Raw genomic sequence first — 95,685 nt, 5'->3', positions numbered from 1 at the left:
ATGATAAGATCAAATCGGAATGAGACGAAATCTTGCAAATACCATATGTAGTATCTGCAAGATTTGCTGTCGGAATGCTGATTATGTGCGGAACGAGCGCCCGCAAAGTTGGAATGTCAGTGCCGGTGCGGCGAACCTTCCCCCGCCGCCGCCCGTCCGCTATCGTCGCGGACTTTCCCCTCCCCGCAATCGGAGACGGCACGACATGACCCGCAACATCGACCGGCTGCTCGACGTGATGGCGCGGCTGCGGAATCCCGACGGCGGGTGTCCGTGGGATCTGGAGCAGACCTATCGTTCCATCGCGCCGCACACGATCGAAGAGGCCTATGAGGTCGCCGACGCCATCGAGAAGGACGACAAGGTCGCCCTGCGCGAGGAGTTGGGCGATCTGCTGTTCCAGGTCGTCTATTACAGCCAGATGGCGCGCGAGGAAGGGCTGTTCGACTTCGACGAGGTGGCGGGCGTCATCACCGACAAGATGATCCGCCGTCATCCCCACGTCTTCGGACCGGAAGAGGTGAAGTCGTCCGACCAGCAGACCTCGCGCTGGGAGGACCACAAGGCGGCCGAACGCGCGGCGAAGGCGGCCGAGGAAGGCCGGGCACCGTCGGCGCTGGAGGGCGTGATCGCCGGGCTGCCGGCGCTGACCCGCGCGCTGAAGCTGCAGAACCGCGCGGCGCGCGTCGGGTTCGATTGGACCGACGCCCGCGACATCCTCGACAAGATCGAGGAGGAGGTGCGGGAGTTGCGGGCGGAGATGGACGCCAATTCGGCGCAGGAACGGGTGGCCGACGAGCTGGGCGACCTGCTGTTCGCGCTGGTCAACCTCGCCCGCCGGCTGAAGGTGGAGCCGGAAGCGGCGCTGCGCGGCACCAACGCCAAGTTCGAGCGCCGATTCCACCGTATCGAAGCGTTGCTGGCCGACGGCGGGCGCAAACCGCAGGACGCCACGCTGGACGAGATGGAAGGCCTGTGGCAGCAGGCCAAGCGCGAGGAACGCGGCGAGGCGTGACGGCTCAATAGCCCCAGCGGTCGAAGGCGAAGGCCCAGCGCCGGCGGACGGCGCTGCGGGCCGGGTCCTCCAGGTCGTGACGGGCCCGGCGGTAGTCGCGGATGTCGGCGAGGTAGCGCTCGACCCGCGGACGTACCGGCTCGAACGGGCCGAGAGCAAGCCCGTCATAGACCGCGGCCAGCGTCTCCAGCGGATGATCGGCGACGAAACGGTCGTAGCGGATTTCCACCAGCCGGCCGGGCGGCAGCAGCGCCCGGTCGCGATCGAACCGCGCCATCATCGCCGGGTAGAGGTCCAGCACCAGCCCGTCCACCGCCCGCGGATCGTAGAATTGCAGCGAGAACTCCCGCAGCAGGGTCAGCAGCATGCGGCGGGTGGAGCTAAAGACCTCGTACGGGTCGCGATGGATATGGACGAAGAGCGCGTCGGGGCGCAGAATCAGCAGTTCCGCCAGTTTCGGCGTGTGGGCCGGATTCTTGATCAGCAGGCGCCGGCCGCCGCAATAGATCTGCATCTTGGTCAGGTAGAGGGCCATCCGGCGACGCCACAACTCGATGACTTCCGGCCGGCAACCCTCGAACAGCACGCCCTGACGGAAGGCGCGGCGCAGATGCTTGGGGAAGAAGATGCCGTGGTAGTAGGACAGCGGCTGCATCAGGGCCAGGGCCAGCTCGTCCTCCTGCGGGGAGGTCGGGTCGACCGGCATGGCGTCGATGATACGATTGGGCGGCAGCCACTCCTCCAGCCGGGACCGCCAGAAGGAACTCAGGCCGAGGAAGCCCCAGGGCAGGCCGACGGCCAGCGGATCGGGGGCGGCGAACCGCGGATCCTGGGCCAGCAGGTTCAGCAAATGGGTGGTGCCGCTGCGCCAATGGCCGAGGATGAACAGCGGCGGCGGCCCGGCGGCCCGGCCCTGCCCCGCCAGCCTCTTCACCCGCCGCTGCTCCAGCAGGTCGAAGGGCGCGCGGATCGCGGCGGCGCCGGCGGCGGTCGCGACGCGGTGCAGGTGCAGCGGCCCCACTCCGCCACCGTCGCGCAGCACGGTCGCCAAAGTGACGGCGTCGGCTCCCGCCAGCGGGTGGAAGATGCGGTGGCCATTGCGGCGAAGCCAGGGGGTCATGGCACGTCCGGTCCCGGCCCGGCCGGATAGGCCCTGCCCCGCCATTCCGACGGCTTGCCATGGCGGGCGCGCAGCAGCGCCGACCATTGGATCGCCAGCATGATGAGGATTCCGACCGGGTGCAGCAGGGCGCCGACGACGCTCTGGCGGAAGCGGACGGCCAGCAGCAGACGGAAGATCACCCCGGCCGCTGCCGCCAACCCGGCCATGACGACCGCCGCCATGGGCAGCGGGTGCAGAGCCGCCCAGCCCAGCAAGACCCAGGGCAGCACATGGCCGCCGAACAGCAGCAGGGTCCAGACCGGCAGGGCGGCCGGGGTCGCCATCCCCTCCGTCGCGTTCTTGGAGAAGCCGGACCACAGCTCGCGCCACCCGCGATACATCCGGCAGCGGGCAAGGCCGGTGGCGTCGAACAGGTCGGTGCCCTGCCCGGCCCGGCGGAAGGCCCGCGGCAGCGTCACCCCGTCATGCAGCGAGGCGGCGATAGCGGCATGGCCGCCGGCCGCCAGATAGGCCTCCTTCCTCACCGCGATCAGCTGACCACAGGCGGCGCCGAAGCGCGGGTCGGTGGATCGGCGCATCCCCGCCATCGGCAGGTAGCCCAGCAGCAGAAAGTGGATCAGCGGGATCACCAGGGCCTCGGCCAGAGTCCCGGTCTCCTCGCGCGGGAAGCCGCTGACCAAGCCGTTTCCGCCCGACAGCAGGGCGCCGCTGGTCAGACGGGCGGCGGCGGGGGACAAACGCACGTCGGCATCCTGGAACAGCAGCACCGGATGGCGCGCCAGCCCGGCGAGCATCTGACAGGCATGCTGCTTGCCGGACCAGCCCGGCGGCAGCGGCGGTGCAGGCTCCAGCCGGACGCGCGGGTCGCGGGCAGCGATGGCGCGGACGATGTCCGCCGTGCGATCGGTGGAGTGGTCGTCGAGCACCACGACCTCCACCTCGACACCACGGCTGAGCAGCGCCGCTTCGACGGCGGCGGCGATGCCGGCCTCCTCGTTGCGGGCGGGGATCAGGATGCTGACGGCGGTACCCAGCGGCGGGGCGGCTGTCGGACGGCGATAGAGATAGAGGTTGAAGATCCCCTGCCCCAGCGGCAGCATAGCCAGAACCAGCGACAGTCCGGCGATCAGGTCGATGACGCTCATGGCCGTTTCACCTCCCGCTGCGGCATCGCCTCTGCCCATCGTTGTGTGCCGCGGAAAATGCCCGTCCGCCGGCCCAGGCCCGCGCCCGGCGCCACAGGTCGTAAACTCCGCCGATCCCCACCGTTCCCTCCATCAGCGTCAGGAAACGCGCCGGGTCGCGGCTTTGCGCGTCGAGCGCCAGTTGGTCCATCACCGCCTCCAGCCGCCTTTCCAGATCCACGGCGATCTCCGGCACCGGCAGATCGGCGAAGCAGGCGGCCTCCATTGGCTCGCCGAAACGGAGCAGGGCCTCCGGCGTGCGTTCGTCCCAGAACAGATATTCGACCGCCAAAGGCACCACCGAGGCCGACGGCATGCGGCGGACCAGATGGGCGATTCCAGGCCGCAGGGTCACCGGACGTCGGCGCGGATCGGTGAAGGCGCCCTCCGCGGTGATCCACAGCATGGCGCGCGGATCGGCCAGGATATGCTCGGCAGTGCGCAGGAAGGTGACGGCCCCTGCCCGGCCGGGTTCCAGCCCGAACAGGCCGATCCGGCGCATGAAGCGGTAGCGGCGCAGCATCTCCCCATCGATCGGCCCGAAACCCGGCCGGCCGCGGAAGCGGGTGGTTCCCATCACGATCAGCAGGGCGGGATCCCACCAGGACGGGTGGTTCAGATAGACAATGACCGGCCGGCCCGGCGGCAGCACCGGCCAGCCCGGCCGCGCCAGCCGCACCGCATGGAAGCCACGTTGCAAGCGCCGCGCCATGACGCCGCCGAAGAACCAGCAGAGAAACTGTGATCGTAACGCAACCGGATCGTCCGTCATGCCGTTCGTCAATCCCCTGGGCCGCCTTCCGTCAGGCCACGGCACGGGCGGAGCCGCGCATGTCCTGGTCCAGGCTGTCGGCGGCGATCCACCCCGACATCAGCACCATCGGCATGCCCGGCCCCGGATGGGCGGCCCCGCCGGCCAGATACAGCCCCTCCACATCGCGCGAGCGGTTGCCCGGCTTGAAGGCGCCCATGAAGCGGCCGTGGCTGGCCAAGCCGTAGATGGCGCCGTTCAGCACATTGTAGCGGTCGTGGATGTCCTGCGGCGTCAGCACATGTTCGACGCGGATGCGGTCCTCCAGATCGGCCATGCCGGCGGTGCGCTTCAACTTGTCGAACACCACACGGCGGTAGGCCGGCAGCATGCGGCTCCAGTCGTGGCGCGGGCGCAGATAGGGGGTGTGGACCAGCACATACAGCGCCTCCCCACCCTTTGGTGCGACGCCCGGTTCGGTGCGGGCGGGCGCGGCGATGTAGCAGGTCGGGTCGGGCGCCGGTTCACCCTGACGATAGATCCAGTCGAATTCCTCCTCCGGATCGCGGGAGAAGACGAAGTCGTGGTGCAGCAGGTGATCGTACGCACGGTCAAGCCCCAGATAGAACACCACGCCGGAACAGGCCGGCTCGTAGCTGCGGCGTTTGGAGAATCGCTTGGCCGGCTGCCCGCCCACCAGTTCCTGATAGGTCCGGACGGAATCCATGTTCGACACCGCGGCCGAAACCGGAATGCGCTCGCCTCCGTCGGTTTCGACCGCGACGACGCGCCCGCGCTCCACCTGCAGGCGGCTGACGCCGGTGTTGGTGCGGATGTCGACGCCCAGCCGCCGCGCCACCCGTTCCAGCGCCGCCGGCACGGCACGGGTGCCGCCCATCGGATACCAGACGCCGTCATTGGTCTGCATATGGGCGATGGCGCACAGCACGGCCGGCGAGCCGTAGGGGGAGGAGCCGACATACTGGGTGAAATGGTCCAGCATCTGCGCCGCCCGCGCGTCCGGCACATGGTTGCGGATGGTGCCGGCCACCGTGCTGCCCATGCGGAGCGCCAGCACGTCGGACAATGTGCTGGCGTTGAAGCTGTTGCGGAAGTTCAGCGTATCGCCCAGATCCTCCACCGACTTCCAGAAGAAGAAGCGTTCGGAGATGCCGTGCAGCCGTTCCGACATCGCCTGGAAGCGGCGATAGCCCTCCCCCGCCCCGCGGCCGGGCGCCAGCCGGTCAAGTTCGGCCGCCATGGTCCCGACATTCTCCGACAGGTCCAGCTCCGTGCCGTCGTCGAAGAAGCAGCGCCATTGCGGCTCCAGCCTGACCAGCTCCAACTCGCGGTCGAGGTCGCAGCCGGCTTCTTCCATGATGCGGCGCAGGACTCGCGGCACCGTCAGGATGGTCGGCCCCATGTCGAAGCGGAAGCCGGCGTCCTCCAGCACCGCCGCCTTGCCGCCGACCCAGCCATTCTTCTCCAGCAGGGTCACCGTGTGCCCGCGCGCCGCCAGCACCACCGCCGCCGCCAGCCCGCCAAGGCCGCCGCCGATCACCGCGATCCGATCCGTCATGCGATTCCCCCTGCAATGGCCTGCCGCAGCATGCCGGACACGCCGATGGTCTTTGTGCGCCAGGGCGTCGGCAGGCCCAGTTCCTGGGCCAGCAGCCGCGCCGTGATCCGTGCGCCTTCGAAGATGACCGGCAATCCGCTGCCGGGATGGGTGCCGCCGCCCACCAGATAGACGCCGTCGAGATCCTCGAACCGGTTGCGCGGGCGGCGGTGAAGCATCTGGTCAAGGCTGTGCGCCAGATTGAAGGTGGCGCCGCGATGCACCGCGAACCGGCTTTCCCAGTCGGCCGGCGTCACCACCCGCTCCACTCGGATGCGGCGCTCCAGATCGCTGAGCCCGAAGCCGGCCAGACGGTCGAGAATGAGCCGGCGGTAGTGCGGTGCCTCCGCCTGCCAGTCGATGTGGCCGCGCTGGTGGCCGACCGGAACCAGGATATAGAGCGTGCTGCCGCCCGGCGGCGCCATCTCCGGATCGGTGACGCAGGCGTTCTGCACATAAATCGACGGGCGGCGCGGCAGTTCCCGGCACTCCTCGATCTCCGCGAGGTTGCGGGCGTAATCCTCCGCAAGATAGACGGTGTGGTGGTCCAGCCCGTCCAACCTGCCCTCGATGCCCAGATACAGCATGAAAGTGGAGCAGGAGAATTTCTTGGTGGCGAGGCGGGCGTCGCTCCAGCGCCGGCGCAGATCGTCGGGCACCAGCGTCGTCATCGCCCGCGCGAAGTCGGCGTTGATGACCAGAGCATCGGCCGGATAGTCGCCGGCCTCCGTCCGCACGCCGACGGCGCGGCGGCCCTGGAACTTGATGTGGCGCACCGTCTCGTTCAGCCGCACGGTAACGCCCAGGCTTTCCGCCACCCGGCGCATCGCCTCCATCACCGCCTCCGCCCCGCCGCGGGGATGGAAGACGCCATGTTCATGCTCCAGAAAGGACAGGATGGTGAACAGGCTGGGGCAGCGGAAGGGCGACATGCCCAGGTACTTGCTCTGGAACGAGAAGGCGAGGCGGATGCGCGGGTCTTGGAAATAGCGGGACAGGTCGCGGTCCACCGACCGGTGCGGCGACAGCCGGCCCAACGCCTTCAGCATCGGCAGCGAGGCCAACGCCCAGGGGCTGGAGAAGTCGGACTCCAGAACCGGGCGGAAGCGCTCCATCTTCTCCCGATTGTCAGCCAGGAAGCGCGGCAGACCTTCGGCGTCGCGCGGGCTGAGCTTGGCGATCTCCGCCATCAGCGCCGTCATCTGGGCCTGGACGCGCAGTTCCCCGCCGCCTTCGAACACCAGCCGGTAGAGCGGGTCGAGGCGGATCAGGTCGACCTCGTCCGACAGGCGCCGCCCGCAGGCCTCGAAGATCTCCTCCAGGATACGGGGATAGAGGAAGAAGGTGGGGCCGCTGTCGAAGCGGTATCCGTCCATCGAGAAGCCGGCCGACCGGCCGCCTATGCGGTCCTGCCGCTCCAGCACCGTCACCTTCGCACCCGTAAGCGCCAGGAGCATCGCGGATGCCAATCCGCCCGGTCCCGCGCCGATGATCACGACTTGTCGTTCCATCCGCTTGCCAAACGCTCCTGCGCTGCCGAACTCTGTCTTCGTGGTTACGAAGCCGGGTCGAAAATGGATCGCAACAACAGCTCCTCTCCTGATGTCGTAACCCTTTCGATGGGCAATGAAAAATTTCGCTCGCCCGCCGAGTTTAAGGTCTGGTCAGCCCAGGACATCTCACTACGACTTTCGGTTATTCGCGGACTTCGCCACCGCATTGCGGACAATGCCGAGAGACTTGTGCGATCACTGGAAACTCGACCGGGCCGACATGCCGCGGAGAGCGTCAGTGCCGAAATCCTGCCGCTGGCGGAGGCCTGCCGATTCCTGGAACGCGAAGCGGCGGGCCTGCTGGCGCCGAGGCGGCTGGGCCGGCGCGGGCGCCCGGTCTGGCTGTTCGGGGTGGAGGCGGAGGTGCGGCGGGACCCGGTCGGCACGGTCCTGATCGTCGGGCCGTCCAACTACCCGCTGCTGCTGCCGGGCGTGCAGGCGGTGCAGGCGCTGGCGGCCGGCAACCGGGTGATGGTCAAGCCGGCCCCTGGATGCGGCGAGCCGATGGTCCTGCTGGGGGAATGGCTGGAGGAGGCCGGCCTGCCGCCGGGGCTGTTCCAGGTGCTGGACGAGTCCGCCGGGACGGTGGCCGAGGCCATCGCCGCCGGCATCGACAAGCTGGTGCTGACCGGCTCCGCCGACACCGGCCGGGCGGTGGCGGAACGTCTTGCCCGCCATCTGGTGCCCTCGACGATGGAGCTTTCGGGCAATGACGCCGTCTTTGTTCTGCCGGGGGCGGATGTGGATCAGGTCGCCCGTGCGCTGGCCTTCGGCCTGCGGCTCAACGGCTCCGCCACCTGCATCGCGCCGCGGCGGGTCTTTGTTCCGCACGGGATGGCCGCAGGTCTGGAGGCCGCTCTTGTCCGCCAAGTCGCCACGATCCCGCCGGTGCCGGCATCCCTGCCGGTGAGACGCCGGCTCACCGCCCTTGCGTGCGATGCGATGGCGGAGGGCGCGCGTGCTCTGGGGAATGTACCGGAGGAGGAAGACCCCGCCATGACGCCGCTGATCCTAGCCGACGCACGGCCCGGCATGGCGTTGCTGCGCGAGGAGATCTTTGCGCCCGTTCTGTCGCTGGTGCCGGTGCGGGACATGGACGAGGCGTTGGATGCGGCGACGCACAGCCCCTACGCACTGGGGGCGTCGGTCTTCGGGCCGGTGGCGCAGGCGCGGGAACTGGCCGGGCTGATCGATGCCGGGACGGTGACGATCAACGACCTGATCGTGCCGACCGCAGACCCGCGCCTGCCCTTCGGCGGACGGCATGCCAGCGGTTGGGGCGTCACCCGTGGCGCCGAAGGGCTTCTGGAGATGACGCAGGTGAAGACCGTCTCGGTGCGCAAGGGGCGGTTGCGCCCGCATTTCGACGCTCCGCGCGAGGGCGACGACGCGCTGATGTTGGCGGCGCTGCGTCTGTTTCATGGCGGCCCCGGCACCCGCGCTGGAGCGCTCCGGCAGATGGTGCGGGCGGTGCGTGGACGCTCCCGCAAGTGACGATGCCGAATTGATGATGCCGAATTGATGATGGATGACCGAATGTTTGCCCTGATCCTCGCCTTCCTGATCGGCTCCGTCTCCGGCTCGCGCACGCTGCTCGCCCCGGCAGCGGTCAGTTGGGCCGCCTATGGCGGCTGGCTCGATGTGTCGGGGAGCTGGCTGTTCTTCCTCGCACACCCGGTGTCGCCGTGGGTCTTCACCGCGATGGCCGTGGTGGAACTGATCGTCGACAAGCTGCCGACCACCCCCAGCCGCAAGCAGCCCTTCCCCTTCGCCAGCCGCATCGCCGGTGGAGCCATCGCCGGGGCTGCCATCGGGATGAACACCGGAGTCTGGGTCGGCGGTCTGGTCGCCGGCGGCATCGGCGCCGTCGCAGGCACGCTCGTCGGCTATGCGGCACGCATGCGGATGGCCGCCGCCTTCGGTCGCGACCGCCCCGCCGCCCTGTTGGAAGATGCGGTGGCGCTGATCGCGGCCGTTCTGATCGTGGCGGCGGCGTGACGGATCGCTACCCTTCGATGCCCTCCAGCCGATCGGACAGTCCCGCATCCAACCCGGCATAGCCGCTGCGGATGCGTGCCTCCAGCATGACGGTCTCCGGCAGCAGGCGGGTCATGAAGAAGCGGGCCAACCCGATGCGCGCATCGAGGAATGCCGGGTCATAGCCTGCCGGTCGCTGAACCGCGGCGGAGGCGGTCAGTCCCCACATCCAGCCATAGGCGACCAGCGCCGTCAGCCGCAGCAGGTCGGTCGCCCCGGCCGCCCCGTCGCGCGGGTCGCGCCCCTCCTGCCGCAGCCAGTCGGCGAAGCCGCGCAACCGGTCGGCAGCGCTCCGCAGGGGCTCCGCCAGTTCGGCCGTCACCGGATCGTCGGCCAGCGTCGCCGCGGCATCCTCCACCGCGTCCAGCATCCGCGTCAGCGGCCGGCCGCCATGCAGGCCCAGCTTGCGTTGCACGAGGTCGAGCGCCTGGACGCCGTTGGTGCCTTCATAGATCTGCGTCGCCCGCACGTCGCGGACCAACTGCTCGACGCCATTGTCGCGGATATAGCCGTGGCCGCCCATCACCTGCTGGGCCAGCACCGCCGCCTCGAAGCCGAAGTCGGTGCCGGCGGCCTTCACCACCGGGGTCAGCAGCGCCGCCCAATCCTCCGCCTCCTCCGCCAGCGACGGATCCTTGGCGGCCCGGTCGAGCCACAGCGCCACCCATCCGGCAAGCGCCCGTCCGGCGTCGGTCAGCACGCGGGCGGTCAACACCATCCGCCGCACGTCGGGATGATGCAGGATCGGGTCGCCCGCTCCGCCCGATCCACCGCCACCCGGCGCCCTGCCCTGCACGCGCTCTCGGGCATAGGCCAAGGCCGCCTGCGCCGCGCGCTCCCCAACGCCGATGCCCTGGATGCCGACGAACAGCCGTTCATGGTTCATCATCGTGAACATGGCGGCGAGGCCGTGGTGCGGCTCTCCCACCATCCAGGCGACGGCACCCTCATAGGACACCACGCAGGTGGGCGAGGCGTGTAGCCCCATCTTGCGTTCGACCGACAGCACCGACCAGCCGTTGCGGGCGCCATCGGGCAGGCGCTTGGGCACGACGAACAGGCTGATGCCGCGGGTGCCCGGCGGCGCGTCGGGCAGGCGGGCCAGCACCAGATGCACGAGGTTCCCGGTCAGGTCATGGTCGGCGGAGGAGATGAACATCTTCTGCCCGGCCAGCCGATAGGTGCCGTCGCCCACCGGCACGGCCTGTGTGCGCAGCAAGCCGAGGTCAGTGCCGGCCTGCGGTTCGGTCAGGGCCATGGCGCCGGTCCAGTCGCCGGCCAGCATCGGCGGCAGGCAATGCTCCTTCACCGCCGCGTCGCCATGGGCGGCGAGCGCCCGGATGGCGCCCTGGGTCAGGCCGGGGGTGATGCTGAAGGCGAGGTTCGCCGCACACACCATCTCCGTCACCAGCGTGTCGAGCAGCGCCGGCATCCCCTGCCCGCCATAAGTCGGGTCGCCGGCCAGCCCGTTCCAGCCGCCCTCGCGCCAATGGCGCCACGCCTCGTTGAAGCCGGCCGGCATGCGCACGCCGTCCCCCTCGACCCGCGCGCCCTCTTCGTCGCCGGAACGGTCGAGCGGCAGCAGCACGTCCACCGCCAGCCGTCCGGCCTGGGCCAGCACCGCGTCGAACAGATCGGGCGTCGCGTCCTCCCAACCCGCTGCGGCAAGCGCCTCTGGAGCCTCCAGCACCTCGTTGACGAGGAAGCGGACGGATTGCAGCGGCGGTTCATACGCGCTCATGCGCCCGTCTCGCTACCCAGAGACTCGCTATAGGCGCGGCGGAGTTCGCGCTTCAGCAGCTTGCCGGCGGTGTTGCGCGGCAGGCTGTCGACGAAATGCACCTGCTTGGGCAGTTTGAAGGGCGCCAGATGGCCGCGGCAATGGGCGATCAGCCCCTCGGCATCGACGCTCTGGCCGCTGCGCAGCACGACGAAGGCGGTCACCGCCTCGATCCATTTCGGGTCGGGCAGAGCCACCACCGCGACCTCGGCGACGGCGGGATGGGTGTAGATCGCCTCCTCCACCTCGCGGCTGGCGACCACCACGCCGCCGGTGTTGATGACGTCCTTGATGCGGTCGACGATGTAGAGATAGCCGGCCTCGTCCAGATAACCGACATCGCCCGAATGGAACCAGCCGCCCTGGAAAGCCTCCTCCGTCTCACGCTCCTTGTCCCAGTAGCCGACCATCAGCTGGGGGGAGCGGTGGACGATCTCGCCACGGGTGCCCGGCGGTACATCGTTCATTTCCAGATCGACCACCCGCGTCTCGACATTCAGCACCGGGCGGCCGGCGGAGGCGGGGCGTTCCTCATGCTCCTCCGGCGCGAGGACGGTGGCGAGCGGGCCGATCTCGCTCTGGCCATAGCAGTTGAAGGCGCGGGCGTTGGGCAGGCGCTGGCGAAGCTCCTGCAGCACCGGAACCGGCATGATCGAGGCGCCGTAATAGAGCTTTTCCAACGACCCCAGATCATGCGCGTCGAAATCGGGATGGCGCAGCAGCCCGACCCACACCGTGGGCGGCGCAAAGAAGGAGGTGATGCGGTGCGCCGCAATCAGCTCCAGGCATTGCTTCAGCGCCGGGGTCTGGATCAACAGGGTGGTGGCGCCGACCATCAGCTGCGGCATCAGGAAGACGTGCATCTGCGCCGAATGGTAGAGCGGCAGCGCCGCCAATGCGCGGTCGCTTTCGGCAAAGCGGCAATTATGGATGGCGCTTTCATATTCCGCCAGCAGGCTGCCATGGGTCATCATCGCGCCCTTCGGCGCGGCGGTGGTGCCGGAGGTGTAGAGAAGCTGAACCACCGTGTCGGCGTCGACCACCACCTCGATGTCCGCCGATGCGCCCGCATCCTGCGCGATGGACAGAACGTCCAGCTCACCGCTGCCGGCGGCCAGCGTCCCGGTCCATTCCAGCCGCGCGGCCTGACCGGCATCGGCCAGAGGACCAGCGAGATCGGCGTCGTGCAGCACCATCCGCGCGCCGGACTGGGTCAGGATGTAGGACAGCTCCTCCCCCGTCAGGGCGTAATTGACCGGCACATGGATGAAGCCGCCGACCGCGCAGCCGAGCCACGCCACGACATAGGCATCGGAATTGCGCCCGAACGCCGCCACCCGGTCTCCCCGCTTCAGGCCCATGTCCGTGAACCGCCTTGCCACCCGCTTCGCGGCAAGGTGCAGGTCGGTGAAGCTCCACTCCCGCCCCTCATGGCGGAGCGCGATACGGCCGCCATGCCGCCGCGCCGCCCGTGCCAGAGCGCCGCCGATGCTGATGCCGCGCGCCGCGGCGATCGCGTTGTTCGCAACGTCCATAGGCATGCGTGTCCTCCCGGTTTTCAGGTTTTCGCGACCGGCGCCGCTCACCGATGCACGGGCGCGGCCGGATTTCTTTTTTACTGACTGGAACCTAAGTTACTTGAAAGTAGGAAGGGAAACAAGTTTGCTGAACGAACGGATGAACGCTGCCCCTGGACATAGGCACCGGCAAGTGGGAAAGCGATGGGCAGGGACGCAGGACAATGATCGAAGGGAGCCAACGCCGCATGTCGGAGTCGCCATGGAAGACCGCCGCCGACCGCCGCAGCGAGCGCGAGGAAAAGCGGATCGCCGTGCTGCGAACCGCGGCGCAGGCGTTCAACGAACTTGGCTATCACGCCACCTCGCTGGACGATATCGCCCGACGGCTGAACGTCACCAAGCCGACGATCTATTACTATGTGAAGAACAAGGAGGAGATCCTGTTCGAGTGCGTGCGGATCGGGCTGGAACTGCTCGACAGCGCATCGAGCGAAGTGATCGGCCATGGCGGCAGTGCCTATGACGAGCTGGTGGCGGTGATGACCACCTATGTCGGCATCGTCACCATGGATTTCGGCATGTGCGTGATCCGTGTCGGCGAGGAGCCGCTGACCGAGGAGAGCCGCCGCACCCTGCGCGGCCTGAAGCGCCGCATCGACCTGAAATTCCGCAGCCTGATCGAGCGCGGCATCGCCGAGGGCAGCATCGCCCCCTGCGATCCGAAGATCGCCGCCTTCACCCTGTCGGGCGCGCTCAGCTGGGTCGCCCGCTGGTACCGTCCCGACGGTGACCTGGACCCGGCGGAGATTTCCCGCCAGTCCATCGCCCTTCTGCTGAACGGCCTGCGCCCGCGCCCCGCATGATAGGCCGAAGGTGCGCGAGCTCATGGGCGGTCGCCCGTCTATGATCGGCCGCTGCACTCTTTCTTAGACATATGGGGGTATGATGAAAATGAGGGCGTCAGACGCCCTCGGCGGGCGATCCAGAAGACGTTTCGTAACGTAGAACGATCCTTGAGAGGCACCTGAACCGAGGATCGTCCAAAATCATGACCGTCGAGCTGACAGATTCGCAGACGAAGCGACTTTCCACCTTCTCCATCACCAATGACGATCTGGCCCGGCTTCGGGGCAACCGCGAATTTGCGGAGCGGCGGCTTCCCACGCTTCTCGAGCAATGGCACCGGCATTTCGACGCCTGGCCGGAAATCCAGGCGGCGCTGAAGCGTCCCGACGTGCACGCCGCCCGGCTGGACCACTGGACGCGGGCCGCGTCCGGCCGGATCGATGCCGAGTTCGCAGACTCCGCGAAGCGGCTCGCGACCCTGTTCTATCGGAACGGCGTTCCCGCCTATGCGGTGTCGATCTGCCATTACGTCGTCAGTTCCAACATCGCCCGCGAGCTTGGCCTCACCGGTGGCGACGATGGTCTGGCCGCCAACCTGTTCGGCGCCGCCGCCCGCCGCACCCGCGCCGCCCAGTTGGAAACGCTGAACAAGATCGCGTGGTTCGATATCGAGCTGCTTCTGGAGACCTATCGCGAGGCGGAGGAGGAGAGCAAGCGCGCCACGCTCGACCGGCTCGCCGGCACGTTCGAGGACAGCGTGAAAGGCATCGTGGAGGGCACGGTCGCCGCCTCCAACCAGATGCAGGCCCATGCCCAGCGCATGTCGGAGATCGCCACCAGCACCAGCCGCCGTTCCTCCGACGTGGCGTCGGAAACCGAAGTCACCTCGTCCAGCATGCAGACGGTGGCCGCGGCGACCGAACAGCTCTCGATCTCCATCTCCGACATCAGCCGCCACGTCACCGAATCGTCCCGCATCTCCTCGTCCGCCGTCGATGAGGCGGAGCGGACGAAGAGCACCGTCAGCGGGTTGGTCGAGGAGGCCAAGCGCATCGGCGACGTGGTCAAGCTGATCAGCAACATCGCCAGCCAGACAAATCTCCTGGCCCTGAACGCCACCATCGAGGCGGCGCGGGCCGGCGAGGCGGGCAAGGGCTTCGCCGTCGTCGCCAACGAGGTGAAGCACCTCGCCAACCAGACCGCCAAGGCGACGGAGGACATCTCCAGCCAGATCGCCGGCATGCAGAGCGCCGCCGGCAATGCCGCCGAGGCCATTCACGCGGTCGGCCGCACCATCACCCACATCAACGAGATCGTCACCACCGTCGCCGCCACGGTGGAACAGCAGACCGCCGCGACCCAGGAAATCACCCGGAACGTGCAGGAGGTCGCGGTCGGCACCCGCCGGGTCACCGACTCCATCGGTCAGGTGACGCAATCCTCGTCGGAGACCGGCGGAATCGCGCAGGAGGTGCTGGCCGCCGCCGGTCTGCTGCACCGGCAGGCGGACGACCTGAACCGCGGCGTCGGCGATTTCCTGACCCGCATCCGCACCGCCCGCTGATCCGCCGCGCATGGCTGCCGCGCCCGTTCGCCTGCTGGACGGGGAAGGCCGGCGGCAGGCAGCATGCCGGTGAGGCAAATCATTCGCACAGGTAAGAGTTCGTGGTCGGGACAAGGGACGGGTCGGAAGGGGGCTGGCCGAAGCTCCGCGCGCGGACGGTGGCGCAATGGGCGGGCCTGCTCGCTCTGTCGGCGGCGGTGACGTTGGGATTGGAAGCGGTCGGGCTGCCGGCGGCCTGGCTGATCGGGCCGATGATCGGGGCCATCGCGCTCGGTGTCGGCGGAGCCTCCATCCGGGTGCCGCCTTCGGGCTTCACCATGGCGCAGGCGATCATCGGCTGCCTCGTTGCCCATGCCGTCACCTCGTCGATCCTGCTGTCCATCGCGCGGAACTGGCCGCTGATGCTGGGAACCGTCGGGCTGACGGTGCTGGTCAGCGGCATCGTCGGCTGGCTGTTCGTCCGCTACGGCAGCCTGCCCGGAACCACCGCGGCCTGGGGCGTGTCGCCGGGTGCAGCCGCCGCCATGGTCGCCATGGCCGGGGAATACGGGGCGGATGCGCGGCTGGTGGCGGTGATGCAGTATCTGCGCGTGGTGCTGGTGGTGCTCAGCGCCTCGCTGGTCACACACGCGCTGACCGCCGCCCCGGACGGCGGCGCCCTGCCGGTGGCGCCGGTGGAGGCGTTGGACCTGCGCGGGCTGGCGGCGACGCTGCTGGTCGCGGGTGTGGGCGGCTGGATCGGGCAGCGCTTCCGCATCCCCTCGGGCGCGCTTCTGGTGCCGATGGTGCTGGGCGCGCTGGTCCAGGCCGGCGCCGGTGTGACCCTGCAGCTGCCGCACCTGCTGCTGACCGTCACCTACACTGTCATCGGCTGGAGCATCGGCCTGCGCTTCACCCGCGAGGTGCTGCGCCACGCGATGCGCGCCGTGCCGCAGATGCTGCTGTCGACCGGGCTGATGATCGCGCTGTGCAGCCTGTCGGCCTGGGTGCTGGTCACGCTGCTGCCGACCGATCCGCTGACCGCCTTCCTCGCAACCAGCCCGGGCGGGCTCGATTCCGTGGTGGTGATCGCGCTGGGAACCGGGGTGGATTTGCCGCTGGTGCTGGCGCTGCAGACCTTGCGGCTGTTCGTGGTGGTGCTGTCCGGCCCGCCGCTGGCCCGGCTGATCGCGCGCTACGCCTGAATCCTGTAGGGTCCGCCGTCTTCGAGCGTGCCCAGCTCGGCTTCGATGGCGGCGGCCAGATCCTCGATGCGATAGGGCTTTGCCAGCACGCGGAAGCCGTCCATGCCGCCGACCCCCTCGGCATAGCCGGTGGTCAGCACGACCGGCAGGCCGGCGCGCAGCTTTTGCGCCTCCCGCGCCAGTTCAACGCCATTGACGTGACCCGGCATCACCACGTCGGTGCAAAGCAGATCCACGGCTTCCCCGTTGCGCAGGCGTTCCAGCGCCTCCCGCCCGGTCGCGGCATGGGCGACGGCATAGCCCATGTCGGTCAGCGCCGCACTGACCACCGACGCCACCACCAGATCGTCCTCCACCAGCAGGATGCGGACACCGTGTCCGGGTGAGGCCGTGCGCTCGGCAACGATGCTGGGTTCGATGGCGACCTGCTGTGCGCGCGGAAGCAGCAGGGTGACGACCGTCCCCTCTCCTGGTCGGCTTTCCACCGATGCCGTGCCGCCCGACTGGCGGGCGAAGCCATAGACCTGCGACAGGCCGAGCCCGGTTCCCTTGCCCACCTCCTTGGTGGTGAAGAAGGGCTCGAAGACCCGGGCGGCGATGTCGGGCGGCATGCCGGTCCCGGTGTCGGACACGCGGATGCGGACATAGTCGCCGGACAGCCCGTCCGGCGTGCGCTCTTTCAACGTCACGTTCGCCGCGGAAACGATCAGGCGGCCACCGCCCGGCATGGCGTCGCGCGCATTGACCGCGAGGTTGAGCACGGCGAGTTCGAACTGGACCGGATCGGCTTCGGCGCCCCACAGGCCGGGCGCCAGCTCCATCGACACATGGATATCGGCGCGCAAGGCGCGTTCCAGCAGTCCGTTCATGCCCAGCAGCCGGTTGCGTAGGTCGAACGGCTCGGGGCGCAGGCTCTGCTTGCGGGCGAAGGCCATCAACTGCTGGACCAGACGCGCGCCGCGGTCCACCGCCTGCCGCCCGGCGTCGAGCAACTGCGGAATGCCGGGCTGCCCGCCGGCGCGTCGGCCGATCATCTGCAGACAGCCGGACACCGCCTGCAACAGGTTGTTGAAATCATGGGCAATGCCGCCGGTCAGCTGGCCGATGGCCTCCATCTTCTGGCTCTGGCGCAGCAGGTCGCGGGCATGCTCCAACTCGGCATCGCGTTCCCGTTCCGCGGTGACGTCGCGCGCGACGCAGTAGAGATACCCCTCCACCGGGACCGCGGTCCAGGACAGCCAGCGATGGCCGCCGTCCTTGCAGCGGAAGCGGTTCTCGAACCGCAGCGTGGTCTCGCCCTGCGCCAGCCGCATCAATTCCGCCGCCGTGCGGTTCTGGTCGTCGGGATGCTCCATCCACTGGGTGCGGCGGCCGACGATCTCCTCCTCCTCCCAGCCGAGCGTGCGGGTCCAGGCCGGATTGACGCTGAGAATCGCGCCGGTCCGGTCGGCCACGCACAGCAGGTCCTGCGATACCGTCCAGATGCGGTCGCGCTCGCGGGTGCGCTGGGAAACCCGCTCTTCCAGATCGCCGTTCAGGCGGCGAAGCGCAATCTCGGCCCGCTTCAGGTCGGTGATGTCGTGCAGGGTTCCGACCAGTCGGGCCGGGCGGCCATTGGCATCGGATTCGAAGCTGGCCCGCCGGGCGATCCAGCGCTCCTCCCCGTTGTCGGCGCGGCGGATCCGGTATTCGGCGAACAGTTGTGGCGCCTCATCGACGCTGCGCAGAGTATCGGCCACCATCCAGCGGTCGTCCGCATGAACCAGATCGCGGAACTGCGAGGACGGCGCCGACCTCATGGGCGGCAGCCCCCACAGGGCGAAGAACATGTCCGATCCTTCGATCCGTTCCGTGGCGAGATCCAGTTCGAAGCCCCCGACCTGCCCGGCCTCCTGGGTGCGGCGAAGGCGGGCCTCGCTCCGTTCGGTCGCCTGCATTGCCTTCACGCGATCCGTCGTCTCGATGACGGTGCACAGCACGCCGGCCACCCGTCCGGATTCGTCCGGCACCGGGCTGTAGAACAGGTCGCACCACACCTCCTCCGCCGGGCCGTTGCGTTCCAGCATGAAGAGATGCCCGGTGTGGGTCTGCACCTCTCCGCGGAAACCCTTTTCCAGAATCCGGCGGTTCCAGTCCCAGATCTCCGGCCAAATGCCCGGCACGGTGCCGCCCAGCGCCTGCGGATGCTTGCCACCGGCGATCAGGGCGTATCCATCATTGTAGATCATCCGGTGTTCCGGCCCCCACATCAGCACCATCGGGATCGGAGAATGGACGATCAGATCGACGATCGTTCTCAGGCTGCCGGCCCAACTCTCGATAGGTCCGAGGCATGTGTTCGACCAATCGAAATCGGCAACGAGGGAGCCGACGACGCTGTCCCGCAACGACAAGTGTTGTCCGGTGCCGATGTCGCTGGGGGGCAAAGCTCTTCTCCGTCAGGGCGTCCCGATGCGACGTCTTCGTTTAGATACGTTTTTCGGCTATTCCGTTCAATTGGCCGCTTGGCTAGGCCGATAGCCTGCCGGCTATCTGCTGGGACGTTGCGCCCGTGTGACCGGTGGACGTATCCTTGACGCCCCCTTCACGCCCGATCTCGGAGTGCCGCGGCAATGACCGACCGTCCCCACCGTCCCGAAACCATCGCTGCCGGCGCCCTGGGCTTTGAGGACGCGGCGAGCGGCGCGGTCATTCCGCCGATCCACCCGTCCACCACCTATGTCCGCGATCCCGACAACGGCTATGGCCGCGGCCGGGTCTATGCCCGCGCCGACAACCCCACCTTCGACATTCCGGCGCGGACGATCACCGAACTGGAAAAGGGCGCGGACACGCTGCTGTTCGCCTCCGGCATGGCGGCGGCGACCGCCGTGTTCCAGGCGTTGGATCCGGGCGACCATGTGCTGGTGCCCGACGTGATGTACTGGGCCTTTCGCAATTGGGTGCATGGACCCGCCACCCGCTGGGGGCTGAAGGTCGAAGGGGTGGACACCAGCGACACCGATGCGGTGCGTGCCGCACTCCGTCCCGGCCAGACGCGGCTGGTCTGGGTCGAGACCCCGGCCAACCCGCTGTGGACCGTCACCGACATCGCCGCCGTCGCCGAACTGGCGCACGAGGCCGGGGCGTGGCTGGCGGTGGACAGCACGGTCGCCACGCCGGTGCTGACCCGGCCGATCGAGTTGGGCGCCGACATCGTCATGCATTCGGCGACCAAATACCTGAACGGCCATTCGGACATCGTCGCCGGCACCCTGACCGCCGCCCGCAAGGACGAGTTCTGGGCCCGCATCAAGGCGGTGCAGACCCAGCAGGGCGGCATCCTCGGCAGCTTCGAGGCATGGCTTCTGCAACGCGGCCTGCGCACCCTGTTCGCCCGCGTCCGCTGGCAGAGCGCTGCGGCGATGTCGCTGGCGGAGCGGCTGACGGCCCATCCGCGGGTGGCGGAGGTGCTCTATCCCGGCCTGCCCGGCTTCCACGGCCACGGCATCGCCTCCCGCCAGATGACCGGCGGCTATGGCGGCATGCTGTCCATCCGGGTGAAGGGCGGCACCCAGGCCGCCATCGACACCGCCGCCCACGTCGGCATCTGGCGTCGCGCCACCTCGCTCGGCGGGGTGGAGAGCCTGATCGAGCATCGCGCCAGCATTGAAGGCCCGACCTCCCCCGTGCCGGGCGACCTTCTGCGCCTGTCGGTCGGCCTGGAGTCGCCCGAAGACCTTTACGACGACCTGGATCAGGCGCTCGGCCAATCACTCGGCCAGGGCTGAGCGGCGGGGACAGATCGACGCGGCACCGGCGGCATGCGCTTTTACGAGTACCCCCAACGCGGATAGGGCTTGACAGTGAGAATGATTCGCGACGTTATTCGCTGAGAATAAGTCGCACTTGCTGTCAAACACCGACCCCGACGTTCGAGGAGACCTCCATGTCGAAGCGCGCTGCCGGCTTCGCCGCCGTAGCCGTCGTTGCCCTGCTGCCGTTTGCCGCCCAGGCGGCCGGACCGGCCTACAAGGACGTGGCGAAGAATTACGCCGACATCGCCCATGCCGCCTATCAGGACGCCACCAACGGCGCCAAGGCGCTGAAGAAGGCGGTGGACGCCCTGGTCGCCAACCCGACCGAGGACAATCTGGCGAAGGCCCGCACGGCCTGGAAGGCCGCCCGCGTTCCGTACATGCAGACGGAAGCCTTCCGCTTCGGCAACCCGGTCGTCGACGAGTGGGAGGGCAAGGTGAATGCCTGGCCGCTGGACGAGGGCCTGATCGACTATGTCGACGAGGGCTATGCCGGCGGCGAGAGCAACCCCTACGCCAAGGCGAACGTCATCGCCAACCCGAAGATCATGGCCGGCGGCAAGACCATCGACGCCACCAGGATCACCAAGGAGCTGCTGGCCGACAAGCTGCACGAGGCCGGCAAGGTCGAGGCGAACGTCGCCACCGGCTATCATGCCATCGAATTCCTGCTGTGGGGCCAGGATCTGCACGGCACCGGTCCGGGCGCGGGCGAGCGCAAGGCGACCGACTATGCCAAGGGCAAGGACTGCACCAACGGCCACTGTGACCGCCGTGCGCAGTATCTGAAGGTCGCCACCCAGATGCTGGTCGACGATCTGTCCGAGATGACGGCCGATTGGGCCGCCAAGGGCAAGGCCCGCGTCTCCATCGCCAAGGCGCCGGAGAGCGAGGGCGTCGCGCGCATGCTGACCGGCCTCGGCTCGCTGAGCTACGGCGAACTGGCCGGCGAGCGCATGAAGCTCGGCCTGATGCTGCACGATCCGGAGGAGGAGCATGACTGCTTCTCCGACAACACCCACAACTCGCACTATTACGACGAAGTCGGAATGGTGAACGTCTACAACGGCAGCTACAAGCGCACCGACGGCAAGACCGTGTCGGGCGCCTCGCTGTCGCAGCTGGTCGCCGCCAAGTCCGCCGACGCCGACGCCGCGGTGAAGACCGCCCTGGGCAACACCATGAAGGCGATGCAGGCGATCAAGGACACCGCCGACAGCGGCAAGATGGCCTACGACCAGATGATCGCCGCCGACAACGACGAAGGCAACAAGCTGGTGTCCGCCGGCATCGACGGCCTCGTCGCCCAGAAGAAGGCTCTGGAAGGCGCCGTCGCCGCGCTCGGCGTCTCGGTCGACGTCAAGGGGTCCGACAGCCTCGACGAACCGTCGAAGGTCGGCAAGTAAGCACGCCTACCCCGGCTCCGGTCCCGCGCCGTCCCGCGCATGACCGAACCACCCGCGCTTCCCTTCCGGGCCGATCCGGCGAGGGACGGAGGCGGGACCGGAGCCGGAACTTTTCCCGCCTGAAGTTTTTGGACCGCCGTCATGCAGCATCGTCCCGCCGTTCCGCTGTCCCGCCGCGCCCTCCTGCGTGCCGGAGGTGCCGCCGTCGCGGCGACGGCACTTGGCGGGACTGGATTGAAGGCTCCCGATGCCGGCGCGCTGAAGCCCGGCCTTGCCGGCCCGGCGCCCGTCACCTCGACCGGTGATCTGGTCGAAGTCGAACTGGTCGCCAAACAGCGGATGCAGCGCATCCTGCCCGAACCGGCGGAACCGTCGCCGCTTATCACCTATGCCGATCACTTCCCCGGCCCGATCGTCCGCATGCGCAAGGGCCAGCGGCTGCGTGCCACGTTGGTGAACGAGCTGGACGAGCACACCTCCATCCACTGGCACGGCATCCGCCTGCCGAACCTGGAAGACGGCGTGCCCTACCTGACCCAGCCGCCGACCAAGCCGGGCGAGCGCCATGTCTACGAGTTCACGCCGCCGGATGCCGGGTCCTTCTTCTTCCATCCCCATTGCAACACGGTGGAGCTGCTGGGCCGCGGCCTTGCCGGCGTCCTGATCGTCGAGGAGCCGGACGCGCCGAAATTCGACGCGGACCTCGTCTGTCTGGTCAAGGACTGGCAACTGGACAAGACCGGCAAGTTCGGCACCTTCATAACCGACCGCGGCGCCTCGCGCGCCGGCACCTTCGGCAGCGTGTCCACCGTCAATGGCGCCATCGATCCGGTGATCGAAGTGCCCGCCAACGGCGACATTCGTGCCCGCCTCTACAACATCGACAGCACGCGCGTGGTCGATCTGCGGGTGGAGGGGGCGGAGGCCTGGATCATCGCCGTCGACGGCAACCCGCTGCCGCCCCGCCCATTGGACGGCTGGCCGATGGGTCCGGCGATGCGTATCGATGTGCTGTTCCGCGCTCCGGCCAAGGCGGGCCAGACCCTGCGGCTGACCAACGTCTATTCGGCCGAGCCCCGGCCGCTCGCCACCTTCCGCGCCGTCGGTCCCGCCCGGCCGAACAAGCGCTTCAAGCCGCGCGCCCTACCCGCCTCCGCCATTCCCGAACCGGACCTCAAGGACGCGCCGATCATCCCGATGGCCTTCTCCGCCACCGCGGTGGCGCAGAGCTTCGACCCGGCGGTATTGCCCGGCCTGCCCTATGCCGACGCGCTGTGCCTGTCGGCGAAGACCTTCTGGGCGATCAACCAACAGAGCTGGCCGGAGGGCGGGCACGAACATCTGCCGCCGCCGCTGGTCACGCTGGAAAAGGGCCGCAGCTACATCTTCGAGCTGGCCAACCTGACGCCGCACCTGCACCCGATCCACATCCACGGCTACACCTTCAAGGTGCTGTCCTCCGACGGCCGCAAGGTGGTGCCCCACCATGCCGACACGGTGCTGCTGGAACCGAAGGAACGGCTGCGCGTGGCGATCAAGGCCGACAATCCCGGCGACTGGATGTTCCACTGCCACATCATCGAACACCAGGACACCGGCATGATGGGATACATCCGCGTTGTTTGAATCACGACTTACGCACTTGAAATCCCCTCTCCCCCCCGGGGAGAGGGTCAGGGTGAGGGGGCAGCATGGGCGCCAGCCCATGCCAGGGGATTGCCAAGGGGCAGAATGCCCCTTGGCGGCGCGCGACAGCGCGCCGGCCCCCTCACCCTCCCCACGCCTGCGGCGCGGGTCCCCCCCCTCTCCCCGGGGGGGAGAGGGTATGTCGCTCCGCGTCGCGGTTGCCGCCGCCCTGCTCCTCCTCCTCGCCCCCACCGCCCAGGCCGCCGACAGCCTCGACAACCGCATCGGCGAGGCGCTTTTCCGCCGCATGTGGGTGGCGGCGCCCACCGCGACCCAGGCGGCGGACGGTCTCGGGCCGCTCTACAACGCCCGCTCCTGCGCCACCTGCCACCCGCGCGCCGGCGGCGGCCGGCCGCCCGATCCGGCGGTGGAGGGCGACCAGGGCGTCGGCTATGCGATCAAGCTGAACGCCGACCCGGTCTATGGCCGGCAGATCCAGTCCAACGCCACTCTCGGACAGGTGATCGAAGGCCGCCCCCGCGTCAGTTATCGCGAGGAGGAGGTGCGCTTCCCCGACGGCGAGACCGTCCGCCTGCGCCACCCGACGCCGGTCATCGAGGATCTCGGCTATGGGCCGCTGGCCGAGGCGACGGCGATGTCCGCCCGCGTGCCGCCGCGCGTCCAGGGCATGGGCCTGCTCGACCGCATCCCAGCTGAAGCCATCGAGGTCGAGGCCGCGCGGCAGGCGGCGTCCGGCGGCCCCGTCGCCGGGCGGGTGAACCATGTGACGGTGGACGGCAAGCGTCAGGTCGGCCGCTTCGGCTGGAAGGCGATGCACCCCACGCTGGACCATCAGGATGCGGAGGCCTTCAGCCTCGACATCGGCATGTCGACGCCTGCCTATCGCGAGCCCTGGGGCGACTGCACCCCGGCGCAGACCGCCTGCCGCGAGGCCCTGCATGGCGATTCCAAACAGTTCGAAGGGCTGGAGATCCCCAGCACGATCATCGGCCTGATCGACGGCTACCTGCGCGACCTGCCGCCCGACGGCAGCCTGGAAGCGCCGAAGGACAAGGCGGGGACCACGCTGTTCGCCGACACCGGCTGTGCCGCCTGCCACCGTCCCTCTTGGCGTACTGTGGAGGACCCGGCTCACCCTGTCCTTTCCAACCGCAAGATCTTCCCGCACAGCGACATGCTTCTCCACGATCTCGGCCCCGCCTTGGGGGACGAGTTGCCGATGGGCGAGGCCAAGGGTTCGGACTGGCGCACCACGCCGCTGTGGGGCCTGAACCGGCTGGCGGCCAAGGACGGGCAACTGTCGCTCCTTCATGACGGGCGCGCCCGCAGCGTCACCGAAGCGATCCTGTGGCATGGAGGCGAGGCGGAAGGGGCGAAGGACCGCTTCATGGCCTTGCCGGTTGGGGAGCGGAAACGGCTGGTGCGATATGTGCTGGGTTTGTAAAGGAAGGGCGGGGGCTTCGATCCACGCCAACGGCAGAAGGGATTTGAACGTATGCGACGCCGCATAGTGCTTGGACTGATGTCCGCCGCCGCCGCCGTGGCGGCTCTGCTGCCGCGGACGCCGGCCTTCGCCGCCCGCCAGTCCGACAAGGACGCCGCCTTCCTGGGCGGCATGGTCCGCACCCATGCCCTGCCGCGCTTCGACGCGCTGGTCGCCGCCGCCAATACCTATGTCGACACGCTCGACCGCTTCGCCGCCGGCCCCACCGCCGCCGGACTGGAGGAGGCGCGCGCGGCCCACACCAAGGTCACCGATGCCTGGGCATCCGTGCAGCATCTGCGCCCGGGCCCCCTCACCATGAATCTGCGCGCCGACCGCATGTCCTTCTGGCCGGAGCGGCCGGGCGTGGTCCAGCGCCAGATCGGCCAGATCCTGCGCGACCATGATCCCAAGCTGCTGCAGCCGGGTGCGCTCGCCCGCCAGAGCGCGGCGGTGCAGGGGCTGACCGTGCTGGAACGGCTGCTGTTCGACGAGGGCGTCACCGCGGACAATTTCACCGGCAGCGACGCCAAGCTGTATCGCGGGCAGCTGGCCGTCGCCGCCGCCCGCAACATCGCCGCCATCGCAACCGAAGCGCGCGACGGCTGGAAGGAGCTGGAGGCGCCGCTCGCCGCCGGGCAGCCGACCGTCCTCGGCCCGACCGCTGCGGAAGCGGTCAACACGCTCTATTCCGCCGCCATCACCGCCATGCAGGTGGTGATCGACCAGAAGCTGATGGCCCCGCTCGGTGGCGGCATCGAGGACGCCAAGCCGATGGTGGTGGAGGCGTTGCGCAGCGGCCGGTCGCTCCGCAACATCGCGCTGAACCTGGAAGGGCTGCGCGCCCTGCTGATGGGCGAGCATGGCGGGCCGGGCTTCGTCTCGCTGCTGCCCGCCAACGACGACGGCGCCACCGCCAAGCAGGCCATCGACGAGAGCTTCGCCGCCGCGATCAGCGCGGTGGAGGCGATCCCCGGTCCGCTGGACAAGGCGGTGACCGACCCCACCTCCCGCAAGAAGACGGAGAGCGCGCTGCGGCTGGTCAAGGCGGCGCGGGTGGAGATGCTGGGCACGCTGGCCCCGCTGCTGGACATCACGCTGGGCTTCAACGAACTGGACGGAGACTGACCATGGCGATGGACCGCAGGAACATCCTGGGCGTGCTCGCCGGGCCAGTCTTCGGTGGACGCGCAATGGGTGGGCGCATCGTCGGCGGACTGCTGGCCGTGCTGACCGGCAAGGCCCATGCGGCGGACGCCGGCACGCTCTATCTCAACGCCTATGCCACCGCCGGGGCGGAGCCGAGCTTCGGCGTCGCGGCGCTGGATCGCGGCGGCAAGGTGCTGTTCACCACCACCACGCCGGGCCGCGCCCACGCCATCATGCCGCGTCCCGGCGTGGCCGAGGCGGTCGTCTTCGCCCGCCGGCCCGGCCGCTGGTTCCAGACCCTGTCGCTGGCCGACGGCACCCCCGGTCCGGTGGTGCGGGCGCCCGACGACCGCCGCTTCACCGGCCATGGCGATTATTCGGCCGACGGCCGCATCCTCTATGTCGCCGAGGACGACGTCCCGCGCGAGGAGGGCGCCATCGGCGTCTATGACGCCACCGACGGCTATCGCCGGATCGGCGTCATTCCGACCCATGGGCTGGGTCCGCACGAGCTGATCCTGATGCGCGACGGCTCGACCCTGGCCGTCGCCAACGGCGGCGTCATCACCCACCCCGACACCGGCCGGGCCAAGCTGAACCTCGACAGCATGGACAGCTCGCTGACCTATGTGGAGGCGGCGACCGGCAAGCTGCTCGACAAGGTCCGCCTGCCGGAGGAGCACGCCAATCTCGGCATCCGTCACATCGCCCTGCTGGACGACGGCGGGGTCGCCTTCGGTGTTCAGGACGAACGCCCCATCGGCATGCTGCAGCCCCTGACCGGCGCCCACCGTCCCGGCAGCGGCGCGGTCCGCCTGTTCGACGCACCGGAGGATGTGCTGTCACGCATGCAGGGCTACATCGGCAGCGTCGCGTCGGATGGCAAGACGGTGGCCGCCAGCTCGCCGTTGGGCGGGCTCATCGGGCTGTGGAACGCGGCGGACGGGGCGTGGCTCGGCTCCACCGCGCTGGCCGACGGCTGCGGTTTGGCTCCGAACGGCGAGGGCTATCTGGCGACCAGCGGGCTTGGCGTGATCGAGCCGGTGTCGGTCAGCGCCGAAGCGGGACTGGAGCGCAAGGCGCCGGCCTTCCGCTGGGACAACCACCTGACGCGGCGGGTGGCTTGAGGGGCTGAGTTAGACCCCCACCCCAACCCTCCCCCGCTGGGCGGGGGAGGGGGCAAGTGCTTGTTCGGAATAGCAGCGGCAGTCCCTCCCCCGCCCAGCGGGGGAGGATAGGTGGGGGTCTAACTCCACCCAATCAGCCCCTACCCCACCAGCGCCGCCCAATGATGGCGCAAGTGATCCTCGATGAACGTGCTGATGAAGAAATAGCTGTGGTCGTAGCCCGGCTGCATGCGCAGCGTCACCGGGTGTCCGACCTCCTGCGCCGCGGCGACCAGCGCCTCCGGCTTCAGTTGTACTTCCAGGAAGCTGTCGCGGTCGCCCTGGTCGATCAGGATCGGCAGCCGCTCCGTCGCGGTCCTGATCAGCGCGCAGGCGTCCCATTCCATCCAGCGGTCGCGGTCCGGCCCCAGATAGCGCTCAAAGGCCTTTTCGCCCCAGGGCACCGCCGCCGGGTTGACGATGGGGGCGAAGGCCGACACCGCCTTGTAGAAGCCGGGATGCTTCAGCGCGCAGACCAACGCGCCATGTCCGCCCATCGAATGGCCGGCGATGGACCGGCGGTCGGTGACCGGGAAATTTTCCTCGATCAGTGCCGGCAACTCCCGCGTCACGTAGTCGTGCATGCGGTAGTTGCGCGCCCAGGGTTCCTCGGTCGCATCGACATAGAATCCGGCGCCCTGGCCGAAGTCCCAGGCGCCGTCGGGATCGCCGGGCACCCCCTCCCCGCGCGGGCTGGTGTCGGGGGCGACGATGGCGAGGCCAAGCTCCGCCGCGACGCGGAAGGCGCCGGCCTTCTGGGTGAAGTTCTCGTCGGTGCAGGTCAGGCCCGACAGCCAGTAGAAGACCGGAACCGTCGCGCCGTCCTCCACCTGCGGCGGCAGGAAGATCGCGAAGGTCATCTCGCAATTCACCGCCGCGGACTGATGCCGCACCCGTTTCAGCCGGCCGCCGAAGACACGGGTTTCCGACAGGGTGGTCAGGGGGTCGGTCATGGAAACGCCTTTTGAAAATCGATGGCGGCAAGGCTCCCTCCCCCAATATGGAGAAGGGAGCCCTCGTCACCTCACTGGTTGTACAGGATGACCGAGCGGATGCTCTTGCCCTCATGCATCAGGTCGAAGGCGTGGTTGATGTCCTCCAGACCCATGGTGTGGGTGATGAAGGTGTCCAGCTCGAACTCGCCGCGCAGGTAGCGCTCCACATATTCCGGCAGTTCCGACCGGCCCTTGACGCCGCCGAAGGCGGAACCGCGCCAGACGCGGCCGGTGACCAGTTGGAACGGACGGGTGGAGATCTCCTCGCCGGCGCCGGCGACGCCGATGATGACCGACTCGCCCCAGCCCTTGTGGCAGCATTCCAGCGCGGCGCGCATCACCTTGACGTTGCCGATGCACTCGAAGCTGTAATCGACGCCGCCGTCGGTCAGTTCGACCAGCACTTCCTGGATCGGGCGGTCGTAGTCCATCGGGTTGATGACGTCGGTGGCGCCCAGCTGCTTGGCGATCTCGAATTTCGACGGGTTGATGTCGACGCCGATGATGCGGCTGGCCTTCGCCATGGTGGCGCCGATGATGGCCGACAGGCCGATGCCGCCGAGGCCGAAGACGGCGACGGTCGAGCCCGGCTCCACCTTCGCGGTGTTCATCACCGCGCCCATGCCGGTGGTGACGCCGCAGCCCAGCAGGCAGACCTTCTCCAGCGGGGCGGCCTTGTTGATCTTGGCGAGCGCGATCTCCGGCAGCACCGTGTATTCGGAGAAGGTCGAGGTGCCCATGTAATGGGCGATCTGCTTGCCCTTGATGGAGAAGCGGCTGGTGCCGTCCGGCATCAGGCCCTTGCCCTGGGTGGCGCGGATCGCCTGGCACAGGTTGGTCTTGCCGGACAGGCAGAATTTGCACTTGCCGCATTCCGGCGTGTAGAGCGGGATGACGTGGTCACCGACCGCCACGGACGTGACGCCGGGGCCGACCTCCACCACCACGCCGCCGCCCTCATGGCCGAGGATGCAGGGGAACACGCCTTCGGAATCCTTGCCGGACAGCGTGTAGGCGTCGGTGTGGCAAACGCCGGTGGCGACGATGCGGACCATCACCTCGCCGGCCTTGGGCGCCGCGACCTCGACTTCTTCGATCTCCAGCGGACGGTTGGCTTCCCAGGCGACGGCGGCGCGCGACAGAACCATGTGGGTTTCCTTCCCCAATGCGGATGGCTTTTTGATTCCCACAGTGTAAACGCCTCGGGTCATTGCCAAAATGGCGATTTCGGGAATAGATTTTTGCGGTACGGGGATAATGCTGCGGGTTCAGGGTGTAATTCGATGAGCGGCTGGGACGGCATTGACGAATTCGTGGCGGTGGCGGAGAGCGGCAGCTTCTCCCGCGCGGCGGAGCGGCTGCGCGTCTCCTCCTCCCATGTCAGCCGCAGCGTGGCGCGGCTGGAGGACCGGCTGCAGGCCCGCCTGTTCTACCGCACCACCCGCAAGGTCAGCCTGACCGAGAGCGGCCGGGCCTTCCTCGCCCGCTGCCAGCGGCTGGCGGAACAGCGCGACGACGCCTTTCTCGCGGTCGGCGCTCTGCAGGGCGGCAGCGCCAGCGAGGTGAAGGGGCTGCTGCGCATGACCAGCGCCACCGCCTATGGCGAGCAGTTCATCATGCCGCTGATCAATGACCTGATGGAGCGCCACCCGCAACTGAGCATCGAGGTGGAGTTGACCAACCGCCAGCTCGATCTGGTGCAGGAGGGGTACGATCTGGCGATCCGGCTCGGACGCCTCAGCGAATCGAGTCTGGTGGCGACGCGCATCGCCCCGCGCGTCATGCATCTGTGCGCCGCCCCGACCTATCTGGAGCGTCACGGCACGCCCGACAGCCTCGCGAGCCTCAGCAGCCACCAATGCCTGATCGGCACCACCGACCATTGGTTGTTCGACGACAACGGCCAGGACTGGCTGTTCCGCCCGCGCGGGCGCTGGCGCTGCAACAGCGGCTTCTCGGTGCTCGACGCGGCACTGCGCGGCTTCGGGCTGTGCCAGCTGCCGGACTATTACGTGCGCGGGCCGGTGGCGGAGGGGCGTCTGGTCTCCCTGCTGGACCGTCACCAGCCGCCCAACACGGCGGTGTGGGCGGTCTATCCGCAGAAACGGCACGTGCCGGCGAAGGTGCATGCGGCCATCCGGCACCTGAAGGATGGGCTGGCGCGGCGGCCGGAGTATCGGTGAGCGGCTTGCGGCCGGCCGGTCAGCTTCGTGCCGAGCCGGACAGGTCGAGCACTTGGTCTGCGAGCGCGAGCGTGGACGGGCGGTGGCTCGCCACCAGCACGGCGATGCCGCGGGCGCGCAGGTCGGCGAACAGGGCGGCTTGCATATCTTCGTCCAGCGCGGCGGTCGCCTCGTCTAGAACCAGGAGATCCGGATCGCGGGCCAGCGCGCGGGCGATCAGCAGCCGCTGCATCAATCCGGCCGGGAAGGAGTCCTCGCCCACCAGCGTCTGGATGCCCATCGGCAGAGCCGCGATGTCGGTGTCGAGCCGGACCAGCCGCGCCGCCTCCCACGCGCGCTCGACCGGCAGCGGCGCCATGCCCAGGATGACCGACCTGATGGTCGCCACCCCGATCTGCTCGTCCTGCAGAACGGCACCGACGCGGCCACGGACGGCGGCGGCATCCAGGCTGCGAAGGTCGCGTCCATTGATCCGCACCATCCCCGAATCCGGCCGAAGCAGGCCGAGCGCCAGCGCGATCAGCGTGGATTTTCCGCTGCCGGACGGGCCGGCAACCGCCACCACCTGCCCCCGCGCAAGGCTGAGCGACACGCCGCGCAGGCAGGGCGCCGGCGCTCGCGGATGGGTGAAGGTGACGTCGCAGAGGTCCAGGCGCTCCACCGGTCCGGGATCGGGCGCGCCGGGCGGACTGTCGGGCGCCGCCTCCAGCAGCGGGCGCAGGGGGGCGATCAGTTCGCCATCGGGAAGCCGGCCGAACGCTCCCGCCAACCCAAGCACGGTCCGCACCGCCGGCAACGCCGCCAAGGCTGCGGCGGCTGCGACGGACAGGCCGCTGCCCTCCCGCATCGCCAGTCCGCCGACCAGAAGCGGCACTCCCAGCATCAGCGCCTGTGCGACCGCGTCGGCGTCGGCCCTGCGTGCCGCCGCGAGCCCGACCTGGGCGGACAGATTGCGCAAGGCCGACATCGCCCGATCCGCCGCCCAGCGATCGGCCCCCAGAAGGCGAAGCTGCGGCAGGCTGGCGGCCGGGAGTTCTATCCTGTGCCAGGAGTCCGCCGCAGCATCCCGCCCCGCCCGCCGTATCCTTACGGACCGGCGCAACAGCCACGCGTGCAGCAGCCCGCCCACGATCATCATGAAGCCGCCTGCCAGCGCCGGCCAAGCTGCGGCCCATCCCATCACCACCAGCGCCGGCCCCAGCCGGACCAAAGCCTCGACCATCGCATCGCGACCTGCGACCGCCTGCTGCATCGCGGTGATGCCGTCGCGCAGCCGGTCTTCCTGAACGGCACCTGTGACCGCCCGCAACATGGCGGGCGGGACGCCCAGAAGCCGCTCCCACAGCAGGCCATGCAGCCCGAGGTCCGATGCCGCGCCGGAGCGTGCCGAGGCGACCCGCCGCACCCGTTCGCACAGTCCGGCCGCCGATGCCGCGAGCAGGAGAACCACGGCCAGGGCGGCTAACGCCATCGCGCCGCGCGCCAGTGCGCGCTCGCCCAGCAGCACCGCCACCGCCGGCAGCACCGCTGCGACGCCACCGCCGGCCGCCGCGAACAGTGCCAGCATCCGGTCGTCCCGGCCGTCGCTCAGCGCAACTTCCAGCCATCGCGCCGGCGTCAGCGGCTCGACACCTCCGGCGCGGACAGGGGCGCAGGCATCGGGGGAAAGCGTCGCGGCGAGAGTGGCATCCATCGCGCGGGAACGGCCGTCGGTCTCCTCCAGACGATAGCCGCCACGCCGATCGGGGAGCAGCAGCACCGGTCCGCCATCGATCTGCCGGAAGGCCAACAGCGGCCCCTGGTCGCGCTGCCACCAGGGCGTCGCCCCCCGGCTGCCCGGCGGCAAGCGCACCCGGCGCAGGCGCATTCCAAAGGCCGGGGCCGCCGCGCGCAAGTCCGCTTCCCCGCCGCCCTTGCGGATCCCGTCGCGGATCAGGGCGCGCAGCCCGTCCACGATGTCGCCTGCGCTAGCGGTCACGACGGCATCTCCGCCCCGGCCGCAGACGGGTCGAGGTGAAGACGGTGTTCACAGCCCTCCAGAGTCGCCGGGCGACGGCTGGTCACCAGGACGATGCGGTCGGGTCGCTGCAGCCCGTCGAGGATGCAACGCGCCAAAGCCGGCTCCAGCGCATCCAGAGCATCGTCGATCACCAGCAGGACCGGGTTGCGCAGAAGCGCCCGCGCCAAGGCCAACCGGCGTCGCTGTCCGCCGCTGAGTTCCGGGCCGCCTTCGGTCAGTTCCAGGGAAAGGCCGCCGCGGGGTTCCAGATCGCTCCACAGCCGGACCTGCTCCAGCGCCGCCACCAACGCCGCATCGCTTGCGGAGAGGTCGCCGACCCGCAGGTTATCGGCGATCGTGCCGGCGATCACCGGACTGGAACGGTCGACCAGCGCCACCGCGCCGGGACATTGGCGGGCAACCGTCGCGACCGGCCGGCCGTCCAGCAGAATGCCTCCGGACGAGGGGTCCAGCAGCCCACAGGCGAGTTTGGCCAGCACCGACTTTCCGGAACCGGAGTCGCCGCAAACCCCCAGCCGCTCACCCGGGTCGAGACGCAGATCGATCCCGGGCAGGACCGGCGGCGCCTGCGGCGACGGTTGGAACCGGACGGACTGGACGCAGAGACGGGCGGCAGGGCGCTCTGCCGCGGGGGGATGCTCCGCCTCGGCTGCCGCCGCTTCCAGATCGTCCAGGCGATGCAGGGCGGCTTTCAAATCCTGCAACGCCGGCATGACGCGGTCCAGACGCAGGACCTGCCGATGTGCCGCCAGCGTCAGCACGGCGAGCGCCACCACTCCACCGCTCCCGATCCGGCCGGCGGCGAGGCTCGTCAGCAATACAGCCGCAAGACCAACCCCGGCGACGCCGGTGAGCACCGCCATGAGCCGCGCATGGCGGGCCACCGACTTCTGCCGCCAGATGGTCTGCACGGCATGGCGGCCTGCAAGCTGGGCCAGAACCTCGCCATCGCGCCCACCGGTCCTGTGGGTGTCGAGCGTCGTGATGGTTCCGCCGTCCGGAACCAACGGTGTCGGCGCATTCCGGCGTGCAGCCACGGCACCACGCCTGAGATGAATCATGCCGAGCGCGGCCAAGGCCGGGATGACGGTCAGCAGCAGCGCCGCCCCGCTCCACCCGTCGAGCCAAAACGCGGCTGCGACCGGCAGGACCAGCAGCGGCAGTTCCACCAACCGCATGATGTCGCCGATGTGCCGTTGCAGCGCACCGCCCGCCAGCGGCACCTCCAGCACCTGTGCCATATCCCGGCGGGCGAACCAGACGGCAGGCATCCGCCGGAGCCGGCCGAACACGCCGGCGGCGGTGTCGTCGGCCAGCCTCATACCCAGAAGCGCGGTCAGCCGGTCCCTGCCCCATCCGGCGGCGACCGCGGCAACACAGGCTCCGGTCAGCGGGTTCAGGGCGGCGCCTCCGTCGGCCCAACTCCCGGCCGCGAGTGCCGCCCCCACACCGGCGGCGCGGCCAAGCGCGGCGGACAGCAGAATGGCCAAGACGATGCCCGCTTGCGGCCGAAGCCGCGTCGCCAGCGCACGCGCCGGTGTCGGCGGACGCCACTTCCCCTGCGGATGCTGTGCGCCGGGCTCCGGCGGCTGGATGGTGATGGCAATGCCGGTGAAGGAGTCGTCGACCTCGTCCCAGCCCATGACATGCGGCCCGCCGCCCGGGTCGTTGACCAGAAGCCCGTCGCAGGTTTCGGCCTCCACCACGAGGAAATGGATGAAGCGGCTGTGGGCAATCAGGGGAAAGCCGAGGGAGGACAGACGGTCCGGCTCGGTGCGGAAGGCACGGGCGACCATGCCGTGGTCGCGGGCGATGCGGATCAGGGCGCGGGCATTGACGCCGAGCCGGGTCGACCCCGCTTCTGCCCGCAACTGCTCCAGGGGAACCGGGCGGCCGTGGTGGGCCAGCATGATGCCGAGCGCGGCCAGACCGCACTCGGCGATCTCGCCCTGGCGCAGTTCGGGCGTCGCCGTCCGCCTTCGGCCTTGACGGGTGAAATTCGATGGTGGGGAGTTGCTCATTCTTGCTGAGCGTTGCGTCCGCGGGGAAATTCTCCGCAAGACGCAACGCCTGCCGGTTCGAACGACCTCAGCGCCCGAAGCCGGAACCCTTCTTCGCTTCCTTCTGGCCGAACCCGGTGGGCGGGAAGCCACCGGCAACCATGTCGAGTTCCTCGTCGCTCAGTTCCGCCTGGCTGTCCTCGGCCGGAACGGCAAGCAGTTCCCCATCGGTCTCGACCAGCCGCATCGGCATCGGCAGGTCGACATCGTAATGGCGCTTCACGGCCGCGTTGAGGTCGGCCTGAGCCTCTGCACGGAAGGCGTCGTCGGTCTTCAGCCGCTCCGCAGCCGCGGCGATGGCATCGGCGCCGTACATCTGCTCGAAGTCAATGTTGCTCATTTCGGAAATGCTCCAGTTGGCGATTGGGTGAAAGGCTGAAGAAAACTCTGCGGCGGGCGATCACGGCGAACCGGTCGCGGGTTCGCGGATCATCTCGAAGGTCTCGTCCACCCGCAGCGAGATCGGGGCGAAGCGGCGGCGGGCCAGCGACATCATGCGGGGGAACATGGTGCCGAACATGGCGATGGAGGTCGGACCGAAGGCGGCCACCTGCCGGGCATAGGCATGCCAATAGGCCCCGACCAGCATTCCCGTATGCCAGAGCGACCGCGCCAGATAGGCGCTGCGGTAATCGATCGCCGGCCGGTCGCGATAGCCGTCGAGCGGAACGCTTTCCGCCCGCTCCGCCAGCACCCAGCCGACCAGCACACCCTGCCGCCGCACCACGATGGAACAGGCAGGCTCGATCCGCTCGGCACGGACATCGGGATGCATCAGAGGATGATGGTCGGGCTCTGCCGCCAGCGCGGCGATGGCGCCACGGTCGTCGACGTCCGGCGTCCGCCAGGGATCGAAGCTGAACCCGTCGGGATCGCGCAGCCGGCCGGCCAACGATGGCCAGCGGCCGACCGCCTCGACCATCGGCGCCGCCTCTCCGATGGCACGGACATGGGTCAGCCGCGGCGCAGTCCAACCGGCCGCCGACAGGGTCGCGGCCAGCGCGGCGCGTTCCGGCAGCTTGTCCGAAAAGGCGGTGATCAGACCGCTGGCGCCCGCGGCGGCGGCGGCCCTCCCCCACCCAGCGGCGAGGCTCCGGCCGATGCCGCGGTTGCGCAGGCTGCGCGCGACCGTCAGCGACAGCAGCCTTGCCCCATCCTCCTGCCTCTGCCCAAGCGCCAGCCCGGCCGGCAGCCCGCCGACCGTGGCGCCAACGGCCACCCATGGCGGCTCCAGCCGATCCAGCACCGGAGCCAACCGGGGAAAACCGAGAGTGGCGAATGCGGCGGCATTGCCGGACAGCGGCGCGACGCGAAGGCCGGCGATGCCGCCGCTCGGCGCCGTGACATCGTTCATCCCAACCCGATCCTTCACGCCAGCGATCCCGATCATGCACACTCTGGAAGAGATGGAGACCCTGCGAAGTCCGCTGGACAATCCGGATGCTCTCTAACCATTATGCGTGCGAAACAAAGGGGTGCAAGCAATAAGCGGTGTCAGGACTGACATGGAACTGTTTCAGCTCCACAACAAAATTTCTTGTCTTTCAACGCCGGCGCGCATCCCGACGGGCGCAGGACAAGGAATTCCATGAGTCGGACTGAAGTCGGACCGCAGGGTGCCGAACGGCTGTTCCGCCGCCATGCTCTGGAGCGGCTTACGACAACCGAGGATTACGACCAGCCGCCGACCATGATCAGCCAGCGCGGGCTGCGGCTGCAATTGCTGCTTGCCGCCCTATGCCTTGCGGCGGCGGTCCTGATCCTGGCCGCCGTCGCCTGATTTCCGGTCAGCCGTGATGGCGCAGATAGGCGTTCGGGTCGCACTCCTCCCCCAGCGCCATGGCGCGGGCTCGGTGGATGTGCTGCATCAGCACGTCGCGGAACTCCTGCGCTGTCAGGTCGCTCCATTCCGGCGTCTCGCTGGCGAAGGTCATCTGCGCGGCGGTCGCTTCGAACAGGCGCAGCCATTCGTCCGCCTTGCCGGCGGGGTCGTCGTCCTTGCGGAACAACTCCGCCATCATCTTGGTCATCAGCGTGCCAAGCGCCAGCAGGTTCACATGCAGCAGCATGTTGCCCAGCATCAGATCGGGCTTCTCGTCTAGCATGGGTCCGTCACTCCGGGCGATGTCTTGACGGTTCACACGGACGGCCCGGTGAAAGCTGGCGCGGAAACTTGAGCAAAAAAAGGCCCCTCCCCGCGGGTGCGGAAAGGGGCCAGGGTCGGGAGGACGCCCGAGAGGAAACGGAGTGACGGTCAGGCGTGCACGCCGGCCCCCTGAACCGCCGTCTTCGGCGCCACCGCAGCAGCGGCGATCGGCTTCTTCAGGATGCGCAACGCAACCGCGGTCACCACCGTGCCGACCACCAGGGCCACCACATAGCCCAGCAGATGCGTCACCGCGTTCGGGATCGGCAGGACGAAGATGCCGCCATGCGGAACCTTCAGCTCGGCCCCCACCGCCATCGAAATAGCGCCGGTCAGCGCGCCGCCGACCATCAACGCCGGGATGACGCGCAGCGGATCGCGGGCGGCGAAGGGAATGGCGCCTTCGGTGATGAAGGCGATGCCCAGGACGGCGGCGGCATTGCCGGCTTCGCGCTCCTCATGGGTGAAGCGGTCGGCGAACAGCTTGGTGGCGAGCGCCAGACCCAGCGGCGGCACCATGCCGGCGGCCATGGCGGCGGCCATCGGGGTGTAGACCTGCGACGCGATCAGGCCGGTGGAGAAGGCGTAGGCCGCCTTGTTGACCGGACCGCCCATGTCGAAGGCCATCATCGCGCCGATCAGCAGGCCGAGCAGGATGGCGCTGCTGCCCTGCATGCCCTTCAGCCAGGCGCTCATCCAGGCCAGCGCCTCGGCGACCGGCGTGCCGACGACGTAGATCATCAGCAGGCCGGTCAGCAGCGAACCCAGCAGCGGCAGGATCAGCACCGGCTTCAGCCCTTCCAGGTTGCGGTGCAGCTTGATGTGCCGGTTGAGGAAGGCGGTGCCATAGCCGGCGATGAAGCCGGCGACGATTCCGCCGAGGAAACCGGCGCCGATGCTGCCGGCCAGCATGCCGCCCACCATGCCGGGGGCGATGCCGGGGCGGTCGGCGATGGAATACGCGATGTAGCCGGCCAGCGCCGGCACCATCAGGGCGAAGGCTCCCTTGGCGCCGATCTGGAACAGGGCATAGCCCAGCGTCCCGGCGTTGGATTCCTCATAGACGTAGATGCCGCCCAGCGCGAAGGCGAGCGCGATCAGCAGACCACCCGTCACCACGAAGGGCAGCATGAAGGACACGCCGGTCATCAGATGCTTGTAGGGGCCGGTGCGCTGGGCCGACCGCTCCGCCTTGCCGGCGGCGACCGCATCGGCCAGCGGGGTCGCGCCGCCAGGGGCACCGCCGGCTGCGCCATGCATCTTCGCCTCCGCCAGGGCGCGGTTGACCAGGGCCTTGCCGTCGTTGATGGCGGGCTTGGTGCCGCTCATGAACACGCGCTTGCCGGCGAAGCGGGACAGGTCGATCTGGGTGTCGGCGGCGATCAGGACGACGTCGGCCTCGCGGATCTCCTCGTCGCTCAGCGTGTCGCGCGCACCGACGGAGCCCTGCGTCTCCACCCGGACCTTGTGGCCCAGCGCGGTCGCCGCCTGCTGGATGCCCTCGGCCGCCATGAAGGTGTGGGCGATGCCGGTCGGGCAGGAGGTGATGGCGACGATCCGGCGCGGCGCCGATGCCGCCGGAGGAGCAGCGGAACCGAGCATGCTCCCCAGCACGGCCCCGGGATTGCCCAGCACCTCGTCCAGCGAAGCGGAAACGCGCTTGACCGCGCCGAAGCGTCCATCCTCCAGATCGCCGCCGCCGACGAGCACCACGCCGTCCGCCGCCGCCAAAGCTGCCGCGTCGAGCGGCGACTGGATGCCGAGGCTGGTGCGGATTTCCACCTGGATACGGTGGCCGGCCGACGATGCCGCCTTGCGCAACGCTTCGGCGGCCAGAACCGCCTGGGTGGTGAGGTCTCCCGCCGCGATCACGGCCAACAGGTTCGCCATTGTTTCCTCCTGGCGGGTTCGCGCCCGCGCCTGTCACTGTATTGAAGTCCGTCGGATGCTTTCGGCAGGTTCAGTCGAACCGGCTCAGCGTCACCTGCGCGGCGAGCGCCTGCACCGTCGCCGGATCGGGCAGGTTGGGGCCGAAGCAGCCGAGCTTGGCGGCGGCGAAGGCCACCGACAGCCGGGCCACATCCTCCAGCCCGCCTTCCTGCTGGAAGGCGGCGATCAGCCCCGCCACCATCGCGTCGCCCGCCCCGACGGTGCTCAGCGCCTGGACCGGCGGCAACCGGCCATGCAGGGCGCGGGCGCCATCCACGAAGAGAGCGCCGTCCGCCCCCAGCGACACCACCACCACCGACACGCCGCGCCGCTGCAGTCCACGCGCCGCGTCCAGCAGGTCGGCATCGGTCGGCAACGGACGGACGGCCCAATCCTCCAGCTCGTGCCGGTTGGGCTTGATGCAATGGGGCAGCGCGCCGGTGGAGGCCAGGGCCGCAGCCAGCGGCGGACCGCTGCTGTCCAGCACCACGCGGGCCCCGGCCGCCGCCAGATCGGCGGTCAGGATGGCGTAGGTGTCGGTGGGCAGTCCGTCCGGCAGGCTGCCGGCCAGCAGGACCGGGGTACCCGGCTCCACAAGCCGGCGAACCGTCTCCTGCACCCGGCCGAGCGCGCCGGGATCGGCTGTGAGGCCCGGCAGGTTGATGTCCGTCGTGTCGTTGGCCGCAAGATCGGCGATCTTGACGTTGCCCCGCGTTTCGCCCGGCAGCCGCAGGAAGGCGTCGGCGATGCCCTTCGCCTGAAACAGCGCCTCGAACGGCGCCGCGTTGCCGGTACCGAGCAGTCCGGTGGCGACCACCGGCGTTCCCCAATCGGCAAGGCAGCTGGCGACGTTGACGCCCTTGCCGCCGGCATTGTGGCGCACCGCCCTGGCGCGATGGACGCTGCCGGGTTTCAGCGCATCCACCGTGATGGTCTGGTCGATGGCAGGGTTCAGCGTGACGGTGACGACGGGTTTCGTCATGATACGTCCCCCTCCAGCGCCCGCACCTCGTCGGAGGATTCGCAGTCCAGCGCACGCTGGGCCAGCGCCCGCAATCCGGCAAGGTCGCTGTCGCGCAGCCGGTCCTTGACGCCGGGGATGTCGCGCGGGGTCATCGACAGCTCGCGGACGCCGAGGCCGGCCAACAGGGCGGCGCCGAACGGATCGCCGGCGATGCCGCCGCAGACGCCGACCCAGCGGCCATGCTTCTCGGCCCCCTCCACCGTCATGCGGATCAGGCGCAGCACCGACGGGTGCAGGCTGTCGGCCTCCGCCGCGAGTTCGGGATGCTGGCGGTCGACGGCCAGCGCGTATTGCGTCAGGTCGTTGGTGCCGATGGAGAAGAAATCGACATGGCGGGCCAGCACGTCGGCCTGGATGGCGGCGGCCGGCACCTCCACCATGATGCCGAGCGGTACAGCCGGGGCGTCCAGCTCCGCCCGGATGCGATCGCAGACCGCGCGCAGAGCCTCGATCTCGCGCAGCGTGGTGATCATCGGGAACATGATCAGCAGCGCCCCCGGCTTCGCCCCCTTGGCGGCGCGGTAGAGGGCGCGGACCTGCGGTTCCAGCAGTTCCGGATGGCGCAGCAGCAGGCGGGCGCCGCGCACGCCGAGGAAGGGGTTCTCCTCATGCGGCAACTGCAAGTGCGGCACCTGCTTGTCGCCGCCTATGTCGAGCGCGCGGACGATCAGCGGACGGCCGTCCAGCGCCTCCAGCATGGCGCGGTAGGTCTGGTACTGCTCCTCCTCGCTGGGGGCGTCGCCGCGCTCCAGGAACAGGAACTCGGTGCGCATCAGGCCGACACCTTCGGCCCCCTGCGACAGGGCGACAGGCACCTGATCGGGACGGTTGACGTTGGCGCCGATCTCCACCGTGTGGCCGTCGCGGGTGCGGGCAGGCAGGCCGCGCCGCTCCTCCTGATGGGCCTTCTTGACGCGCTGTTCCTCGATCCAGCCAAGCGCGGCGGCCAGGGCGGTGTCGGGCGGGTCGAGGTACAGGCGGCCGGACTGGCCGTCGAGGATGGCGGTGGTGCCGTTGGCAAGCTCGGTCAGCGCGCCGCCGCCCGCCACCATCGCCGGCAGCCCCAGCGTGCGCGCCAGGATCGCGGTGTGGGAGGTCGGTCCGCCCTGCGCCGTCGCCAGACCGATCACCCGGCCCATGTCGAGCGCGGCGGTATCGGACGGCGACAAATCGTCGGCGACCAGGATGCAGGGGGTGTCCGGCAGGTCGCGGATGGAACCGCCGCGCAGGTCGGGATCGATGCGGGTCAGCACCCGGCGGCCGACATCGCGCAGATCGGCGGCGCGGCCGGCCAGCACCGGGTTGGGGTTGGCGGCCAGCTTGGCGGCGCTGCGCTCCACCGCCTCGTTCCACGACCAGCCGGGGCCATGCCCCTCCACCATCAGCTGGCAGGCAAGCGTGATCACGTCGGTGTCGTTCAGCAATTCCGCTTGCGCTGCGAAGATTCCCGCTTCGGCCGGCCCCAGCCGGCGGGCGGTGTCGTCGGCCAGCGCCTTCAACTGCTGGCGGGTCAGGTTCAGTGCCTCATGCAGGCGGTTGCCGCCTTCCAGCAGCGGGGCCGGCCGGTCGGGAACCGTCAGGTCGGCCTTCGGCATCACATGCACCGGACCGATGGCAAGACCGGGGCTGGCACCGATACCGGCGACCACCGGCATCTCGCGCCCGGCCACGGGCGGCGGGGTCCAGCCCTGCACCACGGCCTTCGCCTTGCGCGCCGCGGCGGCGGCGTCCGCCTTCTCCCGCGCACTGAGGCCGGTGATGGTGGCGCGCAGGCGGTTCAGCACCGCGCGCGCATCGGGACCGTCGGCGGACACCGTGATGCGGTCGCCGGGGCGCAGGCCAAGCTGCAGCAGCGCCACCAGCGTCTTGCCGTCCACGGCCTCGCCGCCATGACGGACGCGGACCCGACCGGCGGCGGTGCGGGCGGTCTCGACCCAGGTGGCCGCGGGGCGGGCATGCAGGCCGGTCGGGTAATCGACCACCCACTCGAAGCTCTCGGCAAGGTCGCCGCCCTCTGACGCGGCCGTGGCCGGCGCGGCGGTCTCGTCCGACAGGGCGGCGGCGAGATCGGTGGGATCGGCGGTGGTGAACAGGGCGTTCAGCCGCGCCTCGTCCTGCATCAGGCGGGTCAGGCGGCGCAGGATGGCGATGTGGGCATCGGACTGGGCGGCGATGGCGACGACCAGCCGGGCGGTCTGCCCGTCGTTCCACACCACGCCGTCCGGCACCTGCAGGATGGCGATGCCGTTGCGGCGGACCAGATTGCGGTCGTCCACCATGCCGTGCGGGATGGCGACGCCATGGCCCAGGAAGGTGTTCGCCACCGATTCCCGCCGGATCATGCTGTCGGCATAGGCGGGGTCGATACAGCCCGCGGCGATCAGCAGCTGCGCCGCCTCGCGGATCGCCGCCTCCTTCCCGGCCGGGGCGGCGCCCAGGCGGATCAGATCGGGGGGAAGGCTCAAGGGGTGCGTGTCGGTGGCCATGGCAACCGTCTCCTCCGCGTGTTCTTGTCTGTCCTCTTGATGCTCAGTGAAAACGATTACAGCTGGACTGTCAACGGCTGCCGCAATGCAGCATCAGCACTTTTTCAGCAGAGCGTCTTGTCAAGCGGGCTGAAATGGGGAATGCTCCGGTCATCGTATTGGAAACGTTTTCATAAAACCGTCTTCGCCCCAACCCGCTCTGGTCAGGCCGGGCCGCGCACGGCTAAGATCGCCTCCCCTTACGGGGCACTCCCTACCACCACTGGTTTGCAGATGAACGCCTCCGGCAAGACCGCCAGCATCAAGGACGTGGCCCTGGCCGCCGGCGTATCGGTAGCCACCGTGTCGCGCGTGCTGAGCAACGGCCCGGTCAGCGAGGCGTTGCGCAAACGGGTGGAGGACGCGGTGCGCGCCACCGGCTACCGCCCCAACCTGTCGGCACGGCGGCTGCGCTCTCAGCATTCGCAGACGATCGGGCTGGTGGTGTCGGACATCCGCAACCCCTTCTTCACCGCCGTCAGCCGCGCGGTGGAGGATGCGGCCTATCGCGCCGGCATGCGCGTGATCCTGTGCAACAGCGACGAGAATCCGGAGCGGGAGGAGTTGTACCTGCGCCTGATGCAGGAGGAGCGGATCACCGGCCTGATCTTCGCCCCGACCCGTGCGACGCTCGACCGGCTCGACACGCTCGACCTCGACTTTCCCGTCGTGCTGATCGACCGCAACGCGCCGACCGCCCGCCACGACGCGGTGGTCCTAGACAACCCGCGCGCCGCGGCCATGCTGGTGGAGCATCTGCACGCCCAGGGCTATCGCCGAATCGCCGGCCTGTTCGGCAACACCAGCACCACCGGCCAGGAGCGGTACGAGGGCTATCGCTCCGCCATGTCGGCCCGCGGTCTGGCGCCCGCCGCCCGCTTCCTCGCCCCCCATGCCGACGCGGCGGAGACCGCGGTGGTGGACTGGATGGCGGAGCGCGACCGGCCGGAAGCCTTCATCGTCAGCAACAGCCTGTTCCTGATGGGCGTGGTGAAGGCCGCACGCCGGCTGAAGCTGTCGATTCCCGACGGGCTGGCGGTTGCCGGATTCGACAATGAACCCTGGACGGAACTGGTCGGCCCCGGCCTGACCGTCATCGAGCAGCCGGTGCAGGACATCGGCCAATCGGCGATGACCCTGCTGTTCGAACGGCTGGAAACGCCGGACCGTCCCCGCCGCCGCCTCATCCTGGGCGGCACCTGCATCGTGCGCGGCTCAACCGCCGCGCGGATGGCCGACGCCGACTGAGCCGGCGGAACTGAACCGGCGCGTCCTGCGGTGATTAGGCTACCGGCCCCGACTGCAACCTTTCGTCGACCAGCCTGACCGGCCGGACATTGGAGCCCGCATCGAACGGGCTGCGGCATCGCCGCCGCACCCGGCAGCGAAACGCAACCGCGCTTCCCCCTCTCCTCTCGTGTGCCGCCGGTCGGGCAACGGACTACTCCCGATGCCGGAACATGGGCGTGGCCGATAACCAATGCCCGAAAGATACGATAAGACTCCCAGTTCCCGGCAACGGACGATCAAAGAAAAATACTCCCCCGGTGTGCGGGAAGAACAGTTCCGAAAGCGGCGTTGACCGTCGCCCAACACCCCACTACCGTTCAGTTTGCAATGCACAACAAAAATGCTCGCTTGAGCTAATAACGAAAACCAACGATCGCTGTTCCACTCTGCGATAATTTTTAAGGTAACCAAGTAATTGTTGTGATAACCAACTAATTCTTGGTGACGTTCATGACCCATGATGGTCTCCCCTGGTGGGGACCGGCCTGCCGACAAAACAAGAAGCACGAATCCGGGGGAGGACGCAGTGCGCACACTTCAGGGACTTCGACGGGGGTGAGGGCGCGATGCTGAAAGCTCTGACCGGACGCAAGACGGCGGCGAAGGGGGGCGGTTTCGCCCGGCATGGCGTGACGACTGTACTCGTTACCGCCGCCACGATGGCGCTCGGACTGCTGACGGGAATCCTCGTCGCCCGCACCATCGGTCCGGAGGGGCGGGGGGCGCTGACCGCCGTCCTCACCACCATTCAAATGCTGGGCTGGCTGTTTGCCATGGGCTGCGGCAAGGCGGTCACCTTCGCGCTGTCGCGGGACCATTCGGCTGGCGGCCGGCTGCTGAGCACCTGGACGCTGATCCTGCTGCCTCTGGCGGCGCTGGCGATCGGCACCGGCTACCTGCTGCTGCCGCTGCTGCTGGCCGCGCAGCCGATTGAGACGCTGGAACTGGCGCGCCTCTATCTGCCCATGATCGCCATGGCCCTTCTGGCGGAGCTGATGCTGGGGCTGATCCTGGGCGATCAGGACTTCCGCAGCTTCAACGCGCTGAACTTCATCCAGCCGGCCGGCGTCGCCACGCTCTACGCCGTCCTTTGGGCCGCCGGCCACTTCACGGTGGAGGCCGCCGTCATCGTGCAGGCGGCGATGAGCACGCTGGTGCTGGTCGTGGCCACGGTCCTGCTGGTCCGCCGCCACGGGATCGGCCGCCCCGACCCGGCGCTCGGCCGGCAAACGCTCTGGTATGCGCTGCGTACCCATGGCGACGTGGTGGGCGGCGTCATCACCCAGCGGCTGGACCTGCTGATCATCCCGGCCGTCCTGCCGGCAAAACAGGTCGGGCTCTACGCCCTGGCGACCAGCCTGTCCTGGCTGATCGTCAGCCTGTCCAGCGCGCTGGCCACCGTGGTGATGCCCGCCGCCACCCGCCGGGGCCAGTCGGGGCGGGCGCTGGTGCTGAACAGCCTGCAGGTGACCTTCGCCATCGGCGGGCTGCTCGGCGGCGGGCTGTTCGTCTTCGCCGACATCGCCATCCGGCTGGTCTACGGCCCGTCCTTCGCCGACAGCGCGCTTCCGCTGCGGCTTCTGCTGCCGGGCGCAGTTCTCTACGCCGCCGCCTCGATCCTGCTGAACGGACTCTATGCGGAGAACCGGCCCTTCACCGCCACCATGGCCAACCTGCTGGGCATGCTGGTCACGCTGGGCGGCCTGCTGCTGTTCCTGCGCAGCGGCGGGATCCTGGCCGCGGCCATCGTCTCCACGGTGGCCTACACGCTGGTGTTCGCCACCGCGGCGATCCTCTACCGCCGGGCGACCGGACTGCCCTGGCGCGTCTTCCTTCCCGACCCGGCGGTGCTCGCGGCCTTGCCGCGGCGCCTGATCGCACTCGCCAAACCGTCTCCGGTGACCGCCGCTCCGGCCGGACCCGCAGGCAAATGACAGAACCTACAGGATTGGGGGGACACACAATGCGACTGTCGCTCTTGACGCCCGAATACCCACCCGGCGAAAAGCTCGGCGGTATCGCCACCCACACCCACACGATGGCCCGTGCGCTGGCGCGGCTGGGCCACACCGTCCAGGTGGTGACCCCGTGGAAGGCCGGCGGCCTGCCGGCCGGCACCACCATCGAGGACGGCGTGACGGTGAACCGCGTCGATCCTGGGCCGCACCTGCATGCGGTCGTGGACCGGTTCCGGACGAACCGCCGCCTGGCCGACGCCGTCCGCGCCTTCCGTCCCGACGTGGTTCATGCCGCCGAGTTCGATGCCGACGCCTGGTGGCTGACCCGTTTCAGCACCATTCCCGTGGTGACGCGGCTGGCGACGCCGACCGGGCTGGTGATGGACACCAACACGCAGCCCTGGGTGCCGCACACCCACCTGCTGAACGCGCTCGAACGCGACCAGACCAAACGCAGCGCGGCGATCTACGCCTCCACCCGCGCGATCGCCCGGCGGGTGGCCGATTACTGGCGCATCCCGCCGGAACTGGTCCAGGTCATCCCCAACAGCATCGATCTCGCCGCGGTGGCGGCGAACCGGACGGCCGAGCCGCCGATGGCGCTGCCGAAGCGCTTCATCGCTTTCTTCGGGCGGCTGGAGGGGCGCAAGGGCATCGCCACGCTGGGCCGCGCCATCCCCGGCGTGCTGGCCGCCAACCCCGACCTGCATCTGATGATGATCGGCGGGGAGGACGTCGCGAGCGCCGCGATCATCGACCAGTTCCGGCGCGACGTCGCGCCGGTGGCCGACCGGGTCCATTTCACCGGCGCCCTGCCGCGCAACGATGCGCTGGCCGTGGTGGCGCGGGCGGAGATGGCGGTCGTCCCGTCCCTGTGGGAAAGCTTCGGCTTCGTGGTGGTGGAGGCGATGGCGCTGGGCGTGCCGGTGGTCGCCAGCGACTGCGGCGGCTTCCCGGAAATCATCGAGCATGGCCGCACCGGCTGGCTGGTCCCGCCGGGGGAGGCGGAGCCGCTGCGCGACATGCTGATCGCCCGGCTGGCCGACCCAGAGGGGCTGAAGGCCGTCGCCGCTGCAGGGCTGGAACATGCGAAGACCTTCGACGTCGACGCGGTCGCCGCCCAGGTCGCCGCCCTGCTGGAGAATGCCAAGGCGGAGCGGTCGCAGGCCGCAGGATCCGGCATCTACAACAACGGCTATCGCCGCCACTTCCGCCCCGACCACCCGACCACCCCCTTCTACCGTATCTATGACGAGAAGCGGCGCGCGGTGGCGGCCGAGCTGGAGCGGCTGCCGCGGATGCGCATCCTCGATGTCGGCGGCGGATACGGCCGCATCACCGGTCCCTTCGCCGGCCGTCACGACGTGACGCTGGTCGACATCTCGCACGAGATGCTGGCCGAGGCGAAGGAGCGCTTCCCGGCCCTGACCGTCCAGCAGGCCGACGCCCGCAAGCTGCCCTTCGCCGACGACAGCTTCGACCTCGTCATCGCGATGGATTTGCTCTGCCACCTGCCGGACCTCGAAGCCGGCGTGCGCGAGCTGCAGCGGGTGGTCAAGCCCGGCGGGCGGATCGTCTGCGACACCACCAACGCCAACCCGCTGTGGGTGATCGCCTATCCCGGCTACTACCGCTGGCGGCCCGACCGGCTGCTGGCGACCATGCGCTGCCACGGCGTCCTGCCGGAATGGAAGGCGCTGGTCCGCCACCATTGGGCGCCGGAAATGCGCAAGGCCATCGCCGCCACCGGCCTGACCCTTCAGAAGACCGATCATTTCGGCCCGCCGGGGGTGGCGAAGTGGCACCTGTGGTGGTGCCGGCGCGGCGGCAAGGGCACGGAGGGGCACGCATCGTGACCAAACCGCCCCTGCTCCTTTTCCTCGCCCATGGCGGCGACCCGCACCGCGTCGCCATGGCGCCGGTGCTGGCCGCCGCGGCGGAACACGCCGGCTGGGCCTTCGACCTCTATTACGACGGGCGGCGCAGCGGTCGCCATTTCGGCGGCTGGGAGGACGGCAACCGCACAGAAGCGACCGGCACCGGCAGCCTGATGGCCGGCGGCCGGCACCTGGACCATGCGCTGTGGCTGACCACCCGCTACCGCGTCGTGGCGCTGGGCGATCCGGCTTCCCCCCTGTGGCCGGTGGTGGAGGCGGGGGGCGAATGCGCCCTGCGCAGCACCGACCCCGCTGCGCTCTATGAGGCTGCCTTCCGCCTGCTGGAGCAGCCGATCCCGGCAGAGGTCGCCGTGCTGGACATGGCACCGCAGACCCCGCTCGGCATCGTCGCCGCGCCCTTCCTCTACCCGCAATTGATGGCGAAGCCCTGCCTCGGCCTCGATGTCGGCGCCGACGCCGGGCTGCGGCAGCGGCTGGAGGCGCTGGGTGCCCGCCATTTCACCGGCCATTGCGTCGATCCGGTGCGCGCCCGCCACTTCCCCGGCGGCCTCGACGCCGTGGAAGGCAGGGTGGCGGGGGAAAGCTATGCCAGCTTCAGCGCCGCTCTGGCCCACCGCCATGCCGGCTGGGGCCGCGGCACCTTGCTGGGCGATCCCGATCTGATCGCGGCGCAGTTGCCGCTGGCGGCGGCCAAGCGCCTGCTGCCGCTCTATGGCCGGCCGCAGACCGACGTGATCGAACGCGCCGCCGACCTGATCCGCAACGGGGCCGACCCGGTCTATGGCCGGCAGTTCGACGACCACGACTTCTTCGCCCTGGGCCGCCTTGGCCGCGGGCTGCAGATCGTCGATCCCGATCCGCCCTTCGCCAGCACGGCCGACGTGCCGCTGCGCATCGCGGAGCCGCCGCGCCCTTTCACCGACTACGAACCGGACGACGCCACCCTGCGCCGCTGGGCGGCGGAAGGGCGGGTGCTGACCACGCTGGTGCTGTGGTCGGGCATGATCCGCGAACTGCACTGCATCCCGCGTATCCTCGATCTGGTGGCGGCGACCGGCCTGCGTTGCGGGTTGGTTGTCACCGTCGACAGCCTGACCCAGTCCAGCCCCGCCGACCTCGCGCTCCTGTCGGTGCCGGAGGAACGCGGCGGCGTGCTGGGCCGGGTGGAACTGCTGCTGGGAAGCACCGGCCGTGGGGTCTGCGCCGAGGGCGAAATGCCGAGCGACGAACTGGCCCGCCTGCTGACCGATGCCCGCGCGGAGATGGCGACCATGCTGCCGCCGGGGCTGATGCCGCGCGGCTGGTGGCCGCTGGTCGACTCCCCCCTGGTGCCGGGCCGCACGCCGCGTTTGCATTGGGAGGAGGGCCGCCCCGTCCTGCGCATCTCGCCCCGTCCGCGCCCATTGGAAACCCCGGCGGCCAGCGTTGAGGCCGCGACGGAGGGCACGCCCCGCAAGGCGCCGACACGGGCCGGGGCTCCGGCCATGGACGCCCGGCGCCTGATCGGCAATGCGCTGCGCCGCTACCGGCTCGACCGCTTCTACGAGGCGTGGCGGCCCTATGACAGCGCCCGTCCCGGTCCCCTGCGGCGGGAGGTCGCCGCTGCCGTCCGCTCCGCCGGCTTCGACTACATGTGGACCAAGGCCGCCTTCGGTTCGGCGGAACCGGCGCTGGTCGACGGGGAGTTCGTGGCCCTGCCCTTCACCGCCGGTGATTGGGACGGCTGGTCGCCCTTCTACACCATCCGCAACACCGCCCAGGTGCGGGCGGCCGAACGCCGCCTGACCCGCGGCAGGCGGCCGGGATGGCTGGCGTCCAACATCGATTCCATCCTGTGGATGCTGCCGGGCGAGGTGCTGGAGAAGGGACGCGCCCTGTTCCAGGTCGCCCGGCTCGTCGCCGGCGGCGGCGGGACCGGGACGCTGGTCAACGTCACGCCCAACACCGTCGCCCGCTACGCCCGCATCCTGGCCGAGACGAAGCCGGGACGGGGCACCCCCGCAATCCCGGAGCCGCCGGCGGAGATCCGCGGCGACCCGGCGCCGGACGCCCCCTCCGCCCCCCGCCAGCCCAGCCGTGACCCGGCAGAGGTCGCCTGAACTATTGGTCGCCTGAACCATCGCGGCCGCATTGCACCTCCGCGCACCGTTTGTCGAGATGAAGGAGTTCAGCCCATGGACGCACCGGAACACCGATTGCCGCCAGGCACGGCCGGTATCCCCTCCGGCTTTGTCGCACCGCCGGTCGGAACGGGCGCCGACAAGGTCAACGTAGGCCGTCTGGTCCAGACGCTGTGGCGCCAGAAATGGCTGATCCTTGGGCTGACCGCGGTGCTGTGGCTGCCCGCGGTGCTGCTGATCAACGCCATGACGCCACTCTACAGCGCCTCCGCCGTCGTGGTGATCGATCCGCATACGAACCGCGTCATCAACATCCCCTCCGTGTCGGAACCGATGGGAATGTTTCTCGACACCGTCAACACCGAGGTCGAGATCCTGCGGTCCCGCGATCTGGCCCGCCGGGTGGTGGAGATGCTGAATCTCGGGAAGGAGCCGGAATATGCCGCAACTCCCGACAAGCCCGGCATTCTGACCCCCCTGTTCGAAGAAGGCCGCGCCCTGCTGACGGATGTGGCGTCCGGTCTTCCCGAACCTCTGTCCGCCCTGCTGACGCCGGCCGCGCGCCCGCCCGCTCCGACCGGCAGTGCCGAGGAGAAGGAAACCGCCCGCCTGATCTACGCCTTCCAGAAGAACCTGCGCGTCAACCCCGGCGTGCAGTCGCGGGCGATCCGCATCACGGTGGAGGCCAAGGACCCGCAGTTGGCGGCCCGCGCCGCCAACGCCGTCGCCGACGCCTACATCGCCATCCAGGTGGAGGCGAAGCGCAAGGCCACCCAGAACGCCAGCGAGTGGCTGCAGAGCCGATTGGACGAGCTGCGCCAGGACATGACCACCACCGGCCGCGCCGCCGTCGAGGCGATGCGCGCGGAAACCGGCATGACCAAGGGCCGCGATGCCCCACTGGTGAACGAAGAGATGTCGGCCCTGAACGCCCAGCTGGCGGAGGCGCGCACTGCGCTGACCAATGCCCAGGGGCGGCTGCGCCAGTTGCAGTCCGTCCAACCCGGCAATCCCGAATCGTTGACCGGCGCAGACATCGGCACCGACCCGCTGATCACCGGCCTGCGCCAGCGTCAGACGGCGCTGAGCGCCCAGCTGGCAGAGCTGCGCGCCCAATATGGCGACCGTCACCCGGCGCTGGCTCGGCCCACCGCCGAACTGCGCGAACTCAATGCTGCCCTCGCCACCGAGGTGGATCGCGTGATCCGCAGCCTGCGGGGGGAGGTGGAGCAGCAGATCGCCAAGATCCAGAGCCTGTCCCGCCGGTTGGAGGCCCTGCGAACGGAGTCCTTCGACAACCTGCAGGCGGACGTGCGGCTGCGCGAGCTTCAGCGGCAGGCCGACGCATCCGACGACAACTATCGCCGCGCCGTCACCCGCCTGAAGGAGACCCAGGTGCTCCAGGCGCTGGAGATGACGCCCGACGTGCGCATCGTGTCCTCCGCCGACGTCCCGGTGGGGCCGGTCGGGCCGGGCAAGTCCGTGCTGGCGGCATTGGCCGCAGTGGTCTGCGGCGCCATCGCCACCGGCATCGCGCTGGTGCGGACCGCCAGCCAGCGCGGCGTCTACAGCTCCCATCAGGTGGAGGCGGTTCTGGGGCTTCCGGCGGTCGGCATCGTGCCGCTGCTGGGCCGGATCAAGCGGTACGCCGGCTCCGACGCCAAACGCGATCCCTATTCCAACACCGGCGGCGGTGAATTCGCCGAGGCGGTCTGGCGGCTCTGCGCACGGCTGCATCTGGTCCGCACCGGCGCCGAGCCGGCCACGGTCAAGGGCGGCGAGGTCGTGATGCTGACCTCGTCGGTCGCGGGCGAGGGAAAGACGACGCTGGCGGTGGCGCTGTCCGCGTTCCTGGCCGACACCGGCCGCCGGGTCGTCATCGTCGACTGCGACACCCGGCGCCCCGCCGTGCACCGGCTTCTCGGCGGCACCCGCCCGCCCATGGGGCTGACCGACCTGCTGGAAGGCGATGCGACGCTGGATCAGGTCGTGCAGGTCGATGACCGCCGCCGGGTGGCGGTGATCGCCGCCGGCCGACCGGTCGAGCGCCCGCAGATCCTGTTCGGCTCCAAGGCCATGCTGTCGCTGCTGGTGGAGCTGTCCGAACGCTACGACGTCGTCGTCCTCGACACGCCGCCGGTGCTGTCGGTGTCCGACGCGCTGATCCTGGCGCCGCTGGCCGACCGTGTCCTCTACGTCGTGCGCTGGGCGCGCACCGCCACCAGCCTTGCAAGCGCGGGCATCAAGCAGGTGCGGCAGGTCGGCGGGCGGATCGGCGGCGCGGTGCTGTCGATGGTCAACGCCCGCGACCACGCGAACCTGGAATACGGCGCCCGTCCGCCCAGCGGTCGTTCGTACCGCCTGCGCCGCATCGCCTGAGCGGAAGTATCCAGAACCCAAAAAACCTCGGCCCAAGTGAAGGCCTGCCCCTTGCCGGAGGACCCACAATGAAAGTCGCGATCGTCCATTACTGGCTCGTCGGGATGCGCGGGGGGGAGAAGGTTATCGAAGCCCTGTGCGAGCTGTATCCGGAGGCCGACGTCTTCACCCACGTCTACCGGCCGGAGCGGATCTCTCCAATCATCCGCAGCCATCAGGTCACCACGACCTTCATCGACCGGCTGCCGATGGCCCACCGGATGTATCAGAAGTACCTGCCGCTGATGCCGCTGGCGCTGGAGCAGCTCGACCTCAGCGCCTACGACCTCGTCATCAGCAGCGAATCCGGCCCGGCGAAGGGGGTGCTGACCAGGCCGGACGCGCTGCACGTCTGCTACTGCCACACGCCGATGCGCTATGTGTGGAGCGGCTACCACGATTACCTGCATTCGGCCGGACCGATTGTCCGGCCGCTGATGCCCTATGCCATCCACCGGCTGCGGCAATGGGATCTGGCGACGGCGGCGCGGGTCGACCGCTTCATCGCCAATTCGGAGACGGTGGCGAAGCGCATCTGGCGGGTCTACCGCCGCGATTCCACCGTCATCAACCCGCCGGTGGAAACCCGGCGCTTTGCCACCGCGGAGCCACCCGGCGATCACTACCTGTTCGTCAGCCAGCTGGTGTCCTACAAGCGGGCCGACGTGGCGATCGAAGCCTTCAACCGCATGGGCCGCAAGCTGGTCGTGGTCGGCGAGGGCGAGGAATACCGCCGGCTGAAGCAGATGGCCGGGCCGACGGTGGAGTTGCTGGGCCATTGTTCCGCCGAGGAACTGGACCGGCAGTATGCCGCCTGCCGCGCCCTGATCTTCACCGCCAACGAGGATTTCGGCATCGTGCCCGTCGAGGCGATGGCCGCCGGCCGGCCGGTGATCGCCCTGAACCGCGGCGGCGCGACCGAGACGGTGAGGGACGGGCTGTCGGGCCTGTTCTTCGACCAGCAGACGCCGGAAGCGCTGATCGAGGCGGTGCAACGCTTCGAGGCGCAGGAACGCCGCTTCAACCCCACCGTCATCCAGGCTTATGCCGCCCGCTTCGACCGTGCCGTGTTCAAGGCACGGCTGCGCGAGACCATCGACAGCTGGATGAACGGCGAGGAACCGGCCCTGGCCCCGGCGCGGGCCGCCGCCAACGACGCCCGCGGGCGGGAGCTGGCTCCGGCATGAGCGTCGCCATGAACCCGTCCACCGTCGCCCCCGCCGCGCCCGATGCCGCCGAGCGGCTGGGCGTCACCGTGATCGTCCCGACCTATCGTCGGCCGGACCAGCTCGCCGGCTGCCTGGACGGTCTGGTCCGCCAAACCCTGGCACCGGTTCAGGTGGTCGTCACCGTGCGCGACACCGATCCGCAGTCCGCCGAGGTTGCCCGGCGCTACGCATCCACCTTGCCGGTCGAGGTCGCCGATATCGACGTGCCGGGGCAGGTGGCGGCGATCAACCGCGGTATGGATCATGCCCGCGGCGACATCGTCGCCATCACCGACGACGACGCAGTTCCCCATTCCGACTGGGTCGAACGGATCGAGGCCTGGTATCGCGCCGATCCGCGGATCGGCGGTGTCGGCGGCCGCGACCATGTCTATCACGACGGCGTGCCGGAAACCGGGGAGGCCCAGGTCGTCGGCCGGCTGCAATGGTTCGGCCGGGTCATCGGCAACCATCATCTGGGTGTCGGCCCGGCTCAGGACGTCGACGTTCTGAAGGGCGCCAATTGGAGTTTCCGCCGCGCGGCGATCGACGGCCAGCGGCTGAACACCCGGCTGCGCGGCAGCGGCGCCCAGGTTCGCAACGAGGTGGATTTTTGCCTGCGGCTGTCCCGTCGGGGATGGCGGCTGGTCTATGACCCGCTGGTGGCGGTCGACCATTTCCCGGCGGTGCGCTTCGACATCGACCAGCGCGGCGCGAACCACTTCCACCCGCTGGCGCAGGAGAACGCGACCTTCAACGACACGCTTGCCCTGATGGCCCATTTCGGCCCGGCCAACCGCGCCGCCTTCGCCGCCTGGGCCATGCTGGTGGGGACCTGCGAGTTTCCCGGTCTGGCGCAATGGGCACGGCTGTCTCTGCGCGGCGATCGCCACGCCGGGGCCAAGCTGCGCGCCACGGTGCGCGGCCGGCTGGAGGGGATGCGTGACTGGCGGGAGACGGCGGCATGACCTTCGCCACAGCCGGCTTCGAGCAGAGCCATCACGGCGTGGGCCATCACGGCGCGGCCCATCATGACACCGGCCATCACGGCATGGGCGGCCTGCCGTCCCTGAACAGAATGGCGGCACCGGTCTTCTGGTTCCTGGTGGCGGTCCCGGTCCTGATGGGCAAGGCCGGCGTGCTGGAAATCGTTTTTCCCATTGGGGCGCTGGCCGTCGGCGCCCTGCTGGTGACCCGCGACCCGGCCCGGTTCGCCGCCTTCACGTGGTGGCTGTGGTTCCTGACGCCGGAGGTGCGCCGGCTGGTCGATTACCAATCGGGCTGGAGCGTCATCAGCCCGATCATGGTGACGCCCTTCGTCGTCGGAGCCATGAGCTGGCTGGTGATCGCGCAATATCTGCCGATGCTGCGCTATCGCGCCTTTTTCGGTTTCGTGCCGGTGATGCTGGGCATTTCCTACGCCTACGTCAACGGCATCACCCAGGCGGGCGTGGCGGCGGCGACCTTCGCCCTGCTGAACTGGCTGATCCCGGTGACGCTGGGGCTCTACGTCGCCCTGCACTGGCCGATCTACCCGCAGATGCGCGACGCGGTGCTGCGCGCCTTCGTCCTCGGGCTCGCGCTGGTCGGCGGCTATGGCCTGATCCAGTATTTCCTTATGCCGGCCTGGGACGCGCGGTGGCTCCTCAATGTCGGGATGACCAACCAGGGCTTGCCGCTGCCGATGCAGGTGCGGGTGTTCAGCACGATGAACTCCTCCGGCCCGCTCGCCTTCCTGCTGGTCACCGGACTGGCCCTGCTTCCCGCCGCCCGCGGCGTCCTGGTGCCGGTCGCCGGCGCCCTGGCGTTGGGCTCGCTGCTGCTCAGCCTCGTGCGGGCGGCCTGGCTCGCCGGACTGTTCTCCTTTACCTGGCTGATGTTGACCATGCCCGGCCGCCACCGGATGCGGCTGATCGCGGTCGGCGTCGGGCTGGTCCTGTGCTCCCTGCCGCTGCTGAGCGTGCCGAAGGTCAATCAGGCCATCGTCTCCCGCTTCGACACGCTGAATTCGATGGAGAGCGACCGCAGCTTTCAGGACCGGCAGGAATTCTACGTGACGTTCCTGTTCTATGCGATGACCGAGGTGCGTGGCGCCGGGCTCGGCACCATCGACACCGCGACCAAGCTGACCAACGAGGACGGGCACCTGGGAATTCTGGCGAATTTCGACAGCGGCATCCTGCGTGTGCCCTATGAGCTGGGCTGGCCCGGCGCGTTGGGCTATGTCGCCGGCCTGATCGCCCTGACGGCCGGGATGCTGCGCCGCGGCGGCGCCCCGCCCGACCCGTTCGCCCGCTGCGCCGAGACGGCGGCCCTGACGATGCTAGGCTGCATGGTGTTCGAACACACGTTGGTGAAGGTCACCGGCGTCGGCTTCTGGTTCTTCCTGGGCATGGCGATGGCGGCCAAGAATTACGGGCTCGCCAGCCTGCAGGGCGCCGCCCCGGCACCCGTCCATGAATTCGTCCCGGCCCATCACTTCCAAGAGGACAAGCAATGGACGGAAGCCTGATCCTGCCCGGCGCCCTGTCTGGAAAGATGCGGGAGGCCAGCGTGCTTCAGCTTGGGCTGGGCTGGTTTCCGGAGACTCATGGCGGGGCGGAGAACATGTTCTACCACCTCGCCCGTTACCTGCCGCAGGAGGGCATCGCCTTTTCCGGGCTGGTGCTGGGCACCGTTTCCCATACGCTGGACAATGGCGCCCGCATCGACAGCTTCGCACCGCCGACCGCCTCGCTGCCGCGCCGGGTGGCGGCGGCCCGGAGCGCCATCGCCGAGACCCTGCGCCGGCAGGCGCCCGACCTCGTCGCCGCCCATTTCGCGCTGAACATGGTGGGCGCCCTGCCCGCCTTGCGCAACCGGCCGCTGGTCGTCCATTTCCATGGCCCCTGGGCGCTGGAAAGCGCCGCGGAGGGCGCCGGCCCGCTGGCGGTGCGGCTGAAATTCATGGTGGAGCGGCTGGTCTATCGCCGCGCCGCCCGCTTCGTCGTCCTGTCGCAGTCCTTCGCCACCATCCTGGCCGAACGCTATGGCGTACAGCCGGAGCGCATCCACCGGGTGCCCGGCGGCGTCGTTGCCGACCGCTACGACCTTGCCGACAGCCGCCATCAGGCGCGCGCCCGCCTAGGCTGGCCGCAGGGGCGCCCCATCCTGCTGACGGTGCGCCGGCTGGTGAAGCGCATGGGGCTGACCGCGCTGGTCGACGCCATGGTGGAGCTGCGCCGCCGGGTGCCCGACGTTCTGCTGGTCGTCGCCGGGCGCGGACCGGAGGCGGCGGCGCTTCAGGACCGCATCGGCGCGCTGGGGCTGGAGGAGCATGTGCGGCTGTTGGGCTTCGTTCCCGACGCGCATCTTCCGCTCGCCTACCGCGCCGCCGACCTGTGCGTGATGCCGTCGCAGGCGCTGGAGGGATTCGGCCTGACCGCATTGGAATCGCTGGCGGCCGGCACGCCGGTGATGGTCACGCCCGTGGGCGGCCTTCCCGAGGTGGTGGAGGGGCTGGACGGCGACCTCGTGCTGGCGGGGACCGACGCACGCTCAATCGGCATCGGCCTTGCGGAGGCGCTCACCGGCGTCCGCCGGCTGCCGGACGCCGACGCCTGCCGGGCCTTGGTGCGCAGCCGGTTCGACTGGCCGGTCATCGCCGCCCGCACCGCCGCCGTCTATCGCGGCGCCCTGCAATGAGCATCCCGCGATGAGCACGATCGTCATCCTCTGCGACCATGCCCACCCGAGCGGCGGGCTGGCGAAGGTCGCCATCGCCGGCGCCGTCGGGCTGGCCAGGCGCGGTCACCGGGTCCATTTCTTCACCGCCGTTCCGCCCATCGACCCCGCCCTGCTGACCGATGGAATCACCGTCCATTGCCTGGAGCAGCCGGATCTGAAGGGCAATGCCGACCGTGTGCAGGCGGCGCTGCGCGGCATCTGGAACCGCGAGGCGGCACGCGCGCTGGAAAGCCTGCTCAGCAGTTGCCCGGCCAACGACACGGTGGTCCATATCCATGGCTGGGCCAAGGCGCTGTCGCCCAGCATCTTCCCGGTCTGCCGGAAATCCGGCCTGCCGGTGCTGCTGACCCTGCACGACTATTTCCCGCTCTGCCCCAACGGCGCCTTCTTCGTCTTTCCCGAGGGCGTCAACTGCCCGCACCGGGCGCTGTCCGCCGGTTGCCTCGCCACCGACTGCGACGCCCGAGCCCGGCACCACAAATGGTGGCGGGCCGCCCGCCATGCGGCGGGGGCGCTGGCCGGCGGCTTCACCGGCGGCATGGCGCTGGTGACGCTCAGCGACCGGCAGCGCGCGGTGATCGCCCCCCATCTGCCGCCCGGCACCGTCACCCTGCCCGTCCCCAACCCGGTTGAAGTCCCGGACGAACTCAGGGACCGCGGACCCGCTCCGGTGGCCGGCAACCGCCACGTGCTGTTCGTTGGCCGCCTGTCGCGCGAGAAGGGCGCCGCTCTGTTTGCCGAGGCGGCCGCACAGGCCGGCTGTCCGGTGCGCTTCGTGGGCGATGGCGTCGAGGTGGCGGCGGTGCGGCGGCTGAACCCCGATGCGGAACTTGCCGGCTGGCTGCCGCCCGACGCCGTGCTGGAGGAGGTGCGGCGGGCGCGGGCCTTGGTGGTTCCATCGCTGTGGTACGAGACGTTCGGGCTGGCCGCCTATGAAGCGCTGGCGAATGGCGTTCCCATCATCGTCAGCGACAATTGCGCGGCGGCGGAGGCAGTGCTGCCGGGAGAGAACGGTTTCCTGTTCCGCAGCGGCGATGCCGCCGACCTTGCCCGCTGCCTCCGACTGCTGTCCCACGACGCGGAGGTGGAGCGGATGGGCCGCAACGCGCATGACGGGTACTGGCGCGCGCCCTTCACGCTTGACCGCCATCTCGACCGGTTGGAGCAGGTCTATCGCGCGGCCCTCAGCGAGGGCATCGGTTCGCTGGGCCGGCTCGACCGGCGAACCCGGGCCTTCACGCCATGAGCGGCGGTCCCGGCTGCCGCATCGGCAGGCGCGCGCTGCTGGCAGCCACCCTCGCTCTGCCCGCCGCCAGAGCTGCCGCCCAAGCCGCCCAGGACAAGCCTTTGCGTCCGACCCCCGACCAGCCGCCGAGAAGCGGCCCAGCCCTGTCGATCCGCGAACGCGGCGCCATCGGCGACGGGCGCAGCCATCCTTTGTCGGAGCGTTACAAGAGCCTGGAGGCGGCACGGCGCGTCCATCCGCATGTCCGCTCCCTGGACCAGGAGTGCGATTGGGCGGCTCTGCAGGGCGCCGTGCTGGAACTGGCGCGCAGCGGACAGGGCGGGACGGTGCTGGTGCCGCCCGGCCATTACCGGCTGGATGGCGAGATCGTCCTGCCCAACCTCGACCGCTACGACGACGCCTTCAACGAGGTGGAGATCGTCGGCGCCGGCATGCGCGCCTCGCTGCTGTCCTGGCCGGAAGATCTGGGGCCGGGACGGTTTGCCATCCGGGCTGGCAGCCGACAGGGTATGCGCGACGACGACAAGGGCTATCAGCGCAGCCGCATCGCGCACATCAGCCTGCGCGGGCCGAAGCCCGGCAACCGGCCGGGCGATCCGCCGCCGGGCATGGACGGGCTGGCGCTGACCTCCCGCTTCCTGCTGGAGCGGGTCGGGGTGTTCGGCTTCCGCGCCGGGGTGGACGTCTGGCGCGACCATTCCTCGCTGATCTCCTGCCAGCTGACCAAGAACCACATCGGCGCCTATTGGTCGGCGGGGACCGACAGCTTCGGCGATCATCTGTTCCTCGACACCGACCTCGCCGGCAACACGCTGGCCTCCATCGCCGTGTCGCCGGAGAACGGCATCGACCATTCCAGCTTCATCTCCTGCCATTTCGGCTTCTCGCCCTACGCGATCCTGGCGGAGGACGGGCCGGCGAAGCGGACCTTCCTGTCCAACAACAAGTTCCTGGACTGCGCCTTCGAGGCCTGCGGCAACGGCTGGATCCAGGGGCCGATGGCGGAGATGTACGGCAATGTACTGATCGGGTGCAGCGGATCGCTGCTGCCGGGCTATCGCCTGGCCAAGCGGCCGGTCACCGGCCTGATCGTGGTGCGGGCGCTGGAGCGCAACGAGTTCACCGGCGGCAGCGCCAGCTTCGGCGACGGCACCAACGACCGCGCCGCCGACATCGAGACCGCCGCCATCGTCGCGGCTTCGGCCGTCGGCAACCGGTTCGACGATGCGGAACGGCTGATCCGCCTCGGCCGTGACGGCTTCGCCCCGGCTCTCGCCATCTCCGGCACCTGCCGCGCCAACCGGTTCGAGGCGTTGGACTGCTCCGGCGAGTTCCGCAAGGTCGGTGCCGGCGGGGTCGATGCCGGCAATCTGGTGCAGCGCGACTACGACCGGGTGCGCCGGCTGGAGCCCGACCGCCCGGCCGACGGCGTCGCCCTGACCTCGGCCTCCGCCGGCGGCGTCGTTCCCGTCGCGACCAGTGGAACCGTCCCGGTCGGCAAGACCCGAGCCGCCATCCGCATGGGCACCGTCCTGCGCCCCGGCAGCGGCACCCCCCAGCGTGTCGATCCCACCCCCGGACCGGCGGCGCCGGTCGGCATCGCGGTGACGGACGCAGCGCCCGGAACCGACAGCGTGGTCATGGAGCTGAGGTTGGAGTTGCGGTAAGGACGGCCGGTCAGGATGCCGACCCGGCGAACAGCCGCCGCCCGTCGACCGGCTGATCCGCCGGCCCAAGTTCCTCCAAAAGATCGGCATAGTGTCCGGCCGTCACCGACCAGTCCTGGCTCTCCGCGATGCGGCGGCCTGCCTCGCCCATGCGGCGGCGCAGTGACGGGTCCGCAGCAAGATCGTGCATCGCCCGCACCAGATCCCCATGCACGTCCGGGTCGTCCAGCAGGATGGCGGCGCCGTCCTCCAGCAGACGGCCGGCGCCGGCCAGCCGGGTGGTGACGACCGGCAGCCCGCTGGCCGCCGCCTCCAGCAGGACGAGACCGAAGGGTTCATAGCGGGTCGGAAAGACGAACAGGTCGGCCGCCCGCATCAGCGCCGCCACGTCGCGCCGGTGGCCGAGGAAGCGAACCCGATCCTCCACACCCAGCGCCCGCGCCATCGCCGGGAACGGGCCGCCGCGCTCGTCGCCGACCACCGCCAGCGCCAGATCGGGCACCTCGGCCAGCGCGCGCAGCACCCCGTCCAGATTCTTGCGGTCGCTGCGGGCGTCGCCGACGAACAGCGCCACCGGACGGCCGGTCGGCAGGCCGAACAGCGTCGGATCGGGCGTGCCCGGACGGAACTCCCGGACATCGACGCCATTGTCGATCACCCGCAGCCGGGCAGTCGCGATGCCGTCCCGGCGCAGTTCGTCCGCAACGGTCCGTGAGACGGCCACCAGCCGTCCGGCGCGGCGGAAGCTCCAGCGCTCGAAGCCGACATTCAGCAGGGTGTAGAGCGCGCGATAGAGCGACAGCGGCGAAACGCCCTTGCGGATCGGATGGGTGGCGGAGCGCATCCAGGCGGAATGGACGAAATGCACGGCATTCACGTCCGACCGCGCCCAACTGACGAAGCCGTTCACCACCACCCGGTCGATTCCCGCCTGCCGTTCCCGCGCCAAGGCCCGGCTCGCCCTCCAGGCGAACAGCTGGTCCTTCGCCAATTGCGTGGGCACACCGCCGCCGCTGACCGGGACCCAGCGCAAGCGGGGATGGCGCGCCAGTTCCTCCGCCAATTCCGACGCGATGGCGACGACCTCATGCCCGCGGCGGAGCAGTTCGTCGACCACAACGGCGTTCACACGCCCCTGTCCGTCATGCCGGACGATCTTCTGCGTGACGACGGCGATGCGCAGGGAAGCGGTGCGCATGGAACGATCTCCTGCCCGGTCTGATCGGCGGTATTTGCGGCGGTTCGTGCCGAAGTGGACCACGGCGCCGGCACCCACGCCAAACAAACGAAAGATATGGACACCACACAACAGGCTTAAGACTGTCGTTGTCTGACTCAGTCCTTCAGACACTAAAACATTCGCGGACTCAAAATCGATTTTTTTGGAAGAGTCAAAGATGAGTCAGAGTCATGTCCCAAGATTGACTCTCCATTCTATAGCGAATCCTGTGCGACTACTCCCAACGAGCAGGGTAATCCAACCGATACGGTTAACCCAGTCTAGCAAGATCTTAATATTCGATTAATGGGAGTCGTGCCGATGTCGCTCACCGGGTCCAATCTCATCGATGTCACCTTCGCGATCGACGCATGGGGACAAGCAGCCGGCGGCGTCTGGCCGCATCTGGCGCTCAAGCTCGACGGCGCGACCATCGGTCAGGCGACGGTGAACAGCAGCACCCTGGGGCGCTACACCATCTCCGCCAAGGTCGCGGCCGACAGCGCGCACAAGCTGCAGATCGTCTACGACAATGACGGCCTGTCGGGCGGCGTCGACCGCAACCTGTTCGTCCGCGCCGTCTCGGTGAACGGCACGTCGATCGCCGCCACCGATCCGTCGGTCACCTATGACAAGGGTGCGGTCGACGGAAAGGACGTGGTGAAGGGGCAGGAAGCCCTGTATTGGGGCGGCGCGCTGAACGTGCCGCTGCCGGCCTCGCTGTTCCCGGCGGCCGATATCGCCGATCCGGCGGCTGCGGTGCCGGCGGCGACGAAGTCCTACAGCGTCGTCGTCAACGCCTGGGGCAAGAGCGCCGGCGGCGTGCCGCCGCACTTCAAGCTTCTCGTCGACGGCAAGGCGGTGGGCGACGCCAAGGTGGCCGCCACCAGCCAGACCGCCTACAAATTCACGGTCGATCTCGACCCGACCCAGGCGCACAAGGTCCAGGTCCAGTACGACAACGACGCCGTCGTCAACGGCCAGGACCGCAGCCTTTTTGTCGGTTCGGTCGTGGTGAACGGTCACAGTGTCGCCTCCAACGCCGCCGGGGTCACCTATGACCGCGGCGCGCTGGACGGAAAGGACGTCATCTCCGGCCAGCAGGGCCTTTGGTGGAACGGCACGCTGAGCGTTCCCGTCACCAAGGACATGCTCGGCGGTACGACGACCACCACGCCCACGGCACCCACCCCGACTTCCCCGGCCCCGACTTCCCCTACCCCGACTGCGCCCGCCCCCACCACGCCGGCTCCGACGACGCCCACCACCACGCTGCCGAAGAACGACCACAGCGCCAGCGCCGGGGTCAGCAGCGACCGGCCGCCGCTGATGTCCGATGTGTCGACCATCTCCTGGGGTGCCGACCGCGGGCTGGCGCCGCAGCACCTGTTCTGGGAATCTGTGCCCGATTACTCCAACGCCGCCCACCTGAAGGAAACCCGCGACGTCGCCGCCGGTCATCTGTCCGACGGGGTGATGCCGCTGATCGGCCTGCAGCTGTGGGAGGATACCTTCACGGAGTCGCAGAACGGCGGTGAGTTCGCCAGCCTGGGCGGCCACAAGGCCTGGGTGTCCTGGGTCAAGGCGCATCAGCAGTATCTGGGCCGCGACGCCGAGGGCTACGTCCTGAACGCCGACAGCAGCAATCCCAGTGGCTGGGGCTATATCAGCCCGCTGATGCCGCTGGACGCCAAGGACGCGCCGGCCGGCTGGACCGGCGGCACCGCCCATTACGCCGACTGGATGGCCGACAAGCTGGGCCGCCTGTCGGCCCTGACCGGCACCCGCGGCTATGAGCTGGCCGACTTCTTCGACGGCAGCCCGCATTCCGGCGTGATGGACTTCTTCAACAGCCGCATGATCGCGGAGTTCAGCGCCAAGACCGGCATCAAGGTGGCGGGCAGCACGCTGGCGCAGCAGGCGGCGGACATCGTCGACAACCACCCGACCCAGTGGCTGGATTACTTCGTCGACGGCTGGGCCTATGGCTGGAAGGCGCTGGACGATGCCATCGTCAAGAACACCGGCCACGCCGCATGGCTGACCACCCAGGTGTCCTTCACCCCGGCGGCGATGCGCGAATTCGCCGGCGTCGACGCCCGCGTGATCGCCGACACGATGAACGAGAAGGACATCCTGTTCAACGTGCAGACCCTCGAACGCTTCGAGATGCAGCACAAGCAGGCGCCGGCCTCCTATGAGCAGGCGATGCTGGGCATCCATGCCGCCCGCGCGCCGGACGCCCATTTCGGCCACATGATGTCCTCGTCGGAGGATGATTACTGGGGTGCGGTGAACAGCCTCTACACCGGCGTGACCGGTACGGTGCGCGAGGAACTGGGCTGGGGCCGCCTGGAACAGACCTGGCTGCAGAGCGGCTGGACGATGATCGCCGACGACCAGGGCGGCGTCCGCCGCGCGGCGGAGCAGTGGTCGCGCAGCTATCACGATTGGGGCGAGGTGAAGCAGCCGTGGCTGGACATGCTGCGCGACATCGTGCCGACCCGTCCCTTCGGCCCGGCGCTCTATTACAGCGCCAATGCCGAGAAGGCGATGAACGCGCTGGAGCCCGACGGCAACGCCATCGGCAACGCCTATCTCGGCGAGCTGCTGGAGCCGATCACCAAGCTGCATGATGCCGGCGCGACCTTCGGCTATTACGTCAGCGACGCGGCCCTGCCGTCGATGACCAAGGCCAGCACGCCCAGCGCCTGGATCATTCCGCAGGCGACCTACGACGGCCACAACCTGTTCAGCGATGCCGAGATCGCCGCCCTGAAGGCCAAGGCGCCGGTCCTGATCGGCGACGAGACACTGAACTACCATTATCCGCTGACCTTCACCGACAAGGATCCGGACGCCCAGATCACCGGCTACGGCTTCTACGACCAGAAGGACCGGCTGATCGTCGTCGCCTCCGATCGGGTCGACTTCAACGACACCGCGGCACGCAAGGCGGTGGCCACCCATGTGGAGCTTCAGCTCGCCAACGGCCACTACACGGTCCAGGACCTGATCCACAACACCACGCAGAGCTTCGACGTGGTGAATGGTGTCGGCGGCTTCGACACCACCATCGCCCGCTGGGACACCGGCGTCTTCGCCATCACCCACGACATGGCGGCGTAAGGCGGAAGCCCGACGGCAGCCTGTCGAAACGAAAGCGGAGTCCCGTCCCGGCGGGGCTCCGTTTTCGTTTCCATGTTCAGTGAAAAATGTCCTGGCAAACTCTGTTTAAGAGTCTATATTATCGTCAGTGAACTGGCCCAGTGCAGACCGGCCCCAAGACGAGCCATCTAATATAAGTTGTCTTGCAAAGAACTTTTTCTTCTTTGGACGGCAATATCGTTTGGCTTCCTTTGCTTGGGACCTTCCCCACTCGGCGCAACCCGCCAGGGACGGACCTCGCTTCAGCGGGTAATCACTTCCATATTCGCGTGCGAGGATGACTTATTACTGCTGGCCTTCTGACGAAGGACTCTGCCCGGACAGTATGAGTTCACACCCCACTGAGCCTGGAACCATTCCAGAAGTGCAGCAGACAATGCCGTGAGTGCCGGATCATAGTTTGATCTAAATTCGATCGGGCGAGCACGAGAGGACCGATACAACGTGCACCGTCCATCGGATATGCGGCATTGCGCGGCCAGGCGTGGAGGTACCGGAGACTAGGGTGGCAACGGCCCGAACGGGGGGCCGAGGGGTGTACGCCGGACACGAGAATCCGGCAGACCTGAATTGCCATGTACCGGAGCCACCGACGTCGAAGCAAAGCGTCCAGGGGGGAATCCTTGCCTTCCGGCCGCGCGATACCGTCCGCCAATTCGTCTATTTCTTGGGGGAGACGGACATGTCCGATCGCATTCGTGTGATTGTTCACAACCAAAGCCGATTGCTGCGCGAATCCATCCTGAACATCCTGGACGACTGTTTCGAGGTCATTGATCCGCAAAGCCGCCTCGCAACCGGACTTTCACCCAAGCCGATGTGGAATGGCCGGACCAACGGCGGCCCCGACCGCTACTCCGACGGCCTGTCGGCCGGCGGGGCCGTGGCCACGCTGGAACCGCCGGCCGGCAACGGCGGTTCCGAACGGACGGCGGACATCGTCCTGTTCGACCTCGCCTCTCTGAAGACCGACGCCTGGAACTTCCGCAGTTGGTACGGCGAGCAGGCCAAGCTGGCGATGATCGCCGACGAGTTCTCCGCGCATCACATGCGGATGGCCCTGCGCTTCGGCGTGCGCGGCTATCTGCTGAACCGGATGGCCCCGACCGCCTTCGTGCTGGCGCTGCGCCTGATCCATGCCGGCGAGCCGGTGGTGCCGGAGGAGTGCTTCGACTATTTCTCCCCCACCGCGCTCCGCCGGGGCGGAGAGGACGGGGCGATGGCCCAGCACGAAAGCGAACTTCTGGGCTATCCCGGCCTCTACCCGCGCCACGCCCGTATCCTGAAGCTGATCATGGACGGATGCAGCAACAAGGAGATCGCGCGCGAGATGGGGATGACGGAGGATCTGGTGAAGCTGCATGTCCGCCACATCATGCAGACCATCAACGTCCGCAACCGCACCCAGGCCGCCCTCTGGGCCGCGCAGAGCGGCATCATCCAGGAGATGGAGTATTTCCTGGAACGGACGGCACCGTAACCCTGGCAGAAAGCGCGCGGGCGCCGGCATGGCGGCGCCCGTCCCTTCTTGGCTTCAGGCCGGCACCACGCTGTTGCTGAGGAAGGTCTCGAACTGGTCGACCGGCAGCGGCCGGCTGATGAGGTAGCCCTGGATGCGGGTGCAGCGCTGCAGGCGCAGCATATCGGCCTGTTCCTGCGTCTCCACCCCCTCGGCGATGGTGTCGAAGCCCAGGCTTTCGGCCAGATTGACGATGGTGCCGACAATGGCCGGATCGGTGGTCGACTTGACGATGTCGCGGACGAAGCTGCGGTCGATCTTCAGCGTGTCGATGGGGAAGCGCTTCAGATAGGCCAGCGAGGAATAGCCGGTGCCGAAATCGTCGATCGACAGGCGGACGCCGATGTCCTTCAGCCCGTTGAGGATCGTCACCGCCTTCTCGATGTCGCCGATCATGGCGCCTTCGGTCAGCTCCAGTTCCAACCGGTCGGCCGGAATTCCGGCGGACTCCACCACGCTGCGGACGAAGCCGACGAGGCGGGCGTCCTGGAACTGGCGCGGCGACAGGTTGACCGACACCGACGGGATCGGCAGACCGCGCTCGATCCAACCCGCCAGCCGGCGGCAGGATTCGATCAGCGTCCAGGCGCCGATTTCCCAGATCAAACCGGTTTCCTCGGCCAGCGGAATGAACTCCGCCGGGCTGACCATGCCTCGCACGGGATGGCGCCAGCGGATCAGCGCTTCCGCTCCGATGGTGCGGTTGCCGGCAAGGTCGATCTTCGGCTGGAAATGCAGTTCGAACTCGTCGCCGCCGCTGGCGCGGCGCAGATCGCTCTCCAGCCCCAGCGTAAAGCCCGACCGTTCGCGCATCCCGTTGTCGTAGAAGACGTATTTGTGCTCCGGATTGCGCTTGGCATGGTACATCGCCAGATCGGCGTTGCGCAGAAGCTGGTCCGCCGTCTCGCCGTCGTCGGGGTAGAAGGCGATGCCGATGGACGCGCCGCAGAACAGCTCCTGATTATGGACGCTGAACGGCTCCGACATCGAATAGAGCACCTTCTCGACCAGCCGGGCCCCGGCGGAACGATCGGCGGCGTCGGGTGCGACGATCAGGAACTCATCCCCGCCCAGCCGGCCGACCGTGTCGGTCATGCGCGTGCAGTTGCGCAGGCGCCGCGCCACCAGCTTCAGCAGTTCGTCGCCGGCATGGTGGCCCAGCGTGTCGTTCACCTGCTTGAAGCGGTTGAGGTCGAGGAAGGCGACGGCGACCTTGCTCTTGCCGCGCTGGGCGCGGACGATCGCCTCCTCCAGCCTTTCGCAGACCAGCCAGCGGTTGGGCAGGTCGGTCAGCCGGTCGAAGCTGGCCTGATAGCGGATCTGGTGTTCCTGTGATTTGCGCTGGCTGATGTCGGCGATGGTCAGGACATAATGTTCCAGCACGCCGCCCGGCGCGCGGACCGACGTCACCGACAGGGCGGCGGCAAAGGCGTCGCCGGAATGGCGGAAGCTGGTGACCTCCCCCTGCCAGCGCCCGGCCTGCCGCGCGGTGGTCCAGATGGCGTCGATGAACTCCCGCTCGTGCGAGCCGGGGGCGAAGAGGACCAGCGGCCGGCGCAGCAATTCTTCCCGCTGGAAGCCGGTCATGATTTCGTAGGCCGGGTTGATCGCCTGGACCGTCAGTTCCGGATCGACGATCAGGATGCCGTCGGCAACGCTGTCGAACACGGTGGCGAGCAGCCGGATCTTCTCCTCATGCTGCTTGCGTTCGGTGATGTCCTGGACGGTGCCTTCGTAATAGCGGATGCGGCCGGCGGCGTCGCGCACGCAGCGCGCGCTCTCCGAAATCCAGATGATGGAGCCGTCGCGGCGGAAGACGCGCGCCTCGAAACTGTGGACCCGGTCCTGGCGGGCCATCAGGTCGGCGAAGGCCTCGCGCTTGCCGGGATCGACATAGAGCTGACAGGCAATGTCGGTGAGGTTGGCGATCAGGTCTTCGGGCGAAGCATAGCCATAGATGTCGGCAAGAGCCGGATTGACCCGCAGGTAACGGCCGTCGACAGTCGTCTGATAGATGCCCTCGACAGCATTTTCGAAGATGCTGCGATACTGTTCTTCCGTCTCGTGACTCATCGTGCGCGCCTCATCCGACGCCAATCCCGAACCGCCTGGAAAAAACATAAGCCTGCAACTCAAACAACGATTGTGGAACTTCCGCTTTTCCGCAATGCGGCAAAGTAGACGTCGGTTCGGAGAGACTCGTCAAGCGACATCGCCGATACTGTCTCACAATATGGAGGGAAATTATAACAAAAAGGTAACCGAACCTGACCCATAGGCGGACCGGCCTCGCCTGTTTTCGGCCAAAGCATTGATGCGGAACGATAGTCTTCTCTGGAACGGTTAAAGATCTGAAAGACTTTAGCCCAACCGCGGCACGGTTGACGACGGCAAGCCTGCCGGGTCTCACAATCCTTCCTATACCAATGGCTGTTTTTTATTCATCGCCGCACAGTCTTTGGGCAATTGCGGCTCCACGTCACATCGCGACTGGAAGGGCGACCGGCGAATTGCGCCGGATTTCCGGCATCCGTGCAGTTGGCACATCGCGTGCAGTGCTTTTCCCCGTTCAAGCCAACGGCGGTTTGACCCGCGCGGGACCAATGACCGGGGCCCGCACCCAAATCACACGCAGCGCGTCTTTCCTCCCCCGCCCCGCACCGGACCGGTGCCGCGCGGGCTTCACCGGACGCTGCGTGCCGCTCCTTCAGCGCTTGTTCCAAGGGGACTCGTCATGTCGTATCTGGTGCCCTCCGAGTTCGTCACCAAAATGGTGGATGCCGGCGAATCCAAGATTTTCATGTCCACCCGCGACACCGTCATCCGCGCCTATATGGCCGGGGCGATCCTGGCGCTGGCGGCGGTCTTCGCCGTCACGGTCACGGTCCAGACGGGCTTCCCGATCATCGGCGCCATCCTGTTCCCGGTCGGATTCTGCATGCTGTATCTGCTGGGCTTCGACCTGCTGACCGGCGTGTTCGTGCTGTCGCCGCTGGCGCTGATCGACAAGCGGCCGGGCGTCACCATCGGCGGCGTGCTGCGCAACTGGGGGCTGGTGTTCATCGGCAACTTCCTGGGCGCGCTGACGGTCGCGGTGATGATGGCCGTGGTCTTCACCTATGGCTTCTCCACCCCGCCGGACAAGGTCGGCACCGTCATCTCGCACATCGGCGAGAACCGGACCCTGGGCTATGCCCAGTATGGCGCGGCCGGCATGCTGACCATCTTCCTGCGCGGCATGCTGTGCAACTGGATGGTCTCCACCGGCGTCGTCGGCGCGATGATCTCCACCTCGGTCAGCGGCAAGGTGATCGCCATGTGGATGCCGATCATGCTGTTCTTCGGCATGACCTTCGAGCATTCGGTGGTGAACATGTTCCTGTTCCCGTCGGCGATGCTGATGGGCGGCAACTTCTCGATCATGGACTACATGATCTGGAACGAGCTGCCGACGGTGCTGGGCAATCTGGTCGGCGGTCTGGCCTTCACCGGGCTGACGCTCTACGCCACCCATGTCCGCACGGCGCCGAAGCGCCGCCTGCACCAGGCCGGCCTGCAGCCCGCCGAATAAGACCCTCTGCCCGTCATCCCGTCACCACCCCGGTCCGCCATGGGCCGGGGTTTTCCTTGCCAAGGGCGGACATCGTGCCAAGTGCCGACATCGTAAAAGAGCTGCGGATCTCCATCGGCCAATGTTCCGACAAGGGGCGGAAGGAGGCCAATCAGGATTTCCACGGAGCGTTGATCCCGACGCCGCCGCTGCTTGGCATGAAGGGGATCGCGGTGGCGCTGGCCGACGGCATCAGCAGCAGCCGGGTCAGCCACATCGCCAGCGAAACCGCGGTGAAGAGCTTCCTGACCGACTATTACTGCACGCCGGAAAGCTGGTCGGTGAGGACCTCGGCGCAGCGGGTGCTGGCGGCGGCCAACAGCTGGCTGCACGCCCAGAACCGGCGCAGCGAATACCGCTACGACCAGGACCGCGGCTTTGCCTGCACGCTCAGCGCGCTGGTGCTGAAATCGGCCACCGCCCATCTGTTCCATGTCGGCGATTCCCGCATCTACCGCATCGCCGGTCGCGCGCTGGAGCAGCTGACCACCGACCACCGGGTGGTGGTGTCGTCGGAGGTCAGCTATCTCGGCCGGGCGATCGGCGTGGTGCCGCATGTGGAGATCGATTGCCGGGAACTGCCGGTGGAAGCCGGCGACGTCTTCCTGCTGGCGACCGATGGCGTCTATGAGCATGTCGATGCCGATTTTTTAATCAACGCCATCGCCGACCATGGCGACGACCTCGACCGCGCGGCCCGACTCGCGGTGGAGGAGGCGCTGCGGCGGGGCAGCACCGACAACCTGACGCTCCAGATCGTGCGAATCGACGCGATCCCCGATGCGGATGCCGACGACCTGCTATCGCGGCTGTCCGACCTGCCCCCACCGCCCCTGCTGGAACCGGGGGCCGAGTTCGAGGGCTACCGCATCCTGCGCGAACTGCACGCCAGCAGCCGCAGCCATGTCTATCTGGCCCAGGATGGAGCCAGGGAGGGCGCAGGCGGTCCCGCCGTGGCGCTGAAGGTGCCGGCCATCGACCGGCGCGACGACCGCGCCCATCTGCGGCGCTTCCTGATGGAGGAGTGGATCGCCCGGCGGATCAACAGCCCGCATGTGCTCAAGGCCCCGCCGCAGAGCCGGCCGCGCCGCTACCTCTTTGTCGTCACCGAGTATCTGGACGGCCAGACGCTGACCCAGTGGATGCGCGACCACCCCGGCCCCGACCTGCCCACCGTGCGCGCCATCGTCGAGCAGATCGGCAAGGGGCTGCAGGCCTTCCACCGGTTGGAGATGCTGCACCAGGACCTGCGGCCCGACAATGTGATGATCGACCGGACCGGGACGGTGAAGATCGTCGATTTCGGATCGGTCCTCGTGCCCGGCATCCTGGAGACGATGCCCGACGCCGACCGCGGCGAAATTCTCGGCACCCTGCAATACACCGCCCCCGAATATCTTCTGGGCGAAGGCGGAACGCCGGCCTCCGACCTCTATGCGCTGGGGGCCATCGCCTATCAGATGCTGACCGGCCGCCTGCCCTACGGCGCCGACGCGGCGACCGCCACCACGCGGGCGCGCCAGCGCAAGCTGGTCTACCGCACGGCGCTCAGCGACCAGCGCGACATCCCCGCCTGGCTTGATGGCGTGCTGCGCAAGGCGGTCCATCCGGACCCGGCCAAGCGCTATCAGGAATTGTCGGAGTTCCTGTACGACCTGCGCCACCCGCGCAAGCATGCCGCGGGAACGCGGCGCCGGCCGCTGATCGACCGCAACCCGCTGGCCTTCTGGCAGGGGTTGTCGGCGCTGCTGGCGCTGGCGGTGCTGGTCCTGCTGGCCGGACGGGTCTGAACCGCCCGCCAGCAGGACGAACGCGCAATCAGTGCCCGTGGGCGACCTTGGCGCCTTCCTTCAGCTTGTAGAGGCGCGAGCAGTAGGGGCATTCGACCTGCCCTTCGCGATCCAGCGTCAGATAGACCAGCGGATGGCCCAGCGCGCCGCCGCCGCCGTCGCACCCGACGGTCGAGGTTTCAACAAGGATCGTCTCGGTCGGCTGCATGGCAGTCATCCTCTGTTTTGACAGGCGCGCCGGTTCACGCCATCGTGGACACGCCCGCTGTCCGGGCCCCCCGATCGGGGTTCCGCGCGCGCGGGCCGGATGATACCCATCGCGCGCCGCGGATCAACGGGGGAAACCACCGGACTCGCGGGCTTTTTCGTCAACCGCAATCATCATGGTTCAGGATCAATGGCCGCGCCCACCGATACCCCCACGCCCGTCTCGCTTCCGGCCAACGCCGTGGAGCTGCGCGGCCTGACCAAGATTTACCAGCCGACCGGCAAGGCCGGGCCGAAGCATGCGCTGAAGGGCATCGACCTCGCCATTCCGCGCGGGTCGCTGTTCGGGCTGCTCGGCCCCAACGGCGCCGGCAAGTCGACGATGATCAACATCCTCGCCGGGCTGGTGAACAAGACCGGCGGCACCGCCACCATCTGGGGCCACGAGGTGTCGGAGCATCCGCGCCGCGCCCGCGCCTCCATCGGCGTGGTGCCGCAGGAACTGAACATGGACCCCTTCTTCACCCCGCGCGAGATGCTGGAGCTTCAGGCCGGCCTCTACGGCGTGCCGAAGAAGGAACGCCGGACGGAGGAGCTGCTGGAGGCCGTCGGGCTGGCCGACAAGGCCGACGCCCATGCCCGCTCGCTGTCCGGCGGCATGAAGCGCCGCCTGATGGTGGCGAAGGCGATGGTCCACACCCCGCCCGTGCTGATCCTCGACGAGCCGACCGCCGGCGTCGACGTGGAACTGCGCCGTCAGCTCTGGGAGTATGTGCGCACGCTGAACAAGTCCGGCACCACCGTCCTGCTGACCACCCACTATCTGCAGGAGGCGGAGGAGCTGTGCGACACCATCGCCATCATCAACCACGGGCAGGTGGTGGCGTGCGAGCCGAAGACGACCCTGCTGCGCCGGGTCGACAACAAGGCGCTGTGCCTGACGCTCGACCGTGATCTGACCGCCGCCCCGGCCTCGCTGGAAGGGTATACGGTGGAACTGCCGGAGCCGCGTCGGTTGATCGTCCGCTATCAGCCCAGCCGCCAGCGCGCCGGCGCCATCCTGTCGGCGCTGGCCGCTTCGGGAATCGGGATCGTCGATGTCACGACCGAGGAATCGGATCTCGAGGATATATTCCTCCAACTGACGGGTGGTGCGCACAGCGACACAGGGGTAATCCATGCGGCATAGCGGATCGGCGGCTGTCGGCTTGGCGGCTGTTCTGGGGTTGGGGCTTCTGCTTGGCGGCTGTGCCGCGGATTTCCAGCCGATGGGAACGGCCGTCGTCCAGCCGCAGCTGAACGACCGCGTGCTGATCGCCGCCGACGGCTTCGAGCTGCCGATGCGCTCCTGGCTTCCGGCCGACGGCCGTGTGCGGGCCGCGGTGGTGGCCCTGCACGGCTACAACGACTATTCCAACGCCTTCGACGGCGCCGGCCGCGACTTCGCCGCAGCCGGCATCGCCACCTACGCCTACGACCAGCGCGGCTTCGGCGCCACCCGTGAACGCGGCGTCTGGGCCGGCACCCCCACCCTGGTCAGTGACGCCCGCACCGCGGTGGATATGGTGCGCAGGCGCCATCCCGGCGTCCCGGTCTATCTGATGGGCGAGAGCATGGGCGGGGCGGTGGTGCTGACCGCGATGACCGGCCCCAACCCGCCCAAGGTCGACGGCACCATCCTGGTCGCCCCTGCCGTCTGGGGCCGGCAGGCGATGGGCTTCTTCCCGCGCGCCGCCCTGTGGATCACCTACAACCTCGTGCCGGGCATGGTGGTGCATCCGCCGCAGGACCTCGGCATCCATCCGTCCGACAACATCGAGATGCTGCGGGCGCTGGGCCGCGACCCGCTGGTCATCAAGGGCTCGCGCGTCGACGCGCTGGAGGGGCTGACCGATCTGATGGGCAGCGCGCTCGACGCCTGCCAGCGCCTGCAGACGCCTTCGCTGGTGCTCTACGGAGCGCATGAGGAGGTTCTGCCGCCGCGGCCGGTGGAACGCGCGCTGAAGGATTTCGAGGCGGGCGGGCGTCATGTCGTCGCCGTCTATCCCGACGGCTACCACATGCTGCTGCGCGACCTGAAGGGCAAGCTGGTCGTCAACGACGTCATCGCCTGGATCGAGAACCCCAAGGTGCCGCTGGCGAGCGGCGCCGACCGGGCGCCAAGGGCGTTGCTGGCGGCCAAGTAAAGGGCTGCTACAAATTGTCACACAGACCTGCGCAATTGCCGGCGAGGCGGATTGTTCCTATTCCGTCGTGATCCATGGCATTTGCGGAGGATGCACTATGAATGAAGATCCCGCTCCCGACCTGCGGCTGTCTCCGGCGGAGGTCGAGGCGATGGCTGCCGAATTCAAGGTTTCGCCGCTGTGGGTGCGGCTGGCGCTGCTGTTCCGGCCGGCCAACCGCGCGGCCTTGGTGGCGCTGGTGGCCTGGGCCAGCGGATTGCCGCTTCCTCCTACCTGAAAGGCGCATGCGGCGGCATGGGACCTTTGCAGCCAAAGGTATAGTATCCCTTAGGACCAAAGCAACTCTGCCACTTTCAGCGGTTGAGGCTTAAGGTACCGCATAAGCGGACACCGAACGTCCCCGTTGGGAGGAACCATGCACAGCGTCGAATCCCAGGTTACCCCGTCCGGCGCCCCCCGCGCCGCGGCGACTGCCCAATCGACCATGTCCTCTACCATGGATGTCCAGGTCATCGCCGACCGCTACGGCTGGACCACCCCGATGGCGCGCTGGTGGATGGCCTTCGCTTATTCATCCGTCGGCCACAAGCCGGAGGCGATGATCGCTTTTCTCGACAAGACCGTCGGCGGCGTGACGATGATCCGGCGGCGCTGAGGTCGGCGGACAGACGAGATTGAGAAAAAGCGGCCCTGCGGGGCCGCTTTTTTCTTATCTGGCTTATCGAAAAGTTAGACCCCCACCTAACCTCCCCCGCTGGGCGGGGGAGGGACTGCCGCCGAACGCCGACAAAGGTCCATTTCCCTCCCCCGCCCAGCGGGGGAGGGTCAGGGTGGGGGTAAGTGCGTGGCTCACACCCCCGGCGGTACGATCCGCCAGATCGCCGCGGGGTTGCGGTGGGGGTCCAGCCAGACATGCTGGAACTTGCCGATCCAGGTGAAGCGGTGGCCGCTGAACAGATCCTCCACCTGGACATGGGCGCCGTCGGGCAGGCCCAGTTCCCACAGCGGAATCTCGATGGTTCCGCCATGGCCGTTGTGGGGATCGAGGTTCACCGCGATCAGGATCACATTGTCCTTCGCCGCCGTCATCTTGCCGTAGAGCAGGATGTTGTCGTCGAAGGCGTTGTAGAAGCGCAGATTGGTGAACTGCTGCAGCGCCGGGTTCTCGCGGCGGATGCGGTTGATGGCGGTGACGTAGTCGCGGATGTTGCCGGGCTTGTTCCAGTCCCAGTGCCGGACTTCGTACTTCTCCGAGTGGTTGTATTCCTCCTTGCCGGGATAGGCTTCCGCCTCGCACAGCAGGTAGGGGCCGTAGAGACCGTACACGCCGGCCAGCGTCGCCGCCAGCACCGCCCGCATCATATGCGCCGGCCGGCCGCCATGGGTCAGGATCGGCGGCAGGATGTCGGGCGTGTTGGCGAAGAAGTTCGGCCGCATGTACTCCCGCGATTCACTCTGCGTCAGCTCCGTCAGATACTCGGTCAGCTCCGGCTTGGTGGTGCGCCAGGTGAAGTAGCTGTAGGACTGGGTGAAACCGACCTTCGCCAACCGCTTCATCAGCTTCGGCCGGGTGAAGGCCTCGGCCAGGAACAGGGCATCGGGGTAGCGGTCCTGCACCTCGCGGATCATCCATTCCCAGAAGGGGAAGGGCTTGGTGTGCGGATTGTCGACGCGGAAGATGCGGACACCCTCCTTGCACCACATCAGCACAACGTCGCGCAGCGCGTACCACAGGTCCGGATAGGACTGGCGGTAGAAGCTGACATTGACGATGTCCTGGTACTTCTTCGGCGGATTCTCGGCGTAGCGGATGGTGCCGTCGGGCCGCCAGTAGAACCAGTGCGGATGCTCCTTCACCCAGGGATGATCCGGGGAGCACTGGACCGCGAAGTCCAACGCGATCTCGATGCCATGGCGCTTGGCCTCGCGCACCAGCCGGCGGAAGCTGTCGAAGTCGCCGATCATCGGATCGATGGCGTCGTGCCCGCCCTCCTCCGCGCCGATGGCATAGGGCACGCCGGGATCGTCGGGTCCGGGATTCAGCGTGTTGTTCTTGCCCTTGCGGAAGGCACGGCCGATGGGATGGATCGGCGGGAAATACAGCACGTCGAAGCCCATGTCGCGCACCATGGGCAGCAGGTTCACCACGTCATCGAAATTGCCGGGACGCGACGGGTCGGGCGAGGCGGAACGCGGGAAGATCTCGAACCACGCCGAATAGGCGCCGGCGGTACGGTCGACATAGACCTCCAGCTCGCGCACATAGCGCGACTTGTACTGCCGCTCGCCATACCGCTTCATGACGCGGCGCGGCTCGTCCGACAGGGCGTAGTCGATGGCCTCGCGGCCGGCCAGCGACTGCATCCGCTCGATCACCGCCTCCAGCGCGGCGCGGCCGTCACCATGGTTCAGGTCCAGCGCCTGCTCGACGAAGCGGCGGCCCTCCACCAGTTCCAGATCGACGACCATGCCGGCATCGACCTTCTTCTTGAAGTCGGCCCGCCAGCTCTCCCAGACGTCGCGCCACGCCTCGATGCTGTAGGTGTAGCGGGCGTTGCGGGTTAGCGGCACGTTGCCAACCCAGCGGTCGTTCTCGTGGAAGCGCATCGGCGCTTCGCTCCACTCCTCGTCGCCGTCCGCCTTGTACATGACGGAGGCGGCGAGCACGAAGGTGCCGTCGGTGTAGATGTCGGCCCACACCTCCATCACGTCGCCGACCGCGCGCTTGATGGCGAAGCGGCCGCCGTCCAGCTCCGGATAGACATTCTCGATGGTCATGCGGCCGGCGGCGATGGAATCCATCCACTCCCGCTCCTCCACGTCGTGCAGCTCGACCGGGTGGCTGCGGGCGGCGCGGGCGCGGAAGACGCGCAGTTCCATCGGGCGCAGCATCATCGGCGCGCCGGGTTCCATCGGCAGTGGCTCGGCCTCCGGCGTCACATCCTCGAACGCCTCATAGGTGCCGCCGGTGGCGGCCAGCACCGGACCGACGTCCAGCATGTGCGGCCGGTTCTCGTCCGGGTTCAGCACCAGGATGGCGCAGCCGTCGGGCTGGTCGAGCGCGGCGCCGTCCACCTGCCGGATCAGCCCCAGCACCGGGCTGTGTGGCGAGGTCACGCGGCGTTGCGGCCCCTCGACATTCAGCGCCGGAGTGGCGGCCTTCATGGCATTGACCGCGCCGATGAAGCCGGTCAGGTCCAGCTTCGGCTGCTCCCAGTCGGCAGGGCTGGTCCGCACCACGTCCAGCTTGCGGGTGAATCCGTATTCGTAACCGATCGGCATCAGCACGCCGGTGGAGAAGCTGGCGGCGAACAGATAATGCATCTTCAGCTGGGCGGCGAGCCGCACCGCGTCCTGGCTGCCGACCTCCGCCGCCAGCCGGTCGGTGTCGTGGCTTTCCGGGAAGGCGATGGACGGCGCGATCCAGCGGAATTCGTCATACTGGTCCAGCAGCCAGTCGGCCTTGAAGTCCCACCATTTGGCGCTGTTGAACAGGAAATCGAAGCCGGCGCCGCACAGCTCGCGCACCTGTTCCACCGTGCAGCCCAGCGTTTCGGCGAAGAACTTCACCTCCGGGTTCACGGCGTGGGCGGCGTCGATCAGGCTCTTCCACACCTCCGCCGGCACCTGATAGGCGGCATCGCAGCGGAAGCCCTTCACGCCCAGCCCGATATAGTGGCGCAGATAGTCGGACCAGTAGCCGATCAGCCCGGCCCGCGACTCCGCCCGGTCATAATCCAGCGAAGCGAGGTCGCCCCACACCGTGACATGGGCGGTGTTGTTGGGATCGACGGCACCCGGACGGTGCAGGTCACCATCGGGGCCGCGCTTGTACCAGTCGGGATGGCGGTCGACCAGCAGGGCATCGCGCGAGGTGTGGTTGATGACGAAATCCATCATCACCGACTGGCCGTGCGCCTCGGCATCGGCCGTGAAGCGGCGCAGCAACTCGTCATCGCTCTCGTGCGAGCCGCCGCGCAGCGCGTCATGCAGCCGATAGGGATCCTTCACCGCATAGAGGCTGCCGGAGAATCCCGGCTGATGGATCGGGTTCAGGAAGATCCAGTCGAATCCCATCCCCTGGATCCGCGGCAGGTGCCCGGCCCAATCGCGGACCGGACCGACCAGAGTCGGAAACAGGTTGTAGATGCGTGGTCCGACGATGCTCATGGAACCCCCTTCCTTGGGCCTGCTTCTCCGTTGACAGCCGCCGGTCCCCGTTGTGGGATCGACGAAGCGACATCGTTGCCGTTCCCTTCCGGAACGCACCGATGCCCACGCTGCGGCCGACACCGTGCTCCCGCCGGTAACCGGTTGGGGCGGTGAAGGTTCCGCCTGCCGCATATGGCAACCCGCAACGGATACCACCAGCACAGGATGCACCTAATGGCCGAGAAGCCCGGCAAGGTCTCGAAAATCCGCCTCGGTAAACTGGACCAGAAGAAGGTACGGATCGAAACGGCGGAGGAGTACGATCGCCGACTCGGCAAGCTGCAGAAGGAACTGCTGCACATCCAGCAGACCTATTGGCACGAGAAACGCCGCGCCATCGTGGTGTTCGAAGGCTGGGATGCCGCCGGCAAGGGCGGGGCCATTCGTCGCATGACCGAACCGCTCGACCCCCGCGGCTTCCATGTCTGGCCGATCTCCGCCCCCACGGCGGAGGAACAGGGAAAGCATTACCTGTACCGCTTCTGGACCAAGCTGCCGGCGGCGGGCACCTTCGCCATCTTCGACCGGTCGTGGTATGGCCGCGTCATGGTGGAGCGGGTGGAGAAATTCGCCACCAAGGACCAGTGGAAGCGCGCCTATGACGAGATCAACGAGTTCGAACGGCTGCTGACCGACGACGGCGTGCGCATCATCAAGCTGTTCCTGCACATCACCCCGGAAGAACAGCTGGAACGCTTCCGCGAGCGGATGAAGAATCCCTACAAGCGCTGGAAGCTGACGGAGGAAGACCTGCGCAACCGCGCCAGATGGGACGATTACGTCAAGGCGGCCGAGGCGATGTTCGACCGCACCTCCACCCCCCAGGCGCCCTGGCATGCGGTGGAGGCGAACTCCAAATGGTTTGCCCGCCTCAAGGTGCTGGAGATCGTCACCGCCGCCCTGAAAGAGGGCGTGAACATCGCCCCTCCCCCCGTCAACGGCAACGTCGCCCGCATTGCCGCGGAGGTGCTGGGTATCGAACCCGACCTGCCGGTTTCAGGCGTTTCCGACGAGGAGCGGAGCGGCCAGGAGTAAGGCGCCGCCGCTCAGATCACGCCAGGTACCACCCCCGGTACCACCCACGGCCGCCGCTCGGCGTCGCGCCGGTCGAAGAGGTCGATGGCCTCCTGGTGGCGCAGGGTCAGCGCAACGTCGTCGAGCCCTTCGATCAGGCACTCCTTCTTGAAGGCGTCGATGGCGAAGGGCAGCGGCCGTTCGTCCGGACCGGTCAGGGTCTGGGCCGGCAAATCCACGGTGACAGCGGCGCCCGGCGCTTCCTGCAGCTGGCGGCGCAGGGTGGCCACCGCTTCCTCCGGCAGGGTGACGGTCAGCAGGCCGTTCTTGGCGGCGTTGGCGGCGAAGATGTCGCCGAAGCTGGGGGCGACGACGCAGCGGAAGCCCCCGTCCACCAGCGCATAAACCGCCCCCTCCCGCGAGGAGCCGCAGCCGAAGTTCCGGTCGCTCACCAGGACGCGAGCCCCGGCATAGGCCGGGTCGTCCAGCGGGAAGCCCGGCTTGCGCTCGTCATGGAACAGGAAATTGCCGTAGCCGGCGCTGCGCGGCTTCTTCAGGAAGCGGGCGGGCAGAAGCTGATCGGTGTCGATGTTGGCGATGTCGAGCGGCACCGCCGGCGCGGTCAACGTGACGAAGGGGTCCATTCTACGAGGCTCCCAGCTTGCGGACATCGGTGAGCTTGCCGGTCGCGGCGGCGGCGGCGGCCATCGCCGGGCTCATCAGATGCGTGCGGGCGTTCGGCCCCTGGCGGCCGGGGAAGTTGCGGTTGGTCGTGGAGGCGCAGCGCTCCCCCGCCGGAACGAGGTCGCCGTTGATGCCCACGCACATGGAGCAGCCGGGTTCTCCCCATTCCAGCCCGGCGTCGATGAAGACGCGGTCCAGCCCCTCCGCCTCGGCCTGTCGGCGCACCGGGACCGAGCCCGGAACCACCAGCCCCGGCACCACGGCGCGCCGTCCGCGCAGCACCTCGGCGGCAGCGCGCAGATCCTCCAGCCGGGCATTGGTGCAGGAGCCGATGAAGACGCGGTCGATGGGCACCTCCTCCAGCGCCATTCCGGGGGCGAGGCCCATATAGTCCAGCATCTTGCGCATCTGGCCGGCGCGCACCGGATCGGCCTCCGCACCGGGGTCGGGAACCGCCGCCGTCACCGGAACCGCGGTTTCCGGGCTGGTGCCCCAGGTCACGGCCGGGGCGATGGCGGCGGCATCCAGCGTGACCTCGCGGTCGAAGACGGCACCATCATCGCTGGGCAGGGTCCGCCAATGCTCCACCGCCCGATCGAACAGCGCGCCCTTGGGGGCAAAGTGCCGCCCCTCGATCCAGGAGAAGGTGGTGTCGTCGGGGGCGATCATGCCGGCACGGGCACCGGCCTCGATCGACATGTTGCAGACGGTCAGCCGGCCTTCCATCGACAGGGCGCGGATGGCGCTGCCGGCATATTCGATGACATGGCCGGCGGCCCCGTCGGCGCCGATGGCGGCGATCACCGCCAGGATCAGGTCCTTGGCCGTCACATGCGGCCCCAGCACCCCGTCCACTGTGATGCGCATCGTCTTCGGCCGGCGCTGCCATAGGGTCTGGGTCGCCAGCACATGCGACACCTCGGTGGCGCCGATGCCGAAGGCCAATGCCCCGAAGGCGCCGTGGGTGGAGGTGTGGCTGTCGCCGCAGACGATGGTCAGGCCGGGCAGCGTCAGCCCCTGTTCCGGCGCCATCACATGGACGATTCCCTGCGCGGGATCGTGCAGCCCGAAATGGCGCAGTCCGTGGCGGCCGGCATTGGCCTCCAGCATCGTCACCATGTTGGCGATCTCGGGATCGGCGATCGGCTTGGACCGGCTGTGCGAGGGCACGTAATGGTCGGCGACGGCGAAGGTCAGCTCCGGCCGGCGCACCTTGCGCCCGGCATGGTCGATCATGCCGAAGGCATGGAAGGAGCCCTCGTGCAGGAAATGACGGTCGATGGCGAGCAGGGCTTGACCGTCGGGCCGGGTGGCCACGACATGAGCATCCCAGACCTTTTCGAACAGGCTGCGTGGCTGTTGCGTCATTGGGTTTCCTCACTAACGGCACCGGCTGCAGCCGTCCCGGCGATGCGCCCCAGCGCCACCGCGGTCAGCAGGCCGTTACCGGACAGATAGCCGGACGCCTTGGACCCCGACACGCCGCAGGCGGCCCCGCCGGCGGCATAGAGGTTGGGCAGCGGCGTGCCCTGCCCGTTCAGGACGCGCGCGTCGTCATCGACGACCAGCCCGCCCTGGGTGTGGAACAGCGCACCGGTGACGCGAACGGCCCGGTAGGGCGCCACCAGCGGGGCCGAGCCGGCGAAGCTGCGGCCGAAGCCGTCGGTTCCACCCGCCGCCTTCAGCCGGTCAACCTCTGCCAGCGTGGCGGCCAGAGCATCGGCGTCGATCTTCATCAGGCGGGCAAGTTCGGCGGGGGTGTCGGCGCTCAGGACAGCACCCATCGCCTCGGCCTGCCGGAAATCTTCGAACTGCCGGGCGATCCCGGCAATGCGCTCGTCGAAAACGGTCCAGGCGATGCCGTCCGGCTGCCGCAGCACGATGGCGGCCTGCTCCGAATAGCCCTGCGCCTCGTTGGAAAAGCGCCGGCCCTCCGCATTCACCTGCACGCCGCCCTCGGTGATCGTCGCCCAGGTGACGAGGATGCCCGCGGGATGGGCGACGGAGCCATGGCCCTGGTGCCCCGACAGATGCCGGGTGGCCGCGCCCAGCGCCTGCCCCCACAGCAGCGCGTCGCCCTGGTTGCCGGGATGGCCGAAATAGAGCGCGTCGGCCAGTTCCGGCACATGCCGCTCGACCAACGCCTTGTTACCGCCATAGCCGTTGCAGGCGAGCACCAGAGCGCCGCAGCCGACCCGCTCGACGCTGCCGTCGGGCCGGGTGATTTCGACGCCGCGCACGGCCGGTCCATCGGCATACAGCGCCGTGACATGCGCCTCGCACAGCACGTCGATGCCGGCTGCCTCGACGGCGCCGCGCAGGCGGTCGATCAGCTCAGCCCCCGACCGGCTGGGCAGCCCGTGCATGCGGCGGGCGCTGTGGCCGGGATAGCTGAAATTGTCCACCACCGAGAAGGGCAGCCCATAGCGGTCGGCCAGCCATTCCAGCGCCGGCCCCACCGCCTGCGCGACGCGGGCGACCTCGGCCGGGTCGGGTTCGCCCTTCGCCTTGGCGATGATGTCGGCGGCGAAGCGCTCCGGGCTGTCCTCGATCCCGGCATCGCGCTGCCAGCGGGTGCCCGGCGCCGGGATCAGCCCCGCCGACAGGGCCGTGGAGCCTTGGGGCAGCGCGTCGCGCTCCAGCACCAGCACGCCGGCGCCCTGCTCATGGGCCGCCAGGGCCGCGACCATCCCGGCCGCCCCGCCGCCGATCACGACCACGGGAACGGTGAACTCGAATTCCACGCCGTCGGCGGGCAGGATGCGGCTCATGAGGTCGCCACCTCCTCCAGCATCGCGGCGACCGTCGCCACCCGGCAGACCGGGCGCAACGCGGCGACGGAGACCTCATGCACCTCGCGGCTGAAGGCGGCGCAGCCGTCCTCCAGCAGGATGGTGTCGAACTCGCGGACATGGGCGTCGCGCACGGTGGAGGCGACGCCGCCGTTGGTGACGATGCCGCAGACAAGCAGCCGCTCCACCCCGCATTTCCGCAGCACCCATTCCAGGCGCGACATGTAGAAGGCGGAATAGGCGACCTTCTCCACCTCGACATCGACGGGTTGGAGCGCGTCGACCGTGCGATGCCCCCAGCTTCCGGGCTTGAAATCGCCCTTGGTCAGGAAGGGGCGCAGAGCCTTCAGGTGCGGGGAGATCATCGGCTCACCGCCGCGTCCGGGCACCAGGGTGAAGTTGGTGGAGATGACCCAGCCGCCGCGCGACCGCAGCAGATCGGCCAGCGGCTTCACCCGCTCCGGCAGCGCCAGAATTTCCGGCGCCGTCTGCCCGGCGCGGCCATAGGCGCCGTCCGGATGAATGAAGTCGTTCTGCAGGTCGCAGACCAGCAGGGCGGTGCGCTCGATGGGAATGGCGGTGGCGCTCATGGGGCGCTCCTTTCCACGATGACGTTGCCGAAGCCGTCGACGCGGGCGGACAGGTCGGGGTCGATAACGGTGGTGGCGTCCGGCTGCTCCAGGATCGCCGGCCCCTGGATCACGGCACCGACCGGCAGGTCGAGCCGGTTGTAGACGGCAGTCTCGTGCCAGGCCCCGTCGAACCACACCGGCCGCGATCCGGCATGGGCACCCTCCACCGTCGTCCCAGCCGCCGGAGCCAGGGCGGAGAGGTCGAAATGCGGGCGGCGGCCGATGGCGGCGGTGCGCAGATTGACGATCTTGGCGCCAACGCCCGGCAGCAGCCGGCTGAAGGAGGCCTGATAGGCTCGCTCGAAGGCGGCACGGATGGTCGCCTCGTCGATGCCGGTGGTGCCGTTCTCGACCGACACCGGCAGCGGCACCGCGACCGTGTGGGTCTGGCCGATGTAGTGCATGTCCAGTTCGAAGACGAGGTCGATGCGCTCGACGCTGAGCCCGGCGGATTCCACCACGGCGCGGGCGGCTGCGGCCTCCTCCACCATGCGGCGGTCGAGCGAACCGGCATCGATCCCCGCCAGCGGCAGGTTGACCGTCTGCACCTGATCGTGGCGAATGTCGGCGATGACGCAGCCGAGCGCCGAGGTCACGCCGGGGAAACGCGGCACCAGCGCCGCCTTCAGGCCGACTTCCTTGATCAGCGCGCCGACATGCAACGCGCCGCCGCCGCCGAAGGGCACGGCGGCGAACTTGGCCGGGTCATGGCCGCGCTCGATGGAGACGAGGCGGATGGCGCCGGCCATCTTGCTGTTGGCGATGCGCACCACCGCCTCCGCCGCCGCCATGACGTCGAGGCCGAGCGGCCCCGCCACATGGGTGGCGATTGCCGTGCGAGCGGCATCGACGTCCAGCCGCGCCAGCTTGCCGCCGATGGGGCGCTCGGCATTGATGCGGCCGAGCAGAACGTTGGCGTCGGTCAGCGTCGGCCGCGTGTTGCCCTGTCCGTAGCAGACCGGCCCCGGCCGCGAGCCGGCGCTCTCCGGCCCGACCTGCAGCATGCCGCCGGGATCGACCCCGGCGATGGAGCCACCGCCGGCGCCGATGGTGGTGATCTCGATCATCGGCGTGCGGACGACCAGACCGAAATCGATGGTGGTCTGGGCGGCCAGCATGGTCTGCCCCTCCACCACCAGCGACACGTCGAAGCTGGTGCCGCCGAGGTCGCCGGTGATGACGTTGGGGAAGCCCGCCGCCTTGGAGATCGCCGCCGCGGCGATGACGCCGGCCGCCGGCCCCGACAGGGCGGTGCGCACCGGCAGCCGCCGCGCGGTGTCGGTTGACATGACGCCGCCGTTGGACTGCACGATGTGGAAGCGGCCGCCGAACCCCTCCCCCGCCAGCGCATTGTCGAGCTTGGCGAGATAGCTACCGACCACCGGCTGGAGATAGGCGTTCAGCGCGGTGGTGGAGGTGCGCTCGAACTCGCGGATTTCCGGCAGAATGCGGGAGGAGCATTCCAGATTGGCGTTCGGCCAGACCTCGCGCGCCGCCTCAAGCGCCGCCAGCTCGTTGGCCGGGTTGGCATAGGCGTTGATGAAGACGATGGCGAGTGCCTCCGCCCCCTGGTCGACGAGCTTGCGGGCGGCGGCGCGGACCTCCTCCGGGTCGATTTCGGTGCGGATGGTGCCGTCGGCCAGCGTGCGCTCCGCCACCTCCAGCCGCATGTCGCGGTCGACCACGGGGACAAAATCGCCCCACAGGCCCCAGGTGTGGCGACGGTCGCGCCGGCGCATCTCCAACACGTCGCGGAAGCCGGCGGTGGTGATGAGGCCGACCTTGGCGCCCTTGCGCTCCAGCAGCGCGTTGGTGCCGACGGTGGTGCCGTGGACGATGGAGCCCAGTTCGGCGACCGGGCCGAAGCTCTGCAGCCCGGCGAGGAAGCCGACCGCCTCGTCGCCGCGGTTGGAAGGCACCTTGGCGGTGCGGAAGCTGCCGCGCGCCTCGTCATAATGGAACAGGTCGGTGAAGGTGCCGCCGACGTCGACGCCGACGATGGCGCCCTTGGCTGCACCCTTGGAAATGCCGTTGTTCATGGTCTTGCTTCCGGGTTCGTCAGGCGGCGGAGGATTCGCGCAAAGTTGCGGTGGCGGCGATGTCGAGCGCGCCATCGTCGGTCAGCGCCACACCATAGGCGCTGCGCGCCGCGTCACGGCCGAGATAGCCGAGCCGCACGTCGCGGGCGACGGCCTCCGCATCGCGCCGCTTCGGGTCGCCCCAGCCGCCGCCGCCGGGCGTCTCCAGCCGCACGCGCTGGCCGTCGCGGATCTTCACGTCGGTGACCTTGGAGGCGAGCGGCGGCGACTTCTCGCCCTCGTCGCTCTGCCAGGTGAAGCGGTTCAGCGCCGCAGGGGTGCCGCCGGCCACGCCGAAGGGCGCGAAGACGCCGCGTTCGCCCAGCAGGAAGACGTCGGCATCGGTCAGCGCCTCGATCTCATACACGGCACCCAAACCGCCGCGATGCAGGCCGGCCCCGGCGGAATCCGGCCGCAGCGCCCATTGGGTGAACATGACCGGATAGGCGGCTTCGAGGATTTCCACCGGCGGGATGGTGGCGGTGGAGATCGGGTTGTTGGCGTGGTTCAACCCGTCCGTCTCCGGATTGCCGCCCAAGCCGCCACCGAAGAAGGAGAACATCACCCAGCGCGAGCCGTCCTTGCGGTGGCCGGCGAGCGACAGGGCATTGATGGTGCCGAAGGGGGCGGCGGTGGCGCGGGCCGGATCGGCCAGGGCCAGCGCGCCGAACACCACGCCGATCACCCGCAGGATCGTCTCGGTATAGCCGCCGACCGGCTTGGGCGGTTTCACCGCCAGCAGGGTGCTTTCCGGAATGACGAAGGTGATGGGGTTGAGGCATCCGGCATTGGCCGGCACGTCGGTGAAGACATGCTTCAGCGCGACATAGCAGCAGGCGACTGCGGTGGAATAGGCGATGTTCAGCGGCCCGGCGCAGGGGGCCGAGGACCGCGAGAAGTCCAGCGTCATCCGGTCGCCGGCGATGGTCAGGTCCAGCGCGATGCGCAGCCGGTCCGCCGTGATGCCGTCGTTGTCGAGATAATCCTCGAAGCTGTAGACACCATCCGGCAGCTTCCCGATGGCGCTGCGCATCAGCGCATCGGCCCGCGCGGTGAAGGCGTCGAAGGCGGCGGCGACCGTCTCTTCGCCATGCTCGTCCAGCAATTCGGTCAGCCGCCGCACGCCCAGATCCAAAGCGTTCAACTGCCCGTTCAGGTCGCCATAGTTCGACACCGGCACGCGGGAATTGGCGGCGAGGATCGCCAGCAGGTCGTGGTTCATCACGCCGGCCTTCACCAACTTCACCGGCGGAATGCGCACGCCCTCCTGGAAGCTGTCGGTGGCGCGGGCGTTGAAGTTGCCCGGCACATTGCCGCCGATATCGAGCCAGTGGCCGACCGACGCCATCCAGCAGAACAGCCGCCCCTGGCGGAAGATCGGCCGTACCAGACGGAAGTCGTTCAGGTGGGTGCCGCCGTCATAGGGGTCGTTGAACAGGAAGATGTCGTCGGCGTGGAGGTCGCCCTCCTTCGCCACCTTGTCGATCACCGCCTTGACCGCAAAGGCCATGGCGCCGACGAAGATCGGCAGGCCGTTGGTGCCCTGCACCAGCGTGGCGCCGGTCTCGGCATGATAGAGGCCGTGGCAGGCGTCGCGCGCCTCGGCGATGATCGGGTTGAAGGCGGAGCGGTAGAGCGTCGCGTCCATCTCGTCGGCGATCTGCTCCAGCCGGCCCTTCAGGACGGCCAGCGTGACGGGATCGATTGCGGTCTTCATGGTCATGCTGCGTCCTCCCGCTTGGCGGGGCCAAAGTCTTTATAAGTCTCGCCGAGCGCCAGCATCTCCGGCGTGCCGATCAGCTCGTTCAGCGCGTTGAAGTCGAACATGCGGTCGCGGAAGGGCTGGGTGGTGCCGTGCTGCGCCAGCGAGCCGTAATAGTCCTGCGCCTGCCGGGCGAGTGCCCGCACGATGCCCCCGGGGAAGATCACCAGCCGATAGCCCAACTCGCCCAACTCCGACGCGGAGCTGATCGGCGTCTGTCCGCCTTCCACCATGTTGGCCAGCAGCGGGCGGATGCCGCCCAGGTCGGTGGCGATGGCGGACAACTGCTCGCGGCTTTTCGGCGCCTCGACGAACAGCACGTCGGCACCGGCCTCGACATAGAGGCGGGCGCGGTCGAGAGCGGCCGAAACGCCCTCCACCGCCACCGCATCGGTGCGGGCGACGATCAGCGTTCCTTCGCTGGTGCGGGCATCGACCGCCGCCTTGATCTTCCCGGCCATCTCGCCGGCAGGGATCACCGCCTTGTCGGTCAGGTGGCCGCAGCGCTTGGGGAAGCTCTGGTCCTCAAGCTGCAGCGCGGTGGCGCCGGCCCGCTCGAACATGCGCACGGTGCGCTGCACGTTCAGCGCATTGCCGTATCCGGTGTCGGCATCGACCACCAGCGGCGTCGGCACGCGGTCACGCACCAGGGCGATGGTGTCCGCCACCTCGCTGACCGAGACCAGCCCGATGTCGGGCCGGCCAAGCTTGGTGTAAGCGATGGCGGCGCCGGACAGATACAGCGCCTCGAATCCCGCCGCCGTCGCCATCGACGCGGTGAAGGCGTCATAGACGCCGGGGGCCAGCACGACGCGGTCTTCGGACAGCCGCTGTTTGAAGCTGAGGTCGGGCATGGTCATCTCAGACGCTCCCCCCGGCGGCGGCAGGCGCCGACAGAAGCCGGGTCAGGGTTGAAAGATCGGCCGCGCGGTCGATGGTCTCGACGCAGTCGGCAATGGCGGCGGCGTGCTTGGTCCCCCAGACCGGACCGGCGAGTTCGGCGAACTTCGCCCGCACCTCGTCGGGGCTGTAGGGATCCTCGGTGTCGCCCTTGTTGGTCAGCGCCTCCGCCGCGAAGCTGCGGCCGTCGGCGAGCGTCAGGCGGACGCGGGCCGGGCGCAGGCCGGGAAGGCGGGCGGTCAGCGCGGTGTCCTCGCGCACCGTCACCCGGCGGGCGAGATCGCGGGTCGCCGCAGACTGCCGGGCCTCGTCACGGAAGGCGTCGGGCGTCGCCGCACCGTTGGCGAGGAAGGTCGCCAGCGCGAAGGGCAGCGAGAATTTCGCCGTCAGCATGTTCTTTGGCTCAGGCCCATTCAGCTGAGCGGCCCAGACATAGGTGTCGACCTCGATGGCCGCGACCTGCTCCGGGGCGATCCGCCCGCCGGCCTGTGCCACGATGTCGCCCAGCGCATCCAGCGCGCCGTGGGTGTAGCGGCAGGCGGCGTGACGCTTGAAGTAGTTGCGGGCGATTTCCCAGCGCTCGCCCAACTCATCGACCATCAGTTCCGGCCGGAAGTCGCGGGCGATGACGCCGCCGAACACGCTGCCCACGCCGTCGGTTTCTCCGACAAAGCCGCTGGCCGCCAGATCCCAGGCAGTCAGGCCCAACTGGTTCGACACGCCGGCATAGGCGTTGCGCACGGTGCCGCCTTCCAGCATCGTCCGCCGGCTGGTGGCGAGGCCGAGGGTGGAGGCGATGTTGATCGTCTCGATCATCGCCGCCGCATCGGCCCGGTTCAGGTGCGCCACCGCCAGCGCCGCGCCCGCCGTGCCCCAGGTTCCGTGCGGATGGGTGGTGACCAGAAGCTTGGCGGCTATGCCGATGCGCGAGCCGATTTCGTAGCCCAGCGCCAGCGCCGTCAACAGGTCGGTGCCCGAGGATTTCAGCCGCGGCCCGGCAGCCAGCGCGGCCGGCAGCACATGGATCCCCGGATGGCCGCGGGCATACTGGTTGCCCTCGTCCAGCTCCAGCATGGTCCCGGCGACGCCGTTCAGGAAGGCGGCCGAACCGGCGGCGAAACCGCGGCCCGAACCGATGGCCGGGCAGTCTCCGGCACCGGCGGTTTCGGCCATGCGCCCCACCAGGGCCCGGCATTCCGGTTCCTGCGTGCCGGCGGCGATCACGCCGATGCAATCGAGCAGCACCAGCTTCGCCCGCTCCACCACCGGGGCCGGCAGGTCGGCGAAGGTCAGGCCGGCGGCGAAGGCGCCCCAGCGGTCGAGCCAGGACGGGCGGGCTGCAGCGAGCAGTTCGCTCGCCGGCTTCACGTCAAAGGACAGGCTTGTCATGTCACCGCTCCCAGGCGGACGGCCCGTTAAAGGCCCAGATAGGTGCGTTTCAGTTCGGGGTCGCGCGCGATCTCGTCGGATGGTCCCGACAGCGCGAAGACGCCGTTTTCAAGGATGTAAGCCCGGCGGGCGACCTCCAGCGACTGGACGACGTTCTGCTCGACCAGCAGGATCGCCAGCCCGTCGGCATTCAGCTTGCGGATCAGCCCGAACATCTCCTCCACCACCAGCGGCGAGAGGCCGAGCGAGGGCTCGTCGAGGATCAGCAGACGCGGTTCCGCCATCATGCCGCGGCCGATCGCCAGCATCTGCTGCTCGCCGCCCGACAGGGTGCCGGCGAACTGGGCCTCGCGCTCCTTCAGGCGGGGGAATGTTGCGAAGATGCGTTCCAGGTTCCGCGCCCGGTTCGGCTTGCCGCGGCGGTAGCTGCCGAGTTCCAGATTCTCGCGAATCGACAGGTTGGGGAAGATCTTGCGGCCTTCCGGCACCTGGATCAGCCCCTCCTCGACGATGCGCGCGGCGGATTTGCCGTCGATGCGGGTGCCGCCGAACCGGATCTCGCCGGTCCAGGGCGGCAGTACGCCCGACAAAACCTTGTTCAGCGTCGTCTTACCAACGCCGTTGGAGCCCAGCACCGTGACGATCTCGCCGGCATGCACCGCCATGTCGATGCCGCGCAGCACCTCGGTGGCGCCATAGCCGGTCTTCAGCCCGCGGATTTCCAGAAGCTGCTCAGCCATGGGCCACCCCCTCCGCCTTCAGACGGGCGGCGGCACCGTGGCCGAGATAAGCCTCGATCACGCGGGCGTCGGCGCAGACGGTGGCGGGCGGCCCCTCGGCGATCATGCGGCCCTGTGCCAGCACATAGACGCGCTCGCACAGGTTCATCACCGCCTGCATGACGTGTTCGATCATCAGGATCGTCACCCCTTCGTCGCGGATGCCCCGGATCACCGGGATGATGTCGCGGATCTCCGACGGGTTCAGGCCGGCCAGCACCTCGTCCAGCAGCAGCAGCTTGGGTTCGGTGGCGAGCGCGCGGGCCAGTTCCAGCCGCTTGCGCCCGGCCACCGTTAGTCCGCCCGCCGGCCGGTCCAGCTCGCTCCCCAGACCGACGCGGCGCGCCACGTCGCGCGCCTTGGCGGTGGCGTCGGCGCGTTTGGCATGGCGCAGATAGGCGCCGACCGCGATGTTCTCGCACACCGTCAGCCCGGCGAAGGGCTGGACGATCTGAAAGGTGCGGCCGATGCCGCGCTCCGCCCGGCGGTGCGGCTCCTCCGCCGTGATGTCGGTGCCCTCGAAGCGGATGCGTCCGTCGGTCGGCGCGATGAAGCCGGAAATCATCGAGAACAGCGTGGTCTTGCCGGCCCCGTTCGGACCGATCAGCCCGATGATGCCGCCGGGCTGCAGCGACAGCGTCGCGCAGTCCACCGCCATCAGCCCGCCGAAACGCTTGGAAACGCTCTCAACGGCCAGCATGGGAAACCTCCTTGGGTCCGCGCGCCATCATCCCCCGGCCACGGTCGCGCAGCCGCTCCAGCAGGCCCAGGATGCCGCCGCGGGCAAACGCCACGGCCAGCACCAGCACGCCGCCGAAGACGATCAGGTCGATGCCGGGAATGCGGCCGGCGAACTGCTTGGCGACCTCGCCCAGCCCGTGCAGGGTCAGCGCCCCCACCACCGGGCCGAAGACGGTGCCGACGCCGCCGATGATCGGGGCCAGCAGAAGCTCCACCGAAATCCAGCTGCCATAGGCGATGTTGGCGTCGATGTAGAGGAAGTATTGGGCATAGAGGCAGCCGGACAGCGCCGTCACGCCGCCCGACAGGGCGATGGCGCGCAGCTTCACCTTCAGGGAATCCACACCCAGCGCCTTGGCGGCATCCTCGTTCTCGCGCACCGCCACCAGCTGCGCCCCGAAGCGGGAGCGCTGGATCCAGCGGGTCAGCAGCAGCACCGCGGCGACGAAGGCCAGCACCAGCCAGTAGAATACGGCGCGATCGTCGAATTGCAGGTTGGCGGCGCGGACATCCAGCTTGATGAGCAGCCCCGCCGCACCACCGGTGAAGGACGCGGCGTTGGCGAGGATGCGGAACACCTCGGCGAAGGCCAGCGTCACCAGCGCGAAGTACGAGCCGCGCAGCCCCGAGCGGAAGCTGAGGAAGCCGATCACCCAGCCGACCACACCGCCGGCCGCCGTCGCCAGCACCAGCCCGGCCCAGGCGTTGACGCCGTAGCGCAGTTGCAGGATCGCCGTCACATAGGCGCCGGTGCCGAAGAAGGCGGCATGGCCGAAGCTGAACTGGCCGCCGAAGCCGCCGAGGATGTTCCAGCCCTGCGCGCCCAGCGCCACGATCAGCATGAAGACAAGGAAGTTCAGCACCGGGCTGGAGGTCACCACCAGCGGCAGCAGGGCCGCCAGGAGGGTCAGGACGGCGATCGGGATCAGGTCGCGCGCGGTCATGCCTTTGCTCCGAACAGGCCGGTCGGCCGCACCAGCAGCACGGCGATGAAGATCAGGAAGATGCCGAGCTGGCCCAGGCTGTCGCCCAGGAACAGGCCGCACAGGCTCTCCACCACGCCGATGAACAGGCCGCCCAGCAGCGCGCCGGGGATGGATCCCATGCCGCCCAGCACCACCACCGTGAAGGCGACCAGCACGAAGGCGCCGCCGATGCGCGGGTTGACGTAGAAGGTCGGCATCAGCAGCCCCGCCGCCACGGCGAGACAGGCGCAGCCGAGGCCAAACGTGACGGCATAGACATGGGGCACGTCGATGCCGACCAGATTGGCGCCCAGCTTCTCCTTGGCGACGGCGCGGATCGCCTTGCCGGTGTCGGTGCGGTTCAGCACCAGCCACAGCAGGCCGGTCACCACCACCGCCACCCCAAGCCCGATCAGGCGCGGATAGCTGAGCAGCAGTGGCCCCAGCGCCACGACCTGGAAGGAATAGTCGGTGTCGAGCGTGCGGGTGTCGGACTGGAACAGCGCCAGCAGCACATTCTCCAGCACGATGGACAGGCCCAGCGTGACCAGCAGGATGTTGCCGTCGTCGCCATGACTGGCCGGCCCGATGACGAAGCGCTGCAGGCCGTAGCCGAGCGCGAACATCAGCGGCACCAGCGGCAGGATGGCCAGATAGGGGTCCATCCCCAACACCGCCCAGGCAATCCAGACCGCGAACATCGCGCAGGTCAGCAACGCGCCGTGGGCGAAGTTGATGATGTGGAGCACGCCGTAGATCAGCGTCAGGCCAAGCGCGATCAGGGCATAGACCGCACCGGTCATCAGACCGTTCAGCGCCGCTTCCAGGATGATCTGAGGTGAATACATGGCAGCCCGCGCATGAGGGGAATGGTCCCGTCACCCGTCCGGGATGCGCCCACTTGCGGCGTCCCGGACGGGTGGGGGAATGCGGAGGTGCGGCGGCGAAAAACGGATCAGGCCGCCGGGAAATTGGCCTTCGCCTCGGCGAACGCTTCCGGATAGATCACCTTGATGTCCTCACCCTGGATCTGGGTGTTGATCGGGGTGGCGCCCTCGTTCTGGCCGTTGACGAACTTCGTCGGACCATAGGGCATGATGTGGCCGGCGAAGGTGGAGGCGTTCAGCGCCTCGATGATCTTCTTGCGGTCGGCGGAGCCGGCCCGCTCGATGGCGTCGGCCAGCAGCAGCACGTTCGAGTAGTTCAGCGAGACATTGTAGGCGAAGGACTTGCCCTGCCCTTCCACCGCCTTGCGCAGGGCCAGCGCCTTCGGGTTCTTCGGATCGTGCCAGTGGTTGCAGTCGATGACGTTCTGGGCCGCCTGCGGGAATTCCTTGACGAAGCGCCCGTTCGACGCCGCCCCGCCCAGGATCGCATAGACGCCCTTCGGCTTGATGCGCTGCTGCTGCATGGTGCGGGCGAGCAGAACGAACTCGCCATAGTAATTGGACGGAATGACCAGATCGGGGTTCAGCGAGCGGATTCGCAGCGCCACGTTGGACATGTCGCGCGCCGGGGTCGGATGGGCGATGGTCTCCAGCACCTCGAAACCGCGCTTGGGCAACTCGGCCTGCAGCAGCTTGGCGAGGCCGGAGCCGAACAGCCCGTCCTCATGCACCAGCACGACGGTCTTCGCCGGTTTGCCCGCCTTGTCGTTGATGGCGGTCAGGTTGTCGAGCGCCACCTGCGTGACCTTGCCGAAGCCGGGGCTGAAGCGGAAGGTGTTGGTCAGGCCGCGCGACATGATCTGGTCCGACACGCCGACATCGACCAGATAGGGCAGATCGTAGCGCGCCGCCGCCTGCGACGCCGCAAGGCAGATCGGGCTGGCGAAGCCGCCGACGATGGCGCAGACGCCGTCGGCCTGCATACGCTCCACCTCCTGCGTGCCGGCTTCGGGCATGGAGCGGGCATCGCCGAACACCATCTCCAGCTTGGCGCCGCCCAGCGACTTGATGCCGCCGGCCGCATTGATTTCGTTGATCGCCATCTCCGCACCCAGCCGGCCGAGATCGCCATCATGGGCCAGCGCGCCGGTCACCGGCTGGAGGATGCCGACCTTCACCACCGGGGTCTGCGCCCGCAGGATCGACGGCGCGGCCACCGGCACGGTGACGAACGCGGCAGCCGCGGCGCCGGCCTTCAGCACCGTGCGGCGGGAAATCCCGGAGATCGCGGAGTCCTGAACCGAACGTCCCATAACGCTCAACTCCTCTGTTTGATTGCCCGCAGGGTGCGGGTGGGCTTTTCGCCCAATTTGCTTTTGTCGGTTTTGCTCTTGTCAGTCTTGCTCTTGTCGGCCTTCTTGCGCTCGGCCTTCTCGGTGGTGCGTGGCCAGCCAAGCGCCGGGCTCCAGCGCCGTTCGCCGTCGTTGCCGGTGCGCACCAGATCCATGTGGAAGCTGTAGCGGTCGGGCCGGTACAGCGCGTGCAGATGCTCCACGCCACGGCCCGACGGCTCGTAGACGATGCGGGTCAGGGTCAGCAGCGGCGATCCGATCTCCAGATCCAGCGCCGCCGCTGCTTCCGGGCCGGCAAGCGTCGCGTTGATCGCCTGGGTGGCGCGCTCCGTCGTCACGCCCGACCGTTCGATCAGTTCCAGCAACGGACGCGCCGCCAGTTCCGCCTCCGAATAGGTCAGGCCGATCCATTCCGGCACATGGGTGGTCAGGTAGGAAAACGGCTCCCCGTCGATCAGGCGCACGCGCACCGACCGTTGGACCCGTTCGCCGGGCTTCAGACCCAGGCTCTCGGCGATGGACTCAGGCGGGATGCCGTAACCGAAGGACAGCAGCTTCACATCGGTGCTGCGGCCCATGTCGATCAGGTGCGACAGCACGTTCGACAGATCGGCGACGATGGGACGGACGGCGCGCGTGTCGTGGACGAAGGTGCCGGAGCCGGCCTTGCGCTGCACCAGCCCTTCCTTTTCCAGAAGGTCGAGCGCGCGGCGCACGGTGACCCGCGACACCGCATGTTCGGTCGCCAGCGCCGGCTCGCCCGGCAGCCGCACGCCCGGCGGCAGCTCGCCGGCAACGATGCGGTCGCGCAGCAGCAAATAGATCCTGCGCGCCTTCAGGGGTTCGACCGCCGACTTCACAGCACTCCGCCTCCCCGTCATCGGAAACCGTCGCCTGTCCATTCACCAGACAGGAACCTGTATGATGGATAATACAGCTTCGGTCAACAGCGATGTTGGGGGCACCAACGGTTGCGGCCCGCACCCAAGTCATTCAATCGGGTGCAGGCTGGGTTCGGCTTCGGTGGCCGGCGCAGTCCAGCCGGTCAGAATTCGGACTGCGCCGCTGTCACGATTGCCGTCACGATTTGGCGGAGACTTGGCGATCGGCAGGGAAGGCGACGACGGACGCCCCGTCGCCGTCCGGTGCGGATTCGGAGGCATTTGTCCCCACGGCAATTCCGCGCGTCGCCGCTTCGGGGGTCAGGGTCAGATAGCGCACGCAGCTGACCCGCAGGAAGGAGGCGAGGTTCTGGACGCTGCCATGCACCTCCATGACCTCGTCATAGAGTGTGACGATCAGGCGGTTGGTCGTGATTCCCTGTTCGGCGGCGATGCCGGCCAGGACGTTCCAGAACAGGTTCTCCAGCCGGATGCTGGTCACCATGCCGTGGATGCGGACCGAGCGGGACCGCGCCTCGTACAGGATCGGGTCGGTGTTGACAAAGATTTGGCACATGCGCCGATCCTCCTCCAACGATGGACCTGTCCCACATCGAATCCGGCTCATCCCCGGCGAACCGCGCCTCGCTGGATGCCGTGCTGGCTCATCTTGCGATATAGGGTGCTGCGGGAAATCCCCAGCACCGCCGCGGCATCCGACAGGTTCCCGCCGGTGGCGGCGATCACATCCTCGATCGTCCGCTGTTCGGTGACCGTGAGCGACATCGGGACCGGACCGGCCGGTGTCTGGCTTGCTATGGCCGGCCCCGCAACCGCCGGATAGGGCGAGGGCCACCCGCCGGTCTCCAGGCAGCCGCAGGTGTCGCGCAGCTCGTCCGGCAGATCATGGACATCTACGGTCCCGCCGGTGGACAGCAGGATCGCGCGCTCGACCACATTGCGCAGTTCCCGCACGTTGCCCGGCCAGTCGTGGCCTTGCAGCAGATCCAGCGCCGTGGCGGTGAAGCGGACGGGGGCGCGGCCATGCCGCTCAGCCAGCACGCCGTTGAAGTGGGAGATCAGACGCGGCACGTCGCCATGCCGTTCCCGCAAGGGCGGCACCCGCAGGGCCGTCACGGCAAGGCGGTGGTACAGGTCGCGGCGGAACCGGCCGGCGGCGACCTCCTGGCGCAGGTTCCGGTTGGTCATGGCGAGCAGCCGCACCGACACCCGGCGCGGGACGTTGTCGCCGATGCGGTACAGCACCCCTTCCTCCAGCACCCGCAGCAGATAGGGCTGCAGGTCCAGCGGCAGCTCGCCGATCTCGTCCAGGCACAGCGTGCCGCCGTCCGCCAGTTCGAAACGGCCGATCCGCCCCTCCGCCGCCGCGCCGGTGAAGGCGCCGCGCACATAGCCAAACAGCTCGCTGCCCAGCATCTCGCGCGACACCGCACCGCAATTGAACGGCACGAAGGGTCCGCCGGCCACCGCGCTGTGGCCGTGGATGGCGCGCGCGAACAACTCCTTGCCGACGCCGGTCTCGCCCTCGATCAGGATGGGGACCGGCAGCGGCGCCAAACGCTCCCCCTGCCCGATCACGCCACGCAGGCTGTCGCTGGCCCCGACGATGTCGGCGAAGCGGCAGCGGCTGTGGTCGGACTCGTCCGGCACCGCCCGGCGCC

The 95,685-nt window shown here is 68.7% G+C and carries 72 protein-coding genes (1 of these 72 cut by a window edge); 34 read left to right on the top strand and 38 right to left on the bottom strand.

Features of this window, described 5'->3' with window-relative positions:
- Positions 1-205 precede the first annotated feature (205 nt).
- Positions 206-1,015 (top strand): nucleoside triphosphate pyrophosphohydrolase, encoded by an 810-nt coding sequence (mazG, locus tag TSH20_RS07985; protein ID WP_109074218.1) that lies wholly within the window; start codon positions 206-208, stop codon positions 1,013-1,015.
- A gap of 4 nt (positions 1,016-1,019) precedes the next feature.
- Here the strand turns inward: mazG and TSH20_RS07980 are convergent, their stop codons facing one another.
- From TSH20_RS07980 to crtI (TSH20_RS07960), 5 genes are read right to left on the bottom strand one after another with little or no spacing between them, the layout of a single operon-like run.
- Positions 1,020-2,135 (bottom strand): sulfotransferase, encoded by a 1,116-nt coding sequence (locus tag TSH20_RS07980; RefSeq protein ID WP_109074217.1) that lies wholly within the window; start codon positions 2,133-2,135, stop codon positions 1,020-1,022.
- Positions 2,132-3,283, bottom strand: a complete 1,152-nt coding sequence (locus TSH20_RS07975) for a glycosyltransferase (protein ID WP_109074216.1) — start codon at positions 3,281-3,283, stop codon at positions 2,132-2,134. The genes TSH20_RS07980 and TSH20_RS07975 overlap by 4 nt, the downstream gene beginning before the upstream one ends.
- A gap of 7 nt (positions 3,284-3,290) precedes the next feature.
- Positions 3,291-4,094 (bottom strand): lysophospholipid acyltransferase family protein, encoded by an 804-nt coding sequence (locus TSH20_RS07970; RefSeq protein WP_109074231.1) that lies wholly within the window; start codon positions 4,092-4,094, stop codon positions 3,291-3,293.
- A gap of 31 nt (positions 4,095-4,125) precedes the next feature.
- Positions 4,126-5,652: a phytoene desaturase family protein gene (gene crtI / locus TSH20_RS07965; RefSeq protein WP_109074215.1), complete on the bottom strand. Its 1,527-nt coding sequence runs from the start codon at positions 5,650-5,652 to the stop codon at positions 4,126-4,128.
- Positions 5,649-7,148 (bottom strand): phytoene desaturase family protein, encoded by a 1,500-nt coding sequence (gene crtI / locus TSH20_RS07960; protein WP_247871156.1) that lies wholly within the window; start codon positions 7,146-7,148, stop codon positions 5,649-5,651. The genes crtI (TSH20_RS07965) and crtI (TSH20_RS07960) overlap by 4 nt, the downstream gene beginning before the upstream one ends.
- Positions 7,149-7,265: 117 nt before the next feature.
- Between crtI (TSH20_RS07960) and TSH20_RS07955 the strand changes: the two genes are divergently transcribed.
- A complete protein-coding gene (locus tag TSH20_RS07955) occupies positions 7,266-8,738 on the top strand; it encodes an aldehyde dehydrogenase family protein (protein WP_348770413.1) in 1,473 nt (490 codons plus the stop codon).
- Positions 8,739-8,780: 42 nt separating this feature from the next.
- Positions 8,781-9,242 carry a DUF4126 family protein gene (locus TSH20_RS07950; RefSeq protein WP_109074212.1) on the top strand — a complete coding sequence of 154 codons (462 nt, stop codon included), beginning with the start codon at positions 8,781-8,783 and terminating at the stop codon, positions 9,240-9,242.
- A 7-nt stretch (positions 9,243-9,249) separates the two neighbouring features.
- Here the strand turns inward: TSH20_RS07950 and TSH20_RS07945 are convergent, their stop codons facing one another.
- Together TSH20_RS07945 and TSH20_RS07940 are read right to left on the bottom strand one after the other, a co-directional pair.
- Complete coding sequence (locus TSH20_RS07945) at positions 9,250-11,022, bottom strand: acyl-CoA dehydrogenase (RefSeq protein ID WP_109074211.1); 1,773 nt, start codon at positions 11,020-11,022, stop codon at positions 9,250-9,252.
- Positions 11,019-12,602, bottom strand: coding sequence for a fatty acyl-CoA synthetase (locus TSH20_RS07940; RefSeq protein WP_109074210.1), 1,584 nt, complete (start codon positions 12,600-12,602; stop codon positions 11,019-11,021). The genes TSH20_RS07945 and TSH20_RS07940 overlap by 4 nt, the downstream gene beginning before the upstream one ends.
- 224 nt (positions 12,603-12,826) lie before the next feature.
- On the opposite strand from TSH20_RS07940, the gene TSH20_RS07935 reads away from it, so the two are divergent.
- The 3 genes from TSH20_RS07935 (at position 12,827) to TSH20_RS07925 (ending at position 16,175) form a co-directional block, all read left to right on the top strand.
- Entirely contained in the window at positions 12,827-13,444 is a 618-nt protein-coding gene (locus TSH20_RS07935) for a TetR/AcrR family transcriptional regulator (RefSeq protein WP_109074230.1), read from the top strand.
- 185 nt (positions 13,445-13,629) lie between these two features.
- A complete protein-coding gene (locus TSH20_RS07930; RefSeq protein ID WP_109074209.1) occupies positions 13,630-14,991 on the top strand; it encodes a globin-coupled sensor protein in 1,362 nt (453 codons plus the stop codon).
- Positions 14,992-15,092: 101 nt separating this feature from the next.
- Positions 15,093-16,175 (top strand): AbrB family transcriptional regulator, encoded by a 1,083-nt coding sequence (locus TSH20_RS07925; protein WP_199231883.1) that lies wholly within the window; start codon positions 15,093-15,095, stop codon positions 16,173-16,175.
- Here the strand turns inward: TSH20_RS07925 and TSH20_RS07920 are convergent.
- A complete protein-coding gene (locus TSH20_RS07920; protein ID WP_158281967.1) occupies positions 16,166-18,568 on the bottom strand; it encodes a PAS domain S-box protein in 2,403 nt (800 codons plus the stop codon). The two genes, TSH20_RS07925 and TSH20_RS07920, sit on opposite strands and share 10 nt — an antisense overlap.
- A gap of 219 nt (positions 18,569-18,787) precedes the next feature.
- Here TSH20_RS07920 and TSH20_RS07915 point away from each other — a divergent pair, with 219 nt between their 5' ends.
- The 6 genes from TSH20_RS07915 to TSH20_RS07890 all read left to right on the top strand — a co-directional run bounded on the left by TSH20_RS07915 (position 18,788) and on the right by TSH20_RS07890 (position 26,784).
- Complete coding sequence (locus tag TSH20_RS07915; protein WP_109074206.1) at positions 18,788-19,945, top strand: aminotransferase class I/II-fold pyridoxal phosphate-dependent enzyme; 1,158 nt, start codon at positions 18,788-18,790, stop codon at positions 19,943-19,945.
- A gap of 158 nt (positions 19,946-20,103) precedes the next feature.
- Positions 20,104-21,378, top strand: coding sequence for an imelysin family protein (locus tag TSH20_RS07910; RefSeq protein WP_109074205.1), 1,275 nt, complete (start codon positions 20,104-20,106; stop codon positions 21,376-21,378).
- Between the two features lie 141 nt (positions 21,379-21,519).
- Complete coding sequence (locus tag TSH20_RS07905; protein ID WP_109074204.1) at positions 21,520-23,004, top strand: multicopper oxidase family protein; 1,485 nt, start codon at positions 21,520-21,522, stop codon at positions 23,002-23,004.
- Between the two features lie 199 nt (positions 23,005-23,203).
- Positions 23,204-24,469 carry a di-heme oxidoredictase family protein gene (locus tag TSH20_RS07900; RefSeq protein ID WP_247871155.1) on the top strand — a complete coding sequence of 422 codons (1,266 nt, stop codon included), beginning with the start codon at positions 23,204-23,206 and terminating at the stop codon, positions 24,467-24,469.
- Positions 24,470-24,520: 51 nt separating this feature from the next.
- Positions 24,521-25,636 carry an imelysin family protein gene (locus TSH20_RS07895; protein WP_109074203.1) on the top strand — a complete coding sequence of 372 codons (1,116 nt, stop codon included), beginning with the start codon at positions 24,521-24,523 and terminating at the stop codon, positions 25,634-25,636.
- 2 nt (positions 25,637-25,638) lie between these two features.
- The gene (locus TSH20_RS07890; RefSeq protein WP_247871154.1) at positions 25,639-26,784 is read left to right on the top strand and encodes a DUF1513 domain-containing protein; all 1,146 of its coding nucleotides are present in this window, start codon (positions 25,639-25,641) and stop codon (positions 26,782-26,784) included.
- Between the two features lie 140 nt (positions 26,785-26,924).
- Here TSH20_RS07890 and fghA read toward each other — a convergent pair whose 3' ends face one another.
- Positions 26,925-27,776 (bottom strand): S-formylglutathione hydrolase, encoded by an 852-nt coding sequence (gene fghA, locus TSH20_RS07880; protein WP_109074202.1) that lies wholly within the window; start codon positions 27,774-27,776, stop codon positions 26,925-26,927.
- Between the two features lie 71 nt (positions 27,777-27,847).
- Positions 27,848-28,966 (bottom strand): S-(hydroxymethyl)glutathione dehydrogenase/class III alcohol dehydrogenase, encoded by a 1,119-nt coding sequence (locus TSH20_RS07875; RefSeq protein ID WP_109074201.1) that lies wholly within the window; start codon positions 28,964-28,966, stop codon positions 27,848-27,850.
- Positions 28,967-29,101: 135 nt separating this feature from the next.
- Between TSH20_RS07875 and TSH20_RS07870 the strand changes: the two genes are divergently transcribed.
- On the top strand, positions 29,102-30,001 hold the full coding sequence (locus TSH20_RS07870) for a LysR family transcriptional regulator (RefSeq protein WP_109074200.1): 900 nt from the start codon (positions 29,102-29,104) through the stop codon (positions 29,999-30,001).
- Positions 30,002-30,020: 19 nt separating this feature from the next.
- On the opposite strand, the gene TSH20_RS07865 is transcribed toward TSH20_RS07870, so the two are convergent.
- The 4 genes from TSH20_RS07865 to TSH20_RS07850 form a co-directional block, all read right to left on the bottom strand.
- Positions 30,021-31,979: an ATP-binding cassette domain-containing protein gene (locus tag TSH20_RS07865; RefSeq protein WP_109074199.1), complete on the bottom strand. Its 1,959-nt coding sequence runs from the start codon at positions 31,977-31,979 to the stop codon at positions 30,021-30,023.
- The gene (locus TSH20_RS07860; protein ID WP_109074198.1) at positions 31,976-34,042 is read right to left on the bottom strand and encodes a cysteine peptidase family C39 domain-containing protein; all 2,067 of its coding nucleotides are present in this window, start codon (positions 34,040-34,042) and stop codon (positions 31,976-31,978) included. Before TSH20_RS07860 ends, TSH20_RS07865 begins: the two co-directional genes overlap by 4 nt.
- Before the next feature lie 67 nt (positions 34,043-34,109).
- Positions 34,110-34,421, bottom strand: a complete 312-nt coding sequence (locus TSH20_RS07855; RefSeq protein WP_109074197.1) for a hypothetical protein — start codon at positions 34,419-34,421, stop codon at positions 34,110-34,112.
- A gap of 60 nt (positions 34,422-34,481) precedes the next feature.
- Entirely contained in the window at positions 34,482-35,435 is a 954-nt protein-coding gene (locus TSH20_RS07850) for a hypothetical protein (protein ID WP_109074196.1), read from the bottom strand.
- Between the two features lie 234 nt (positions 35,436-35,669).
- Between TSH20_RS07850 and TSH20_RS07845 the strand changes: the two genes are divergently transcribed.
- A complete protein-coding gene (locus tag TSH20_RS07845) occupies positions 35,670-35,861 on the top strand; it encodes a hypothetical protein (protein ID WP_109074195.1) in 192 nt (63 codons plus the stop codon).
- 7 nt (positions 35,862-35,868) lie between these two features.
- Here the strand turns inward: TSH20_RS07845 and TSH20_RS07840 are convergent, their stop codons facing one another.
- The 4 genes from TSH20_RS07840 to ptsP all read right to left on the bottom strand — a co-directional run bounded on the left by TSH20_RS07840 (position 35,869) and on the right by ptsP (position 41,666).
- The gene (locus tag TSH20_RS07840) at positions 35,869-36,186 is read right to left on the bottom strand and encodes a hypothetical protein (protein WP_109074194.1); all 318 of its coding nucleotides are present in this window, start codon (positions 36,184-36,186) and stop codon (positions 35,869-35,871) included.
- 149 nt (positions 36,187-36,335) lie between these two features.
- Entirely contained in the window at positions 36,336-38,117 is a 1,782-nt protein-coding gene (locus TSH20_RS07835) for a fructose-specific PTS transporter subunit EIIC (RefSeq protein ID WP_109074193.1), read from the bottom strand.
- Positions 38,118-38,187: 70 nt separating this feature from the next.
- The gene (gene pfkB / locus TSH20_RS07830; protein ID WP_109074192.1) at positions 38,188-39,138 is read right to left on the bottom strand and encodes a 1-phosphofructokinase; all 951 of its coding nucleotides are present in this window, start codon (positions 39,136-39,138) and stop codon (positions 38,188-38,190) included.
- Positions 39,135-41,666 carry a phosphoenolpyruvate--protein phosphotransferase gene (gene ptsP, locus TSH20_RS07825; protein WP_109074191.1) on the bottom strand — a complete coding sequence of 844 codons (2,532 nt, stop codon included), beginning with the start codon at positions 41,664-41,666 and terminating at the stop codon, positions 39,135-39,137. Before ptsP ends, pfkB begins: the two co-directional genes overlap by 4 nt.
- 273 nt (positions 41,667-41,939) lie before the next feature.
- Between ptsP and TSH20_RS07820 the strand changes: the two genes are divergently transcribed.
- From TSH20_RS07820 to TSH20_RS07770, 11 genes are all read left to right on the top strand, one after another.
- Positions 41,940-42,953 carry a LacI family DNA-binding transcriptional regulator gene (locus tag TSH20_RS07820; protein WP_109074190.1) on the top strand — a complete coding sequence of 338 codons (1,014 nt, stop codon included), beginning with the start codon at positions 41,940-41,942 and terminating at the stop codon, positions 42,951-42,953.
- Positions 42,954-43,561: 608 nt separating this feature from the next.
- Complete coding sequence (locus TSH20_RS07815; protein WP_109074189.1) at positions 43,562-44,929, top strand: oligosaccharide flippase family protein; 1,368 nt, start codon at positions 43,562-43,564, stop codon at positions 44,927-44,929.
- Between the two features lie 29 nt (positions 44,930-44,958).
- Complete coding sequence (locus TSH20_RS07810; RefSeq protein ID WP_109074188.1) at positions 44,959-46,809, top strand: glycosyltransferase; 1,851 nt, start codon at positions 44,959-44,961, stop codon at positions 46,807-46,809.
- Positions 46,806-48,950, top strand: a complete 2,145-nt coding sequence (locus TSH20_RS07805; protein ID WP_199231882.1) for a hypothetical protein — start codon at positions 46,806-46,808, stop codon at positions 48,948-48,950. Before TSH20_RS07810 ends, TSH20_RS07805 begins: the two co-directional genes overlap by 4 nt.
- A gap of 75 nt (positions 48,951-49,025) precedes the next feature.
- On the top strand, positions 49,026-51,350 hold the full coding sequence (locus tag TSH20_RS07800; RefSeq protein ID WP_109074187.1) for an AAA family ATPase: 2,325 nt from the start codon (positions 49,026-49,028) through the stop codon (positions 51,348-51,350).
- Positions 51,351-51,418: 68 nt separating this feature from the next.
- A complete protein-coding gene (locus TSH20_RS07795; protein WP_109074186.1) occupies positions 51,419-52,576 on the top strand; it encodes a glycosyltransferase in 1,158 nt (385 codons plus the stop codon).
- Entirely contained in the window at positions 52,573-53,565 is a 993-nt protein-coding gene (locus tag TSH20_RS07790) for a glycosyltransferase family 2 protein (protein ID WP_109074185.1), read from the top strand. The genes TSH20_RS07795 and TSH20_RS07790 overlap by 4 nt, the downstream gene beginning before the upstream one ends.
- Complete coding sequence (locus tag TSH20_RS07785) at positions 53,562-55,109, top strand: O-antigen ligase family protein (RefSeq protein ID WP_247871153.1); 1,548 nt, start codon at positions 53,562-53,564, stop codon at positions 55,107-55,109. Before TSH20_RS07790 ends, TSH20_RS07785 begins: the two co-directional genes overlap by 4 nt.
- Positions 55,094-56,281: a glycosyltransferase family 4 protein gene (locus TSH20_RS07780; RefSeq protein ID WP_247871152.1), complete on the top strand. Its 1,188-nt coding sequence runs from the start codon at positions 55,094-55,096 to the stop codon at positions 56,279-56,281. Before TSH20_RS07785 ends, TSH20_RS07780 begins: the two co-directional genes overlap by 16 nt.
- Before the next feature lie 10 nt (positions 56,282-56,291).
- Complete coding sequence (locus TSH20_RS07775; protein ID WP_109074184.1) at positions 56,292-57,569, top strand: glycosyltransferase family 4 protein; 1,278 nt, start codon at positions 56,292-56,294, stop codon at positions 57,567-57,569.
- Positions 57,566-59,236: a DUF2190 family protein gene (locus TSH20_RS07770; RefSeq protein ID WP_109074183.1), complete on the top strand. Its 1,671-nt coding sequence runs from the start codon at positions 57,566-57,568 to the stop codon at positions 59,234-59,236. The genes TSH20_RS07775 and TSH20_RS07770 overlap by 4 nt, the downstream gene beginning before the upstream one ends.
- Positions 59,237-59,246: 10 nt before the next feature.
- Here TSH20_RS07770 and TSH20_RS07765 read toward each other — a convergent pair whose 3' ends face one another.
- Positions 59,247-60,434, bottom strand: coding sequence for a glycosyltransferase family 4 protein (locus TSH20_RS07765; RefSeq protein ID WP_109074182.1), 1,188 nt, complete (start codon positions 60,432-60,434; stop codon positions 59,247-59,249).
- 342 nt (positions 60,435-60,776) lie between these two features.
- Between TSH20_RS07765 and TSH20_RS07760 the strand changes: the two genes are divergently transcribed.
- Together TSH20_RS07760 and TSH20_RS07755 are read left to right on the top strand one after the other, a co-directional pair.
- On the top strand, positions 60,777-63,584 hold the full coding sequence (locus TSH20_RS07760) for a carbohydrate-binding domain-containing protein (protein WP_247874442.1): 2,808 nt from the start codon (positions 60,777-60,779) through the stop codon (positions 63,582-63,584).
- Positions 63,585-64,305: 721 nt separating this feature from the next.
- The gene (locus TSH20_RS07755; RefSeq protein ID WP_109074181.1) at positions 64,306-65,103 is read left to right on the top strand and encodes a response regulator transcription factor; all 798 of its coding nucleotides are present in this window, start codon (positions 64,306-64,308) and stop codon (positions 65,101-65,103) included.
- 54 nt (positions 65,104-65,157) lie between these two features.
- Here TSH20_RS07755 and TSH20_RS07750 read toward each other — a convergent pair whose 3' ends face one another.
- On the bottom strand, positions 65,158-67,215 hold the full coding sequence (locus tag TSH20_RS07750) for an EAL domain-containing protein (protein ID WP_109074180.1): 2,058 nt from the start codon (positions 67,213-67,215) through the stop codon (positions 65,158-65,160).
- Between the two features lie 661 nt (positions 67,216-67,876).
- Between TSH20_RS07750 and TSH20_RS07745 the strand changes: the two genes are divergently transcribed.
- Entirely contained in the window at positions 67,877-68,713 is an 837-nt protein-coding gene (locus tag TSH20_RS07745; protein ID WP_109074179.1) for a formate/nitrite transporter family protein, read from the top strand.
- A 74-nt stretch (positions 68,714-68,787) separates the two neighbouring features.
- Positions 68,788-70,542 carry a bifunctional protein-serine/threonine kinase/phosphatase gene (locus TSH20_RS07740; RefSeq protein WP_247871198.1) on the top strand — a complete coding sequence of 585 codons (1,755 nt, stop codon included), beginning with the start codon at positions 68,788-68,790 and terminating at the stop codon, positions 70,540-70,542.
- A 28-nt stretch (positions 70,543-70,570) separates the two neighbouring features.
- Here the strand turns inward: TSH20_RS07740 and TSH20_RS07735 are convergent, their stop codons facing one another.
- Complete coding sequence (locus tag TSH20_RS07735; protein ID WP_085086595.1) at positions 70,571-70,759, bottom strand: zinc-finger domain-containing protein; 189 nt, start codon at positions 70,757-70,759, stop codon at positions 70,571-70,573.
- 180 nt (positions 70,760-70,939) lie between these two features.
- Here TSH20_RS07735 and TSH20_RS07730 point away from each other — a divergent pair, with 180 nt between their 5' ends.
- The 4 genes from TSH20_RS07730 (at position 70,940) to TSH20_RS07715 (ending at position 73,590) form a co-directional block, all read left to right on the top strand.
- On the top strand, positions 70,940-71,938 hold the full coding sequence (locus TSH20_RS07730) for an ABC transporter ATP-binding protein (RefSeq protein WP_109074178.1): 999 nt from the start codon (positions 70,940-70,942) through the stop codon (positions 71,936-71,938).
- Between the two features lie 19 nt (positions 71,939-71,957).
- Complete coding sequence (locus TSH20_RS07725) at positions 71,958-72,935, top strand: lysophospholipase (RefSeq protein ID WP_348770412.1); 978 nt, start codon at positions 71,958-71,960, stop codon at positions 72,933-72,935.
- Positions 72,936-73,032: 97 nt separating this feature from the next.
- Positions 73,033-73,212 carry a hypothetical protein gene (locus TSH20_RS07720; RefSeq protein ID WP_109074176.1) on the top strand — a complete coding sequence of 60 codons (180 nt, stop codon included), beginning with the start codon at positions 73,033-73,035 and terminating at the stop codon, positions 73,210-73,212.
- A gap of 138 nt (positions 73,213-73,350) precedes the next feature.
- Entirely contained in the window at positions 73,351-73,590 is a 240-nt protein-coding gene (locus TSH20_RS07715; RefSeq protein ID WP_109074175.1) for a hypothetical protein, read from the top strand.
- A gap of 194 nt (positions 73,591-73,784) precedes the next feature.
- Here TSH20_RS07715 and TSH20_RS07710 read toward each other — a convergent pair whose 3' ends face one another.
- Positions 73,785-77,105, bottom strand: a complete 3,321-nt coding sequence (locus tag TSH20_RS07710; protein ID WP_109074174.1) for a maltotransferase domain-containing protein — start codon at positions 77,103-77,105, stop codon at positions 73,785-73,787.
- A 216-nt stretch (positions 77,106-77,321) separates the two neighbouring features.
- On the opposite strand from TSH20_RS07710, the gene TSH20_RS07705 reads away from it, so the two are divergent.
- Positions 77,322-78,182 carry a polyphosphate kinase gene (locus TSH20_RS07705; RefSeq protein WP_247871200.1) on the top strand — a complete coding sequence of 287 codons (861 nt, stop codon included), beginning with the start codon at positions 77,322-77,324 and terminating at the stop codon, positions 78,180-78,182.
- An 11-nt stretch (positions 78,183-78,193) separates the two neighbouring features.
- Here the strand turns inward: TSH20_RS07705 and leuD are convergent, their stop codons facing one another.
- The 16 genes from leuD to TSH20_RS07625 all read right to left on the bottom strand — a co-directional run.
- The gene (gene leuD / locus TSH20_RS07700; protein ID WP_109074172.1) at positions 78,194-78,805 is read right to left on the bottom strand and encodes a 3-isopropylmalate dehydratase small subunit; all 612 of its coding nucleotides are present in this window, start codon (positions 78,803-78,805) and stop codon (positions 78,194-78,196) included.
- Position 78,806: 1 nt separating this feature from the next.
- Positions 78,807-80,213 carry a 3-isopropylmalate dehydratase large subunit gene (gene leuC, locus TSH20_RS07695; protein WP_109074171.1) on the bottom strand — a complete coding sequence of 469 codons (1,407 nt, stop codon included), beginning with the start codon at positions 80,211-80,213 and terminating at the stop codon, positions 78,807-78,809.
- Positions 80,210-81,616: an FAD-dependent oxidoreductase gene (locus TSH20_RS07690; RefSeq protein ID WP_109074170.1), complete on the bottom strand. Its 1,407-nt coding sequence runs from the start codon at positions 81,614-81,616 to the stop codon at positions 80,210-80,212. Before TSH20_RS07690 ends, leuC begins: the two co-directional genes overlap by 4 nt.
- A complete protein-coding gene (locus tag TSH20_RS07685) occupies positions 81,613-82,227 on the bottom strand; it encodes a cysteine hydrolase (RefSeq protein ID WP_109074169.1) in 615 nt (204 codons plus the stop codon). Before TSH20_RS07685 ends, TSH20_RS07690 begins: the two co-directional genes overlap by 4 nt.
- Positions 82,224-84,308: a hydantoinase/oxoprolinase family protein gene (locus TSH20_RS07680; protein WP_109074168.1), complete on the bottom strand. Its 2,085-nt coding sequence runs from the start codon at positions 84,306-84,308 to the stop codon at positions 82,224-82,226. Before TSH20_RS07680 ends, TSH20_RS07685 begins: the two co-directional genes overlap by 4 nt.
- A gap of 19 nt (positions 84,309-84,327) precedes the next feature.
- On the bottom strand, positions 84,328-86,070 hold the full coding sequence (locus TSH20_RS07675; RefSeq protein ID WP_199231902.1) for a hydantoinase B/oxoprolinase family protein: 1,743 nt from the start codon (positions 86,068-86,070) through the stop codon (positions 84,328-84,330).
- Positions 86,067-86,969, bottom strand: coding sequence for an isocitrate lyase/phosphoenolpyruvate mutase family protein (locus TSH20_RS07670; RefSeq protein ID WP_109074167.1), 903 nt, complete (start codon positions 86,967-86,969; stop codon positions 86,067-86,069). Before TSH20_RS07670 ends, TSH20_RS07675 begins: the two co-directional genes overlap by 4 nt.
- Before the next feature lies 1 nt (position 86,970).
- Positions 86,971-88,398 carry an MmgE/PrpD family protein gene (locus tag TSH20_RS07665; RefSeq protein WP_109074166.1) on the bottom strand — a complete coding sequence of 476 codons (1,428 nt, stop codon included), beginning with the start codon at positions 88,396-88,398 and terminating at the stop codon, positions 86,971-86,973.
- Positions 88,399-88,424: 26 nt separating this feature from the next.
- Positions 88,425-89,138, bottom strand: a complete 714-nt coding sequence (locus tag TSH20_RS07660; RefSeq protein WP_109074165.1) for an ABC transporter ATP-binding protein — start codon at positions 89,136-89,138, stop codon at positions 88,425-88,427.
- Positions 89,131-89,877 carry an ABC transporter ATP-binding protein gene (locus TSH20_RS07655; protein WP_109074164.1) on the bottom strand — a complete coding sequence of 249 codons (747 nt, stop codon included), beginning with the start codon at positions 89,875-89,877 and terminating at the stop codon, positions 89,131-89,133. Before TSH20_RS07655 ends, TSH20_RS07660 begins: the two co-directional genes overlap by 8 nt.
- A complete protein-coding gene (locus TSH20_RS07650) occupies positions 89,864-90,862 on the bottom strand; it encodes a branched-chain amino acid ABC transporter permease (RefSeq protein WP_109074163.1) in 999 nt (332 codons plus the stop codon). Before TSH20_RS07650 ends, TSH20_RS07655 begins: the two co-directional genes overlap by 14 nt.
- Positions 90,859-91,731 (bottom strand): branched-chain amino acid ABC transporter permease, encoded by an 873-nt coding sequence (locus tag TSH20_RS07645; RefSeq protein WP_109074162.1) that lies wholly within the window; start codon positions 91,729-91,731, stop codon positions 90,859-90,861. Before TSH20_RS07645 ends, TSH20_RS07650 begins: the two co-directional genes overlap by 4 nt.
- A 107-nt stretch (positions 91,732-91,838) precedes the next feature.
- A complete protein-coding gene (locus tag TSH20_RS07640; protein WP_109074161.1) occupies positions 91,839-93,083 on the bottom strand; it encodes an ABC transporter substrate-binding protein in 1,245 nt (414 codons plus the stop codon).
- Between the two features lie 5 nt (positions 93,084-93,088).
- Complete coding sequence (locus tag TSH20_RS07635) at positions 93,089-93,982, bottom strand: GntR family transcriptional regulator (RefSeq protein WP_109074160.1); 894 nt, start codon at positions 93,980-93,982, stop codon at positions 93,089-93,091.
- A gap of 220 nt (positions 93,983-94,202) precedes the next feature.
- Positions 94,203-94,580, bottom strand: coding sequence for a ribbon-helix-helix domain-containing protein (locus TSH20_RS07630; RefSeq protein ID WP_109074159.1), 378 nt, complete (start codon positions 94,578-94,580; stop codon positions 94,203-94,205).
- A 47-nt stretch (positions 94,581-94,627) separates the two neighbouring features.
- Positions 94,628-95,685: the 3' portion of a sigma-54-dependent Fis family transcriptional regulator gene (locus TSH20_RS07625; protein WP_109074158.1), read on the bottom strand. 1,012 nt of this gene lie beyond the right edge of the window; the window shows 1,058 of its 2,070 coding nt (coding positions 1,013-2,070); its start codon lies off the right edge, out of view; its stop codon occupies positions 94,628-94,630.

The sequence above is a fragment of the Azospirillum sp. TSH20 genome (genome assembly GCF_003115935.1).
GTDB lineage: Bacteria > Pseudomonadota > Alphaproteobacteria > Azospirillales > Azospirillaceae > Azospirillum.
Note: the sequence above shows the minus strand (reverse complement) of the source record. Positions and strands in the feature narration are given on the sequence as shown.

What these genes read in the sequence shown, in the direction of transcription:
- TSH20_RS07890 (WP_247871154.1), top strand. Translation starts at nt 25,639, where the DNA reads ATGGCGATGGACCGCAGGAACATCCTGGGCGTGCTCGCCGGGCCAGTC.
- TSH20_RS07650 (WP_109074163.1), bottom strand. Translation starts at nt 90,862, where the DNA reads ATGACCGCGCGCGACCTGATCCCGATCGCCGTCCTGACCCTCCTGGCG.
- crtI (WP_247871156.1), bottom strand. Translation starts at nt 7,148, where the DNA reads ATGCTCCTGGCGCTTACGGGTGCGAAGGTGACGGTGCTGGAGCGGCAG.
- TSH20_RS07940 (WP_109074210.1), bottom strand. Translation starts at nt 12,602, where the DNA reads ATGCCTATGGACGTTGCGAACAACGCGATCGCCGCGGCGCGCGGCATC.
- TSH20_RS07675 (WP_199231902.1), bottom strand. Translation starts at nt 86,070, where the DNA reads ATGACCATGAAGACCGCAATCGATCCCGTCACGCTGGCCGTCCTGAAG.
- TSH20_RS07800 (WP_109074187.1), top strand. Translation starts at nt 49,026, where the DNA reads ATGGACGCACCGGAACACCGATTGCCGCCAGGCACGGCCGGTATCCCC.
- TSH20_RS07755 (WP_109074181.1), top strand. Translation starts at nt 64,306, where the DNA reads ATGTCCGATCGCATTCGTGTGATTGTTCACAACCAAAGCCGATTGCTG.
- TSH20_RS07785 (WP_247871153.1), top strand. Translation starts at nt 53,562, where the DNA reads ATGACCTTCGCCACAGCCGGCTTCGAGCAGAGCCATCACGGCGTGGGC.
- TSH20_RS07705 (WP_247871200.1), top strand. Translation starts at nt 77,322, where the DNA reads ATGGCCGAGAAGCCCGGCAAGGTCTCGAAAATCCGCCTCGGTAAACTG.
- TSH20_RS07745 (WP_109074179.1), top strand. Translation starts at nt 67,877, where the DNA reads ATGTCGTATCTGGTGCCCTCCGAGTTCGTCACCAAAATGGTGGATGCC.
- TSH20_RS07660 (WP_109074165.1), bottom strand. Translation starts at nt 89,138, where the DNA reads ATGGCTGAGCAGCTTCTGGAAATCCGCGGGCTGAAGACCGGCTATGGC.
- TSH20_RS07930 (WP_109074209.1), top strand. Translation starts at nt 13,630, where the DNA reads ATGACCGTCGAGCTGACAGATTCGCAGACGAAGCGACTTTCCACCTTC.
- mazG (WP_109074218.1), top strand. Translation starts at nt 206, where the DNA reads ATGACCCGCAACATCGACCGGCTGCTCGACGTGATGGCGCGGCTGCGG.
- TSH20_RS07820 (WP_109074190.1), top strand. Translation starts at nt 41,940, where the DNA reads ATGAACGCCTCCGGCAAGACCGCCAGCATCAAGGACGTGGCCCTGGCC.
- TSH20_RS07915 (WP_109074206.1), top strand. Translation starts at nt 18,788, where the DNA reads ATGACCGACCGTCCCCACCGTCCCGAAACCATCGCTGCCGGCGCCCTG.
- TSH20_RS07845 (WP_109074195.1), top strand. Translation starts at nt 35,670, where the DNA reads ATGAGTCGGACTGAAGTCGGACCGCAGGGTGCCGAACGGCTGTTCCGC.
- fghA (WP_109074202.1), bottom strand. Translation starts at nt 27,776, where the DNA reads ATGACCGACCCCCTGACCACCCTGTCGGAAACCCGTGTCTTCGGCGGC.
- TSH20_RS07955 (WP_348770413.1), top strand. Translation starts at nt 7,266, where the DNA reads ATGGATCGCAACAACAGCTCCTCTCCTGATGTCGTAACCCTTTCGATG.
- TSH20_RS07905 (WP_109074204.1), top strand. Translation starts at nt 21,520, where the DNA reads ATGCAGCATCGTCCCGCCGTTCCGCTGTCCCGCCGCGCCCTCCTGCGT.
- ptsP (WP_109074191.1), bottom strand. Translation starts at nt 41,666, where the DNA reads ATGGCCACCGACACGCACCCCTTGAGCCTTCCCCCCGATCTGATCCGC.
- TSH20_RS07935 (WP_109074230.1), top strand. Translation starts at nt 12,827, where the DNA reads ATGTCGGAGTCGCCATGGAAGACCGCCGCCGACCGCCGCAGCGAGCGC.
- TSH20_RS07870 (WP_109074200.1), top strand. Translation starts at nt 29,102, where the DNA reads ATGAGCGGCTGGGACGGCATTGACGAATTCGTGGCGGTGGCGGAGAGC.
- TSH20_RS07780 (WP_247871152.1), top strand. Translation starts at nt 55,094, where the DNA reads ATGGACGGAAGCCTGATCCTGCCCGGCGCCCTGTCTGGAAAGATGCGG.
- TSH20_RS07910 (WP_109074205.1), top strand. Translation starts at nt 20,104, where the DNA reads ATGTCGAAGCGCGCTGCCGGCTTCGCCGCCGTAGCCGTCGTTGCCCTG.
- TSH20_RS07895 (WP_109074203.1), top strand. Translation starts at nt 24,521, where the DNA reads ATGCGACGCCGCATAGTGCTTGGACTGATGTCCGCCGCCGCCGCCGTG.
- TSH20_RS07750 (WP_109074180.1), bottom strand. Translation starts at nt 67,215, where the DNA reads ATGAGTCACGAGACGGAAGAACAGTATCGCAGCATCTTCGAAAATGCT.
- TSH20_RS07630 (WP_109074159.1), bottom strand. Translation starts at nt 94,580, where the DNA reads ATGTGCCAAATCTTTGTCAACACCGACCCGATCCTGTACGAGGCGCGG.
- TSH20_RS07815 (WP_109074189.1), top strand. Translation starts at nt 43,562, where the DNA reads ATGCTGAAAGCTCTGACCGGACGCAAGACGGCGGCGAAGGGGGGCGGT.
- TSH20_RS07950 (WP_109074212.1), top strand. Translation starts at nt 8,781, where the DNA reads ATGTTTGCCCTGATCCTCGCCTTCCTGATCGGCTCCGTCTCCGGCTCG.
- TSH20_RS07760 (WP_247874442.1), top strand. Translation starts at nt 60,777, where the DNA reads ATGTCGCTCACCGGGTCCAATCTCATCGATGTCACCTTCGCGATCGAC.
- TSH20_RS07765 (WP_109074182.1), bottom strand. Translation starts at nt 60,434, where the DNA reads ATGCGCACCGCTTCCCTGCGCATCGCCGTCGTCACGCAGAAGATCGTC.
- TSH20_RS07640 (WP_109074161.1), bottom strand. Translation starts at nt 93,083, where the DNA reads ATGGGACGTTCGGTTCAGGACTCCGCGATCTCCGGGATTTCCCGCCGC.
- TSH20_RS07835 (WP_109074193.1), bottom strand. Translation starts at nt 38,117, where the DNA reads ATGGCGAACCTGTTGGCCGTGATCGCGGCGGGAGACCTCACCACCCAG.
- TSH20_RS07715 (WP_109074175.1), top strand. Translation starts at nt 73,351, where the DNA reads ATGCACAGCGTCGAATCCCAGGTTACCCCGTCCGGCGCCCCCCGCGCC.
- TSH20_RS07690 (WP_109074170.1), bottom strand. Translation starts at nt 81,616, where the DNA reads ATGAGCCGCATCCTGCCCGCCGACGGCGTGGAATTCGAGTTCACCGTT.
- TSH20_RS07790 (WP_109074185.1), top strand. Translation starts at nt 52,573, where the DNA reads ATGAGCGTCGCCATGAACCCGTCCACCGTCGCCCCCGCCGCGCCCGAT.
- TSH20_RS07855 (WP_109074197.1), bottom strand. Translation starts at nt 34,421, where the DNA reads ATGAGCAACATTGACTTCGAGCAGATGTACGGCGCCGATGCCATCGCC.
- TSH20_RS07665 (WP_109074166.1), bottom strand. Translation starts at nt 88,398, where the DNA reads ATGACAAGCCTGTCCTTTGACGTGAAGCCGGCGAGCGAACTGCTCGCT.
- TSH20_RS07810 (WP_109074188.1), top strand. Translation starts at nt 44,959, where the DNA reads ATGCGACTGTCGCTCTTGACGCCCGAATACCCACCCGGCGAAAAGCTC.
- TSH20_RS07730 (WP_109074178.1), top strand. Translation starts at nt 70,940, where the DNA reads ATGGCCGCGCCCACCGATACCCCCACGCCCGTCTCGCTTCCGGCCAAC.
- TSH20_RS07655 (WP_109074164.1), bottom strand. Translation starts at nt 89,877, where the DNA reads ATGCTGGCCGTTGAGAGCGTTTCCAAGCGTTTCGGCGGGCTGATGGCG.
- TSH20_RS07945 (WP_109074211.1), bottom strand. Translation starts at nt 11,022, where the DNA reads ATGAGCGCGTATGAACCGCCGCTGCAATCCGTCCGCTTCCTCGTCAAC.
- leuD (WP_109074172.1), bottom strand. Translation starts at nt 78,805, where the DNA reads ATGGACCCCTTCGTCACGTTGACCGCGCCGGCGGTGCCGCTCGACATC.
- TSH20_RS07860 (WP_109074198.1), bottom strand. Translation starts at nt 34,042, where the DNA reads ATGAGCAACTCCCCACCATCGAATTTCACCCGTCAAGGCCGAAGGCGG.
- TSH20_RS07975 (WP_109074216.1), bottom strand. Translation starts at nt 3,283, where the DNA reads ATGAGCGTCATCGACCTGATCGCCGGACTGTCGCTGGTTCTGGCTATG.
- TSH20_RS07735 (WP_085086595.1), bottom strand. Translation starts at nt 70,759, where the DNA reads ATGACTGCCATGCAGCCGACCGAGACGATCCTTGTTGAAACCTCGACC.
- TSH20_RS07775 (WP_109074184.1), top strand. Translation starts at nt 56,292, where the DNA reads ATGAGCACGATCGTCATCCTCTGCGACCATGCCCACCCGAGCGGCGGG.
- TSH20_RS07710 (WP_109074174.1), bottom strand. Translation starts at nt 77,105, where the DNA reads ATGAGCATCGTCGGACCACGCATCTACAACCTGTTTCCGACTCTGGTC.
- TSH20_RS07840 (WP_109074194.1), bottom strand. Translation starts at nt 36,186, where the DNA reads ATGCTAGACGAGAAGCCCGATCTGATGCTGGGCAACATGCTGCTGCAT.
- leuC (WP_109074171.1), bottom strand. Translation starts at nt 80,213, where the DNA reads ATGACGCAACAGCCACGCAGCCTGTTCGAAAAGGTCTGGGATGCTCAT.
- TSH20_RS07680 (WP_109074168.1), bottom strand. Translation starts at nt 84,308, where the DNA reads ATGAACAACGGCATTTCCAAGGGTGCAGCCAAGGGCGCCATCGTCGGC.
- pfkB (WP_109074192.1), bottom strand. Translation starts at nt 39,138, where the DNA reads ATGACGAAACCCGTCGTCACCGTCACGCTGAACCCTGCCATCGACCAG.
- TSH20_RS07850 (WP_109074196.1), bottom strand. Translation starts at nt 35,435, where the DNA reads ATGAACGATGTCACGGCGCCGAGCGGCGGCATCGCCGGCCTTCGCGTC.
- TSH20_RS07770 (WP_109074183.1), top strand. Translation starts at nt 57,566, where the DNA reads ATGAGCGGCGGTCCCGGCTGCCGCATCGGCAGGCGCGCGCTGCTGGCA.
- TSH20_RS07970 (WP_109074231.1), bottom strand. Translation starts at nt 4,094, where the DNA reads ATGACGGACGATCCGGTTGCGTTACGATCACAGTTTCTCTGCTGGTTC.
- TSH20_RS07645 (WP_109074162.1), bottom strand. Translation starts at nt 91,731, where the DNA reads ATGTATTCACCTCAGATCATCCTGGAAGCGGCGCTGAACGGTCTGATG.
- TSH20_RS07670 (WP_109074167.1), bottom strand. Translation starts at nt 86,969, where the DNA reads ATGACCATGCCCGACCTCAGCTTCAAACAGCGGCTGTCCGAAGACCGC.
- TSH20_RS07685 (WP_109074169.1), bottom strand. Translation starts at nt 82,227, where the DNA reads ATGAGCGCCACCGCCATTCCCATCGAGCGCACCGCCCTGCTGGTCTGC.
- crtI (WP_109074215.1), bottom strand. Translation starts at nt 5,652, where the DNA reads ATGACGGATCGGATCGCGGTGATCGGCGGCGGCCTTGGCGGGCTGGCG.
- TSH20_RS07900 (WP_247871155.1), top strand. Translation starts at nt 23,204, where the DNA reads ATGTCGCTCCGCGTCGCGGTTGCCGCCGCCCTGCTCCTCCTCCTCGCC.
- TSH20_RS07795 (WP_109074186.1), top strand. Translation starts at nt 51,419, where the DNA reads ATGAAAGTCGCGATCGTCCATTACTGGCTCGTCGGGATGCGCGGGGGG.
- TSH20_RS07875 (WP_109074201.1), bottom strand. Translation starts at nt 28,966, where the DNA reads ATGGTTCTGTCGCGCGCCGCCGTCGCCTGGGAAGCCAACCGTCCGCTG.
- TSH20_RS07720 (WP_109074176.1), top strand. Translation starts at nt 73,033, where the DNA reads ATGAATGAAGATCCCGCTCCCGACCTGCGGCTGTCTCCGGCGGAGGTC.
- TSH20_RS07980 (WP_109074217.1), bottom strand. Translation starts at nt 2,135, where the DNA reads ATGACCCCCTGGCTTCGCCGCAATGGCCACCGCATCTTCCACCCGCTG.